The 83,731-nt window shown below is 75.0% G+C and carries 35 protein-coding genes and 2 pseudogenes; 16 read left to right on the forward strand and 21 right to left on the reverse strand.

Annotated elements, in window-relative coordinates; genetic code table 11:
- The 10 genes and pseudogenes from ACR807_RS08160 to ACR807_RS08205 all read right to left on the reverse strand — a co-directional run.
- A pseudogene (locus ACR807_RS08160) lies at positions 1 to 2,235 on the reverse strand (hypothetical protein); the annotation flags it as partial.
- Positions 2,236 to 2,313: 78 nt separating this feature from the next.
- The gene (locus ACR807_RS08165; RefSeq protein WP_438920596.1) at positions 2,314 to 3,720 is read right to left on the reverse strand and encodes a hypothetical protein; all 1,407 of its coding nucleotides are present in this window, start codon (positions 3,718 to 3,720) and stop codon (positions 2,314 to 2,316) included.
- A gap of 416 nt (positions 3,721 to 4,136) precedes the next feature.
- Positions 4,137 to 5,057, reverse strand: coding sequence for an aminoglycoside phosphotransferase/kinase family protein (locus ACR807_RS08170; protein ID WP_438920597.1), 921 nt, complete (start codon positions 5,055 to 5,057; stop codon positions 4,137 to 4,139).
- A 55-nt stretch (positions 5,058 to 5,112) separates the two neighbouring features.
- The gene (locus ACR807_RS08175) at positions 5,113 to 5,928 is read right to left on the reverse strand and encodes a hypothetical protein (protein WP_438920598.1); all 816 of its coding nucleotides are present in this window, start codon (positions 5,926 to 5,928) and stop codon (positions 5,113 to 5,115) included.
- Between the two features lie 9 nt (positions 5,929 to 5,937).
- Positions 5,938 to 6,780 (reverse strand): hypothetical protein, encoded by an 843-nt coding sequence (locus ACR807_RS08180; protein WP_438920599.1) that lies wholly within the window; start codon positions 6,778 to 6,780, stop codon positions 5,938 to 5,940.
- Positions 6,781 to 6,789: 9 nt separating this feature from the next.
- Complete coding sequence (locus ACR807_RS08185; protein WP_438920600.1) at positions 6,790 to 7,632, reverse strand: hypothetical protein; 843 nt, start codon at positions 7,630 to 7,632, stop codon at positions 6,790 to 6,792.
- A gap of 17 nt (positions 7,633 to 7,649) precedes the next feature.
- Complete coding sequence (locus tag ACR807_RS08190) at positions 7,650 to 8,480, reverse strand: hypothetical protein (protein WP_438920601.1); 831 nt, start codon at positions 8,478 to 8,480, stop codon at positions 7,650 to 7,652.
- Complete coding sequence (locus ACR807_RS08195) at positions 8,480 to 9,610, reverse strand: WXG100 family type VII secretion target (RefSeq protein ID WP_438920602.1); 1,131 nt, start codon at positions 9,608 to 9,610, stop codon at positions 8,480 to 8,482. The genes ACR807_RS08190 and ACR807_RS08195 overlap by 1 nt, the downstream gene beginning before the upstream one ends.
- 18 nt (positions 9,611 to 9,628) lie before the next feature.
- Positions 9,629 to 9,952 carry a WXG100 family type VII secretion target gene (locus tag ACR807_RS08200; protein WP_438920603.1) on the reverse strand — a complete coding sequence of 108 codons (324 nt, stop codon included), beginning with the start codon at positions 9,950 to 9,952 and terminating at the stop codon, positions 9,629 to 9,631.
- A 37-nt stretch (positions 9,953 to 9,989) separates the two neighbouring features.
- Positions 9,990 to 10,697: a YbaB/EbfC family nucleoid-associated protein gene (locus ACR807_RS08205; RefSeq protein WP_438920604.1), complete on the reverse strand. Its 708-nt coding sequence runs from the start codon at positions 10,695 to 10,697 to the stop codon at positions 9,990 to 9,992.
- Between the two features lie 251 nt (positions 10,698 to 10,948).
- On the opposite strand from ACR807_RS08205, the gene ACR807_RS08210 reads away from it, so the two are divergent.
- A complete protein-coding gene (locus ACR807_RS08210; RefSeq protein WP_438920605.1) occupies positions 10,949 to 13,435 on the forward strand; it encodes a M14 family zinc carboxypeptidase in 2,487 nt (828 codons plus the stop codon).
- 60 nt (positions 13,436 to 13,495) lie between these two features.
- Here the strand turns inward: ACR807_RS08210 and ACR807_RS08215 are convergent, their stop codons facing one another.
- The gene (locus ACR807_RS08215) at positions 13,496 to 14,503 is read right to left on the reverse strand and encodes an alpha/beta hydrolase (RefSeq protein WP_438920606.1); all 1,008 of its coding nucleotides are present in this window, start codon (positions 14,501 to 14,503) and stop codon (positions 13,496 to 13,498) included.
- A gap of 6 nt (positions 14,504 to 14,509) precedes the next feature.
- Entirely contained in the window at positions 14,510 to 15,844 is a 1,335-nt protein-coding gene (locus tag ACR807_RS08220) for a cytochrome P450 (protein ID WP_438920607.1), read from the reverse strand.
- A 161-nt stretch (positions 15,845 to 16,005) separates the two neighbouring features.
- On the opposite strand from ACR807_RS08220, the gene ACR807_RS08225 reads away from it, so the two are divergent.
- The 8 genes and pseudogenes from ACR807_RS08225 (at position 16,006) to ACR807_RS08260 (ending at position 26,178) form a co-directional block, all read left to right on the forward strand.
- On the forward strand, positions 16,006 to 16,821 hold the full coding sequence (locus tag ACR807_RS08225; protein ID WP_438920608.1) for an SAM-dependent methyltransferase: 816 nt from the start codon (positions 16,006 to 16,008) through the stop codon (positions 16,819 to 16,821).
- A gap of 114 nt (positions 16,822 to 16,935) precedes the next feature.
- Entirely contained in the window at positions 16,936 to 19,062 is a 2,127-nt protein-coding gene (locus ACR807_RS08230) for a putative bifunctional diguanylate cyclase/phosphodiesterase (protein ID WP_438920609.1), read from the forward strand.
- A 109-nt stretch (positions 19,063 to 19,171) separates the two neighbouring features.
- On the forward strand, positions 19,172 to 19,972 hold the full coding sequence (locus ACR807_RS08235) for a GNAT family N-acetyltransferase (protein WP_438920610.1): 801 nt from the start codon (positions 19,172 to 19,174) through the stop codon (positions 19,970 to 19,972).
- A 362-nt stretch (positions 19,973 to 20,334) separates the two neighbouring features.
- On the forward strand, positions 20,335 to 23,073 hold the full coding sequence (locus ACR807_RS08240; protein WP_438920611.1) for a beta-L-arabinofuranosidase domain-containing protein: 2,739 nt from the start codon (positions 20,335 to 20,337) through the stop codon (positions 23,071 to 23,073).
- A gap of 355 nt (positions 23,074 to 23,428) precedes the next feature.
- Positions 23,429 to 25,003 (forward strand): ATP-binding cassette domain-containing protein, encoded by a 1,575-nt coding sequence (locus ACR807_RS08245; RefSeq protein ID WP_438920629.1) that lies wholly within the window; start codon positions 23,429 to 23,431, stop codon positions 25,001 to 25,003.
- Positions 25,004 to 25,110: 107 nt separating this feature from the next.
- A pseudogene (locus ACR807_RS08250) lies at positions 25,111 to 25,332 on the forward strand (VOC family protein); the annotation flags it as partial.
- 177 nt (positions 25,333 to 25,509) lie between these two features.
- Entirely contained in the window at positions 25,510 to 25,665 is a 156-nt protein-coding gene (locus tag ACR807_RS08255; protein ID WP_438920612.1) for a hypothetical protein, read from the forward strand.
- A gap of 138 nt (positions 25,666 to 25,803) precedes the next feature.
- Positions 25,804 to 26,178, forward strand: a complete 375-nt coding sequence (locus tag ACR807_RS08260) for an STAS domain-containing protein (protein ID WP_438920613.1) — start codon at positions 25,804 to 25,806, stop codon at positions 26,176 to 26,178.
- On the opposite strand, the gene ACR807_RS08265 is transcribed toward ACR807_RS08260, so the two are convergent.
- A complete protein-coding gene (locus tag ACR807_RS08265; protein ID WP_438920614.1) occupies positions 26,139 to 27,755 on the reverse strand; it encodes a class I adenylate-forming enzyme family protein in 1,617 nt (538 codons plus the stop codon). The two genes, ACR807_RS08260 and ACR807_RS08265, sit on opposite strands and share 40 nt — an antisense overlap.
- A gap of 63 nt (positions 27,756 to 27,818) precedes the next feature.
- On the opposite strand from ACR807_RS08265, the gene ACR807_RS08270 reads away from it, so the two are divergent.
- A complete protein-coding gene (locus ACR807_RS08270; protein WP_438920615.1) occupies positions 27,819 to 29,327 on the forward strand; it encodes an aromatic amino acid ammonia-lyase in 1,509 nt (502 codons plus the stop codon).
- On the opposite strand, the gene ACR807_RS08275 is transcribed toward ACR807_RS08270, so the two are convergent.
- From ACR807_RS08275 to ACR807_RS08290, 4 genes are all read right to left on the reverse strand, one after another.
- Entirely contained in the window at positions 29,308 to 30,633 is a 1,326-nt protein-coding gene (locus ACR807_RS08275; RefSeq protein WP_438920616.1) for a sensor histidine kinase, read from the reverse strand. The two genes, ACR807_RS08270 and ACR807_RS08275, sit on opposite strands and share 20 nt — an antisense overlap.
- Positions 30,630 to 31,277 (reverse strand): response regulator transcription factor, encoded by a 648-nt coding sequence (locus ACR807_RS08280; protein ID WP_438920630.1) that lies wholly within the window; start codon positions 31,275 to 31,277, stop codon positions 30,630 to 30,632. The genes ACR807_RS08275 and ACR807_RS08280 overlap by 4 nt, the downstream gene beginning before the upstream one ends.
- 358 nt (positions 31,278 to 31,635) lie before the next feature.
- Positions 31,636 to 32,025, reverse strand: coding sequence for a hypothetical protein (locus ACR807_RS08285; RefSeq protein WP_438920617.1), 390 nt, complete (start codon positions 32,023 to 32,025; stop codon positions 31,636 to 31,638).
- Between the two features lie 50 nt (positions 32,026 to 32,075).
- Positions 32,076 to 32,684 carry a TetR/AcrR family transcriptional regulator gene (locus ACR807_RS08290; RefSeq protein ID WP_438920618.1) on the reverse strand — a complete coding sequence of 203 codons (609 nt, stop codon included), beginning with the start codon at positions 32,682 to 32,684 and terminating at the stop codon, positions 32,076 to 32,078.
- A gap of 93 nt (positions 32,685 to 32,777) precedes the next feature.
- Here ACR807_RS08290 and ACR807_RS08295 point away from each other — a divergent pair, with 93 nt between their 5' ends.
- The gene (locus ACR807_RS08295) at positions 32,778 to 33,527 is read left to right on the forward strand and encodes an SDR family NAD(P)-dependent oxidoreductase (RefSeq protein WP_438920619.1); all 750 of its coding nucleotides are present in this window, start codon (positions 32,778 to 32,780) and stop codon (positions 33,525 to 33,527) included.
- A gap of 114 nt (positions 33,528 to 33,641) precedes the next feature.
- Here the strand turns inward: ACR807_RS08295 and ACR807_RS08300 are convergent, their stop codons facing one another.
- Positions 33,642 to 35,171, reverse strand: a complete 1,530-nt coding sequence (locus ACR807_RS08300) for a class I adenylate-forming enzyme family protein (protein WP_438920620.1) — start codon at positions 35,169 to 35,171, stop codon at positions 33,642 to 33,644.
- 90 nt (positions 35,172 to 35,261) lie between these two features.
- Between ACR807_RS08300 and ACR807_RS08305 the strand changes: the two genes are divergently transcribed.
- Positions 35,262 to 36,050 carry a carbon-nitrogen hydrolase family protein gene (locus ACR807_RS08305; protein ID WP_438920621.1) on the forward strand — a complete coding sequence of 263 codons (789 nt, stop codon included), beginning with the start codon at positions 35,262 to 35,264 and terminating at the stop codon, positions 36,048 to 36,050.
- 33 nt (positions 36,051 to 36,083) lie between these two features.
- On the opposite strand, the gene ACR807_RS08310 is transcribed toward ACR807_RS08305, so the two are convergent.
- The 3 genes from ACR807_RS08310 to ACR807_RS08320 form a co-directional block, all read right to left on the reverse strand.
- On the reverse strand, positions 36,084 to 37,748 hold the full coding sequence (locus tag ACR807_RS08310) for a flavin monoamine oxidase family protein (RefSeq protein ID WP_438920622.1): 1,665 nt from the start codon (positions 37,746 to 37,748) through the stop codon (positions 36,084 to 36,086).
- Positions 37,749 to 37,867: 119 nt separating this feature from the next.
- The gene (locus ACR807_RS08315; protein WP_438920623.1) at positions 37,868 to 39,400 is read right to left on the reverse strand and encodes an MFS transporter; all 1,533 of its coding nucleotides are present in this window, start codon (positions 39,398 to 39,400) and stop codon (positions 37,868 to 37,870) included.
- On the reverse strand, positions 39,397 to 40,335 hold the full coding sequence (locus ACR807_RS08320; RefSeq protein ID WP_438920624.1) for an ACP S-malonyltransferase: 939 nt from the start codon (positions 40,333 to 40,335) through the stop codon (positions 39,397 to 39,399). The genes ACR807_RS08315 and ACR807_RS08320 overlap by 4 nt, the downstream gene beginning before the upstream one ends.
- A gap of 222 nt (positions 40,336 to 40,557) precedes the next feature.
- Here ACR807_RS08320 and ACR807_RS08325 point away from each other — a divergent pair, with 222 nt between their 5' ends.
- The 4 genes from ACR807_RS08325 to ACR807_RS08340 form a co-directional block, all read left to right on the forward strand.
- Positions 40,558 to 46,980 (forward strand): SDR family NAD(P)-dependent oxidoreductase, encoded by a 6,423-nt coding sequence (locus tag ACR807_RS08325; protein ID WP_438920625.1) that lies wholly within the window; start codon positions 40,558 to 40,560, stop codon positions 46,978 to 46,980.
- Positions 46,981 to 47,051: 71 nt separating this feature from the next.
- A complete protein-coding gene (locus ACR807_RS08330) occupies positions 47,052 to 57,182 on the forward strand; it encodes an SDR family NAD(P)-dependent oxidoreductase (protein ID WP_438920626.1) in 10,131 nt (3,376 codons plus the stop codon).
- 182 nt (positions 57,183 to 57,364) lie between these two features.
- Positions 57,365 to 61,834 carry a type I polyketide synthase gene (locus ACR807_RS08335; protein ID WP_438920627.1) on the forward strand — a complete coding sequence of 1,490 codons (4,470 nt, stop codon included), beginning with the start codon at positions 57,365 to 57,367 and terminating at the stop codon, positions 61,832 to 61,834.
- A 38-nt stretch (positions 61,835 to 61,872) separates the two neighbouring features.
- Positions 61,873 to 83,731, forward strand: a 21,859-nt coding sequence (locus tag ACR807_RS08340) for an SDR family NAD(P)-dependent oxidoreductase (protein ID WP_438920628.1), incomplete at its 3' end; no start/stop codon positions are given.

The following is an 83,731-nucleotide window of genomic DNA, read 5'->3' on the forward strand; positions in this document are numbered from 1 at the left end:
CCCGGTGACGGCGTCGATCGCGAACACCCGCTCGACGCGGGGGTTCGCCTGGAGCGTCGGGAAGTCCGCCAGCGCGACCGGGCCGCCGTCGGCGCGGTTGGGGCCGACCACGAGGTACACGTCACCGCTCGCGCTGCGGGCCGGGCTGGCCGCGACGGTGTCCGAGGTGTCCCGCGCCTCCCGGTCCGGCCGGCCGGGCTCGTCGCGCACGTCCAGGTTGGTCATGAACTCGGCGAGGTCCATGAGCGAGTGCCGCCGGCCCTGGGCGTCGATGGTGTCGCCGGCCCAGAAGAAGGACCCCTCGCCCCTGGTGGCGAGGATGTCGCGGATCTTCTCCTGCCAGCGCTCGCCCTCCTCGGTAGGGAGGTCGCGCAGGTCGAGGCAGGGCTCGCCGTCCACCGAGGTGACGGGGAACCCGTGCAGCTCCCGCTCCGACCGCCCCTCGTGCCCACCCGCGCCGCCGCCACCACCCGCGCCGCTGCCGCTGCCGTCTTCGTGCTCGCCGTCGCCGCGCTCCCGGCCTTCACGACCCTCGCGGCCTTCACGGTCGCGACCGTCCTGGTCACGTCCCTCGCGGTCACGACCCCCGTGCTCACGGTCGTGCTGGTCGCGGTCGCCGCGCCCACCCTGCTCCCCGGGCGACTGCTCGCCCGGACGGGGACCAGGGTTGTCCGAGCCACCGGTCGAGCCGCTGCCGGTGCCGCTGCCGCTGCCGAGGTCGGGAATTGTGGGCTGTGTGAACAAGTCCTTCGGCACCACGGGGATGGGCGGCGTCGGAGGCGGCGTCATGCCGCCGGCCGGCGAAGTCCCACCACCGCCCGAACCTGCGGAGCCGCCACCGATCGAGCCGCTGCCGCTGCCGAGGTCGGGGATCGTGGGTTGTGTGAACAAGTCCTTCGGCACCTCCGGAATCGGAGGCGTCGGAGGGGGCATCATGCCGCCTGCCGGTGAGGTCGTACTACCGCCCAACGGGCCGGAGCCGCCGCCGGTCGAGCCCGAGCCGCCGCCAGTCGAGGCCGAACCGCCGCCGGTGCCGAGGTCGGGGATTGTGGGCTGTGTGAACAATTCCTTCGGGACTTCGGGGATCGGAGGCGTCGGCGGTGGCGTCATGCCGCCTGCCGGTGAGGTCGCGCTGCCGCCCAATGGGCCCGAGCCGGAGTTGCCCGTGGCGAGGTCGGGGATCGTGGGCTGTGTGAACAAGTCCTTCGGCACCTCCGGGATGGGAGGCGTCGGCGGCGGTGTGGTGCCTGCCGAGGGGGTGGTGCCGCCGGTCGTGGGGGTGGGCTTGAGGGCGTCCGCCAGGGCCGCGCCGCCACCGCCGCCGGTGTTGCTGCCGCCGTTGCCGGTGGGGACGGCGGGCGGGTCGGGGATTTCCGGGAAGGCGGGGACCGGTGCCGGAGTGGGGGATGTGGCGGTCTGCGCGGGCGTGGCGGCGGTTCGGGCCTCTCCCGCCGTGCTGCCGCCGGGGGTGGTGGGTGTGTTGCCGGGGACGGACGGCTTCGTCGGGGCTGCGGCGGTGGGCGCGCCCGGCGTGTTCGGGATCGTCGGCGTCGGCGTCGGGGGCATCTGACCGGTGGGGAGCGTGGCCGCCTGGCCGGTCGGCGCACCGCCGCCCTGGCCCGTGGGCAGGGTGCCCTGCGCGGTCTGGGCCTCCGGGCCGGTGGACTTCGAGGCGTGCGTGGTGCCGTCCGCGCCCGGGACCTGACCCGTCGGCGAGACCGGCGGGCCTTCGGGAGTCGGGACGCCGCCGCCTCCTCCGGAACCGGCGGGACCGCCGGGCACGTCCTGGACCGGCGTGACCGGCGGGCCCTGGGGAGCCGCGGTGCCGCCGGGGCTGTCGGCGGGCGCGCCCTGCGGCTTCTCGGCGATCTGGGCGGGTTCGAGCTTGGCGAACTGCTCGCCGCCGGCGTGGTCGGCCTGCTGCTGGGTCTGCGCGGTGGCCCTCAGGCCCTCGCCGATGAGGCCCAGCGCCGAGGCGGCCCTGCCCGTCAGCTCGATCGACCTGCCGTTGGAGGCGTTGAACGCCTCGACGGCGAACGCCCCGGCGGTGCCGAACGCGTTGCCCGCCAGCGACTGGCCGGACAGCTTCGACGACACCTCTTCATACCCGGTGCGCAGCTGGTCGGCCTGCTGCTGGAGCGCGTCCATGCCGGACTGCTCCATCGTGAAGCCCGACTCGCCGCCAGGGCCGGGAGGGGGCGTGACGATCGTGGTGGGGGACAGGTCGGTGACCATGGCGTTGCCTCCGTGGAACGCAGGGAAGTGGAAGGGCGGGGAGCTTCTCGGCCGGGCGGTCGCGAGGACCGCCTTCGCCTACTCGGTCTCCGCGACCCTGCGGACCGTCGCCTCACGCGCCTCCACGTACTCGGCGGCGCGGTAGTGGGTGACGGGTTCGACGGGGCGCGTCGCCTGCACCATCGGCTGCGCCTCGTGCTGGACGGTGGCCTCCACGGCCTCCACGCGCGTCGCCTGCATCATCGGCTGCGCCTCGCGGTAGACGGGTGCTTCCACTCGGCTCGCCTGGAGCTGTTCGCCCTGCACGGCGTAGCCCCGCATCATCGGCTCCGCCTGGACGGCTTGCACGGCCTGGCGCGCCTGCATCATCGGCTCGGCCTGGACGGCCTGGACGGCCTGGACGGCCTGGACGGCCTGGACGGCCTGGACGGCCTGACGGGCTTGCATCATCGGCTCTGCCTGCACCGCCTGGCGTGCCTGGAGCGGTTCCGCCGCCGTGTAAGCGGTGGGGCGCAGTGCCTCGTACTGCTGGGCGGCGACCACGCGCTGGGCTTCCGCTGGGCGTTCCGCCGCCGTGTAGGCCGTGGGACGCAGTGCTTCGGACTCCTCGACCGCGACCATCCGCTGGGCCTGCACGGGCCGCAGGGCCTGTGCGGTGGCCTGGGGTTCCTCGCCCGCGCTCGCCAACCGCACGGACGCGGTGCGGGCCACCGTCGTGCCCGTCTCCCCGCCCGCGGCGGCCGCGAAGCGCTCCCAGTTCCGGCCGACCTCGTCGGCGATGTCGTCAAGCTGCTTGATGCGGTCGACCTGGCGGGTCAGGGCCGCGTTCAGGTCGTCCATCTTGGCCGCGATGCTCGCGCCGAGCTGGCTCGCGCTGGTCACCACCGAACCCAGGAACACCGCGAGGGACGCGCCGAAGGTGGCCGGGGCGAAGGTGTAGGCGGTGATCGCGCCCGGCACCAGCGAGTCGGAGTACTGGCCGATGCTGTAGAGCAGGGCCTCGCGCAGCGCCTGCACCATCGCGCCGGTGTGCTCGACGACCACGCCCTTCGCGGCGACCGCGCCGGCCACCGAACCCAGCTCCTCGCCGAGGGTGTCCATGCTGCCCTGGTAGGCGTCCGCGGCCTTGCCGGTCCACCCCTGGGGCTTGGCCAGCGTCTCGCGCTGGGTGCCGGCCAGGTCGCGCATCCGCTCGGCGGCGGCGCGGATCGCGTCCGCCGTGGCCCGCACGCCCTGCGGGTCGCCCTGCAACTGGTCGACCGGTTCCCGCAGGAAGGCCACGTAGTCGACCGCCCAGCCGGCGACGCCCCGCAGGGTCGCGAACGGGTCGTCGGCGACCTGGGCACCGGTGGGCATGCCCACCACGGACTGCGGCTCGGCTTCCGCCGCCTTGCCGATCGCCTCGATCCGCTGGTCGACGTCGCCCGGGGCCGCCCTCCTCTTGAGCGCGTGCACGGGAGTCATCGCGGCGGTGCCTGTTGCCATGGAGCCGGACCTTCCTCAGAGCGCTGGGTGTCGAGCCGGGACGGGTCTCCGGGGGTGGACGCCTGACCCGGGGAGTCAAGTGATCGTCGCCAACGCCGCGCCAACGCCGATCCAACGACCGGTGACCGACGACCGGCTCGCGTCGCGGGTCAGCCGGTCAGGAGCGCGGACCGGGGAAGGTGACCCCGGTCAGGTCCTCGGAGACCTGCCACAGCCGGCGCGCCACCTCGACGTCCCGCGTCGGGGTGCGCGGCGGTGGCGATCACCGGTGAGCGCGAAGTGCGCCGGGTGGTCGGTCCCGAACTGGAGTTCGAAATTGTTGATCACCACGTTGACGGGCCCACCGGAGCGGATCGGGATCGTGCTGTTCACGACGTTCCAGGGCATCGCCTCGATCGCAACGGCGGCATCGTCGGTCAGGCGTTCGCCAGGCGGAGGCGTTCGGCGGCCTGCGCGCGGACGGCGTCGCAGGACACCGGGGCGTTGCGGTGCACGGCCTCCCAACGGGCGTTGTGCGCGGCGAGCCAGAGACCGGCCGCCCACGCGACCTCCTGCTCCTCGGCGCTGAACCGGCGCCCGCGGAAGTCCTGGTAGGCGGCCAGGAACGCGGCGGAGCTGTCGACCGGGGCCAGGGTCGGCGGCGAGGCGCCGGCGAACGTCCCGGCCGCCGCGCCCACCAGGGCCGCCTCCGGCTGCCACGCCAGGCTGTCCCAGTCGTGCACGGCCCACACCTCACCGCCGCGCCGGCGGAGGTTCTGCGCCTCGAAGTCGGCGTGCCCCAGCACGCACGGCAGGTCGGCGGCCCGCAACCGCGCGCGGACCCGGGCGGCGGTGTCGACGACGTACCCGGGCACGGCGTCCTGGTCCCGTTCGTCCAGCTCGCGGATCGCGGGCCACAGGTCAGGCCCGGTGTGGTCCCACCGCACCCAGCGCGGGTTCGGCAGCGGCGGCGGGACGGTCACGTCGGCCAGCCCGCCCACCAGCCGGGCGAACACCTCCGCGCAGCGGGCCGCGACGTCCGGCGAGTCACCGCGCAGCAGGTCGCCGCCGGGCCGGAACTCCTCGGCGTGCACGGCCAACGCGCCCACGCGCACCGCCGGTGTGAGCGGCCGGGGGCACGGGAAGCCCCGTTCCGCCAACCGCGCCTGCGCGGCGACGCACGACGCGGCCCGACCACCGTCCTCCCGCGCCTTCACCACGACCTCGTGCCCGCCTGCCAGCCGCAGCCCGAACACCGCCGACATCTGCCGCAGCTCGAACAGCACAGCGACCGGCTCGTTCCCCAACCGGTCGGCGCACCAGCCCGGCAGCCAGGGTGGGAGGTCGTCCAAGGGCACCGTGAGGACTCTGCCAGGACGAGTCGGGCCGGGCCTCCGGGCGGATCGGGTGGCCTCAGGCCATGACGGGCGGGTGTGCCGGTTTCGCGCCCAGTCGTTCGAGGAGGCCGATGATCATGTCGACCTTGGCGGTGATGGTGTCCGGGTCGATGCGCTTGGCCGATGTGGCGTAGGCGAAGCCGGCTTCGAAGGTCAGCAGGATGGGCATCGGACCTTGGAAGGGGCTGAGGCCGGCTTCGTCGACCAGCCATTCGGCGACTTCGGGTGTGAAGGCGCGGGACGCGGCGGCCGGGTCTGTGGAGAACACGGTGAACTCGTGGTTCGCCGGTTCCGGCAGCCTGACCGGCAGCCAGTCCAGTTGGTCACGCGCGACTGTCGATGGTGCTTCGCCGGCCGGTCCGGTGGCCTGGGCTTGGGCGGGGGTGAGCGGTCGGCCGCCAAAGCCGACGTGGAGTCGTCGGCAGATCTTCATCGCCGGCAGGAGCGAGGTCGCCACCTCGATCCGGTGTTCGTAGATGATGGTGCTGCTGGCGGTGACCACGTGTTTTTCGATGGATGCTTCGCTGACGCGTACGGACCAGTCGCCTCGTTGGAAGTCGAGTGCGGTTTCGAAGCGGGCGCGTCGCACGGTGCCCATCAGGTTGATCAGGCCGCCGGTCTCGCTCTCCATCGGCCGCCGGAGTTCGGTCGTCCAGGCGCGAGCCCGGTCCCGACCGACCACCGTTCCGCCGAGGGTCGTTGCGAGTGCGGCCAGTGCGTCGGCGTGCTCCCGTTGCTTTCGGCGGTTCCGACGCCAACCCCACCAGTAGATGAGGGCGAACAGGGCCAGGAGGGTCGCGATGAGCAGTGTGACGCGCGCGGCGAAGTCCATCAGGTGTCCCTAGGTCTGCTGCTTCGACCGGTCGTCGCCGTAGTGCTGGGGTGCGTGGGCCGGTTTTACGCCCAGTCGTTCGAGCAGGCCGATGATCGTGTCGACCTTGGCGATGATCGTGTCCGGGTCGATCCGCTCCGCTTCCGTGGCGTAGGCGAAGCCCGACTCGAAAGTCAGCAAGGTGGGCATGGGGCCCTGGAACAGGTCGGGGCCGGCTTCGTCGACCAGCCATTCGGCTACCTGGGGTGTGAAGGCGCGGGACACGGCGGCCGGGTCCGTGGAGAACACGGTGAACTCGTGGTTCATCGGCTCCGGCAGCCTGACCGGGAACCAGTCCAGTTGGTCGCGAACGGCCGTCGCCGGTGGTTCGCCGGCGGGTCCGGCGGCCTGGGCTTGGGCGGGGGTGAGCGGTCGGCCGCCAAAGCCGACGTGGAGTCGTCGGCAGATCTTCATCGCCGGCAGGAGCGAGGTCGCCACCTCGATCCGGTGTTCGTAGATGATGGTGCTGCTGGCGGTGACCACGTGTTTTTCGATGGATGCTTCGCTGACGCGTACGGACCAGTCGCCTCGTTGGAAGTCGAGTGCGGTTTCGAAGCGGGCGCGTCGCACGGTGCCCATCAGGTTGATCAGGCCGCCGGTCTCGCTCTCCATCGGCCGCCGGAGTTCGGTCGTCCAGGCGCGAGCCCGGTCCCGACCGACCACCGTTCCGCCGAGGGTCGTTGCGAGTGCGGCCAGTGCGTCGGCGTGCTCCCGTTGCTTTCGGCGGTTCCGACGCCAACCCCACCAGTAGATGAGGGCGAACAGGGCCAGGAGGGTCGCGATGAGCAGTGTGACGCGCGCGGCGAAGTCCATCAGGTGTCCCTAGGTCTGCTGCTTCGACCGGTCGTCGCCGTAGTGCTGGGGTGCGTGGGCCGGTTTTACGCCCAGTCGTTCGAGCAGGCCGATGATCGTGTCGACCTTGGCGATGATCGTGTCCGGGTCGATCCGCTCCGCTTCCGTGGCGTAGGCGAAGCCCGACTCGAAAGTCAGCAAGGTGGGCATGGGGCCCTGGAACAGGTCGGGGCCGGCTTCGTCGACCAGCCATTCGGCTACCTGGGGTGTGAAGGCGCGGGACACGGCGGCCGGGTCCGTGGAGAACACGGTGAACTCGTGGTTCATCGGCTCCGGCAGCCTGACCGGGAACCAGTCCAGTTGGTCGCGAACGGCCGTCGCCGGTGGTTCGCCGGCGGGTCCGGCGGCCTGGGCTTGGGCGGGGGTGAGCGGTCGGCCGCCAAAGCCGACGTGGAGTCGTCGGCAGATCTTCATCGCCGGCAGGAGCGAGGTCGCCACCTCGATCCGGTGTTCGTAGATGATGGTGCTGCTGGCGGTGACCACGTGTTTTTCGATGGATGCTTCGCTGACGCGTACGGACCAGTCGCCTCGTTGGAAGTCGAGTGCGGTTTCGAAGCGGGCGCGTCGCACGGTGCCCATCAGGTTGATCAGGCCGCCGGTCTCGCTCTCCATCGGCCGCCGGAGTTCGGTCGTCCAGGCGCGAGCCCGGTCCCGACCGACCACCGTTCCGCCGAGGGTCGTTGCGAGTGCGGCCAGTGCGTCGGCGTGCTCCCGTTGCTTTCGGCGGTTCCGACGCCAACCCCACCAGTAGATGAGGGCGAACAGGATCAGAAGGATCGCGATGAGCAGTGTGACGCGTGCGGCGAAGTCCATCAGGTGTCCCAGGTCGGTTACTTCGACCGGTCGTCGCCGTAGTGCTGGGGCGGGTGGGCCGGTTTCGCGCCCATCCGTTCCAGCAGACCGATGATCATGTCGACCTTGGCGGTGATGGTGTCCGGGTCGATGCGCTTGGCCGACGTGGCGTAGGCGAAACCGGCCTCGAAGGTCAGCAGGATGGGCATGGGGCCCTCGAAAGGGCTGAGGCCGGCTTCGTCGACCAGCCATTCGGCTACCTGGGGTGTGAAGGCGCGGGACACGGCGGCCGGGTCCGTGGAGAACACGGTGAACTCGTGGTTCGCCGGTTCCGGCAGCCTGACCTGCGACCAGTCCAGTTGGTCGCGCACGACCGTAACCGGTGGTTCGCCGGCCGGTCCGGCGGCTTGGGCCTGGGCGGGGCTGAGTGGTCGGCCGCCGAAGCCGACGTGGAGTCGTCGGCAGATCTTCATCGCCGGCAGGAGCGAGGTCGCCACCTCGACCCGGTGCTCGTAGAACGTGTTGGAGCTGTCCGAGGTGGCCTTCTCCATCGACGCCTCGCTCACGCGCACGGACCAGCCACCCCGCTGGAAGTCCAGCGCCGTTTCGAAGCGGGGCCGCCGGACCGTGCCCAACCAACCGATGAAGCCCTCGGTGTCCGACTGCATCGGCGGCAGCAGTTCGGCCGACCACGGGCGGGCTTCGTCGGGACCGACCACCCTCCCGCCGAGGGTGGTCGCGAGCGCGGTCAGTGCGTCGGCGTGCTCCCGCTGCTCCTTGCGGTTGCTGCGCCAACGCCACCAGAACACGAGGCCGAGCAGTCCGAGGATGATCGCGATGAGCGGTGCGAGATCGAGGACGTATTCCATCAGATGTCCAGGTACCCCTCGGTCTGCTGCTTCGACTGGTCGGTGCCCGTGTCGTCGTAGTCGGCGGCCTTCTGGCCGGAACCGTAGTTCCGGATCGGCTTGTCGATCCCGGCGTTGGTGCCCCTGCCGACCCCCAGCTGTGAAGCCGCCGCGTCGGTGACCGCACCCACCATGGACTTGCCGAACCCGTCCTGCATCCGCTCGCCGAGCATGCCGTCCTTGCCCCAGATCTTCACCATCGGCGAGTTGCTGCCCGGGAGCCTCCCCTCCCGCATGCCGACCGCGACGGCGTGGCTGATCTGCTTGTTGGCCATCGAGCGCTGGAAGGCGGTCTTCACGTTCCCGACCCGCTTGCTCAGGTTCCGCAGGAAGTCGAGGATCTTGGTCAGGAACTGCTTCAGCCTGGCCACGATCCGGGCGACCCGGCTGCCGGTGGCGGCGACCCGCACGCCGGTCGCCGCGCCCGCGGCGGCGGTCGAGGCCCCGAAACTGGGCACGGCCGCCGCCAGCGCGGGTATCCAGATCATGACCAGCCAGGTGATCAGCTCGGTGAGGATCGCCTTGATGAAGTCCTCGACGATCGTCATGATCATGCTGGAGATCTGGAGCACCTGGGCCAGCTCGCCGGCCTGACCGGCGACGCCGTCGATGCCGCTCGCGAACTCGCCGAGCTTCGTGCCGGCCGCCTCCGAAGCGGACCCGCCCCAGCTGGTCACCGAGTTCTGGAGGTCCTCGTCGAACTTCTTGCGCAGCTCGGCCACGCCCTTGGCGATGGCGTCGAAGTTCTCCGCCGCCTGGGCCAGCGCGGGACCGTCACCGCTGACGAAGTGGATCGCGTCCTCCAGCGGCTGCACGACGCTGATCAGGAAGTTCAGCCCTTGTCCGACGAGCCAGCCGATCGGGTCCAGCGCGATACCGAGCGCTGACGTGCCGATCGACCCGATCAGGCCGGTCGCCTCGGAGGCCAGGCCGGTCACCTCCGCGCCGCCGTTCTCCTGGGCCTTGCCCAGCGCCTCCGCGGTCTTGAGGTAGTTGCCGTAGAAGGGGGCGGCCTCCGCCATCTTCTGGCCGGTGTCCTTCTCGCCGACGGTGATCTCGACGCCGCCGGCCGTGGTCTTCACTTCCGCCATGGTGGATTCGTCCCCGCCCTACTGGTTGTCCAGCTCGACCTGGAGGCCGTTCAGCAGCTGCTTGACCGCCTCCTCCTGGTCGTCGTAGTCCTGCGCCGCGCCCGTGAACTTGTCCGAACCGGACTGGAGGCCCTCCTGCATGGCGGTGAACAGGTCATTCAGGTCGTTCAGCATCTCCGTGTAGCTGTCCTTCACGAACAGGCCGACGACGCCCCACGACTTGTTCGACACGTCCGCCTTGGCCACCAGGCCGGCGATCTCGCCGGCGGTGGCGCGGTGGCCGTCGAGCTTGCCGGCGAACGTCCGCAGCTCCTGGGGGCTGACGTCGAAACCGCCGCTCACCGTGCACTCCTCCGCTGGTCGTTGAAATCGGGCACCGTCACCGGTCCTCGTCGTCGTAGAGGTTCAGGAACCGGCCGTCCTGGTCGCGCGCGGGGGGCGGGGGCGGCGCGGAGCGGTCGTCGTCCCGCAGGAAACGGCGCTGCGAGAAGTCGTCCGGCTCCTCGACCGGCGCGGGGCGGCGCGGCGGGGTCGGGCGGGTCGGCGGTGCGGGCGGCACCCGGTGCGGTCCGGGGCCGGCCACGGGCGGGCCGGACGGGCCGGGCGGCGGGCCGAGGGGGCCGGGCGGCGGACCGGGGGGACCGGGCGGCGGGGGAGCCACCGGCGGCGGGCCGGTGGGGGGTTGCTCGGTCATGGCGCGCAGTTCCTGCGGCGTCACGCCGAACAGCTCGGCCTGCGTCTCCAGCACCTGGTCGGTGAGGTGCATGTCGTCGCCGAGCGCGTTCTCCACGATCCCCGCCTGACGGCGCGCGGCCTCGGCGACGGCCTGGCGCAGGGTCGCCATCAGCGCGGCGGCCAGCGCCTGGGGTGGGCGGCGCATCGCGTGGTCGGCCAGCCGGATGTCCTTGATCGCCCCGGACGGGCCCGCCACCACGGTCACCGCGCGGTCCGGCGACGTGGCCACCACCTCCATCGCGGCCAGTTCCCGCTGCATGTCACCGATGCCGGCCACCTGCTGGTCGACCCGGTGCAGCTTGGCCTGGAACTGCTCGAACTGGGCGACGAGCTGGTCGAACTCGGCCGACACGACAAGACCTCCGGGGGGCTTCCGACGTGGCGACGCGCGTGGTCGCCGATGAGCGGCACCCATAGTGGCAAGGCCGCGCCCTCTTCCGTGCCCGAATGGGCAGAAAGAGACGAACGCCGCTCGTAAGCGTGAACGGCTCGTCAGCGCGAACGGGACCGGCGCGGCGCCGACGCCTACTTCCGGCCGTGGCCGGCGCACCTCCCGTGCCCTAGCGTCGAGCGCCTGGTGGGACGATCGAACGGAGTTCGACTATGAGGTCAAGGCACAGATCCACCGCGGCGGTCGTGCGAGCGGGCGTCGCGGTCGGCGTGGTCGGGCTCGCGTTCGCCGGTGTCGCGGTCCCCGCGGCGTCGGCGCAGGACAGGGAGGTGCGGGCCGACCAGGCGGTGACGAGGGCGTGCCACGCGGCCCTGCTGCCGCCCGGCACGGCCGGGGTGGACCGGCGCGAGGTCACCTCGAACGTCGTCGGCCTGGTCCAGGCGCGCCTGACGCCGGCCGCGGGCCGCGAGGGCGACTGGGACCTCGCCGTGTTCGACCGGGCCACCGGCGCGGTCGTGGCCGCGTCCGCCGCGCTGCGCAGCCGCGAGCTGGCCGAGAGCTTCGTGACCGCCGGGCAGCAGCTCGTCGTGCAGGCGTGCCGGTACGGCGGCCCGGCCCGGACGGCCACCCTGGGCGTGGACTTCCTCGCCCTCACCCCGCAGGGCACGCCGACCGCCGCGGAACGCGCCGAGGTCGTGCGCGTGGAGACGCCGCGCCAGGAGGACAAGGACACCCTGCTCGGCCTCGACCTGGACCTCACCGAGAAGGGCGACGCCACCGGCGTCGAGGTCGTGCTCGCCGGGGACGCGGACCGCGAGACCCTGCGCGCCAGCGGCCTGGCCCACACCACGGTGGACCCCGACCTGTCCAGGACCTCGCGCGACGCCGCCGCGCAGGACCGGGCGTACGCCTCCCGGGGCCGCGCGTCGGGCCTGCCCTCCGGCCGCACCTCCTACCGGCACCTCTACGACTACGAGTACGAGCTGAAGGAGCTGGCCCGCGGCAACCCCCGGCTGGTGCGGGCGTTCACGCTGCCCGAGCCGACCGTCGAGGGCCGTGACGTGGTGGCCGTCGAGATCGCCAAGGACGTGGACAACGCCGCCGACGGCAAGCCCGTCAACCTGCTCATGGGCGTGCACCACGCCCGCGAGTGGCCGGCCGGCGAGCACGCGATGGAGTGGGCCCACGAGCTGGTCAACGGCTACCACCGGGACCAGGCGATCCGCTCGCAGGTGGTCAAGACCCGCAACGTCGTCGTGCCGATCGTCAACGCGGACGGCTTCTCCGTCTCCCGCGAGGCCGAGCCGAAGGGCGACTTCACCCGGTTCGACTACGAGATGAAGCGCAAGAACTGCCGCGCGGACGACTCGCCGCCGCAGCTGCGCACGGGCGTCTGCAAGGCCAACCCCGGCGGTGCCGCGCGCGGCACCGACCCGAACCGCAACTACGCCGGCTTCTGGGGCGGCGCGGGCGCGGGCCTCACGTGGAGCAGCGAGACGTTCCGCGGTTCCGCGCCGTTCTCCGAGCCGGAGACCCGCAACGTCCGCGCGCTGGTCTCCTCGCGGGCGGTCACCAACCTGATCACCCTGCACACCTACGGCAACCTGGTGCTGCGCCCGCCGGGCGTGGCCGCGGTGCGCGCCCCGCTGGAGGAGCCGGTCGTCCAGGCGCTGGGTGACCGGATGGCCTCGCGCAACGGCTACGACAGCATCCCGTCGTGGGGCCTGTACGACACGAGCGGCACCACCGAGGACTGGTCGTACTGGGCCACCGGCGGTTTCGGGTTCACCTTCGAGATCAATCCCGGCGGCTTCCACCCGCCGTTCGAGAACGCGGTCGTCGCCGAGTACGTCGGCGCGGCGCCCGCGGCGGGCGCGGGCAAGGGCGGCAACCGGGGCGCGTTCCTGGAGATGCTGGCCAACGCCGCCGACCCGGCCGCGCACTCCACGCTGGTCGGCAGCGCGCCCGCCGGCCACCGGCTGAAGGTGCACAAGACGTTCCGGACGCCGACCTCGCCGGTGCGGCAGCCGGACGGCACCACCGCGCCGCCGATCCAGGTCACCGACACCGTCGAGTCGAACTACGCGTCCACCGGCGGCCGGTTCACCTGGTCGGTCAACCCCTCGACGCGCCCGTACGTGGCCGGTCGCTACGGCCGCGACCCGCAGGCACCGCCGCAGGCCGCGGTCGCGCTGGCGAACCCGCCCGGCGTGCCCGCGGAGAACACCTCGTTCCCCGGCAACCCGGTGGCCGAGAGCATCCCGTTCACCGTCGAGGCGCTGCCCGCGGCGGACAACGGCCGGTTCGACGTGTCGGTGTCGTGGACGTCCACCCGCACCGACTGGGACCTGTTCGTCCTCGACGCCTCGGGCCAGGTGGTCACGCAGTCGGCGCAGGGCGGCACGAACTCCGAGCGCGCCACCCTGCTCGACCCGCCCGCCGGCCGGTACACCGCGGTCCTGGTGAACTACGACCAGGTCGACCCGGCCAACCCGGACGACTGGGCCGCGGGCAAGGTCGAGTTCTCCTCCCCGGTGCCCCCGACCTACGGCGTGCAGGAGGCGTACACCCTCACCTGCACCGACCGCGACGGGCGGCTGGTCGGCCTGACCGACGTCTTCGTCGACCGGGGCCAGACGGTCGACGTGGGCGAGGTCTGCACCGACTCCGCGCGCGGCACCAAGCAGCGGCGGCGCTGACCGGACGGCGCTGACCGCACGGCCCGGTGGCCCCCGCGCGTGCGGGGGCTACCGGGGCGGTCAGCCGATCGCCCTCGTCCACTCGACGACCGCCCGGTGGTAGTCCGGGGCGTTCGCGGAGAAGTTGAGCGAGTGGCCGTAACCGGGCACGACGTGCGTGCGCAGCCGCGCCTCGGGCGCGTAGAACCGCCCCTCCGACGCGCGCAGCGCTTCGGCCGACGAGCAGTCCGCGCCGAGCGGCGGGCCGCAGAAGTTGCCGTCACCGCTCCCCATCACGAGCATGACCGGCACGGTGATCAGCCTCGACAGCGGGACGAGGCTGCCGACCAGGACGGTGTCCACGGTCTCCGTCGGCGTGACGACGTCCTTGGTGGCCTCGTCGAAGGCGATGGCGCCCGGGTCCACCGCGCCCGGCGTGTGGAACGACGAGTAGCGGCTGCCGGCGGTGGTGGTGAGGTAGCCGGGTTCCAGGCCGCGCCAGGCGAACTTCGGGTCCAGCAGGGTCGGGACCAGGGTGGTGAAGACCGGCACCGCGCCCGGCAGGTTGATCCGGTGGGTGAGGCCGGTGATCACCACGCCGTCCACGTCGCGGTACGCGACCGCCACCGTCGTGGCGATCGCCGAGCCGATCGAGTGACCGACGAGCACCACCCGGTCGAACCGCGGCCGCAGCGACCGGACGACCTCGTGCACGGCCTTCGCCTGCGACGACACGGTGACCAGCGCGCTCAGCGGCCTCGAACTGCGCCCGCTGCCGAGCCGGTCGACGGCGACGGTGGCGATGCCGGCCCGGTTCACCGCCTGCCGGTACGACCTGCTGTCCGGGGCGTAGCCGATGTCCCAGTACGCGCCGGTGTACGTGCCGCCGGGCACCAGGACCTGCACCGTCGTCGCGCCGGGCGGTACGCACAGCCTGCCGTGCACCGAGTGCGCCAGCAGGCCGATCCGCACCGGCACCCGCACGTCCTCGCACGTGGTCTGCGCCGCGCCGGCCGTGCCGGGTGCGAGGCCGACCCCGGCGACGAGCAGCAGGACGGTGCCGAACCGGCGGAAACGCGACCAACCCACGGGGGACTACCTCCAACTCGGATCACGGGGGACCGCCGTCATCAACATCCCGCTGGGGTAGGCGGCGGACGTGAACTTGACGCGCACGGGCCTGCCCGGCACGGGGACCAGCCGCCACCGGGCCGCGACGGTGGCGGCGGTGACGAGGATCTCGGCGCGGGCGAACAGGTTCCCGACGCACTGGCGCGAGCCCGCGCCGAACGGGACGAACGCGCCCTTGGGGACGGTCGCGGCGCGCTCGGGCGACCAGCGGTCGGGGTCGAAGCGGTACGGGTCCTCGAAGGACGCCGGGTCGTGGTGCAGGGCGTGCGGGCTGTAGATCACCTCGGCGCCCTCGGGCAGCCGCACGCCGCCCAGCTCGACCGGCACGAGGGTGCGCCGCATCAGGAACCAGACCGGGTACAGGCGCAGCACCTCGTTGACGACCCGGTTGAGGTAGGTGAGCCGGCCGGTGTCGGCGAAGGTGGGTGCGCGCCCGCCCAGCACCTCGTCGACCTCGGCGTGGACGCGGCGCTCGACCTCCGGGTGCCGGCCGAGTTCGTGGAACGTCCAGGCCAGCGCCAGCGCGGTGGTCTCGATGCCGCCGACGAGCAGCGTCATGACCTCGTCGTGCACCTGCTCGTCGGACATGCCCGCGCCGCTGTCCGCGTCCCGGGCCAGGAGCAGCACCGACAGCAGGTCGCCGCGGTCGGTGCCCGCCTCCCGCCACCCGCGCACGACGTCGAGCACGATCGAGCGCAGCCGCCCGGTGGCGGCGTCGAACTCCCGGTTGCCGCGCAGGGGCAGCTTCTCGACGAACGAGGGCGCGACGGCGCGGACCATGCCGTGCTTGAGCACGGTGAAGATGGACCGGCGCACCTCCTCGACCGCGCGCTGCCCCATCTCGGTGGAGAACAGCGCCTCGCCCACCACGGTGACGGCGAGCGCCTGGGTGTCCTCCTCGACCGCGCGCACCTGGCCGGGCCGCCACGCCGCCGTCAGGTCGGCCGCCGCGCGGGCCATGACCTCGGCGTGGCGGACGAGGCGCTCGCCGTGGAACGCGGGCCGCACCATCCGGCGCTGGCGGCGGTGGAAAGCACCGTCGGACGTGGCCAGGCCGTTGCCGAAGATCGGTCGGAACTTGTCGTACAACGCGCCTTTCCGGAACGACGAACCCTTCGAGACCAGCAGTTCGTGAACAAGTCGAGGACTTGTCACGAAATAGGCCGGCGTCGTTCCGAGGTCAATCCGCACGATGTCGCCGCTTTTCCGCAAAGATGCGGTGAACTCATGGCGGCGACGCAACATCGATAAGCTGTGGCCGAGCAGGGGGAGACGGCCCGGGGCCACCGGGACAGGCATGTCCGCTCCTCGCCGAATTCAAGTGGATGCGCCACGATAGAAGCCGTTCAGGTGAGGGGGACAGCGCCTGAACGGGTGGTCTCGTCCACTCCGACGGGGTAATGGGGGCCACCGGTCGGCGGCTAGGATGATGCACTCGATGATGAAATGGGGTGTTCGCGGTGACCCAGCGCGAGTGGATTCCGCAGGGCGTCGACGTTTCCGTGCCGAGCATGGCCCGCACCTACGACTACCTGCTCGGCGGCGCCCACAACTTCGCGGTGGACCGCGAACTGGCCGCCCACGTCGAGCGCGTCATGCCGGACGCGCGTTCCGCCGCGCGCGTGAACAGGGCATTCCTCGGCAGGGTGATCCGGTACATGGTGGGCCAGGGGATCACGCAGTTCCTCGACATCGGTTCCGGTATCCCGACCGTGGCCAACGTGCACGAGGTCGCCCAGACCGAGGACCCGTCGTGCCGGGTCGTGTACGTCGACAAGGACCCGATCGCGGTGGCGCACAGCGAGCTGCTGCTGGCGGACAACGACCGCGCCACCGTCGTGCAGGGCGACATGCGCGACCCCGACTCGGTCCTGCACCACCCGGAGACCCGCGGGACGCTCGACTTCGACCGGCCCATCGGCCTGCTGGTGCTGATGATGCTGCACTGGGTGCCGGACGAGGACGACCCGTGGAAGCTGATGGGGCGGTACCGCGACGCACTGGTCCCCGGCAGCCACCTGGCGATCACCCACGTCACCGCGGACGGCCAGGACCGGCGCCTGGCGGAGGTGACGGACCTGATCCAGGAGAGCCGCAGCGCCGACCGGCTCACCGAGCGCCCGCACGAGCAGGTGCTGCGGCTGTTCGGCGACTTCGAGGTGGTCGAGCCCGGCCTGGTCGGGTGCGCGGCGTGGCGGCCCACCCGGCGCGGCGACGTCTCCGACACCCCGGAGATGAACACGGTGATCTACGGCGGCGTCGGCCGGAAGCGCTGACCCCCGCCCCACCCGCGTCCGACCTCGACGGACCCCACCGACCGCGACGGACCTCGACGACCGCGACCTACCCCGACGACCGCGACCGACCCCGACGAAGCAGGTCAGGACCCGATGCCGCAGCCAGGCCCCGCCCACGAACCCCGGCCGGTCGACCCGGGCGGCGCACGCGCGCGGGAACTCCTCGCGCGCAAGTGGGCGTACCTGCTCGGCGGCGTCGAGGTGATCCCGCTGAGCACGGAGGAGCTGGACCGGGAACTGCGCGACCAGCTCGACGCCGTGTGCTCCGCCGTGGCCCGCGACCCGTTCGACGCCGCCGCGGTCGAGCGGGTCGGCGAACGCGTCGTCGCCCTGGGGTACGTCGGCGAGGAAGGGCTGCGCTGCACCGCCGAGGTTCTCGGCAAGGGGCTCCCGGCGCTGCCCGAGTTCCAGCCGGTCGCCGCCCGCGCGGACCGGATCGCGCTCGCGATCGGCGCGCTGGCCACCGGGTTCCTGGTGGCGAACCGGCGCACGGTGTTCGAGCAGCAGGAACGGATGCAGCTGTCGCTGCTCAAGGCCGTGCGCGACGCCAAGTGGAACCTGCGGGAGAGCCAGGCCCGCTTCGACGAGGTGGCCACGTCGTCGTCGAGCGGCATCGCGATCGTCGCCCCGGACGGGCGGATCGTGCGCGCCAACGGCGCGATCTGCGACATCCTCGACCGCACCGCCGCCGAACTGGCCGACCTGACCCTGTTCGACCTCGTGCACCCGGAGGTGGTCGGGATGCTGCGCGCCGCGATGCGGGCCGTCGAGGAGGGCGGGCAGGACCGCGTCCGGCAGTCGCAGCGGTTGCTGCGCAGGAACGGCGACGTCGCCCGGATCTCGCTGACCGCCTCCCTGCTGCGCGACGCCGACGGCGGTCCGGGCCACTTCGTGGTGGTCGTCGAGGACGGCACCGAGCTGGCGCTGCTCCAGGGCGAGCTGAACCGGCAGGCGCTGCACGACGTGCTCACCGGCCTGCCGAACCGGCAGTTCTTCAGCAGCCACCTGGAGAGCGCGGTGCGCCGCGCCGACCCGGTGCACGGCGTGACGCTGCTGCACCTCGACCTGGACGCGTTCGGCATGGTGTGCGACAGCCTCGGGTGGCGCGCCGGCGAGCGGCTGCTGGTGCACGTCGCGCAGCGGTTGCAGTCCCTGCTGGCGCTGGAGAAGGCGATGGTCGCCCGGTTCGACGGCGACGAGTTCGGCGTCCTCGTGGAGAACACGGCGAGCACCCCGGACATCGCCAGCACCGTGGCCGCCGTCAACCGGGAGCTGGCCGAACCCGTGTACGTCGACGGGCACGGCCTGGCGGTGTCCGCGTCGATCGGCGTGGCGCGCGGCTCGTCGCGCGACCAGGACCACACCGAGCTGCTGCGCGCGGCCGACCAGGCGCTGCGCCGGGCCAAGAGCGGGCGGCGCGGGCAGTGGACGCTGTTCGACCCGGAGCAGGACATGGCCGACCGGTCCGCGCACGCGCTGGCCGTCGGCATGCCCGGCGCCTGGGAGCAGGGCGAGATCGACGTCCGGTACCGGCCGGTGGCGCGGCTGGCCGACGGTGTCGTCGCGGGTGCGGAAGCGGTGCTGCACTGGGCGCGGCCGGAAGGGCACGTCCCGCACGAGCGGTGCGTGGGCCTCGCCGAGGGGACGGGCCTCATCCTGCCGCTGGGCGAGTGGCTGCTCGCCACCGCCGCCGGTCAGGTCCGGTGGTGGGGGCGGCGCGACGGCTCCGCGCCGCCGCTGACCGTCGCCCTGACCGCGCACCAGGCGTCCGACGCGGACCTCGTGTCCCGGGTGGTGCGGGTCCTGGACGGCACCGGCCTGCCGGCGGACCGGCTGGTGGTCGGCGTGCCGGTGGGCGTGGTCGCGGTGCCCGAGGTGGCGGACAACCTCGGCGTGCTGGCCGAGATGGGCGTGCGGACGGCGCTGGAGGACTTCGGCCTGGGGCCGGACGACCTGGCCGCCGCGCAGGACTTCGGCGTCCGCTCGGTCCGGGTGGCCGCGCGCCTGGTGGACCTGCGGGACAGGGACGGCGCCGGTTACGCGCGCGCCGTGGTGCCCGTGCTGCGCGACGCCGGGGTCACCGTCGTCGTCGACGGCGTCGGCACGGCGGAGCAGGCGGACTGGTGGCGGGAGGCCGGTGCGGAGCTGGGCACCGGCCCGCACTTCGGCCCGGCCCGACCCGCCGCCGGGTTCCGCGAGGGCCTGGAGGGCCCCGCCTGAGCCGGGCGCGCACCGCGACGGGGGCGGCCGTTCTCCCCGCGCTCCGTCGCGCGCTGGTGATCACCCGCTCGGTAGGATGCGCCTCCTCGACGACCGACAGGGGGCACCGGTGGCGGATCTCGCGGACTCGACCGAGTCGGTGGAGCAGCTCGCGCTGGTCTGGCGCGGCATGGTCCTCGACCGCGATCCCGACGCCGACGTGCGGGACCTCCCCGGCATCGCCGTCCGCTGGGCCGACAGCCGGTTCGCGTTCTGGAACTGCGCCACGCTGACCGAGGTCGGCGCGGACGCGGAACTCGCGGCGCGCCGCCTGGCCGAGGCGGCGGAGGTCATGCGCTCGAAGCGGCGCCCCGGTTTCCTGTGGCTCTTCGAGGACCTCCTGACCGACGACGCGCGCGCCGGGCTGGACGCGGCGGCCGACCGGGCCGGTCTCGCCTTCGCCTTCGCCGGCACCGGCATGGCGGGCGACCTGGTGTTCGGCGCCGAGCCGGAGCACCCCGACCTGACGTTCGCGCGCGTGACCTCGGACGAGCAGCTGCGCGACTACGCCGACCTCAACTCGCGCGCCTACGGCTTCCCGCTGGAGGACGGCCGTGACGGGCTGCTCGGCTCCGCGTTGTGGAAGGACCGCGTCCACGCCTACCTGGGTCTGAAGGAGGGCGTACCGGTGACGTGCGCCGCGGCCGTCGAGGCGGAGGGGCGCCTGTTCGTCGCGCTCGTCGCCACCGACCCGGACCACCAGCGCGAGGGGTACGGCGAGGCGGTGACGCGCAAGGCGCTGCACGAGGGCCACCGGGCCACCGGGCTGACCCGCGCCACCCTGCACGCGACCGCGGCCGGCGCGCCCGTGTACCGGCGGATCGGCCTGGCGCCGAACTCGGCGGTGCGCTTCTACGGCCTCAAGGGCTGACGGGACCCGCCCCGAGCACGGGCGGAGCACGACCACGCTCTGCGCACCTTGCTGTGCACGTTCACAACCGCTGAGCAGTTCGAACGGCGTTCGCCGGCCCAGCAGCGCCGAAGTGCTAAAGTTAGCGCTCACAATTTCCGTGCTCCCAGCGTTGACTGCCCGTCCGGGCCGTGGCTAGGTTGGAGCGCACCAGAGGCCGCTCCACCGAACGTCGACGATGACGATGGGGACGCTGTGCGACGAGTGCGCGAGAACGTGCCACGCCGAACCCGGGCGGCGGGACTCGGCGGCTCACCCTCGATCACCGTGCTGGAACCCCGCGTTCGACGCGGTCTCCCGACGCAGCAGACCACGGGAGCCCCATGTCGTCCTCATCCTTCAGCCGCCGCCGCTTGTTGCAGGCCGCGGGTGTCGCCGCCGTCGCGACCACCGCGCCCGGCCTGGTCCCGGGAACCGCGGGGGCGGCGACCGTCCCCCCGGTCCGGGCCGACATCGGCGTGTCGGCGTCCGCCTTCGACCTCGGCCAGGTCCGCCTGACCGCGGGCCGCTGGATGGACAACCAGAGCCGCACGCTGTCCTACCTGAAGTTCATCGACGTCAACCGCCTGCTCTACAACTTCCGCGCCAACCACCGCCTCCCCACCAACGGCGCGGCGGCGCTCGGCGGCTGGGAGGCGCCGAACTTCCCGTTCCGCACGCACAGCCAGGGGCACTTCCTCAGCGCGTGGGCCCAGGCGTGGGCGGTGCTGGGCGACACCACGTGCCGCGACCGGGCCAACCTCGTGGTCGCGGAGCTGGCCAAGTGCCAGGCGAACAACGCCGCGGCCGGGTTCACCGCCGGCTACCTGTCCGGCTTCCCCGAGTCCGACTTCGACGCGATGGAGGCGGGCAGCCCGAAGTCGGTGTCGTACTACTCGCTGCACAAGACGCTGGCCGGCCTGCTCGACGTGTGGCGGTACGTCGGCAACACGCAGGCCCGCGACGTGCTGCTGCGGTTCGCCGGCTGGGTGGACTGGCGCACCGCCCGGCTGTCCTACAGCCAGATGCAGCGCGTGCTGGGCACCGAGTTCGGCGGCATGAACGCGGTGCTCGCCGACCTCTACCAGCAGACCGGTGACGCGCGGTGGCTGGCGACGGCGCAGCGGTTCGACCACGCCGCCGTGTTCGACCCGCTGGCTGCCAACCAGGACCGGCTCAACGGCCTGCACGCGAACACGCAGGTGCCCAAGTGGATCGGGGCGGCGCGCGAGTACAAGGCCACCGGCACCACCCGCTACCGCGACATCGCCACCAACGCGTGGAACATCACCGTCGGCGCGCACACCTACGTCATCGGCGGCAACAGCCAGGCCGAGCACTTCCGCGCGCCCAACGCCATCGCGGCCTACCTCAACACCGACACGGCCGAGGCGTGCAACACCTACAACATGCTCAAGCTGACCCGCGAGCTGTGGCTGCTCGACCCGAACCGGTCGGCCTACTTCGACTTCTACGAGCGCGCCCTGCTCAACCACCTGATCGGGCAGCAGAACCCGGCCGACCCGCACGGGCACATCTGCTACTTCACCGGTCTCAACCCCGGCCACCGGCGCGGCAACACCGGCCCGGCGTGGGGCGGCGGCAACTGGAGCACCGACTACGGCACGTTCTGGTGCTGCCAGGGCACCGCCCTGGAGGTCAACACGGCGCTGGCGAACTCGGTCTACTTCCGCGACGGCACCACGCTCACGGTCAACCTGTTCACGCCGTCCGTGCTGAACTGGTCGGAGCGCGGCATCACGGTCACCCAGAGCACGACCTTCCCGGTGTCGGACACCACGACGCTGACCGTCACCGGCAACGCGGGCGGGTCGTGGACGATGCGCGTGCGCGTCCCGGCGTGGACGAGCGGGGCGACGATCAGCGTCAACGGCGTCGCGCAGGGCATCGCCACCACGCCCGGCAGCTACGCGAGCCTCACCCGGTCGTGGACCTCCGGTGACGTGGTGACGGTCCGGCTGCCGATGCGGGTGGTCGTGCAGCCCGCCAACGACAACCCGAACGTCGTCGCGCTCCTGTACGGCCCGGTCGTGCTGTCGGGCAACTACGGCGCCGCGGCGCTGTCCCGGCTGCCGTCGCTGAACACCGCGTCCGTCACCCGCACCGGCACCTCGACGCTCGCGTTCACCGCGCAGGCGGACGGTGCGAGCGTGAACCTCGGCCCGTTCTACGACGCGCACGGCCACAACTACACCGTCTACTGGAACACCGGCGGCGGCGGTGGTGGCACCGGGAGCGGCTACCGGCTGTTCAACGCGGCCAGCGGCCTCGTGCTGGGCGTGCAGGACATGTCCACCGCCGACGGCGGCCTGGCCGTGCAGTGGGGCGACACCGGCACCGCCGACCACGACTGGTCGGTGGTCGTCGACGGCTCCTACGTCCGGCTGCGCAACGCGAACAGCGGCAAGGTGCTCGGCGTGCAGGACATGTCCACCGCCGACAACGCCCGCGTCCTCCAGTGGTCCGACACGGGCACCGCCGACCACCGCTGGACCGTCGTCGACAACGGCGACGGCACGCACAGGCTGCGCAACGCGAACAGCGGCAAGCTGCTCGGCATCCTGAACGGCTCCACCGCGCAGGGCGCGCAGGCCGTGCAGGACCCGGACAACGGCAGCGCCGACAACCGGTGGCGGTTCGTGCCCACGGGCGCCCGCCGCGTGCAGAACCGCGCCAGCGGGCTGGTGCTGGGCGTGCAGGACATGTCCACCGCCGACGGCGGCGCGGTCGTGCAGTGGGACGACAGCGGCACGGCCGACCACCTGTGGACCGCCGTGCTGGACCCCGACGGTTACTTCCGGCTGCGCAACTCCCACAGCGGCAAGGTGCTGGGCGTGGAGAACGGGGCCAACGCCAACGGCGCGCGGGTCCTCCAGTGGGCGGACAACGGCACCGCCGACCACCGCTGGCGGTTGCGCTACGGCGCCGACGGGTACTTCCGCGTCCAGTGCGCCAACGGCGGCCGGGTGCTCGGCGTGACCGGCGCGTCCACGGCGCGCGGCGCGCAGGTCGTGCTGTGGGACGACAACGGCACCGCCGACCACCTCTGGCGGTTCGTGTAGCCGGCACGGGGGCGTCCCGCGCGGTCGTGCGGGACGCCTCCCGGGGGCGTCACGATGGTGCTCGCCCTGGTCGCGAGGACCGGCGGGTGCCCGCCACCCGCACCGCCGACACCGGCCGCACGCTCCTCGCGCCCGGTGGGCCGTGGTGGCCGTAAATCGGTTGGGCCCGTCCGGCGGGCGGACTAGCCTGGTCGCCATGTGCTCCTGCTCCGGCTACGCCGCCATGCGCGCGGCGATGAGGCCCCGCTCCGCCCGCTGACGGCGGCGCACCGAGGACCCCTCCCTGCCCGCCGTTCCGGCCACTCGCCGGGCGGCGCCGCTGCGTGCTGCCCGGCTCCACCGAGAGCTGCGGAGCATTCGCTTGTCCACCTCACCACACCTGCGCGCCGACTCCGTGTCCGTCACCCTGGGCGGTCGGGCGCTGTTCACCGACGTCTCCGTCACCGTGTCCGCCCGGTCCCGCCTGGCGATCGTCGGCGAGAACGGGCGCGGCAAGACCACGTTGCTGCACGTCCTCGCCGGGCTGCGCGTCCCCGACCGCGGCTCCGTGCACCGCGCGGGCACGATCGGCCTCGCCCGGCAGGTCCTGCACGCCGGCCCCGGCGAGACGGTCGGCTCGCTGACCGACGAGGCCCTGCACGCCGCCCGCGCCGCCCTGCGCGCGCTCGACGCGGCCACCGACGACCTCGCCCGGGGCGCCCACGACGCCGACGAGCGGTACGGCCGCGCGCTGGACCGGGCCACCCGCCTGGACGCCTGGGACGCCGAGCGCCGCCTCGACGTGGCCCTGGCCGGGCTGAACGCGTGCGCCGACCGGGACCGCGAGCTGCGCACCCTGTCGGTCGGGCAGCGCTACCGCGTGCGCCTGGCCTGCCTGCTCGGCGCGGCGCACGACCTCCTGCTGCTCGACGAGCCCGGCAACCACCTCGACGCCGACGGCCTCGCCTTCCTCACCGACCGGCTGCGCGCCCACCGGGGCGGGGTGGCCCTCGTCAGCCACGACCGCGCGCTGCTGGGCGACGTGGCCCGCGAGTTCCTCGACCTGGACCCCAGCCAGGACGGCCGACCGCGCCGGTACGCGGGCGGTTACCCCGCCTGGCGGGAGGGCCGCCGCCGCGACCGCGCGCGGTGGGTGCAGGAGTACGAGGAGCAGCAGGCCGAGCAGCACGACCTGGCCGGCGCGCTGGACCGGGCCAGGTCCCGCCTCGACACCGGGTGGCGGCCGGACAAGGGCACCGGCAGGCACCAGCGGCAGTCCCGCGCGCCGGGCGTCGTGCAGGCGCTCAACCGGGCGCGGGAGGCGTTGGACGCGCACCGGGTCACCGTGCCCGAGCCGCCGCTGTCGCTGCGCTGGCCCGAGTCGGGCACCCGTCCCGGCGCGGGGCTGCTCCGGGCGGAGGGGGTGACGGTGCCCGGTCGCCTCGACCGGCCGGTCAGCCTCACCCTGGACGGCGGCGACCGGCTGCTCGTCACCGGCGGTAACGGCACCGGCAAGTCCACGCTGCTGGCCGTGCTCGCCGGGGTGCTGCCGCCCGGCGGCGGCGCGGTCCGGCACCTGCCGGGCGCACGGGTCGAACTGGTCGCCCAGGAGGTCCCGGACCGGCCCGGTGAGCTGACCGCCCACCAGCTGTTCGAGCGGCAGGGCGCGCCCGGCTCGCCGACCGCCTCCGGCCTGCTCGACGCGGAGGCCGCGCGCACCCCGGTGGCCAGGCTGTCGTCCGGGCAGCAGCGGCGGCTGGACCTGGCGCTGTGCCTGGCGACCCGCCCGGACCTGGTGATCTTCGACGAGCCGACCAACCACCTGTCGCCCGCCCTCGTCGACGAGCTGACCGGGGCGGTGGCCACCACCGCGGCGGCCGTGGTCGTGGCCACCCACGACCGGGCGCTGCTGGCGGAGTTCGCGCACTGGCCCCGGCTGGTGCTCGGCTGACCGCTCCCGCGCCGGCCGGGGAGGCCGCAGCGGCGCGGGTGCGAGGCTCCTCCTCACGCCCGGCGCAGCACCTCGGCGGCCCTCCCCGGCCGGCTCCCCACCACGATCACGTCGGGCGGGGCCGGGTGCGGTGGATCACGGTCGGCCCCGTCGGGCAGCCCGGCACGTCCGTCCTGCCGGCCACGCCGGACCTCGACGAGACGTTCGAGAAGGTGCGGGCCGGCGACGCCGAGGTCGTGCGGGAGCCGACCGAGCAGCCGTGCGGCGTCCGCGACTGCGCCTTCCGCGACCCTGCGGGCAACCTGGTCCGCATCCAGGAACTGCGCTGAGCCGCGCGGTGCCGGAGTCGTGCCCCGGTGCCGGTCACCGTGTGGCGTCAGGCACAATGGATCACCCGGCACCGGCGCGACCAGTGCTCCGGTGGGCGGGGTGACGCACCTCATCGTTTGCCACGAGCCGTTCCCGAGTACCAATTCGGGTGCGTGATGTTGTCACTTGGAGGACCTATGCACGAAGCACACACCGGTCAGGAAGTCGCCAACCCCCGCCGCACCAGGCTGGGTGCGGACTGGGTCGCGGGCTCCGGCGCCGCGGGCGACCGGGCGCGGCCGGTCCCCGGCCCCGAGTCCGGCGCGGTCGCGGGGGAACGCCCCGTCGGCTGAGCCGGCGCCGGTGAGCCGTTGGGGGCGAGGCCGGGACCGGGTGCATGGGATTCGCCCGTGCGGGGAAGACCACCCGGGTGGCGGGTCGTCCGGACCCGCCCGGCCGTCCCCGGCGCGGTTCGTGAGGGAGGCGATGTCGTGACCCACGGAGAACACCACCACGAACAGCTGCGGGTGTCCCGCGAGCGCCGCGACGACGCGGTCGTCGTGCACGTGTCCGGCGAGGTGGACAGCACCACCGTCGCCCTGCTCCGCGAGCACTCGACCGCGGCCCTCGCCGAGGCCGCGACCGCCGCCGTGCCCGTCGTGGTGGACCTGACCGACGTCGGTTTCTGCGCCTCGATCGGCATGGCGCTGCTGGTGGAGCACCACCAGCTCGGCGAGCGCCGGCACACCCCGCTGCGCGTGGTCGCCCCGGCGCGCAGCCCCCTGAGGGCCCTGCGCGCCGCGCGCCTGGACCATGTCCTCGACCTCTACCCGGACCTGCCCGCGGCCCTCGCCGCCGATTCCTGACCCGCCGATTCCTGACCCGCCGGCTCCCGACCCGCCGGGGGGTTCCCGGAGGACAGCAGCAGGCGCTTGTCCGGTTTGCCGCTCGGCGCCACCGGCGGCTCGGCGATCACGGTCAGCCGCGCCGGGGCGCACGCCGCGCCCAGGCGGGCGGTGACCAGGGCGCGCAGCGAGTCCAGGTCGGGCGTCCGGCCCGCCGTCGGCACGACGAACGCGTGCACCGCCTCGCCGGTGCCCTCGTCGGGCACGGCGACCACGTACGCCTCGGCCACGTCCGGGTGCTCGGCGACGACCCGTTCGATCGGGCCCGCGTAGTGCAGGTTCGCGTTGACGATCACCACGTCCCGGGTCCGGCCGGTCAGGTGCAGCCGGCCCCGCGCGTCCAGCCGGCCGAGGTCGCGGGTGCGGACCCAGCCGTCCACGAAGACCTCGGCCGACTGCTCCGGGTCCGCCCAGTAGGCGCCGGCCTGCGCGGGGGCGCGCACGAACAGCTCGCCGTCCACCCCCGCCGGGAGGACCGAGCCGTCCGGGGCGCGCACCTCGACCTCCACCGCGGGCGTGCCCACCGAACCCGGTTCGTCGTCCGGGGTGGCCATCGCGATCGTGCCGGTCTCGCTCTGGCCGTAGCCGTGGAACACGACCGGGCCCAGCACGTCCAGCGCCTCGCGGTGGCGGTCGGGGGTCAGCGGTGACCCGGACACCATCAGGGCGCGCACCGTCGACAGGTCGGCCGGGGCGCGGCGCTGGGCCGCCACCAGCCCGGTCAGGCGCGGCACGGTGATCACGCTCGACGAGGCGCGGTGGCGGGTGATCGCGTCGGGCAGCACGGGTCGGTCGGCGACGACGACCGTGCCGCCGGCGGTGACGGTCAGCACCGCGTACTCGAACATCACCTGGCTCGACAGCGTCCCGAACACCAGGTGGCGGTCCAGCCGGGACGCCAGCTCGCGGATCGCGGGCGGCCACGCCGCCGGGCGCGCGGTCCACGCGGCCGTCATCGCGGCGTAGGTCTGCGCGCACGCCTTGGGCGTCCCCGTGCTGCCGCTGGTGTGGATCAGCCGGGCCACGTCCGCCGGCCGGCCGCCGAGCCGCAGCGGGCCGTCGTCGGCGCGGGCCGCGCACAGCTCGTCGACGGTGAGCGTGCGCGGCGCGTACCTCGCACCCGAGTCGGTGACCGCGGCGGCGATGTCCAGGCCGAGCAGGTGGCGCACCTGCTCGTCGGTCAGGCCCGGCCGCACGCCCACCACCCTGGCGCCCACCGCGTGGGCGGCGAGGATCACCGCGAACGCCTCCGGGGTGACACCGAGCAGGAGGGCGACGCCGTCACCCGGGCCCACGTCCCGCGCCCGCAGCCCGGCCGCGACCCGCGCGACGAGGTCGAGCAGCTCCCCGCCGGTGACCGCGCGGTCGCCGTGCTCGAACACCGGCCGGTCCGCGCCGGCGGCCAGGGCGTCGAGCACCGCGCGCGGGAACGGCCCGGCGTCCCGGTGTCCCCCCGGGCCCTCCGCGTCGTCCGCCACCGCGGACCGCTGCCGCGACCCGGTCGGTCCCGCTCCGGTGATCAGCTGGTCGTGCGCCATGTGCCGGGAAGCTACCCACGCGATCTCAGAACACGCTGAGATCGACTGCCTACGGTCGGTGGCGTGACGACGACCACCACCGGCACCGCGACCGGCACCCCCGTGGACCTCGGCGCGCCGCTGAGCGCCGACGACCTCCGCCGCGCGGCGGCACCGCTCCCGGTGCTCGTCGGCCCGGGCGTGCGGGCGCGGCTCGACCGGGGCCGCGAGTTCCTGCGCACGGTGCTGGCCGACGACGAGCGGCCCGTCTACGGCGCCAAGACCGGGTTCGGCGCGCTCATCGGGTTCGCCGGCCGCGCCGACGAGGCCGACCAGTGCGACAACACCCTGGCGCACCTCGGCGCGGGGCAGGGGCCGGACCTCCCGGCCGGCACCGCCCGCGCCGCGCTGCTGGTGCGGGCGTGGTCGCTCGCCCAGGGCGTGTCCGGGGTGTCCGCGCACGTCGTCGACGGCCTCGCCGCGATGTTCGCGACCACGTTCACCCCGGCGATCCCGAGGTACGGGTCGGTCGGCGCGAGCGGCGACCTCATCCCGCTCGCCTACGCCACCCAGGCCCTGCGCGGCCGGGGCCACGCCTACGTCGACGGCGAGCGGCTGCCCGCGGACGAGGCCCTGCGCCGCACCGGCCTCACACCGCTCACCCTCGACGGCCGCGACGCGCTGGCGCTGGTCAACGGCACCTCCGTCACCACCGCGGCCACCGCCCTCGCGCTCGCCGACGTCCGGGCCGCGCACCTCGCGCTCCAGGACCTCACCTGCCTGCTGGTGGACGTCCTGGGCGCCGACCCGGCGTTCCTCGAACCGCGCCTGGTCGCCGCGTACGGCCACCCCGGTGCGGTCACCGCCGCCGACCGGATGCGCGCCACCCTCGCCGGCACCACGCCGACGGGCAACCGCGCGCTCCAGGAGCCCTACAGCATCCGCTGCTCCCCGCAGCTGCTCGGCGCGGCGGAGGACGCGCTGCGCTACGTCGACGGCGTCGTCGCCGCCGACCTGGCCGGGGTCAGCGACAACCCGCTGTTCTTCCCGGAAGACGACCTCGTCGCGCACGGCGGCAACTTCTTCGGCCAGCCGGCCGCGTTCGCCGCCGACGTGCTGGCCATGGTCACCGCGTCGCTGGGCAACCTCGCGGAGCGCCAGCTCGACCTGCTCGTCGACCCGGTCCGCAACACCGGCCTGCCGCCGATGCTGGCCGCGGGACCGGGGCAGCAGCACGGGTTGCAGGGCGTGCAGCTCGCCACCACCGCCTTCGTCGCCGAGATCCGCCGCGCCGCCGTGCCCGCGAGCACCCAGAGCCTGCCCACCAACCTGCACAACCAGGACGTGGTGCCGTTCGGCACCCAGGCCGCGCTGCGCGCCCAGGACCTCGCCGAGCTGCTCCGGCTGCTGTGCGGCTCGCTCGCGCTCGGCCTGCGGCAGGCCGTGCACGTGGGCGGCAGGCGGCCCACCGCGCCCGCCTGCGCCGCGCTGTTCGACACCCTCGCCGACGCGATCCCGCCCGTCGACCCCGACCGGCCGCTGGACGCCGACGTCCGCCTCGCCGCCGACCTGGTCACCGGTTCCCGGCGTTGACCCCCGGCGCGGCGCCCGGGGTGGGCGCGGTGTCGGGCCCGGTGCCGATCGAGGTGTCGGTCGGGGTGTCGCGCGCGGCCGGCAGGCGCAGCGTGAAGCGGGCGCCCCGGCCGGGGTCGCCGGACGCCTCGACCGTGCCGCCGTGGCCGGTGACCACCTCGCGGAGCAGCGCGAGGCCCAGCCCGGAGCGCCGCTCCGTCCCGCCCGTCCCGCCCGGCCCGCGGTGGAACCGGTCGAAGATCCGGTCGGCCTCCACCGGGTCGAACCCCTCGCCGGTGTCCGCCACGGTCAGCTCCACGCACCCGCCGCGGCCCCGCCCGAGGCGCACGTCGATCCGCCCGCCCGCCGGGGTGTGGCGCACCGCGTTCGCCAGCAGCTCGGCGACCGCGCGCCGCAGCGCGGTCTCGACACCGGTCACGACCAGCGGCCCGGCGGGGCGTTCGACGGCCAGCGCGATCCGCCGTTCGCCCGCCCGGTCGCCCTCCGCCGCCACCGCGGACTCCGCCAGCGCGGCCAGGTCGACCGCCCGCCCGCCGGGGCCGGCGGACTGCTCGCTCAGCAGCGCCGACAGCAGCAGGTCGTCCACCACGTCCCCGAGCCCGCGGATCGAGCCGACGAGCTTGTCCAGGCCGTCGCGGTGGTCGTCGGGCAGGTCCGCCGCCGCGGCCCGGCGCGCGAGCAGCTGCGCCCGCGTGTACGCCCGCGCGATCGGGGTCCGCAGCTCGTGGCTCGCGTCGGTGACGAACCGCCGCTGCCTGGTCAGCGCCTCCGCCAGGGGCGCGACCGCGCGCCTGCCCACCAGCAGCCCCGTGAGGGCCGCCGCGAGCAGGCCGCCCAGCTCCGCGACCGCCAGCGCCAGCAGCAGGTGCCGCCGGTCGGCGACCTGGTAGCGGGTGTCGAACACCGCCTGCACCGCGCCGCCCCCGCGGCCCGGCTGGGTGAGCACCAGGTACTCGGTGCCGTTGCGCTCGACGGCGCGCTCCACCACGCCGCCCGACGCCAGCACCGCGTCGAGGTCGTCGCGCAGCGGGAAGCCCGGCGGCACGGGCGGCAGGCCGGTCTCGACCGCGCCGCCGTCCGAGGTGAACAGCCACGTGCAGCCCGGCGGGGCCTGCGGTGTCGTGTGCTCGGCGCTGTACCGCAGCTCGCGCCGCACCTGCGCGTCCTGGGCGTGCGCCACGACGGCGTAGGCGATGCCGCCGACGCACGCGACCAGCACCGTGATCGCCAGCGCCACCAGCACGCTGACCCGCAGGCGCGCCCGCAGGACGACCGCGCGTTCGGCCTCGTCCCACGACCGGCTCACAACACCCCCAAGCGGTAGCCGAGCCCTTTCACCGTGTGCACCGCCGAACGGCCGACCTTGGCCCGCAGGTAGTGCACGTACGTGTCCACAATGGAGGGGGAGGGGGCGTCCCGGAAGACGGTCCGCCGAAGCGCCGCCCGCGTGTGCACGGTGTCCGGGCGCGCCGCGAGCACCCGCAGCAGCGCGAACTCCCGCGCCGTCAGCGGCACCCGGTCGCCGTCGGCCAGCACCACCTCCCGCTCCACGAGGTCGAGGCGCGCGGCGCCGATCCGCAGCGAGTCGTTCGGCTCCAGCCCCCGCCGGCACAGCGCCCGCAGCCGCGCGCTCAGCTCGTCCAGGTCGAACGGCTTCACCAGGTAGTCGTCGGCGCCCGCGTCGAGCCCGTCGATCCGGTCGTGCACGGTGCCCAGCGCGCTGAGCACCAGCGCGCGGGCCCGCACGGACCTCGACCGCAGCCGCACCAGGAGGTCGAGCCCGTCGAGGGCGGGCAGGCCGCGGTCGATGACCACCACGTCGTAGGGGCGGGTGAGCCCGAGGTGCAGCCCGCGGTGCCCGTCCGCGGCCACGTCCACGGCGTATCCCTCGCCCCGCAGCGAGTCGGAGAGCAGCTCCAGCAGTTCGCGGTCGTCCTCGACCAGGAGCAGGCGGAAGCGGTGGGCGGACCTGGGGTCGGGGACGCCGTGCACGCCCACCAGCGTCCCACTTCCGGGCGGTTCGTCAACGTGAGGACGATCTTACGGCGCGTGGTCGGGTGCGTTCGGGCAACGAACGCCCCCGACCACGCGGGAGGTCACCCCACCCGGGTGGAGGGGGCCGGCCGGTTCCGGTTGCCGCCGTGCTGGACGGTAGGCCGAACGCGTTGCCGTTGCCGTCGGGGCGGGCGGTCATGACCAGGCCGCTGGAGCCCCGGCTCGCGGATGCCCCGGGGCGGTGATGCCGGTGCAGCGGGTCACGGCCAGGCACGCCTGCGTCACCCGGCGGAAGTCGTCCGCCCGGGCGGGGTCAGCCGCCCAGGGCCGCCCGCACCTTCTCGATCACGGCGGTCTCCACCTCGGCCACCTGGCCGTCGGCCTCGGCCACCTCGTGGCAGATCGCCTCCACGGCCCGCGGGAACGAGGCGGCGTCGGCGGGGGACTTCGCGGCGAGGACCTCCGCCGACGTGCGCAGCGCCGCCAGGACCCGCCCCTCCAGCTCCGCCTCGGCGATCGTCGAGAGGTCCACGCGGGAGGCGTGCAGGACGGTGCGCAGCTCCGGCGAGAGGTTCTTCAGGGCGCGCAGGCCCGCGTAGCGCTCCTCGATCACCGGGCCGGGGTCGGCGTGGGACACCAGGATCATCACGCCGAACACGGCCTCCCGCAGGGCCCGGCTCTCGGCGTCCGTGTAGTGGATCATGTGGTCAGCCTAGGTGTCGGTGGTCGGGGTGCCGCTCCCGGGACGGGCGCTCAGGCGGGCGGCCAGTTGCGGAGGGCGGCGTCCGCGACCCGGTGGAGTTCGTCGCGGGTGGCGCCCGTGGCCGCCTGGACCGCGATGCCGTTCGCCAGGGTCATGAGGTAGCGGGCGAGGGTGTCCGGGTCGGTGCCGGCGGGCAGGTCGCCCTCGTCGACGGCGCGTCGGAAGCGGTCGCGGAGGTGGGCGCGGTTGTCGTCGCGCCACGCGGCGAGCGCGTCGGCGGCGCTCTGCCCGAGGTGCCCGGCGGCCAGGAAGCCCTGGACGCCGAGGCACCCGGCCGGGCAGCCGTCCCGGGTGGAGGACTCGACCGAGCCCGCGAGGTAGGCGGCGGCCACCTCCCGGGCGGTGGGCTCCCGCAGCGCGCGGGCGCTGTAGGAGCCGGGGCCTTCGGCGTAGCGCTCCAGGGCCTTCCGGAAGAGGTCCTCCTTGTTGCCGAAGGCCGCGTACATGCTGGTCTTGGTGATGCCCATGGCGCGGGTCAGGTCGGTGAGGCTGACGCCGTCGTAGCCGTGCTCCCAGAAGACGACCATGGCCCGGTGCAGGGCCTCGTCGGTGTCGAACCCGCGCGGCCTGCCCACCGGTGCCCTGCTCGTGGCGTCCACGCCCGCCATCATACCCCTTCTGTACCGATCGGAACTGAAGTGCTACGGTCGTGTTCTGTTCCGATCGGAACAAAAATACGAAGAGGTCGCATCATGGGAACGCTCGAAGGCAAGACGGCCGTCATCACGGGTGGCGGGACGCGGGGGATCGGCCGCGCGACCGCCGCACGGCTCGTGGCCGAGGGGGCGCACGTGTTCATCACCGGCCGGCGGGAAGCCGAGCTGGCGGAGGCGGTCGACTCCATCGGCCACGGGGTCACCGCGGTGCCGGGCGACATCACGGACCCGGCCGACCTGGACCGGCTCTACGACGCGGTGCGCGAGCGGGGTCGGGGGCTGGACGTGCTGTTCGCCAACGCGGCCACCGCCTCGTTCGCGACGCTGGAGCAGACCACCGACGAGGACTTCGACCGCATCTTCGAGGTCAACGTGAAGGGGACGTTCCTGACCGTGCGGAAGGCGTTGCCGTTCCTCAACGACGGCGCCTCGGTGATCCTGAACGCCTCCACGGCCGCCGACCGCGGCACACCGGCGTTCGGCGCGTACGCGGCGTCCAAGGCCGCCGTCCGGTCCTTCGCGCGGACGTGGGCCAAGGAGCTCACCGGCCGGGGTGTCCGCGTCAACGCGGTCTCGCCCGGACCGATCGACACCTCCGGCATCACCGAACTCGTCGGCGAGGAGAACTCGGCCGCCTTCAAGGCGAACCTCGGCGACGAGGTCGTCGTCGGCCGGATCGGTCGCCCGGAGGAGGTCGCCGCCGCGGTGGCCTTCCTCGCGTCCGCGGACAGCAGCTACGTGGTGGGCGCCAACCTGTACGTCGACGGCGGCGCGAACCAGGTCTGAACCAGGTCTGAACCAGGTCCGGCGCCGCCGCGCGCCCCGGTGACGCGGTCCGCCCGGCACCGCCGCGCCGGGCGGACCGACCGGGTCTTCACCCGCCCGGGTGAAGACCCGGTCTCACGCGGTGCGGGCGGCGAGGGTCTCCAGCTGCTTGCGGTCGGGCTTGCCGTTGCGGTTGAGCGGGAAGCGGTCCAGCACCACGACCCGGTTGGGCTGCTGGTAGGGCGGCAGCACCGCGCAGACCCGCTCGCGCCAGTGCTCCTGGTCCTGCTGCCGCTCGTCCTCGACGAAGAACACCAGCGTCGAGCCCCGGCGGTCGTCGGGCAGCGCCACGATCTTCGTCACGCACCCGTGCCCGGCCAGCTCGTGCTCGATGACCTCGGGGTGCAGGGTGTGGCCGTTGCGGTGCACGGCCGTCTTGCGGCCCGCGATGAACAGGTTGCCCAGCGCGTCGAGGTAGCCGAAGTCGTTGGTGCGGTACCAGCCGCGCTCCACCGGCTCGACCAGCCCGTCCGGGCCGAGGTAGCCCTCCATCAGGTCCGGGTCGAGCACCTCGATCTCGCCCAGCTCGCCCGCGGCCAGCTCGGTGCCCTCGTCGTCGGTGATGCGGATCTTGAGGCCGTCGACGGTCTGGCCCGCGCCGACCGGGTTGTCGTTCGTGGCGAACGCGACGTTGCCCATCTCGGTGCTGCCGTAGCTGTCCAGCAGCGGCAGGCCGAACGTGGTCTCCGCGGCCTGCACGAGACCCGGGTCCAGCGGCGCGGCCCCGCTGCACAGCATCCGCGCCTTGCGCAGGTCGCCCGCCGCCTCGGGGCGCCGGGACACGATGTTGAGGATGCTGCGGTACGTGGAGGGGGTGGCGTCCACGACGGTCGCGCCGCTGACCCCGGCGATGCGCAGCGCGCGGTCCAGCCGCCGGTACGGGGCGACCACCAGCGAGCAGCCGACCAGGTACGAGATCAGCACCATGGACAGGCCGTACTGGTGGTTGAACGGCAGCAGCGGCAGCAGGACGTCCGAGGGCTCGTGCCCGACCAGGGCGGCGTTGCGCCGCAGGTTCTCCAGGAACCGGCCGCCGTTCTTCACCACGCCCTTGGGCACGCCGGTCGACCCCGAGGACCACATGACGAGGCCGTCGGGCAGTTCGGTCCACGCGGTGAAGTCCAGCCCGTGGTCGCGCGGCACCAGGCCGGCCGCCGCGGTGCTGATCGAGTAGAGGGGCACGACCCGCTCGTCGTCGCGCTCGACGGGCGCGTCGTCGTCGACGACCGCGAACCGGACGCGGGCCTGGTCGCACACCTGCCGGGTCTGGGCCGCCTTCTCCTGGTGGTCCACCAGGACGACGGAGGCGCCCACGTGCATCAGCGCGTACAGCGTCGACACCCAGGTGACCGAGTTGTCGGCCTTGAGCAGCACGCGGTCGCCGAGGCCGACGCCGAGGTCGCGCAACGCCTCCGCCGTCCGGAGCGCGTGCTGCTCGAACTCCGCCGAGGTCATCACCGAATCGGCGCCGAACATTTTCGCGGACATCAGTGCCGCACTCCTTCCCGTCGGACGGGCTGTGCGCCGGTCGAACGACGTCCGGCCATTCGTGGCGCACTCCCAGGTTATGGGCGGGAACGGCGACCGACGTCGGATCAGTTCCACGCGCCGGCCACCTCCGGGTAATTCCCGTCCGAATGGCCGCGTTCGGCTGATAACGTCCGGTCCGTCGCGCCGCGCGGAAAGGGATTCGTCATGAGGATCGCCTGTTGGCAGGCACCCACGCGCCCGGAGCGGGCCGCGACCGCCGTCCTGGCGGAGCTGCGCGAGCGGGCGGAGCGCGCGGCGGCGGCCGGGGCGCGCCTGCTCGTCACGCCGGAGATGTCGCTGTCCGGCTACCACCTGGGCAGGCGGGCGCTGCGGCGGCTCGCCGAACCCGCGGACGGGCCGCTGTGCGCCGGGGTCTCGGCGATCGCGGCCGAGGTCGGCATCGCCATCGCGCACGGGTGGCCGGAGGCCGAGGGCGGGCACGTCTACAACGCGGTGCGGCTGGTCGGCGCGGACGGCGCGGAGCTGGCCCGCTACCGCAAGACCCACCTGTTCGGGGACATCGACCGGTCGGTGTTCACCGCGGGGGACACCGGGGTCGTGCAGGCCGAGCTGGACGGGGTCACCGTCGGCCTGGTCATCTGCTACGACGTGGAGTTCCCCGAGCTGGTGCGGGCGCACGCGGTGCGCGGCACCCGGCTGCTGCTGGTGCCCACCGCGCTGATGGCGCCCTGGCACTTCGTCGCCGAGGTGCTGGTGCCCGCCCGCGCCTTCGAGAGCCAGCTGTTCATCGCCTACACCAACTGGACCGGCCGGGAGCGCGAGCTGGAGTACTGCGGGCGGACCAGGCTGGTCGGCCCGGACGGGGCGGTCGTCGCCGCGCTGGACGACGGTGCCGGCGAGGGCCTGCTCGTGGCCGACGTGGACCTGCCGCTCGTCGACCGCGCCCGCGCGGAGACGACCTACCTGGCCGACCTGCGCCCCGAGCTGTACTGAGCGGGGCGCGGGCCGGCCGCGGCGGGACCGGGGCTACAGGCGGATCGGGGCCAGCTCGTCGAACAGGTCGCCCGGACCGGGGTTGTCCGGGTGGGTGGCGCCGCCGAGGTGGTCGACCACGCCCCACACGGCGTTCAGCGCCGTGCCGACCGCGTTCTCCGCGAAGCCCGCCAGCCACGACACGTCGTCGCCCGCCATGAAGAAGCCGCGGTGCTCCTCGGCCAGCCCGCCCTGCATGAAGTGGGTGAACAGCTCGCGCTGGTAGCGGTACTGGCCGGGCAGGCACGCCTTGAACGCGCCCATGAAGTGCGGCTCGGTCTCCCAGGTCACGGCCACCGGCGGCGCGATGACGTGGGAGCGGATGTCCACGTCCGGGTAGATCTGGCCCAGCGACGCCAGCACGACCTCCAGCCGCTCCTCCGCGCTGAGCGTGGCGACCTTCAGCGAGTCGTCGTTCCAGGTGTAGGACAGGCACATCACGCCGGGCCGGTCGGGGCCGTCGTCGAACAGGTAGACCCCGCGCGGCATCCGGTCGGTCAGCGTCATGCCCATGACCTCGCGGCCGGTCTCCGGGTCGAGGTCGTGCCAGAACGGGCGGTCGGTGAGGACGAACAGCTTCGACGAGCCCATGTAGTGCGTGCGCTCCACCGCGATCCACAGCTCCGGCGGCAGCAGCTCGGTGTCGCACTTGATGCGGGAGAGCAGGTTCCAGCTCTGCGCGGTGAACACCGCGACCGGGAACTCGCGCACGTCGCCCGCCGCGTCCTCGACCCGGTAGCCGCCGTCGGTGCGGCCGATCCGGGTCGCGCCGGGCAGCGGCCGACCGCCGTGCAGCGAGGCCAGCGACGTGCCGGCGGGCCAGTGCGCGGCGCCCTCGGGCGCGTGCTCCCACAACCCCTCGGGGACCTGCTGGCTGCCGCCGACGATGAGGTACTGCTCGTCGCCCGCCTCGGTGTAGATGACCCGCAGGATGTCGAGCACCGAGTTGGTGAAGTCGGTGTCCCACCCGCCGCAGCCGAAGCCGACCTGGCCGAACACCTCGCGCTGCTCGAAGGAGGTGAACGCGGCGGTGGCGGCCAGGAAGCCGTAGAACGACTGGTTGTCCATCTCGCGCACCATGCGGTTCCACAGCGCCTTGACGGTGGTGATGTCCCGGCGCGCGATGGCGCCGGCCATGACCGGCAGGTCCGCCTTCTCGTGCAGCGCCTTGGCCCACGCGTCGGAGACCTGGCGCAGCGACAGGGGCAGGTCCTCGGCGGTGCGCGCCCAGTGGGTCTCGCCGCGCAGGTTGACCACGGTGCGCGGGGTCGCCGGGGACAGCGGGTTGGGGAACGGCCTGGCCCGCAGGCCGAGCTTGTCGACGTAGTGGAACAGCGTGCCGGAGGGGGAGAAGCGCATCGCGCCCAGCTCGGCCCTCGGTTCGGGGTGGCCCTCGAACCCGACGGTCCGCATCCGGCCGCCGAGCCGGTCGGCCTCGTACACGACCGGTCGCAGACCGAGCTTCATCAGCTCGTAGGCGGTCACGACCCCCGCGATGCCGGCGCCGATGACGGCCACCTCGGTGCCGTGCCGGTGCGCCGGGACCGAGCCCAGCCCGGCCGGGTGGTTCAGCCAGTCGTCGTAGGCGAAGGGGAAGTCGGGGCACAGCACCGTGATCGGCTTCGGGTGCCCGTCCTCGTATTCCTCGTTGGAGCCCATATCGTGTTACCTCGGTGATCTCGTCGTACCTCGGCAGGGGCGCTGAGCGGAATTGTTGAGAATGAACGCGACAAGCGCAGGACGAAGCTCGGGAGCTGTTCCCGAAAAGGCGCGGGAATTCAGACGCCCGCGGCGTCGTCCTCGTGCACGGGGTCCTCGATGACCTTGGGCACGGTGCGCAGCGAGACCAGGGCGACCAGGGCCAGGACGACCATCACCGCAGCGCTGAAGACCATGCTGACCCGGATGCCGCCGACGAACGCCGCCGCGGCGGCGTCGCGCACCGCCTGGGCGACCGGTTCGGGCAGCCCGGCCGCCGCCGCGGCCGTGGCGTTGAACGACTCGCTGACCTGCGAGGCCAGCGGTTCGGGCACGCCGGGCGGCAGCACGAACTCCGCCCGGTACACCCCGGCGATCATGCTGCCCATCACGGCGATGCCCAGCGACCCGCCCAGCTCGTACGCGGTCGCGGACACCGCGGCGGCGGCACCGGCCCGGTTGCGCGGCACGGTGCCCAGGATGGTGTCGCCGGTGACGGTCAGGGTCAGCCCGGCACCCGCGCCGAAGGCCACCTGCGCGACCAGCACCAGCACGTAGGACGAACCCGGCTCGACGAACGCGAACACCGCGAACCCGGCCGCGGCGAACCCCAGCCCGAGCGCGACCGACCGCGCCCGCCCGACGCGGTTGATCAGCTTCGTGGCCAGCACGCCCGCCGACATCGCGGCCACCGCGCCGGGCACGAAGGCCAGCCCGGACCGCAGCGGCGTCCACTCGCGCACCAGCTGGAAGTACTGGCTGATGATCAGCGCGAACGCGGACATGGTGAACACCGAGATCAGGTTCGACCCGACCGAGGCGCTGAACCCCCGGTTGGCGAACAGGCCCAGGTCGATCAGCGGCACCTCCAGCCGCCGCTGCCGCCGCCCGAACAGCCCGAGCGCGCCGACGCCCAGCAGCAGCCCGCCCAGCACGTCCACCGAGCCGAGGCCCAGGTAGAAGGCGCTCTTGATGGCGTAGACCACCGCGATCACGCCGACCACCGAGAGCAGGACGCTGAGCAGGTCCAGCCGCAGCCGCACCGACGTCCGCGACTCCGGCACGTGCCGCGCGGCGAGCAGCACCAGCGCGGTGACCGGGAGGTTGGCCAGGAACACCGACCCCCACCAGAAGTGGTCCAGCAGCACCCCGCCGACGATCGGCCCCACCGCGAACCCGGCCGCCGCGACGCCCGCGCTGGCCCCGACCGCGGCCGTGCGCGCCCGCGGCGTGGTGAACACCGCGCGCAGCAACGACGTCGTGGACGGCAGCACCGCCGCCCCCGCCACGCCGAGCAGCGCCCGCGCGGCGATCAGCAGCTCGGTGGTCGGCGCGTACGCGGCCAGCAGCGAGCCCACCGCGAACGCGGACATGCCCCACACCAGCACGCGCCGCCGCCCGAACCGGTCACCCAGGTTGCCCATGGTGACCAGCAGCCCGCCCATGGTGAAGCCGTAGATGTCCGCGATCCACAGCAGCTCCTCGGGCGAGGCGGACAGCTGCCCGGTCAGCGCCGGCACGGCCAGGTGCAGCACGGTCATGTCGACCGAGATCATCAGCTGCGCCAGGCACGCCGCGAACAGCGTGGCGGTGCGCGCCGGTACGGCGGTCACGCGGCGACCGCCGCGGTGCGTCGCGGCCGGAGCACGGGTTTGAGCGCCCCCTTCACGTCGGCGCGCAGCAGCGTGAAACCCCGGGCCAGGGAGGGCAGCCGGTGCAGCAGGTGGTCGGGGCCGGACACGAGGACGCGGCCCACGCCGAGCCCGCCCAGCCGGTCCACCAGCGCGGGCAGCCGCACGGCGTTGACCGTCGACTCCAGCAGCACGGAGGCGACGCCCGCGCCGGTGCGGACCAGCTCGCCGTCCTGGGCGGAGACCAGCGGCAGCACCGGGTCCCGGAAGTCGACCCCGGCGAAGACCTCCTCGGCCATCCGGTCCCGCAGCGCGCCCAGCAGCCGGGAGTGCGCGGCCGGGCGCATGGTCGTCAGCGCGTAGCCGCCCGCCGCGCGGACCCGGCCGGTGAACCCGGCGAGGTCGTCCTCCGCCAGGGTGACCAGGTGCACCTCGGTGTCGAAGCGGCCCGACACGTCGTGCTCGATGCCCTGCAACGCCGCCTCCAGCGCGTCCGGCGGCGTGCGCACCACGATCTGGGTGACCAGGTCCCGGTGGTGGGCGGTGAAGTAGTCCTGCTCGACGCGGGCCGCGGCGGCGACCAGCCGGACCAGCTCGCCCAGCGGCAGCGCGCCGCAGCGGACCACCGCCGCGCGCTCGCCGAAGCTGGACCCGCCGCAGACCACCGGCCGCAGCCCGTGCTCGGCCTCCGCGCGCTCGGCCAGCGCCAGCGACGCCAGCACGAAGGCGACCTGCGTGTGCTCGCCGTACTCGTCGCCCGCCTCGTGCAGCCCGTCCAGCAGCGGCGACCCGAGCGCGTCGTCGGCGGCGGCCAGCAGCGGCCGGGCGTACGGGTCGATGACCAGGAACCGCCCCAGTTCCCCGGCACGGGACGGACCCATGCCCGGGAACAGAACGGCGTCTGCGGTGTTGTCCACTGTGCACACCCTGCTTCCGGGTTCCTCTCGGGACGGCACCACGGACGCTAACCGCCCCGCGCCGCCCGGCACGTGCGTCTTCTCCACCCGCCGCCCACCGGGCGAGAAGTCGTCCTCCCGGCGTTCCGGCCGGGTTACCCGGGGGTGGAACTGTTCCGCACCGACCCGGCCGCGCCGCCGGCTAGCGTGACGACGAGTTGCCTGCCCACGGACGTCTGAGGTGTGCGGAGTGCGCGGATGAGCGAGGCGGATTACCTGCGGCGGCTCGACGGCCTGCCGCCGTCCGAGCAGCACCGGACGCTGCTGGGCGCGGTGCGCCGGGCCACCGCGGCGGTGCTGGACGACCCGGCCGTCCCGGTGGCGCCCGGTCAGAACTTCACCGAGCTGGGCTTCGACTCCCTGCTGGCGGTGCGGCTGCACGCGCTGCTGGTCGCGGAGACCGGCCTGGAGCTGCCGGTGACGCTGGTCTACGACCACCCGACGCCGGACGCGCTGGCGTCGTTCCTGCGCGCCGAGCTGCTCGGCCTGCACGACGCGCCGCCGCCCGAGCGGGTGGGTTCGGCGACCGACGACCCGGTGGTCGTGGTCGGCGTCGGCTGCCGCTTCCCCGGCGGCATCGACTCGCCCGAACGGCTGTGGGAGGTCGTGGACGGCGGCCTGGACGTCATCTCCGGCTTCCCGGGCGACCGCGGCTGGGACGTCGACGGCATCTACGACCCCCGGCCCGGCACGCCCGGCAAGACCTACGTGCGCGAGGGCGGGTTCCTGCACGACGCGGCCTGGTTCGACGCCGGGTTCTTCGGCATCAGCCCGCGCGAGGCGCTCACCATGGACCCGCAGCAGCGGCTGGTGCTGGAGACCTCGTGGGAGGCGCTGGAGCGCGCGGGCATCGACCCGACCGGCCTGCGCGGCAGCACGACCGGCGTGTTCCTCGGCGCCGAGCCCCAGGAGTACGGCCCGAAGCTCGCCGACGCGCCGGAGGGCCTGGACGGCCACCTGCTGACCGGCACCGCGCCGAGCGTGATCTCCGGCCGCGTCGCCTACGCCCTCGGCCTCCAGGGCCCGGTGTTCACCGTGGACACCGCCTGCTCGGGTTCCCTGGTCGCCCTGCACCTCGCGGCCCGCGCGCTGCGCTCCGGTGACTGCTCGCTGGCGCTGGCCGGCGGGGTCGCGGTGCTGGGCACGCCGGGCGCGTTCGTCGCGTTCTCCAGCCAGCGCGGCCTGGCCCCGGACGGGCGCTGCAAGGCGTTCTCCGACGACGCCGACGGCACCGCCTGGGCCGAGGGCGCGGGCGTGTTCGTGCTGGAGCGGCTGTCCGACGCGCGGCGCAACGGGCACCCGGTGCTGGCCGTCCTCAGGGGTTCGGCGATCAACTCCGACGGCGCGTCCAACGGCCTGACCGCGCCGAACGGCCCGTCGCAGCAGCGGGTCATCCGCGCCGCGCTGGCCGACGCCGGCCTGCGGCCGTCCGATGTGGACGCCGTCGAGGCGCACGGCACCGGCACCCGGCTGGGTGACCCGATCGAGGCGCAGGCGATCCTGGCCGCCTACGGCCGCGACCGCGCCGAACCGCTCAGGCTGGGCTCGATCAAGTCCAACATCGGGCACGCCCAGGCCGCCGCGGGCGCGGCCGGCGTGATCAAGGTGATCATGGCGATGCGGCACGACCGCCTGCCGCGCACCCTGCACGTCGGGCAGCCCGCCACCGCGGTCGACTGGTCCGCCGGCGCGGTCGAGCTGCTCACCGAACCCGTGCCCTGGCCGCGCCGGGACGCGCCCCGCCGCGCCGGGGTGTCGTCGTTCGGCATCAGCGGCACCAACGCCCACGTCATCGTGGAGGAACCCGAGCCGGTTGAGGCCGACGCCCCCGGGCCGGTCCCCGTCCCGCCGCTCATCCCGTTCGCCTTCTCCGCCGCCGACGAGCCCGCGCTGCTCGCGCAGGCCGAGCGGCTGCACGACTTCCTCGACACCGACCCCGACCCGGCCGACCTGGCGTTCACCCTGGCCGGGCACCGCGCCGCCCTCCCGGAGCGCGCGGTCGCCCTGGCCGCCGACCGCGCCGGGCTCGCGACGGCGCTGGCCGACTTCCGCGTCGTGCGCGGCACCGCCTCGGCGGCGCCGGTGGCGTTCCTGTTCACCGGCCAGGGCGCCCAGCGCCTCGGCATGGGCGTCGAGCTGTACGACGCGTTCGACGCCTACGCGGACGCCTTCGACGAGGTCTGCGCGCACGTGGACCTCCAACTGGCGACCCCGCTGCGGGACGTGGTGCTCGGCGACGACGCCGCCCTGCTCGACCGCACCGAGTACGCCCAGCCCGCGCTGTTCGCCGTCGAGGTCGCGCTGTACCGGCTGCTGGAGCACTGGGGCCTGCGCCCCGACTACCTCTGCGGCCACTCCATCGGCGAGTTCGCCGCCGCGCACGTCGCCGGCGTGCTCGACCTGGCCGACGCGGCGATGCTGGTCACCGCGCGCGGCCGGCTGATGCAGGCGCTGCCGCCCGGCGGCGCGATGGTGTCCCTGCGCACCTCCGAGGAGCACGCCCGCTCGCTGGTCGCCGGGTACGACGACCTCGGCGTCGCCGCCGTCAACGGCCCGGACGCCGTGGTGCTCTCCGGCGCGGCGACGAGCCTCGACCGCGTCCTGGCGGACTTCACCGGCAAGGCCAAGCGGCTCACCGTCAGCCACGCGTTCCACTCGCCGCTGATGCGCGGCGCGCTGGCCGAGTTCGGCCGCATCGCACGGCTCGCGGACCACCACCCGGCCCGTCTGCCGATCGTCTCCACGGTCACCGGCCGGATCGGCGGCCACGACGACCCGGACTACTGGGTCCGGCACGTCGAGGCCACCGTCCGGTTCGCCGACGCCGCGCGCACCCTGGCCGACGCGGGCGTGGGCACCTACCTCGAACTCGGCCCGGACGCCGTGCTGTCGGCCCTGGTCGGGGACGCGCCCGCCGGGGACGGGACGGGCGCGGTCGCCAGGCCCCTGCTGCGCCGCGACCGCCCCGAGGTGCCCGAACTGCTCACCGCGGTCGCCACCGCCCACGTGCGCGGCGCGGACGTCGACCTCACCGCGCTGGTCCCCGGCGGCCGGCGCGTCGACCTGCCCACCTACCCGTTCCGGCGCGAGCACCACTGGCTCGCCGCGCGCCCGGCGGCGGACGCGGTCGGCCTCGGCCTCCGCGGCGCCGGGCACCCGCTGCTCGGCGCGGTGGTCGCGGTCGCCGGCGGGGACACCGTCTTCACCGCGAGCCTGTCCACCGCCGACCAGCCGTGGCTGGCCGGGCACACCGTGCTCGGCGACGTCCTGCTGCCCGGCACCGCGTTCCTCGAACTGGCCCTGCACGCGGGCGGCGAGACCGGCGCGCCGTGCGTCGAGGAGCTGACCCTGGGCGCGCCGCTGGTGCTGTCCGGGCCGGTGGAGCTGCAGGTCGTGGTCGGCGCGCCGGACGAAGACGACCGCCGCCCGGTGTCCGTCCACTCCCGCCCGCGCGGCGACGACGGCCCGTGGACCCGGCACGCGACCGGCACCCTGGCCCGCGAGGTCACCGCCGACGCCGCCCCGGTCACCTGGCCGCCCACCGGGCGGGCCCACCCGCTGGAGGGCTTCTACGACGACCTGGTCGCCGGCGGCTTCGACTACACCGGCTCGTTCCGGGGCCTGCGGGCCGCCTGGGTGGACGGCGACGACGTGTACGCCGAGGTCGCCCTGCCCGAGGGGGAGGCCGACGGCTTCGGCATCCACCCGGCCCTGCTCGACGCCGCCCTGCACGCGATGTTCCTGCGCGAGACCGACGAGTCGCGCGGCGGCCTGCCGTTCTCCTGGAACGGCGTCCGGCTCTCCGCCACCGGGGCGACCAGCCTGCGGCTGCGCGTGTCGTTCCGCTCCGGCGACACCGTGTCGCTGCTCGCGGTGGACCCGACCGGCGCGCCGGTGGTCGTGGTGGACGCGCTGGTCGTGCGCCCGCCCGAGGCCGTCCGGCCCGCCACCGCGCTGCCGCCCGGCCTGCTCGCGGTCCGCTGGACCCCGGCGGCGACCCGGGACGAGCCGCTGCCCCCGCACACCGTGCTGGAGGTCGCCCCGGCGGGCGACGTCCTCGCGGCCACCCACGAGGTGACCGCCCGCGTGCTGCGCGCGCTCCAGGACCGCGACGAGTCGACCACGCTGGTGGTGCGCACCCGCGGTGCCGTGGTCGCCGGGGACGGCGACCCGGTCGACCCGGCCGCGGCCGCGGTGTGGGGCCTGGTCCGCTCGGCGCAGTCCGAGCACCCCGACCGCTTCGTCCTGGTCGACGGGGACGCCGACGCGGTCCCGGTGGCGCTGGCGACCGGTGAGCCGCAGGTGGCCGTGCGCGACGGCGTCCCGCTGGTGCCGCGCGCCGCCCACCCGGCCGACCGGGTGCTGCCGCCGCCGCCGGGGAACTGGCGGCTGGACAAGACCGGCGGCGACACGGTGGACGACCTCGCCCTCGTCCCGGTGGCGCACGAGCCGCTGGGGCCGAACGGGGTGCGGGTGTCGGTGCGGGCGGCGGGCCTGAACTTCCGCGACGTGCTCAACGCGCTCGGCATGTACCCCGGTGAGGCGGGGCCGCTTGGCTGCGAGGTGGCCGGCGTCGTCACGGAGGTCGGTGACGCGGTCGTGGACCTCGTGCCCGGCGACGAGGTCATGGGGGTCGCGCACGGCGCGATCGGCCCCGAGGCGGTGGCCGATCGGCCGATGATCACCCGCAAGCCCGGGGGCTGGTCGTTCGAGCAGGCGGCGACGGTGCCGCTGGTGTTCCTGACGGCGTACTACGCCCTGTGCGACCTGGGCGGGCTGAAGGCGGGCGAGTCGATCCTGATCCACTCCGCCGCCGGCGGTGTGGGCATGGCGGCGACGCAGTTGGCCCGGCACCTGGGTGCGGAGGTCTACGGCACGGCGAGTGAGGGCAAGCGGCACGTGTTGCGTGCGGCGGGGTTGGACGACGGGCACATCGCGTCGTCGCGGACCCTGGAGTTCGCGGACCGGTTCGCGGGGATCGACGTGGTGCTCAACGCGTTGGCGGGCGAGTTCGTGGACGCCTCGCTGCGCACGATGGCCCCGGGTGGTCGGTTCCTGGAGATGGGCAAGACCGACGTCCGCGAGGACGTGCCGGGTGTCGCCTATCAGGCGTTCGACCTGATCGAGGCGGGGCCGCGGCGCACCGCCGAGATGTGGGAGGCACTGGTTGGATTGTTCAACAATGGAGCATTGGAACCATTGCCGGTGCGGGCGTGGGACGTGCGCGAGGCGCGGGAGGCGTTCCGGTTCGTCAGCCAGGCCCGGCACATCGGCAAGGTCGCGCTGACCGTCCCCGCGCCGCTCGACCCGGACAAGACCGTCCTGGTGACCGGCGGCACGGGCGGCCTGGGCGCGTTGGTCGCCCGGCACCTGATCGTGAACCACGGGGTGCGCAAGCTGCTGCTGACCAGCCGCCGCGGTCTCGACGCGCCCGGCGCGGACGAGCTGCGGCGGGAACTGGTCGAGCTGGGCGCCCAGGTCGAGGTGGCGGCGTGCGACGTGTCCGACCGCGCCGCCGTGGCCGCCCTGCTCGACGGGGTGGCCCTGACCGGGGTGGTGCACGCCGCCGGCGTGCTGGACGACGGCGTGCTGGACTCCCTCACCCCGGAGCGGCTGGCCGGCGTGCTGCGCCCGAAGGCCGACGCCGCCTGGCACCTGCACGAGCTGACCGAGGGGCACGACCTGGCGCTGTTCGTGCTGTACTCGTCGGTCTCCGGCGTCGTCGGCGGGGCGGGCCAGGGTTCCTACGCCGCCGCGAACGCCTTCCTCGACGCGCTCGCCGAGCACCGCCGCGCCCGCGGCCTGCCCGGCCAGTCGCTCGCCTGGGGCCTGTGGCGCGAGGGCATGGGCAGCGGGCTGGCCGAGGCCGACGTCGACCGGATGAGCCGGGAGGGGCTGCCGCCGCTGACCGCCGCGGACGGCCTCGCCCTGTTCGACGCCGCCCTCGCCTGCGGCCTGCCCACCGTGCTGCCCGTCGAGCTGGACCGGGTCGCGCTGCGCGAGCACGCCCGCACCGCGCCCCTCCCGGCCGTGCTGCGGTCCCTCGTGGCGGCACCCGCGCGCCGCGCGGCGCGCGGCGAGGCGGCCGAGGTCGGGCTGACCGAGCGGCTCGCCCCGCTGCCCGACCACGAGCGCACCGAACTGGTGCGGGACCTGGTGCGGCACCACGCCGCCGCCGCCCTCGGGCACGGCGGCGACACCGCGATCGACGCGGGCCGGGCGTTCAAGGACCTCGGCTTCGACTCGCTGACCTCCGTCGAGCTGCGCAACCGGGTCAACGCCGCCACCGGGCTGCGCCTGTCCTCGACCGCGGTGTTCGACCACCCGACGGTGGCCGCGCTGGCCGAGCACGTGCTGACCGAGCTCGCGCCGCCGGTGGTCAGCCCGGCCGACGCCGTGCTGGCCGAGCTGGACCGGCTGGAACGCGGCCTGGCCGCGGTGAACGGCGGCGACGACGGCGGGCGGGCGGCGGTCGCCGGCCGGCTGCGCGCGCTGCTCGACCAGGTGACCGCGGTGGACGCGGTGGAGGCGGCGGCCGACCGGCTGGAAGCCGCCACCGCGGACGAACTCGTCGACTTCCTCGCCACCGAGCTCGGCATCTCCTGACCCGGGCGACGCCCGGCCTCCCCGACAGGCCCCGACAGGCCCTACGACTGCATCACCTACGCGAGGTTGTGATGGTGGACCAAGACAAGCTCCTCGACCTGCTCAAGCGAGTGACCGGCGACCTCCACGAGACGCGCCGCCGCTTGCGCGAGGTCAAGGCCGAGAGCCACGAGCCCATCGCGATCGTCGGCATGGCCTGCCGGTTCCCCGGCGACGCCGACTCGCCCGAACAGCTGTGGGACCTCGTGGTCAACGGCCGCGACGCCATCGGCGGGTTCCCCGACGACCGGGGCTGGGACCTCGGCGGCCTGTTCGACGACGACCCCGACCACCGCGGCACCACCTACGTGCGCACCGGCGGGTTCCTGCCCGGCGCGGGCGGGTTCGACGCCGAGTTCTTCGGCATCTCGCCGCGCGAGGCGCTGGCGATGGAACCCCAGCAGCGGCTGCTGCTGGAGGTGACCTGGGAGGCGCTGGAGCGCACCGGCATCGACCCGACCTCGCTCAAGGGCAGCCAGACCGGCGTCTACGTCGGCGTCTCCGCGCAGGAGTACGGGCCGCCGCTGCACAACCCCGGCGACACCGTCGACGGCTACCTGCTCACCGGCACCACGTGCAGCGTCCACTCCGGGCGGTTGGCCTACACGCTCGGCCTGGAGGGCCCGGCGCTGTCGATCGACACGGCGTGCTCGTCGTCGCTGGTCGCGGTGCACTCGGCGGTGCAGGGGCTGCGCTCGGGCGAGTGCACGCTCGCTCTGGCGGGCGGCGTGAACCTGATGGCCTCGCCGGGCATCTTCGTCGACTTCGCCCGCCAGCGCGGGCTGGCCCCGGACGGCCGCTGCAAGTCGTTCTCCTCCGACGCGGACGGCACCGCGTGGGCCGAGGGCGTGGGCATGCTGCTGCTGGAGCGGCTGTCCGACGCGCAGCGCAACGGGCACCGCGTGCTCGCGGTGATCCGGGGTTCCGCGGTGAACTCCGACGGCGCGTCCAACGGCCTGACCGCGCCCAACGGGCCGTCGCAGCAGCGCGTCATCCGCGCCGCCCTGGCCAACGCGGAGCTGACCACGGCGGACGTGGACGCGGTGGAGGCGCACGGCACCGGCACCCGGCTCGGTGACCCGATCGAGGCCGAGGCCCTGATCGCCACCTACGGCCAGGACCGGACCGAGCCGCTGCGGCTGGGCTCGATCAAGTCCAACTTCGGGCACGCCCAGGCCGCCGCCGGTGTCGCCGGGATCATCAAGATGGTCGAGGCCATGCGGCACGGCACGCTGCCGCCGACCCTGCACGTCGACGAGCCCTCGCCCGAGGTCGACTGGTCGGCGGGCACGGTAGAATTGTTGAACAATCCTCTCCCGTGGCCCGAGCTGGACCGGCCGCGGCGGTCGGCGGTGTCGTCGTTCGGCATCAGCGGCACCAACGCGCACGTGATCCTGGAGCAGGCGCCCGAGGTCGCCGTCGAGGAGCCCGCGGCGCGCACGCCGTTGGCGGCGGTGCCGTGGTTGGTGAGCGCGGCGACCGCCGAAGCCCTGCCCGCGCAGGCCGCCCGGCTGGTGGCGTTCCTCGACCCGACCGGTTCTGCCGGCCCTGCGGGCTCTGCCGACTCGGCGGGCCTGGCTGGCTCTGCCGACTCGGCGGGCGCGGCGGGCCTGGCTGACCCGGTGGATGTCGGTTACTCGCTGGCCACCGCCCGTGCCGCGCTGCCGCACCGGGCCGTGGTGGTCGGCGCGGACCGGGGGGCGTTGCTGGAGAACCTGACCGCCTTGGCCGAGGGCCGGGGCGTGGTGGGGCGTGCGGCTGAGGGCAAGTTGGCCCTGCTGTTCACCGGTCAGGGTTCGCAGCGGGTCGGCATGGGGGAGGGCCTGTACGAGGCGTTCCCGGCCTTCGCTCGCGCTTATGACGAGGTGTGCGCCCATCTTCCGGGTGTTCGTTCCGGGGTGGACCTGGATCAGACTGGTAACGCGCAGCCGGCGATCTTCGCGTTGGAAGTGGCGTTGTTCCGGTTGGTGGAGTCGTTCGGTGTGCGCCCGGATTTCGTGGCGGGTCATTCGATCGGTGAGATCGCGGCGGCGCACGTCGCGGGTGTGTTGTCGCTGGCGGACGCCGCGACGCTGGTGGAGGCTCGTGGTCGTTTGATGCAGGCGTTGCCCGCCGGTGGTGCGATGGTGGCGGTGCAGGCGTCGGAGGAGGAGGTGCGCGAGCACCTGTCCGATGCGGTGTCGCTGGCCGCGGTCAACGGGCCGAACGCGGTGGTGCTGTCGGGTGTGGAGGGTCCGACGCTGGCGGTGGCGGCGCGGTTCGCCGAGCTGGGGCGCAAGACGAAGCGTTTGACGGTGTCGCACGCGTTCCACTCGGTGTTGATGGAGCCGATGCTGGACGAGTTCCGCCAGGTCGTGCGCGAGCTGACCTTCTCGGAGCCGTCGATCGCGGTGAACGACCGGTGGACCGACCCGGAGTACTGGGTCGAGCACGTCCGTGCCACGGTCCGGTTCGCCGACACCGTGACGGGGTTGGAGGAGTCGGGGGCGACCTGGTTCCTGGAGTTGGGTCCGGACGCTGTGCTGTCCGCGCTGGTCGAGTCCGGCACCGCGGTGCCGGCGCTGCGCAGGGACCGCGACGAGGCCACCACCCTGGTCACCGCTCTCGCGACGTTGCACGCCCACGGCGCGGCAGTGGACTGGGAGAAGTACTTCGAGGGCAGCGGGGCTTCGGTCGTCGACCTGCCCACCTACGCCTTCCAGCACGAGCACTTCTGGCTCGACCACGGGCAGGCCACCGACGTCACCTCCGTGGGCCTCACCGCGACCGACCACCCGCTGCTCGGCGCGACCGTCTCGGTCGCCGACCACGACGGCCTGCTGCTCACCGGCAGGCTGTCCCTGGCCACGCACCCGTGGCTCGCCGACCACGTCGTCCAGGGGGCCGTGCTGGTCCCCGGCACCGCGTTCGCCGAGCTGGCCGTGCGCGCCGCCGACGAGGTGGGCTGCACGGGCGTGGAGGAGCTGGTCCTCCAGGCGCCGCTGGTGCTGACCCACGGCGCGGTGCTCGACGTCCAGGTCGTCGTCGGCGCGGCCGACGAGGCCGGTCGCCGCCCGGTGTCGATCCACTCGCGCGTGCCGGACCACCCCTGGACCCCGCACGCCACCGGTGTCCTCGGCAACCCCGTCGCGCGGCCGACCGCGCTGCCGTGGCCGCCGGAGCACGCCGAGCCGCTGTCGCTCGACGACGCCTACGAGAAGCTGGCCGAGGCCGGGTTGCGCTACGGGCCGCTGTTCCAGGGCCTGCGCGCGGTGTGGCGGCGCGGTGACGAGGTCTTCGCCGAGGTGGCCCTGCCCGACACCGCCGACGCCGAGCGGTTCGGCATCCACCCCGCCCTGCTCGACGCCGCGCTCCAGGCCACCGCGATCCCGGAGACCGCCGAACGCGGTGCGGTGCCGTTCGCGTGGAGCGACGTCACCCTGCACGCCCGCGGCGCCACCGAACTGCGCGTCCACGCGTCCCCGGCGGGTGACGGCGGGATCGCGCTCGCCCTGGCCGACGCCACCGGCGAGCCGGTGCTGACGGTCGGTTCGCTGGGCGTCCGCACGCCGGGTGCGCCGGTCGCCACCGGGCACGAGCACCTGTTCCGCGTCGAGCCGGTGCGGGTGGCGCCGGGTCGGGTCGACGTGGCGCACGAGGTCTTCGAGGTGCCGGCGACCGACCCGCTCGACGCGGCCACCGCCACCGTCCACGCGCTCCAGGACGCGGTGGGGGGCGACGGCGTGCTCGTCGTCGTGACCGCCGGGTCGCTCGCGCACGCACCCGCCGAGGGCGTGGTGCGGGCCGCGCAGGCCGAGCACCCGGACCGGTTCGTCCTGGTCCGCGGTGACCGTGAGGACGTGCCGGCGGCGGTGTCGACCGGCGAGCCGGAGGTCCACGTCCGCGACGGCGCGCTGTTCGCGCCGCGCCTGGTCCGGGCCGTGGCCGGTGAGGCGTCCGCGCTCGACCTCGACGGCACCGTCGTGGTCACCGGCGGCACCGGCGGGCTCGGCGCGCTGCTGGCCCGCCACCTCGTGACCCGGCACGGCGCGCGGTCGCTGCTGCTGCTCAGCAGGCGCGGTGCGGAGGCACCCGGCGCGGCGGAGCTGGTCGCGGAGCTGACCGAGGCCGGCGCATCCGTCGTGGTGGCCGCGTGCGACGTGGCCGACCGCGAGGCCCTGGCCGCGTCCCTCGCGCTCGCCGAACGGCCGGTCGTCGGCGTGGTGCACGCCGCGGGCGTCCTGGACGACGGCGTGCTGACCGCGCTGACCCCCGAGCGGGTGGAGCGCGTGTTCCACCCGAAGGCCACCGCGGCACGGCACCTGCACGAGCTGACCGAGGGCCTGTCGTTCTTCATCACCTTCTCCTCGGTGGCCGGGCTGTTCGGCTCGGCGGGCCAGGCCAACTACGCCGCGGCCAACGCCTACCTGGACGCGCTGGCCGAGCACCGCCGTGCCGGGGGCGAACCGGCCCAGTCGCTGGTCTGGGGTCCGTGGGCCGAGGGCATGGGCGGCGCGCTGACCGCCGCCGACCGCGACCGCACCGCCCGGGACGGCTTCGGCGCGCTGAGCGCCGAGGAAGGGCTCGCGCTGTTCGACGCGGCCGTCGCGGACGGGTCGGCGGTCGTCGTCCCGGTCGGCCTGGACCTCGGCGCGGTGCGCGGGAGCGCCGCCGTGCCCGCGCTGCTGCGCGGCCTGGTGCGCGCCCCCGCCCGGCGCACCGCGCGGGCCGCCGGGACCACCGGCCTGGCGCAGCGGTTGGCCGCGCTGCCGGACGCCGAGCGCGCCCGTGCGCTGGTGGACCTGGTCCGCATGCAGGTCGCGGTCGTCCTCGGCCGCGCCGGCGCGGACACCGTCGAGCCGGACCGGGCGTTCACCGAGCTGGGCTTCGACTCGCTGACCGCCGTCGAGCTGCGCAACCGGCTCGGCGAGGTGACCGGCCTGCGGCTGCCCACCACCCTCGTCTTCGACCACCCCACGCCGCAGGCGTTGGCGCGCTTCCTCGGCGAGGAGCTGGTGGGCGAGCCGGAACCGGTGCGCGCCGCCGTGAGCGCGGTCGCCGCCGCCGACGAGCCCATCGCGATCGTGGCGATGGCGTGCCGCTACCCGGGCGGGGTGCGGTCGCCGGAGGACCTGTGGGACCTGGTCGCCACCGGTGGCGACGCGATCTCGCCGTTCCCGACGCGCCCCGGCTGGGACGTGGACGGCATCTACGACCCCGAACCGGGCCTGCCGGGCCGGACCTACACCCGCGAGGGCGGGTTCCTGCACGACGCGGGCGAGTTCGACCCCGAGTTCTTCGGGATCTCGCCGCGCGAGGCGCTGGCGATGGACCCGCAGCAGCGGCTGCTGCTGGAGACGTCGTGGGAGGCGCTGGAACGCGCCAGGCTCGACCCCGCGTCCCTGAAGGGCAGCGCCACGGGCGTGTTCGCCGGGATCATGTACTACGACTACGCCGCGAGGCTCGGCACCGTGCCGGACAGCGTGGCCGGGTTCCTCGGCACGGGCACCTCGGGCAGCGTGCTGTCCGGTCGGGTCGCCTACACGCTGGGCCTGGAGGGCCCGGCGGTGTCGGTGGACACGGCGTGCTCGTCGTCGCTGGTCGCCCTGCACCTGGCGGCGCAGGCGCTGCGCTCGGGCGAGTGCACGCTCGCCCTCGCGGGCGGCGTCACGGTGATGGCCACGCCGGAGACGTTCCTGGACTTCTCCCGGCAGCGCGGCCTGGCCGCGGACGGCCGCTGCAAGTCGTTCTCCGCCGACGCCGACGGCACCGGCTGGTCCGAGGGCGCGGGCGTGCTGGTGCTGGAGAAGCTGTCCGACGCGCGCCGCAACGGGCACCCGGTGCTCGCGGTCGTGAAGGGCTCCGCCGTCAACCAGGACGGCGCGTCCAACGGCCTCACCGCCCCCAACGGCCCGTCGCAGCAGCGCGTCATCCGGCAGGCGCTGGCCAACGCCGGCCTGTCCACGCAGGACGTGGACCTGGTCGAGGCGCACGGCACCGGCACGCGGCTGGGCGACCCGATCGAGGCGCAGGCGCTGCTGGCGACCTACGGCCGCGACCGGGAGGAGCCGCTGTACCTGGGCTCGATCAAGTCCAACATCGGCCACACCCAGGCCGCCGCGGGCGTCGCCGGCGTGATCAAGGTCGTCATGGCCATGCGCAACGGCGTGCTGCCGCGCACGCTGCACGTCACCGAGCCGTCGGCGGAGGTCGACTGGGACTCCGGGCTGGTGTCGCTGCTCGGCGAACCCCGCCCGTGGCCCGAGCTGGACCGGCCGCGCCGGGCCGGCGTGTCCTCGTTCGGCATCAGCGGCACCAACGCGCACGTCGTGCTGGAGCAGGTCGAGCAGCCCGAGGTCGCCGGGACCGGCACGCCGGTCGCGGTGCCGCTGCTGCTGTCCGCCAAGAGCGACGGCGCGCTGAGCGCCCAGGCCACCGCGCTCGCGTCCCTGCTCGACTCGGCCTCCCCGGCCGACGTCGGCTACTCGCTGGCCACCACCCGGACCGCGCACGAGCGGCGCGCCGTCGTCGTCGGCTCCACCGCCGACGAGCTGCGCGCCGGGCTGGCGGCGGTCGCCGCCGGTCGCGGCGTGACGGGCCGCGCGTCCAGCGGGAAGCTGGCGGTGCTGTTCCCCGGCCAGGGCACGCAGCGGGTCGGCATGGGGGCGCAGCTGCACGCGGCGTTCCCCGCGTTCGCCGCCGCGTTCGACGAGGTCTGCGAGCACCTGCCGGTCATCCGCGACATCGACACCCCCGAGACGATGAACCGGATGGGCTACGCCCAGCCCGCGATCTTCGCGCTGGAGGTGGCGCTGTTCCGGCTGGTCGAGTCGTTCGGCGTCCGCCCGGACTTCCTCACCGGCCACTCCGTCAGCGAGATCGCCGCCGCGCACGTCGCGGGCGTGCTGTCGCTGGCGGACGCGGCCACGCTGGTCGAGGCGCGCGGTCGCCTGATGGAGGGGCTGCCGCCCGGCGGCGTGATGGTCGCCGTCCAGGCGAGCGAGGACGAGGTGCGCGGGCACCTGTCCGACGAGGTGTCCCTGGCCGTGGTCAACAGCACGTCCTCGGTGGTGCTCTCGGGCGTCGAGGGGCCGACGACGGCGGTGGCCGACCACTTCCGGTCGCTGGGCCGCAAGGTCAAGCTGCTGCCCATCTCGCACGCGTCCCACTCGGTGCTGGTCGAGCCGATGCTCGACGAGTTCCGCCGGATCGCCCGGACCCTCACCTACCGCGAACCGGCCATCCCGATCGTGTCCACGGTGACCGGCCTGGTCGCCGACGGCATGACCGACCCCGAGTACTGGGTCCGCAACGTCCGCGAGCCGGTGCGGTTCGCCGCCGCGGCCGAGGTGCTGGCCGACCTCGGGGTGACCCGCTTCCTGGAGGTGGGCCCGGACGCGATGCTGTCCACGGTGGTGGAGTCCGGCCCGGCGGTGCCCGCGATGCGCAAGGACCGCGACGAGGTCGTCACGCTGGTCACCGCCCTGGGCACCCTGCACGTGCACGGCGTCGAGGTGGACTGGCCCGCGTTCTTCCGGGGCGCGCGCGCGATCGACCTGCCGACCTACCCGTTCCAGCGCAAGCACTTCTGGCTGGAGGCGACCGGCGGGGCCGACGTCGCCGCCGCCGGCCTCACCTCGCCGGACCACCCGCTGCTGGCCGCCGGGCTGTCGCTGGCGGAGGGCGACGGCACCGTGCTGACCGGCAGGCTGTCCCTGGCCACCCACCCGTGGCTGGCCGAGCACGCGGTGCTGGACACCGTGCTGCTGCCCGGCGCGGCCCTCGCCGAACTGGCCGTCCGCGCCGGTGACGAGGTCGGCTGCGCCCGCCTGGCCGAGCTGACCCTGCGCGCCCCGCTGGTGGTGCCCCCGTCGGGCGCGGTGGAGGTGCAGGTGGCCGTGTCCGGCGACCGCACCGTGTCGGTGCACTCGCGGCTGCCCGGCGACGAGTGGCAGCTCAACGCGTCCGGCTCGCTCGCCGAGGACGCCGGCGCGCCCGCCCGGTTCGACTGGCCGGCCGACGCGGAGGAGGTCGACGTCAGCGCGTTCTACGACGACCTGGCCGGCAAGGGCTTCGCCTACGGGCCGCTGTTCCAGGGCCTGCGCCGCGCCTGGCGACGCGGTGACGAGCTGTTCGCGGAGATCTCGGTGCCGGAGGAGGCGCACGACGCCGCCGCCCGGTTCGGCATCCACCCGGCGCTGTTCGACGCCGCCCTGCACGGCATGTTCCTCGGCGCGGGGGAGGAGTCGGGCGCGCTGCCGTTCGGCTGGACCGACGTCACCCTGCACGCCCGGGGCGCCACCGCGGCCCGTGCCCGGCTCACGTTCACCGGGCCCGGCGAGGTCGCCGTGGAGATCACCGACCCCGCCGGCGCGCCCGTGCTGTCGGTCGGCTCGATGGTGGTGCGGCCGGTGACGGCCGACCAGCTCAGCGGTGGCGCGGAACGCTCGCTCTACCGGGTCGAGCACGTCCCCGTCGAGGTGCCCGCGGTCGCCCGCACCACGTGGCTGGCCTGGGAGGACGTCGCCGACGCCGTGCCGCCGGTCGTGGTGCTGCCGCCGGTGGCGGGCGAGCTGCGGCCGGTGCTCGACACCGTGCTCGACGTGCTGCGCCGGTTCCTCACCGAGGAGCGCTTCGCCGGTTCGCGGCTGCTCGTGGTGGTCGGCGACGGGCTCGTGGACGCCGCGGTGGGCGGCCTGGTCCGCTCCGCGCAGAGCGAGAACCCCGGCCGGATCGCCCTGCTCGACGGGGCACCGCACGACGGCTGGGTGTCCGGTGTGGACAGCGCGCTGGCGGTGGGCGAGCAGTGGGTGAGCCTGCGCGGCGGCGCGGTGGAGGTGCCGAGGCTGGTGCGCGCCGAGCCGGGGGACAAGCCCCGCTGGGAGCCGTCCGGCACGGTGCTGATCACCGGCGGCACCACCGGGTTGGGCGCGCTGATGGCCGAGCGCCTGGTCCGCGAGCACGGCGTCCGCAAGCTGGTGCTGACCAGCCGCCGGGGTCCGGACGCGCCGGGCGCGGCCGAACTGGTGGCCTCCCTGGCGGAGCTGGGCGCGGAGGCCGTGGCCGCCGCCTGCGACGTGTCCGACCGGGACGCGGTGGCCGCCCTGCTGGCCGGCGTGCCCGACCTGACGGGCGTGGTGCACGCGGCGGCGGTGCTCGACGACGGCGTCGTCACGGCGCTCACCCCCGAGCGGCTCGACCGGGTGCTCGCGCCCAAGGTCGACGGCGCGCGCCACCTGCACGAGCTGACGCGGCACCTGCCGCTGACCGAGTTCGTGCTCGTCTCCTCGGTGTCCGGCGTGGTCGGCGGACCCGGCCAGGGCAACTACGCGGCGGGCAACGCCTACGTGGACGCGCTGGCCCGCGCCCGGCACGCCGAGGGGCTGCCCGCCCGCTCGCTCGCCTACGGCCTGTGGGACCCGGAGCACGGCCTGGGCGGCAGCCAGGACCCGGCCTCGGTGGAGCGGATGCGCCGCGACGGCTTCGGGATGCTGGAGGTCGACGAGGGCCTCGCCCTGTTCGACCTGGCGGGCGGACCGGTGTCGGTGCCGGTGAAGCTGAACCTGGCCGGGCTGCGCGAGAAGGCCGCGGCGGGCCTGCTGCCCGACCTGCTGAGCGGTCTGGTGCGGGTCGCCGCCCGGCGGACCGCGGGTCCCGCCCAGGACGCCCCGGTGAGCGGGTTCGCGGCGCTGGCCGCGCTGTCCCCGGCCGAGCGCGCCGAGGCGGTGGTGGACCTGGTCCGCGAGCACACCGCCGAGGTGCTCGGCTTCGGCGAGGCCGAGGACATCGAACCGGACCGCGCGTTCACCGAGCTGGGCTTCGACTCGCTGACGTCGGTGGAGCTGCGCAACCGCCTGGCCGCCGCGGCCGGGCTCCAGCTGGGCGCGACCGTCGTGTTCGACCACCCGACGCCGGCCGCGCTCGCGGCGCACCTGCGGGGCCTGGTCTTCCCCGCCGACGACCGGCCCGCGCCGGACGAGGACCGGCTGCGCCGCGCGCTGGCGACCGCCACGGTGGACCGGTTCCGCGAGCTGGGCATCCTGGACGCCCTGCTGGCGCTGGCCGCCGAGCTGCCCGACGACGCGGTCACCGCGCCCGTCGGGGACGCGGTCGACGAGGACGACATCGACGCGCTGGACGTGAGCGACCTCGTCTCGCGCGCCCTGTCCACCGCCCGCGACTAGGGACCGGTGAGCCGAAGGGGACCCCCGCCGCGCACCCGGCGGGGGTCCCCTTCCGTGTTGTCGGACCAGTGGGTGCGCGGTTACCGGTGGGTGGTGAAGGGCCTGCGGCGACCGGCCCCGATCCGGTCAGGATGAAGTCACGTCCGAGCCCCGAGGCTCCTTCCCCCGGTCCGGAGAAACCCATGTCGTCATCGCAAGAACTGGTTGCCGCGCTGCGCGAGTCGGTCAAGGAGAACAGCAGGCTTCTCGCCCGCAACCGGGAACTGGTCGAGGCGGCCCGCGAGCCCGTCGCGATCATCGGCATGGGCTGCCGCTTCCCCGGTGGCGTCGACTCGCCCGAGGGGCTCTGGCAGCTCGTCGCGTCCGGCGCGGACGTGGTGTCCGGCTTCCCGACCGACCGCGGCTGGAACCTCGACGAGCTGTTCCACCCCGACCCCGACCACGAGGGCACCTCCTACGCCCGCGAGGGCGGTTTCCTCCACGACGCGGGCGAGTTCGACCCGGAGTTCTTCGGGATCTCGCCGCGCGAGGCGCTCGCGATGGACCCGCAGCAGCGGCTGATGCTCCAGGTGAGCTGGGAGGCCGTGGAACGCGCTGGCATCGACCCGTCCGGGCTCAAGGGCAGCGCGACCGGCGTGTTCGCCGGCGTGATGTACCACGACTACGGCAGCAGCGCCTCGGAGCCGCCCGAGGGCGTCGAGGGCTTCCTCGGCATCGGCAGCGCGGGCAGCGTGCTGTCCGGCCGGGTCGCCTACGCCCTGGGGCTGGAGGGTCCCGCCGTCTCGATCGACACGGCGTGCTCGTCCTCGCTGGTCGCCGTCCACCTCGCCGCGCAGGCCCTGCGCTCCGGCGACTGCTCGCTGGCGCTGGCCGGCGGCGTCACCGTGATGGCCATCCCGCACACCTTCGTCGAGTTCTCCCGCCAGCGCGGCCTGTCCCCGGACGGCCGCTGCAAGTCGTTCTCCGCCGACGCCGACGGCACCGGCTGGTCCGAGGGCGCGGGCGTGCTGCTGCTGGAGAAGCTCTCCGACGCCCGCCGCAACGGCCACCGCGTGCTGGCCGTCGTGCAGGGTTCGGCGGTCAACCAGGACGGCGCGTCCAACGGCCTCACCGCCCCCAACGGCCCGTCGCAGCAGCGCGTCATCCGCGCGGCGCTGGCCAACGCCGGACTGTCCACGACGGACGTCGACGTGGTCGAGGCGCACGGCACCGGCACCACCCTCGGCGACCCCATCGAGGCCGACGCCCTGCTCGCCACCTACGGCCAGGGCCGGACCGAGCCGCTGTGGCTGGGCTCGGTCAAGTCCAACCTCGGGCACACCCAGGCCGCCGCCGGCGTCGCCGGGATCATCAAGGTGGTCGAGGCGGTCCGCCGCGCCGAGCTGCCCCGCACGCTGCACGTCACCGAGCCCTCCCCGCACGTCGCCTGGTCCTCCGGCGCGGTCTCGCTGCTCACCGACCACCGGCCGTGGCCGGCCGTCGACCGCCCGCGCACCGGCGCCGTGTCCTCGTTCGGCATCAGCGGCACCAACGCCCACGTCGTGATCCGGCAGGCCCCCGAGGAACCGCCGCGCGAACCCGGCACGCCGCCCGTCAGCGTGCCGTGGGTGCTGTCCGGCCGCAGCGAGCAGGCGGTGCGCAGGCAGGCCGCGCGCCTCGCCCGGGTCGTGCCCGACCTGGACCCGGTGGACGTCGCCCACACCCTCGCCACCGGCCGCGCCGCGCTGCCGCACCGCGCCGTCGTGTTCGGCCCGGACGACCTGGCCGCGCTGGCGGCCGGCGAGCCCGCGCCGGGCGTGGTCACCGGCGAGCGGACCGCCGGCAAGCTCGCGTTCCTGTGCACCGGGCAGGGCTCCCAGCGGCTCGGCATGGGCCACGAGCTGTCCGCCCACCCCGTGTTCGCCGAGAAGTTCGCCGAGGTCGCCGACCACCTGGACCGGCACACCGGGTTCGCGCTGCTGGACGTGCTGCACGGCAAGGTGGCCGAGGCGGTCCACCAGACCTCGGTGACGCAGCCCGCGCTGTTCGCGTTCGAGGTCGCCCTGGCCGAACTGGTCCGCTCCTGGGGCGTGGTGCCCGACTTCCTGCTGGGCCACTCCATCGGCGAGCTGACCGCCGCGCACCTGGCCGGCGTGTGGTCGCTGGAGGACGCGGCGAGGCTCGTGGCCGCCCGCGGCAAGCTGATGCAGGCGCTGCCGCCCGGCGGCGCGATGATCGCGGTCGAGGCCACCGAGGACGAGGTCGTGCTCGGGCCCGGCGTCGGCGTCGCGGCGGTCAACGGCCCGAGGGCGGTCGTGCTGTCCGGCGACGAGGCCGCCGTCACCGCCGCCGCGGCCCCGTTCGCCCGGACGAAGCGGCTCCCGGTCAGCCACGCCTTCCACTCGCACCTCGTCGACGGGATGCTGGACGCGTTCCGCGAGGTCGCCCGGGGCGTCCGCTACTCCGCGCCGCGCATCCCGCTGGTCTCCAACGTCACCGGCGCGCTCGCCACCGCCGAGCAGGTCACCGACCCCGAGTACTGGGTGCGGCACGTCCGCGAGGCGGTCCGGTTCGCCGACGGCGTGGCGACCCTGCACGCCAAGGGCGTCCGCAAGTTCGTCGAGATCGGCCCGGACGGCGCGCTGTCCGCGCTGGGGGCCGCGTGCGCGCCGGGCGCGGTGTTCGTGCCCGTGCAGCGCAAGGACCGCGACGAGGTCACCGCCGCCGCCCTCGCCCAGGCCGCGCTGTTCGCGCACGGCGTCGAGATCGACTGGCGACGCGTCTTCGAGGGCTCCGGCGCGACGGCGGTCGACCTGCCGACCTACCCGTTCGAACGGGAGCGGTTCTGGCTGGCCGCCCGGTCCCGCAACCGCTCGGACGACTGGCGCTACCACGTCCGCTGGGCGTCCGCGCACACCACCGCCGCCCCGCTGGGCGAGTGGAGCGTCGTGGGCCGGCCCGGCGACGCCTGGGCCGAGGCCGCCGCACGGGCCCTGGGCACCCGGGTCGTCACCGAGGCCCGCGCGGGCGACGTGCTCGCCTTCCCCGAGGACGGCGCCGCCGCGGCGGCCCTGCTGCGGGAGGGCACGAGGCTCTGGTGCGCCACCACGGGCGCGGTCGCGGTCGGCCCGCAGGAACGGGTCGCCTCGCCCGCCAGGGCGGAGGTGTGGGGCGTCGGCCGGGTGGCCGCCATCGAGCAGCCCCGCGCCTGGGGCGGCTGCGTGGACCTGCCCGACACCCCCGACGACCGGTCGGTCGCCCGACTGCTGGAGGTGCTCGCGGGCACCGAGGACGAGGTGGCGATCCGTCCCTCCGGCGTGCACGCCCGCCGGTTCGTCGAGGCGGGGACGGGCACCCGGTCGGCCGGCGGGTGGGAGACCGGCGGCACGACCGCCGGGTGGACCACCACCGGCACGGCGCTGATCACCGGCGGCACCGGCGCGCTCGGCGCCGTGGTGGCCCGGCGGCTGGTCGAGGCCGGCTCCCGGCACCTGGTGCTGCTGTCCCGGCGCGGCCCGGACGCGCCCGGCGCGGCCGAGCTGGCGGACGAGCTGACCGCGCTCGGCGCGCGGGTCGACGTCCGCGCCTGCGACGCCACCGACCGCGACGCGCTGGCCGCCGTCGTGGCCGGGCTGGACGACCTGCGGGTCGTCGTGCACACCGCCGGGGTCCTGGACGACGCGCTGATCGCCGACCTGACCCCCGAGCGGTTCGCCGCCGTCACCCGGCCCAAGGTCGCCACCGCGCACCACCTGCACGAGCTGACCGCCGACCGCGAACTGGACGCCTTCGTGCTGTTCTCCTCGCTCGCCGGCGTCCTCGGCAACGGCGGGCAGGCCGCCTACGCCGCCGCCAACGCCCACCTCGACGCCCTGGCCGAGCAGCGCCGCGCCGACGGCCTGCCCGCCACCGCCGTCGCCTGGGGCCCGTGGGCCGGCGGCGGCATGGCCGAGGCCGTCGACGGCGGCCTGCGCCGCGCCGGTCTGCGGCCGATGGACCCGCGCGCCGCGGCCGACGCGCTGATCCGCGCGCTGGCCGCCGACGACACCGCGGTGACCGTGGCCGACATCGACTGGCCCGTCTTCCTCGACGGCCACCGCCGCTCGCCGCTGCTGGACGAGATCCCGCGCCCGCAGGCGGCGACGCCCGCCGAACCGCCCCGCGACGACGTCCGCGACCGGCTGGCCGGCCTGATCGAACCCGAGCAGCGCCGCCTGCTGCTCGACCTGGTCCGCCAGGTCGTCGCCGCCGTGCTGGGCCACCAGGGCACCGCCGCGATCACCCCGGACCGCGCGTTCACCGAACTGGGCTTCGACTCGCTGACCGCGGTCGAGCTGCGCAACCGCCTGGACGCGCTGACCGGCCTGACCGTGCCGCCCACGCTCGTGTTCGACCACCCGACCCCGCAGGCCCTCGCGGACCACCTGTGGGCGGAGCTGGTCGGGGACGCCGGCGCGGACACCGGCGCGGGCACCACCGGGGACGCGCTGCTGCGCGACCTCGACGCCATCGAGGCGGTGCTCGGCGGGCTCGACCCCGCCGACGAGGCCCTCGCCACCGCCACCGCGCGCCTGCGCGCGCTCGCCGCCAAGTTCGGCACCACGCCGGACGGCCTCGGCACCTCGTCCGACGACGAGCTCTTCGCCTTCATCGACCAGCAGCTCGGCGCCTGAGCCGGTGCACACGACCACGACGATTGAGTGGGGACACCGTGGGTGAGAACGACAAGCTCCGCGATTACCTGACCCGGGTCACGGGTGAGCTGCAGCGCACGCGCAGCCGCCTGGCCGAGGTGGAGGCGCGGGACGCCGAGCCGGTCGCGATCGTCGGCCTGGGCTGCCGGTTCCCCGGCGGCGTGCGCACGCCCGAGCAGTTCTGGGACCTGCTGGTCGGCGGGCGGCACGGCATCACCGGCTTCCCGGACAACCGGGGGTGGGACGTCGAGGGCCTGTTCGACCCCGACCCCGACCACCTGGGCACCAGCTACGTCCGGCACGGCGGCTTCCTGCACGACGCCGACGCGTTCGACCCGGAGTTCTTCGGCATCTCGCCGCGCGAGGCGGTGTCGATGGACCCGCAGCAGCGCCTGCTGCTGGAGACGTCGTGGGAGGCGCTGGAGCGCGCGGGCATCGACCCGACCTCGCTCAAGGGCAGCCGCACCGCCGTCTTCGCGGGCACCAACGGCCAGGACTACGGCCGCGAGCTGCCCAAGGGCGTCGAGGGCGTCGAGGGCTACCTGGGCACCGGCATCTCCGGCAGCGTCCTGTCCGGCCGCATCTCCTACGTGCTCGGCCTGGAGGGGCCGTCGGTCACCGTGGACACCGCCTGCTCGGCGTCCCTGGTGACGCTGCACCTGGCGGTGCGCGCGCTGCGCGCGGGCGAGTGCGACCTGGCGCTGTCCGGCGGCGCGACCGTCATGGCCGGCCCGGACGCCTTCGTCGAGTTCTCCCGGCAGCGCGGCCTGGCCCGCGACGGCCTGGTCAAGGCGTTCGCCGCCGCCTCGGACGGCACCGCGTGGGGCGAGGGCGCGGGCGTGCTCGTGCTGGAGCGGCTCTCCGACGCGCAGCGCAACGGCCACCGCGTGCTGGCCGTGGTCCGCGGCACCGCCGTCAACTCCGACGGCGCGTCCAACGGCCTCACCGCCCCCAACGGCCCGTCGCAGCAGCGCGTCATCCGCGCCGCCCTGGCCGACGCCCGGCTGTCCACCTCGGACGTCGACGCGGTCGAGGCGCACGGCACCGGCACCACCCTCGGCGACCCCATCGAGGTCCAGGCGCTCCAGGCCACCTACGGCCGGGGCCGCGACCGGGACCGCCCGCTGCTGCTGGGCTCGGTCAAGTCGAACATCGGCCACACCCAGGCCGCCGCCGGTGTCGCGGGCGTCATCAAGGTGGTGCTCGCCCTGAACAACGGCGTGCTGCCCGCCACCCTGCACGTCGACGCGCCCACCCCGCAGGCCGACTGGTCCTCCGGCAGCGTCGAGCTGCTGACCGGCAACCGCCCGTGGCCCGCCGACCACGTCCGCCGCGCCGCCGTGTCCTCGTTCGGCATCAGCGGCACCAACTCGCACGTCGTGCTGGAGCAGGCGCCCGAACCCGCGCCGGACGCCGACGCGCCCGCCGACCGCGGCCCCGCGCCCGCGCTGGTGCCGTGGGTGCTCTCCGGCCGCACCGCGGACGCCCTGCGCGCCCAGGCCGAAGCCCTGCTGGAGGTCGCGGGCGACCCGGCCGACGTCGGCTGGTCGCTGGCCGCCACCCGCGCCACCCACGAGCACCGCGCCGTGGTCACCGGGGCCGACCCGGACGCGCTGCGCGCCGGCCTGCGCGCCGTGGCCGACGACGTGCCCGCGCCCGGCGTCACCACCGGCGAGGCCACCGGCGGCCTGCTCGCCGTCATGTTCACCGGCCAGGGCTCCCAGCGCCTCGGCATGGGCCGCGAGCTGCACGCCGCGTTCCCCGTCTTCGCCGAGGCGTACGACGCGGTCGCCGACCTGCTGCCCGGCATCCGCGACGTCGACGACGCCGACGAGCTCAACCGCACCGGCAACGCCCAGCCCGCGCTGTTCGCGCTGGAGGTCGCGCTGTACCGGCTGGTCGAGTCGTGGGGCGTGCGCCCCGACTTCCTGATCGGCCACTCCGTGGGCGAGATCGCCGCCGCGCACGTCGCCGGCGTGTGGTCCCTGGCCGACGCCGTCGCGCTGGTCGAGGCGCGCGGCAGGCTCATGCAGGCGCTGCCCGAGGGCGGCGCGATGTGCGCCGTGCAGGCCACCGAGGACGAGGTGCGCGCCGAGCTGCGCGCGGGCGTGGACGTCGCCGCCGTCAACGGCCCCACCTCCGTCGTCGTCTCCGGCGAGGCCGGGCCCGTCGCGGAGGTGGCCGCCGCGTTCGCCACCCGCGGCCGCAAGACCAAGGCCCTGTCCGTCTCGCACGCCTTCCACTCGGCGCTGATGGACGACATGCTCGCCGACTTCGCCGAGGTCGTGCGCGGGCTGACCTTCCACACCCCGAAGATCGCCCTGGTCTCCAACGTCACCGGCCGCCTCGCCCGCACCGAGGAGGTGTGCGACCCGGCGTACTGGGTGCGGCACGTGCGCGAGGCCGTCCGGTTCGCCGACGGCGTCGCGACCCTGGCCGACGCGGGCGTCACGCGCTACTTCGAGCTGGGCCCCGACGGCGTGCTGTCCGCCGCGGGCCAGGACTGCGCCGAGGGACTGTTCGTGCCCGCCCTGCGCAAGGGCCGCGACGAGGTGCCCGCGCTGCTCGACGGCCTCGCCGCCCTGCACGCCCACGGCGCCCGCGTCGACTGGGCGGCGTTCTTCCCCGGCGCGCGCCGGGTCGACCTGCCCACCTACCCGTTCCAGCGCGCCCGCTACTGGCTGCCCGCGACCGCCCAGGCCGGCGACGCCGCCGGGCTGGGCCTCAGCTCGCTGGACCACCCGCTGCTCGGCGCGGCCGTCTCGGTCGCCGACGCCGACGGCTTCCTGTTCACCGGCACCCTCTCCACGCGCACCCACCCGTGGCTGGCCGACCACGTCGTGATGGGCGCGGTCGTCGTGCCCGGCACCGCGCTGGTCGAGCTGGCCGTGCGCGCCGCCGACGAGACCGGCCTGACCGCGGTGGAGGAGCTGACCCTCCAGACCCCGCTGGTGCTGCCCGAGACCGGCGGCGTGCAGGTCCAGCTGTGGGCCGGCGCGCCCGACGACTCCGGCCGCCGCCCGCTGACCCTGCACTCCCGCCCGCACGGCGCGGCGTCCGACGACCCGTGGACGCTGCACGCCACCGGCTCGCTGACCGCCGCGCGCACCGACGCGCCCTGGGACCTGGCCGAGTGGCCGCCGCCCGGCGCGCGGTCCGTCGCGCTGGACGGCCTGTACCCCGAGCTGACCGCGCTGGGCCTGGACTACGGCGACGCGTTCCGGGGCCTGCGGGCCGCCTGGAAGCTCGACGGCACCACCTACGCCGAGGTCGCGCTGCCCGAGCAGGTGAGCGACCAGGCGGGCCGGTTCGGCCTGCACCCGGCGCTGCTCGACGCCGCCCTGCACGCCCTGGCCCTCGACGACGGCGGCCAGGCCCGGCTGCCGTTCAGCTGGACCGACGTCGCCCTGCACGCCTCCGGCGCGGCCGAGCTGCGGGTCGAGCTGTCCCCGGCCGGCACCGACGCCGTCTCCCTGCGCGTCGCCGACGGCACCGGCGCGCCGGTCGCCGAGGTCGGCTCGCTGGTCGTGCGGCCGGTGTCGGCCGAGCAGATCCGCACCGCCCCCGGGCGGGACGGCCTGTACGAACTGGCCTGGCAGCCGGTGCCCGCCGCGTCCGGCACGGCCCCCGCCTGGCGCGACCGGACCGAGGTGGGCGAGGACGTCCCGCCGGTCGTGGTGCACCGGGTGACCGGCGCGGACGTCCACGCCGCGGTCGCCGACACGCTCGACGTGCTCCAGGAGTGGCTCACCGACGAGCGGTTCGCCGACGCGCGGCTGGTCGTGCAGACCGCCGGCGCGGTCTCCACCGGCGCGGGCGACCCGGTCGACCCCGCCCTCGCGGCGGTGTGGGGCCTGGTGCGCAGCGCCCAGTCCGAGCACCCCGAGCGGTTCACCCTCGTGGACGCCGACGAGATCACCGACGCCGTGCTCACCAGCGGTGAGCCGCAGCTGGCCGTGCGCGGCGGGGAGCTGCTGGCCCCGCGCCTGGTCCCGGTCGAGTCCGGCGAACGCCTGGTGCCGCCCGCCGGCGACTGGCGGCTCGGCCTGTCCGGCAAGGGCACCCTCGACCACCTGACCCTGGAGCCGGTGGCGCACGAGCCGCTGGGCCCGAACGGGGTGCGGGTGTCGGTGCGGGCGGCGGGCCTGAACTTCCGCGACGTGCTCAACGCGCTCGGCATGTACCCCGGCGAGGCCGGGCTGCTCGGCAGCGAGTTCGCCGGTGTCGTCACCGAGGTGGGCGACGCCGTCACCGACCTCGCGCCGGGCGACGAGGTCATGGGCCTGGTGTCCGGCGGTGCCGGACCGGTGGCGGTGGCCGATCGGCCGATGATCACCCGCAAGCCCGGGGGCTGGTCGTTCGAGCAGGCGGCGACGGTGCCGCTGGTGTTCCTGACGGCGTACTACGCCCTGTGCGACCTGGGCGGGGTGAAGGCGGGCGAGTCGGTCCTGATCCACTCGGCGGCCGGTGGTGTGGGCATGGCGGCGACGCAGTTGGCCCGGCACCTGGGTGCGGAGGTCTACGGCACGGCGAGTGAGGGCAAGCGGCACGTGTTGCGTGCGGCGGGGTTGGACGACGGGCACATCGCGTCGTCGCGGACCCTGGAGTTCGCGGACCGGTTCGCGGGGATCGACGTGGTGCTCAACGCGTTGGCGGGCGAGTTCGTGGACGCCTCGCTGCGCACGATGGCCCCGGGTGGTCGGTTCCTGGAGATGGGCAAGACCGACGTCCGCGAGGACGTGCCGGGTGTCGCCTACCAGGCGTTCGACCTGATCGAGGCGGGGCCGCGGCGCACCGCCGAGATGTGGGAGGCGTTGATCGAGCTGTTCGACGCCGGCGTGCTGGAACCGCTGCCGGTGCGGGCGTGGGACGTGCGCGAGGCGCGGGAGGCGTTCCGGTTCGTCAGCCAGGCCCGGCACATCGGCAAGGTCGCGCTGACCATGCCGCCGGTGCTCGACCCCGCCAAGTGGGTGCTGGTGACCGGCGGCACGGGTGGCCTGGGCGCGTTGGTCGCCCGGCACCTGATCATGCGGTACGGGGTGCGCAAGCTGCTGCTGACCAGCCGTCGCGGTCTCGACGCGCCCGGCGCGGAGGAGCTGCGGCGGGAACTGGTCGAGCTGGGCGCGCAGGTCGAGGTCGTGGCGTGCGACGTGTCCGACCGCGGCTCCGTGGGCGCACTGCTCGACGGGCTGGAGATCACCGGCGTGGTGCACGCCGCCGGCGTCCTCGACGACGGCACGATCGACTCGCTGACCCCCGACCGCGTGGACCGCGTGCTCGGCCCCAAGGCCGATGCCGCCCACCACCTGCACGAACTGGCGCAGGACCCGGCCCTGTTCGTCACCTTCTCCTCGGCCGCGGGCGTGCTGGGCGCGCCCGGCCAGGGCAACTACGCCGCCGCGAACGCCTACCTCGACGCGCTCGCCGAGCACCGCCGCGCCCGCGGCCTGCCCGGCCAGTCCCTCGCCTGGGGCCTGTGGGCCGCCGGCATGGGCGACGCGCTCGGCGAGGCCGACCTCGCCCGGCTGCGCAACGGCGGCACCCCCGCGCTGACCGTCGAGGAGGGCCTCGCCCTGTTCGACGCCGCCCTCGCGGCGGGCACGCCGGTCGCCGTCCCGGTCAAGCTCGACCTGCCCGTGCTGCGCGCGGCGGCCCGGACCTCCCCGCTGCCGTCGGTGCTCGGCGCGCTCGTGCGCACACCCGCCCGGCGGACCGCCAAGTCCGGTGCCGAACAGGGGTCCTCGCTGGCCCGCAAGCTGGCCGCGCTGACCGAGGCGGAGCAGGACCGCGAACTGCTGGACCTGGTGCGCACCCAGGTCGCGCTGGTGCTCGGCCACGTCACGGCGGGCACCGTCGAACCCTCCCGCGGCTTCCTCGACCTCGGCTTCGACTCGCTGACCGCCGTCGAGCTGCGCAACCGCCTCGGCGCGGCCACCGGCCTGCGCCTGCCCGCCACGGTCATCTTCGACCACCCGAGCCCGGTCGCCCTGGCCGGGTACCTGCGCACCGAACTGCTCGGCGGGCTCGGCGGACCGGCCGGCCCGCAGGTCCGGGCGCACACCGGCACCACCGACGAACCCATCGCGATCGTGGCGATGGCCTGCCGCTTCCCCGGCGGCGTCCGCTCGCCGGAGGACCTGTGGCGGCTGGTCGCCGAGGGCGGCGAGGGCATCACGGAGTTCCCGACCGACCGCGGCTGGGACCTGGCCTCGCTGTTCGACACCACGCCGGGCCGCAACGGCGTCTCGCACGCCCGCACCGGCGGGTTCCTGCACGACGCGGGCGAGTTCGACGCCGAGTTCTTCGGCATCTCGCCCCGCGAGGCGCTGGCGATGGACCCGCAGCAGCGGCTGCTGCTGGAGACGTCCTGGGAGGTGCTGGAACGCGCCGGGCTGCGCCCGCAGGAGCTGCGCGGCAGCGCGACCGGCGTCTTCACCGGCGCGATCTACCACGAGTACGCCTCGCGCCTGACCGCCATCCCGGAGGACGTCGAGGGCCTGCTCGGCACCGGCACGTCCGGCTCGATGATGGCCGGCCGCATCTCCTACACCTTCGGCTTCGAGGGCCCGGCCGTCCTGGTCGACACGGCCTGCTCGTCGTCGCTGGTCGCCATGCACCTCGCGGCACAGGCACTGCGCTCGGGCGAGTGCACGCTCGCCCTCGCGGGCGGCGTCACCGTGATGGCCAACCCGGACCCGTTCGTCGACTTCAGCCGGCAGCGCGCGATGGCGGTCGACGGCCGCTGCAAGGCGTTCGCCGACGGCGCGGACGGCGTCAGCTGGGGCGAGGGCGTGGGCGTGCTCCTGCTGGAGCGGCTGTCCGACGCGCAGCGCAACGGCCACCGCGTGCTCGCGGTGATCCGGGGTTCGGCGGTCAACCAGGACGGCGCGTCCAGCGGCCTCACCGCCCCCAACGGCCCGTCGCAGCAGCGCGTCATCCAGCAGGCGCTGGTCAACGCCGGGCTGACCCCGGCGGACGTGGACGCGGTGGAGGCGCACGGCACCGGCACGAGGCTCGGTGACCCGATCGAGGCGCAGGCCATCCTGGCCACCTACGGCCAGGAGCGCGACGAGCCCCTGTACCTGGGGTCGATCAAGTCCAACATCGGGCACACCCAGGCCGCCGCCGGCGTGGCCGGCGTGATCAAGATGGTGGAGGCCATGCGCCGGGGCGTGCTCCCGCGCACCCTGCACGTCGACGCGCCGTCCGGCCAGGTCGACTGGGAGGCGGGCGCGGTCAGGCTGCTCACCGAGGACACCGGGTGGCCGGGCGCCGACCGCCCGCGCCGCGCCGGCGTGTCCTCGTTCGGCTTCAGCGGCACCAACGCGCACGTGGTGCTGGAGCACGTCCCCGAGCCCGCCCCCGAACCGGTCGCGGGCACCACGCCCGCGGTCGTGCCGTGGGTGCTCTCGGCCCGGGACGACGACGCCCTGCGCGCCCAGGCGGCGCGGCTGGGCGCGGCGGTGGGCGACGCGTCCCCGGTGGACGTCGGCCACTCCCTGGTGACCACCCGCGCCGCGCACGAGCGGCGGGCCGTGGTCGTCGGCTCCGACCGGGACGCCCTGCTCGCCGGGCTGTCCGCGTTCGCCGAGACCGGCCGGGCGCACAACGCGGTGACCGGTCGGGCACGTCCCGGTCGGCTGGCCGTGCTGTTCACCGGTCAGGGTTCGCAGCGGGCGGGGATGGGGGAGGGCCTGTACGAGGCGTTCCCGGCTTTCGCCCGTGCCTATGACGAGGTGTGCGCCCATCTTCCGGGTGTTCGTTCCGGGGTGGACCTGGATCAGACTGGTAACGCGCAGCCGGCGATCTTCGCGTTGGAAGTGGCGTTGTTCCGGTTGGTGGAGTCGTTCGGTGTGCGCCCGGATTTCGTGGCGGGTCATTCGATCGGTGAGATCGCGGCGGCGCACGTCGCGGGTGTGTTGTCGCTGGCGGACGCCGCGACGCTGGTGGAGGCTCGTGGTCGTTTGATGCAGGCGTTGCCCGCCGGTGGTGCGATGGTGGCGGTGCAGGCGTCGGAGGAGGAGGTGCGCGAGCACCTGTCCGATGCGGTGTCGTTGGCGGCGGTCAACGGGCCGAACGCGGTCGTCCTGTCGGGTGTGGAGGAGTCCACCCTGGCGGTGGCGGCGCGGTTCGCCGAGCTGGGGCGCAAGACGAAGCGTTTGACGGTGTCGCACGCGTTCCACTCGGTGTTGATGGAGCCGATGCTGGACGAGTTCCGCCAGGTCGTGCGCGAGCTGACCTTCTCGGAGCCGTCGATCGCGGTGAACGACCGGTGGACCGACCCGGAGTACTGGGTCGAGCACGTCCGTGCCACGGTCCGGTTCGCCGACACCGTGACGGGGTTGGAGGAATCGGGTGCGACCTGGTTCCTGGAGCTGGGTCCGGACGCGGTGCTGTCCGCCCTGGTCGAGCCCGGCACCGCCGTGCCCGCACTGCGCAGGGACCGCGACGAGGCCACCACCCTGGTCACCGCTCTCGCGACGTTGCACGCCCACGGCGCGGCAGTGGACTGGGAGAAGTACTTCGAGGGCAGCGGCGCCACGACCGTCGACCTGCCCACCTACGCCTTCCACCACAGGCACTTCTGGTTGGTCCAGGCGCAGACGGCGGGTGACGCGGCCGGGCTCGGCCTCGGGTCGCTGGACCACCCGCTGCTCGGCGCGGCCGTCGCGCTGCCAGACAGCGGCGGACTGGTGTTGACCGGACGGCTGTCGCTCGACGCCCAGCCGTGGCTGGCCGGGCACCGGGTCGCCGACGCGGTCCTGCTGCCCGGCACCGCCTTCGCCGAGCTGGTCGTCCGCGCGGGCGACGAGGTCGGCTGCGGCACCGTCGAGGAGCTGACCATCCACACGCCCCTGGTGCTGGAGGAGGCCGCGGTCCAGCTGCGGGTCTCCGTCTCGGCCCCGGAGGCGGGCGGGCGGCGCGCGGTGGCGGTGCACTCCCGCCGCCAGGACGCCGACCCGGACGAGGAGTGGACGGCGCACGCCACCAGCACCCTGGTGCCGGGCGACGCGGAGCCGGCCGGCGACCTGACCGAGTGGCCGCCGGCCGGTGCCGAACCGCTCGGCCTGGACGGCTTCTACGTCGAGCTGGCCGAGGCGGGCCTCGACTACGGCGAGCCGTTCCGCGGCCTGCGCGCGGCCTGGCGGCGGGGTGAGGAGACCTTCGCCGAGGTCGCGCTGCCCGAGGGCACCGACGTCAGCCGCTTCGGCCTGCACCCGGCCCTGCTGGACGCCGCGCTGCACGCGATCGGCCTCTCCGGCGGTCGGGCCGGCCTGCCCTTCTCGTGGGCCGGGGTGACGCTGCACGCCTCCGGCGCGTCCGCGCTGCGCGTCCGGCTCACGCCCACCGGTCCCGGCACGGTGTCGCTCCAGGTCGCCGACGGCACGGGCACCCCGGTGCTCTCCGTCGCCTCGCTCGCCCTGCGGGCGATCAGCGAGGGCCTGCTGCGCCCGATCAGCGAGGTCGAGCGGGACGCGCTGTTCACCGTGGACTGGGTGCCCGTCGCGGCGGGCGCGCCGGTCACCGTGCTGCCGCACGGGGAGGACGGCGACGCCGACGCGGTCGTCTTCACCGTGCCCGACGGCGAGGTCCGCGACGTGACCGACCGCGTCCTGGGCGTGCTGCACGCCTGGCTGGCCGAGGACCGGGCGGCACGCCTGGTCGTGCGGACCGCGCCGGGCGTCCCCGCGCACACCGCGGTGGCCGGGCTCGTCCGCAGCGCCCAGGCCGAGCACCCCGACCGCCTGGTCCTGGTGCACGGCACCGGTGACGTGGCCACCGCGGTGGGCACCGGCGAGCCGGAGGTGCTGCTCGTCGGTGGCGAGCTGCGCGTGCCGAGGTTGGTCCGCGCCCAGGCGACGAGCGACACGGACTGGGCCCTGGAGGGCACCGTCCTGGTCACCGGCGGCACCGGCGGCCTCGGCGCGCTGGTCGCCCGGCACCTGGTGGAGCGCCACGGCGTCCGTCACCTGCTGCTCACCAGCCGCCGGGGCGGCGACGCGCCCGGCGCGGCGGACCTGGAGCGCGAGCTGACCGACCTGGGCGCGGAGGTGACGATCGCGGCCTGCGACGTCGCCGACCGCGAGCAGCTGGTGGCCGCGCTCGCCCTGGTCGCGCCCGACCAGCCGCTCAGCGGCGTCGTGCACGCCGCGGGCGTCCTCGACGACGGCGTGCTGGAGACGATGACGCCCGAGCGCGTCGCCGCCGTCCTCGCGCCCAAGGCCGAGGCCGCCTGGAACCTGCACGAGCTGACCAGCGGCCTGGACCTGTTCGTCCTGTTCTCGTCGGTCGCGGGCACGCTCGGGGCACCGGGCCAGGCCAACTACGCGGCGGCCAACGGCTTCCTCGACGGGCTGGCCACCTACCGGCGCGACCGGGGCCTGGTCGCCACCTCCATCGCCTTCGGCCTGTGGCGCAGCGGCATGGGCAGCGGCCGGTCCGGCGGCCCGGCCGGGTTCGGCGCCCTGTCGGACGAGGCCGGTCTTGCGCTGTTCGACCTGGTCGCGCTCGGCGACGACGCCAACCCGGTCGCGCTGCGGCTGGACGTGGCCGCGCTGCGCGAGGACGCCCGCGCCACCGGGGCCGTCCCGCACGTGCTGCGCAGCCTGGTCAAGCTGCGCCCGCGCCGCGCCGCGCACGCCGGTGAGGCAGCCGGTCTGCGGCAGCGGCTCGGCGGCCTGCCGCAGCCCGAGCGGCTCCGGGTGCTCGTCGAGCTGATCCGCACCGAGGTCGCGCTCGTGCTGGGCCACGAGGGCCCGCACGCGGTGGAGGCCGACCGGGCGTTCGGCGAGCTGGGCTTCGACTCGCTCACCTCGGTCGAGTTCCGCAACCGCGTGGACGCGGCCACCGGGCTGCGCCTGCCCGCCACGCTCACCTTCGACCACCCGACGCCGCTGGCGCTGGCCGAGTTCATCCGGTCGGAGTTCCTCGACGAGCAGGACGGTCCGGCCGCGCCCGTGCACGCCCCGGCGGCGGTCAGCGGCGACCCGGTCGTCATCGTCGGCATGGCCTGCCGCTACCCGGGCGGGGTGCGGTCGCCGGAGGACCTGTGGGACCTGGTCGCACAGGGCCGCGACGGCGTCTCGCGCTTCCCGGAGGACCGCGGCTGGGACGTGGACGGCATCTACCACCCCGACCCCGACCAGCCCGGCAAGACCTACACCCGCGAGGGCGGGTTCCTGCACGACGCGGGCGACTTCGACCCCGAGTTCTTCGGGATCAGCCCGCGCGAGGCGCTGGCGATGGACCCGCAGCAGCGCCTGCTGCTGGAGACCTCGTGGGAGGCCGTCGAACGCGCCGGGATCGACCCGACCACCCTCAAGGGCAGCCCGACCGGCGTGTTCGCCGGCGTGATGTACCACGACTACGGCACCAAGCTGGGATCGGTGCCGGACGGCGTCGAGGGCTTCCTCGGCACGGGCACCTCGGGCAGCGTGCTGTCCGGTCGGGTCGCCTACACGCTGGGCCTGGAGGGCCCGGCGGTGTCGGTGGACACGGCGTGCTCGTCGTCGCTGGTCGCCCTGCACCTGGCCGCGCAGGCGCTGCGCACCGGTGAGTGCTCGCTGGCGCTGGCCGGCGGCGTGACCGTGATGGCCACGCCCGACACGTTCATCGGCTTCTCGCGGCAGCGCGGCCTGGCCGCGGACGGCCGCTGCAAGTCGTTCTCCGCCGACGCCGACGGCACCGGCTGGTCCGAGGGCGTCGGCGTGCTGGTGCTGGAGCGGCTGTCCGACGCGCGCCGCAACGGCCACCGCGTGCTGGCCGTCGTGAAGGGCTCGGCGATCAACCAGGACGGCGCGTCCAACGGCCTCACCGCCCCCAACGGGCCGTCGCAGCAGCGGGTCATCCGCGCCGCGCTGGCCGGCGCGGGCATCCCGTCGTCCGGGGTGGACCTGGTGGAGGCGCACGGCACCGGCACCTCGCTCGGCGACCCGATCGAGGCGCAGGCGCTGCTGACCACCTACGGCCGCGAGCGCGAGGACGAGCCGCTGTACCTGGGCTCGATCAAGTCCAACATCGGCCACACCCAGGCCGCCGCCGGCGTCGCCGGGATCATCAAGGTGGTCCAGGCGATGCGCCACGGCGTGCTGCCCAGGAGCCTGCACCTGGACGAGCCGTCCCCGCACGTGGACTGGTCGGCGGGCGACGTCAGCCTGCTGGCCGAGCCGCGGCCGTGGCCCGAGGTGGACCGGCCGCGCCGCGCGGCGGTGTCGTCGTTCGGCATCAGCGGCACCAACGCGCACGTCATCCTGGAGCAGCCGGCCGAACCGGAGCCGGCGCGCGAGGTCGTGCCGCCCGCGGTCGTGCCGTGGGTGCTGTCGGCCCGCGCCGAGGAGGCCGTGCGCGAGCAGGCGTCCCGGCTGCTGGCCGTCGAGGGCGAGCCCGTGGACCTCGGCCTGTCGCTGGCCACCTCCCGCACCGCGCAGGAGCACCGCGCCGTCGTGCTCGGGACGACCGCCGACGAGCTGCGCGCCGGCCTGGCCGCGCTCGCGGCGGGGGAGACCGGCGCGGGCGTCGTGACCGGTCGCGCGACGACCGGCCGGACGGCGGTGCTGTTCACCGGTCAGGGTTCGCAGCGGGTCGGCATGGGGGAGGGCCTGTACGCGGCCTTCCCGGTGTTCGCCCGCGCCTACGACGAGGTGTGCGGGTACCTGCCCGGTGTCCGCTCCGCCGCGGACCTGGACCGGACGGGTAGTGCGCAGCCGGCGATCTTCGCGCTGGAGGTGGCGCTGTTCCGGCTCGTGGAGTCGTGGGGCGTCCGCCCCGACTTCCTGGCCGGCCACTCGATCGGCGAGATCGCGGCGGCGCACGTGTCCGGCGTGCTGTCGCTGGCGGACGCCGCGACCCTGGTGGAGGCGCGCGGTCGCCTGATGCAGGCGCTGCCCGCCGGTGGCGCGATGGTCGCCGTGCAGGCGAGCGAGGACGAGGTGCGCGAGCACCTGTCGGCGAAGGTGTCGCTGGCCGCCGTCAACGGCCCCGACGCGGTCGTGCTCTCCGGCGCGGCCTCGCCGACGCTCAAGGTGGCCAAGAAGTTCGAGCGGCTCGGGCGCAAGACCAAGCGCCTGAGCGTGTCGCACGCGTTCCACTCGGCCCTGATGGAGCCGATGCTCGACGAGTTCCGCGAGGTCGTGCGCGGGCTGTCGTTCGGCGAGCCGTCGATCCCCGTGGTGTCCACGGTGAGCGGCGCGCCGGCCGACCGGCTCGCCGACCCGGAGTACTGGGTCGAGCACGTCCGCGCCACGGTCCGCTTCGGCGACGGCCTGTCCTGGCTGCGCGGCGCGGGCGTCACCCGGTTCCTGGAGGTCGGCCCGGACGGCGTGCTGTCCGCGATGGGCGGCGGCGACGGCCTGTTCACCCCGTTCCTGCGCCGGGACCGCGACGAGGCCGTGACCGCGCTGACCGCGCTGGCCACCGCCCACGTCCACGGCGTCCCGGTCGACTGGTCGGCCGTGTTCGCCGGCTCCGGCGCCCGCGTCGTGGACCTGCCGACCTCGGTGTTCCGGCACCAGCGGTTCTGGCTGGTCTCGGTCGGCGCGGACGCCGACGTCACCGCCGCGGGCCTGGAGCCCGCCGAGCACCCGCTGCTCGGCGCGGCCGTGCCGCTCGCGGACGGCGACGGCTGGCTGTTCACCGGCAGGCTGTCCCGGGGCACCCACCCGTGGCTGGCCGACCACGAGGCGCTGGGCGCCACCCTGGTGCCGGGCACCGCGCTGCTGGAGCTGGCCGTCCGGGCCGGTGACGAGGCGGGCTGCGGCGCGGTGGAGGAGCTGACCCTCCAGGCGCCGCTGGTGCTGCCCGGTTCGGGCGCGCTGGACGTCCAGGTGATCGTCGGCCAGGCCGACGACGCCGGCCGGCGCCCCGTGTCGGTGCACTCGCGCAGCCCGCACGAGCCGTGGACCGAGCACGCCGTCGGCACCCTGTCGCCCGCGGCCACCGCTCCCACCGCGGACCTCGCGGCCTGGCCGCCGCCCGGCGAGGCGGTCGACGTCACCGACCTGTACGACGACCTGGCCGCCGCCGGCCTGGCCTACGGACCGGTGTTCCGCGGTCTCAAGGCCGCCTGGCGCGACGGCGACGACGTCTACGCCGAGGTCGCGCTGCCCGAGGACGAGCACGACCGGGCCGGTCGCTTCGGCGTCCACCCGGCGCTGCTGGACGCCGCCCTGCACGCCATCGGGCTCACCCCCGGCGAGGGCGGGCGGCTGCCGTTCGTGTTCGGCTCCGCCGTCCTGCACGCGGCCGGCGCGACCGCCCTGCGCGTCCGGATCACGCCGACCGGGACCGACTCGGTCTCCCTGCTGGCGGCGGACAACTCCGGCGCGCCGGTGGCGAGCATCGGCTCGGTGGTCGTCCGCCGGGTCGAGGCCGGGCAGCCGCGCACCGGGGACTCGCTCTACGAGCTGACCAGGGTGCCCATGCCCGCCGTCGCCGAGGCGGTCGACACCGCCCCGCTGCACGAGGTCGGCGACGAGGTCCCGCCCGCGCTGGTGCTGGACGTCCCGGCCGGCGAGCCGCGCGACGCGCTGCGCGCCGCCCTGGCGGGCATCCAGGCGTTCCTGGCCGAGGAGCGGTTCGCCGACGCCCGGCTGGTCGTGCGCACCGACGGCTCCCCGTCCGGCGCGGCCGTCCGCGGCCTGGTCCGCAGCGCGGGGTCCGAGCACCCCGGCCGGTTCGTGTCGGTCGAGGGCGACGACGTCGCCGCCGCGCTGGCCACCGGCGAACCCGAGGTCCGCGTCCACGACGGCGAGGCCCTGGCGCCCCGCCTGGTCCGCGCCCGCACCGGCGGCGACGCCGACACCGGGTGGGGCGACGGCGCGGTGCTCGTCACCGGCGGCACCGGCGGCATCGGCGCGGCGCTGGCCCGGCACCTGGTGACCGCGCACGGCGTGCGCGAGCTGGTGCTGACCAGCCGTCGCGGCCTCGCCGCCCCCGGCGCGGCCGAGCTGGCCGAGGAGCTGGCGGGGCTGGGCGCGTCCGTCCGGGTCGAGGCGTGCGACGTCGCCGACCGGGCCGCGCTGGCCGCGCTGCTGGACGCGGTCCCCGGGCTGACCGGGGTCGTGCACGCGGCGGGCGTGCTGGACGACGGCGTGGTCACCGCGCTGACGCCCGAGCGGCTCGACACCGTGCTGCGGCCCAAGGCGGACGCGGCGGTCGCGCTGCACGAGCTGACCCTCGACCGGCCGCTGAGCCAGTTCGTCCTGCTGTCGTCGGTCTCCGGCGTGCTGGGCGGCCCCGGCCAGGGCAACTACGCGGCGGCCAACGCCCTGCTCGACGCGCTCGCCGAGCAGCGGGTCGCCGACGGCCTGCCCGCCCGCTCGCTGGCCTACGGCCTGTGGGCCGGCGGCATGGGCGGCGCGGCCGAGGCGGAGCGGCTGGCCCGCGACGGCTTCGGCGCGCTGTCCGAGGAGGAGGGCCTCGCGCTGTTCGACGCGGCCCTCGCGAGCGGGACGGCCGTGCCGGTGCCGGTGAAGCTCGACCTGGCGGCCCTGCGGGTCCGCGCCCGCACCGCGCCGCTGCCGTCCGCGCTGCACGGCCTGGTCCGGGTGCCCAAGCGCCGTGCCGCGGCCAACGACCGGGCGGTGTCCGGCCTGCTGGACACCCTGTCCCGGCTGTCCGCCGCGGAGCAGGAGGCGCACCTGATCGGCCTGGTGCGCACGCAGGTCGCGGCCGTGCTGGGCCACGGCGGTGCCGGCGCGGTCGACCCCGACCGGGCGTTCACCGAGCTGGGCTTCGACTCGCTGACCGCCGTCGAGCTGCGCAACCGGCTCGGCGAGACCACCGGGCTGCGGCTGCCCGCGACGCTGGTCTTCGACCACCCGACGCCGCTGCTGCTGGCCGGGCACGTCCGCACCGAGCTGGTCGGCGCCGCCCCCGAGGCGGCGGTCACCCGCACCCGGTCGGCCGAACCCGACGAGCCGATCGCGATCATCGCCATGAGCTGCCGGTTCCCCGGCGGCGTGCGGTCGCCCGAGGACCTGTGGCGGCTGGTCTCCGACGGCGTGGACGCCATCACGCCGTTCCCGACCGACCGCGGCTGGGACCTCGACGGGCTGTACGACCCGGACCCGGACCGCACCGGCAAGAGCTACGCCCGCGAGGGCGGGTTCCTGCACGACGCGGCCGACTTCGACGCCGAGTTCTTCGGCATCTCGCCGCGCGAGGCGATCACCGTCGACCCGCAACAGCGGCTGCTGCTGGAGACCGCGGTGGAGGCGTTCGAGCGCGCCGGGATGGACCCGACGTCGCTCAAGGGCAGCACCACCGGCGTGTTCGCGGGCGTGATGTACAACGACTACGCGTCCCGCCTGGCCACCACCCCCGAGGGCGTGGAGGGCCTGCTCGGCACCGGCAGCGCGAGCAGCGTGCTGTCCGGCCGGGTCGCCTACACCTTCGGCCTCCAGGGCCCGGCGGTGTCGGTGGACACGGCGTGCTCGTCGTCGCTGGTCGCCCTGCACCTGGCGGCGCAGGCGCTGCGCTCGGGCGAGTGCGAACTCGCCCTGGCCGGCGGTGCGACGGTGATGTCCACGCCGAACCCGTTCATCGAGTTCTCCCGGCAGCGCGGCCTGGCCCGCGACGGGCGCTGCAAGCCGTTCGCCGCGTCCGCCGACGGCACCGGCTGGTCCGAGGGCGCCGGGTTCCTGCTGCTGGAGCGGCTCTCCGACGCGCGCCGCAACGGGCACCCGGTGCTCGCGGTGGTGCGCGGCAGCGCGGTCAACCAGGACGGCGCGTCCAACGGCCTCACCGCCCCGAACGGGCCGTCGCAGCAGCGGGTGATCCGGCAGGCGCTGGCCAACGCCGGGCTGTCCACCTCGGACGTCGACGTGGTCGAGGCGCACGGCACGGGCACCTCGCTGGGTGACCCGATCGAGGCGCAGGCGCTGCTGGCCACCTACGGCCAGGACCGCGAGACGCCGCTGCTGCTCGGCTCGGTCAAGTCGAACATCGGCCACACCCAGGCCGCCGCCGGCGTCGCCGGGATCATCAAGGTCGTCGAGGCGATGCGGCACGGGGTCGTCCCGGCCAGCCTGCACGTCGACGAGCCCACCCCGCACGTGGACTGGGGCACGGGCGCGGTCGAGCTGGCCACCGGGGCGACGCCCTGGCCCGGCGCGGACCGGCCGAGGCGCGCGGCGGTGTCGTCGTTCGGCATCAGCGGCACCAACGCGCACGTCATCCTGGAGCAGCCGGTGGAGGTCCCCGCGCCGCCGCGCGAGGTCCGCGAACCCGCGCTGCTGCCGCACCTGCTGTCCGGGCGGACCGAGCAGGCCCTGCGGGCGCAGGCGGCCCGGCTGCTGGACGCCGACCTGGGTAACCCGGTCGACGTCGCCTGGTCGCTGGCCACCACCCGCACCGCGCACGAGCGGCGCGCGGTCGTGCTGGGCAACCAGGCCGACCTGCGCGCCGGGCTGGCCGCGCTGGCCGACGGGCAGGCCGCGACGAACGTCGTGACCGGCCGGGCGGTCCCCGGCAAGCTCGCCGTGCTGTTCACCGGTCAGGGTTCGCAGCGGGCGGGGATGGGGGAGGGCCTGTACGAGGCGTTCCCGGCTTTCGCCCGTGCCTATGACGAGGTGTGCGGGTACCTGCCGGGTGTTCGTTCCACCGCGGACTTGGACCAGACTGGTAATGCGCAGCCGGCGATCTTCGCGTTGGAAGTGGCGTTGTTCCGGTTGGTGGAGTCGTTCGGTGTGCGCCCGGATTTCGTGGCGGGTCATTCGATCGGTGAGATCGCGGCGGCGCACGTCGCCGGTGTGTTGTCGTTGGAGGACGCCGCGACGCTGGTGGAGGCCCGTGGTCGTCTGATGCAGGCGTTGCCTACCGGTGGTGCGATGGTGGCGGTGCAGGCGTCGGAGGACGAGGTGCGCGAGCACCTGTCCGACGAGGTGTCGCTGGCCGCGGTCAACGGGCCGAACGCGGTCGTGCTGTCCGGTGTGGAGGGTCCGACCCTGGCGGCGGCCGACCACTTCGGCGAGCAGGGCCGCCGGGTCAAGCGCCTGACGGTGTCGCACGCGTTCCACTCGGCCCTGATGGAGCCGATGCTCGACGACTTCCGCGCCGTGGTGCGTGAACTGACCTTCTCGGAGCCGTCGATCCCGGTGAACGACCGCTGGACCGACCCGGAGTACTGGGTCGAGCACGTCCGCGCCACGGTCCGGTTCGCCGACACCGTCACGGCGTTGGACGAGGCCGGCGCGACCCGGTTCCTGGAGCTGGGCCCGGACGCGGTGCTGTCCGGGATGGTCGAGTCCGGCACGGCGGTCCCGGCGCTGCGCAGGGACCGCGACGAGGCCACCACGGTGGTCCTCGCCCTGGCGACGCTGCACGCCCACGGCGTGACCGTCGACTGGGAGAAGTACTTCGGGGACAGCGGGGCCACGACCGTCGCCCTGCCGACCTACGCCTTCCAGCGCGAGCGCTTCTGGCTCGACGGCGGTTCGGCGGCCGGTGACGCGGCCGGGCTCTGCCTGACCGCGGCCGACCACCCGCTGCTGGGCGCGGTCGTGCCCACCGCGGGCGGGGACGGGCTGATCTGCTTCGGCAGGCTGTCCCGCGCCGCCCAGCCGTGGCTCGTCGACCACGCCGTGCTCGGCTCCGTGCTGGTCCCCGGCGCGGCCCTGGTCGAGCTGGCGGTGCGCGCCGGTGACGAGCTGGGGTGCCCGAAGGTGGTCGAACTCGACCTGGAGGCACCGCTGGTGCTGCCGGAACGGGGCGCGCTCGCCGTCCAGGTCGTCGTCGGCGCGGCCGACGGGGAAGGACGGCGCGAGGTCTCCGTCTACTCCCGGCCGCAGGACGGCGACGAGCCGTGGACCGCGCACGCGACCGGCGTGCTCGGCCCGGAGGAGGACCACCCGGCCGTCGCGGCGGGGGCTTGGCCCCCGGCGGACGCCGAGGCGCTCGACGTGACGGACCTCTACCCCGGCCTGGCCGCCGCGGGGCTCACCTACGGCCCGGTGTTCCAGGGCCTGCGGGCCGCCTGGCGGCACGGGGACGACGTCCTCGCCGAGATCGCGCTGCCCGAGGCGGCGCACGGTGACGCGGCGGGCTTCGGCGTCCACCCGGCGCTGCTCGACGCCGCGCTGCACTCCATCGGCCTGCTGCCCTCGGACGACGAGGCGGTCACCCGGCTGCCCTTCGGGTGGCGGGACGTCTCGCTGCACGCCGCGGGCGCGACCGCGCTGCGCGTCCGGGTCGGCCGCACCGGTCCCGACTCGGTCCGGCTGGAGCTGGCCGACGCGGCGGGCGCGCCGGTGCTCTCGGTCGGCGGCCTGACGCTGCGCGAGGTCTCCGCCGACCAGCTCGGCGCGGACCCGGGGACCCGGGACTCGCTGTTCCGGCTCGACTGGCTCCCGGTGGCCGTGCCGGACGCCGCCGTAGCCTGGGCGCACCACGAGGAGGTCGGCGACACCGTCCCGCCCGTGGTGGTCCTGCGCGTCGGGGGTTCCGCCCTGGACGTGCCCGGGGCGGTGCGGGAGGTGCTGGAGCGCACCCTCGCGGCCGTCCAGGCGTGGCTGGCCGACGACCGCACCGCCGACAGCACCCTGGTCGTGCTCACGCACGGCGCGGTGACCGCGGACCCGGGCGACGTGGTCGACCCGGTCGCCGCCTCGGTGTGGGGCCTGGTCCGCAGCGCCCAGGCGGAGAACCCGGGCCGACTGGCCCTGCTCGACGCCGCGGCCGACGACGTGGCCCGCGCCGTGGCCGCCGTCGGCGAGGAACCGCAGCTCGCCGTGCGCGACGGCGTCGTGCGCGCCTGCCGCCTGCTGCGGGCCGACAACGCGGCGGAGCTGGTCCCGCCCGCCGGTGAGCGGGCGTGGCGGCTCGACTCGCCGGAACGGCCCGTGCTGCGGCCGTTCGCCGGGGCCGACGACCCGCTGGCCGGTGACGGCGTCCGGATCGCGGTGCGCGCGGCGGGCGTGGACGCCGCCGGACCGCTCGGCCGCTCCGTCGCGGGCGTCGTGCTGGAGGTCGGCGGCGACGTCACCGACCTGCGGCCGGGTGACCGGGTGATGGGCCTGCTCGGGAACGCCGCCGGTCCGGTCGCCGCGGCCGCCCGCGCGGTCCTCGCGCCGGTCCCGGACGGGTGGACCTGGGAGGAGGCGGCGTCCGCGCCGCTGACGCACCTCGCCGCCTGGCACGCGCTGCACGACCTCGCCGGCCTCACCGCCGGCGAGTCGGTGCTGGTCCACGACGCGGACCGCGGGCTCGGCCTCGCCGCCACCCGGATCGCCCGCCACCTGGGCGCGCGGGTCCTCACCACCGCCGACCTCCCGGTCGCCGGCGTGGACGTCGTGCTCGGTTCGGCCGACGGCGCCGACCACGGGTCGGCCGCGCTGTTGCCGCGCGGTGGGCGGTTCGTGGAAAGGGGGAAGGCCGACGTACGTCCCAGCGGCGATCCCGCCCGGCAGTATCCGGAGGTGAACTTCCTGGCCCTGGACCTGACCGGGGTCGGGGCGGACCGGATCGCGACGACGTGGGAGGAGCTGGTCGCCTTGTCCGACACCGACGTGCTCACCCCGATCGCGCTCCCGGCCCGGGACGTGCGCCGGGCTCCCGGGGCGCTGGCCGACCTCGGCGGGGACGGGGTCGTGCTGACCGTGCCGCGCGCCCTGGACCCGGACGGCACCGTGCTGGTCACCGGCGGCACCGGCGGCCTGGGCGCGGCGGTCGCGCGGCACCTGGTCACCGCGCACGGCGTGCGGGGACTGGTCCTCACCAGCCGGCGCGGCGCGCAGGCGCCGGGCGCGGCGGAACTGGCCGCCGAGCTGACCGGGCTGGGCGCGCGGGTCCGGGTCGAGGCGTGCGACGCGGCCGACCGGGACGCGCTGGCGGCGCTGCTCGCGGACGTCCCGGACCTGACCGGTGTCGTCCACGCGGCGGGCGTCCTCGACGACGGCCTGGTCACCTCGCTCACCCCCGAGCGGCTGGCGACCGTGCTGCGGCCGAAGGTCGACGCGGCCTGGCACCTGCACGAGCTGACCGCGGACCGCGACCTGGCGCTGTTCGCGCTGTTCTCCTCGGCCGCGGGCGTGCTCGGCGCGCCGGGCCAGGCGAACTACGCCGCCGCGAACACGTTCCTGGACGCGCTCGCCGAGCACCGCCGGTCCCGGGGCCTGGCGGCCACCTCGCTCGCCTACGGCCTCTGGGCCGACGGCATGGGCGGCGCGGCGGACGCGGACCGGATGGGCCGCGACGGCATCGCACCGCTCGACCCGGCGGAGGGGCTGGCGCTGTTCGACCTGGCCACCTCGCTGGTCGCGCCGGCGACGGTGCCGGTGAAGCTCGACGTGGCGGGGCTGCGGGCGCACGCCCGGACCGCGCCGGTGCCGCCGCTGTTCCGCGGCCTGGTCCGCTCGACCGGTCGCCGGGTGGCCTCGGCCGACACGGCGGCGCGGGCGGACGAGCTGCGGCTGCGGTTGGCCGGGCTGTCCGAGGCCGACGCGCAGCAGGCGCTGCTGACCGTGGTCCGCTCCCAGGCGGCGGCCGTGCTCGGCCACGCCGGGGTGGACGCGATCGGGCCGGACCGGGCGTTCACCGAGCTGGGCTTCGACTCGCTGACGTCGGTCGAGCTGCGCAACGCGCTGGGTGCGGAGACGGGGTTGCGGCTGCCCGCGACGCTGATCTTCGACCACCCGACCCCCGACGCGCTGGCGGCGTTCCTGCGCTCCGAGGTGGCGCCCGCCGCGGCGCCCGGCGGGACCGGTGTGGAGGCCGAGCTGACCAGGCTGGCCGACGCGCTGGGCGCGCTGGACCCGGTGGACGTCGACGGGGCGCGCGTGGAGGCGAGGCTGCGGCAGCTGGTCTCCCTGTGGCAGGACAAGGTCCGCGACCGGGCCGGTGCGGACGGCAACACGGACATCGAGTCGGCCACCTTGGACG

This window comes from Saccharothrix sabaoui, from assembly GCF_051756985.1.
Lineage (GTDB): Bacteria > Actinomycetota > Actinomycetes > Mycobacteriales > Pseudonocardiaceae > Actinosynnema.

What these genes read in the sequence shown, in the direction of transcription:
- ACR807_RS08165 (WP_438920596.1), bottom strand. Translation starts at nt 3,720, where the DNA reads ATGGCAACAGGCACCGCCGCGATGACTCCCGTGCACGCGCTCAAGAGG.
- ACR807_RS08175 (WP_438920598.1), bottom strand. Translation starts at nt 5,928, where the DNA reads ATGGACTTCGCCGCGCGCGTCACACTGCTCATCGCGACCCTCCTGGCC.
- ACR807_RS08180 (WP_438920599.1), bottom strand. Translation starts at nt 6,780, where the DNA reads ATGGACTTCGCCGCGCGCGTCACACTGCTCATCGCGACCCTCCTGGCC.
- ACR807_RS08185 (WP_438920600.1), bottom strand. Translation starts at nt 7,632, where the DNA reads ATGGACTTCGCCGCACGCGTCACACTGCTCATCGCGATCCTTCTGATC.
- ACR807_RS08190 (WP_438920601.1), bottom strand. Translation starts at nt 8,480, where the DNA reads ATGGAATACGTCCTCGATCTCGCACCGCTCATCGCGATCATCCTCGGA.
- ACR807_RS08195 (WP_438920602.1), bottom strand. Translation starts at nt 9,610, where the DNA reads ATGGCGGAAGTGAAGACCACGGCCGGCGGCGTCGAGATCACCGTCGGC.
- ACR807_RS08210 (WP_438920605.1), top strand. Translation starts at nt 10,949, where the DNA reads ATGAGGTCAAGGCACAGATCCACCGCGGCGGTCGTGCGAGCGGGCGTC.
- ACR807_RS08220 (WP_438920607.1), bottom strand. Translation starts at nt 15,844, where the DNA reads ATGCCTGTCCCGGTGGCCCCGGGCCGTCTCCCCCTGCTCGGCCACAGC.
- ACR807_RS08230 (WP_438920609.1), top strand. Translation starts at nt 16,936, where the DNA reads ATGCCGCAGCCAGGCCCCGCCCACGAACCCCGGCCGGTCGACCCGGGC.
- ACR807_RS08240 (WP_438920611.1), top strand. Translation starts at nt 20,335, where the DNA reads ATGTCGTCCTCATCCTTCAGCCGCCGCCGCTTGTTGCAGGCCGCGGGT.
- ACR807_RS08255 (WP_438920612.1), top strand. Translation starts at nt 25,510, where the DNA reads ATGCACGAAGCACACACCGGTCAGGAAGTCGCCAACCCCCGCCGCACC.
- ACR807_RS08265 (WP_438920614.1), bottom strand. Translation starts at nt 27,755, where the DNA reads ATGGCGCACGACCAGCTGATCACCGGAGCGGGACCGACCGGGTCGCGG.
- ACR807_RS08285 (WP_438920617.1), bottom strand. Translation starts at nt 32,025, where the DNA reads ATGATCCACTACACGGACGCCGAGAGCCGGGCCCTGCGGGAGGCCGTG.
- ACR807_RS08295 (WP_438920619.1), top strand. Translation starts at nt 32,778, where the DNA reads ATGGGAACGCTCGAAGGCAAGACGGCCGTCATCACGGGTGGCGGGACG.
- ACR807_RS08305 (WP_438920621.1), top strand. Translation starts at nt 35,262, where the DNA reads ATGAGGATCGCCTGTTGGCAGGCACCCACGCGCCCGGAGCGGGCCGCG.
- ACR807_RS08310 (WP_438920622.1), bottom strand. Translation starts at nt 37,748, where the DNA reads ATGGGCTCCAACGAGGAATACGAGGACGGGCACCCGAAGCCGATCACG.
- ACR807_RS08330 (WP_438920626.1), top strand. Translation starts at nt 47,052, where the DNA reads ATGGTGGACCAAGACAAGCTCCTCGACCTGCTCAAGCGAGTGACCGGC.
- ACR807_RS08335 (WP_438920627.1), top strand. Translation starts at nt 57,365, where the DNA reads ATGTCGTCATCGCAAGAACTGGTTGCCGCGCTGCGCGAGTCGGTCAAG.